This window comes from Leptolyngbya sp. AS-A5, from assembly GCF_039962495.1.
GTDB lineage: Bacteria > Cyanobacteriota > Cyanobacteriia > Leptolyngbyales > Leptolyngbyaceae > Leptolyngbya.
Genome location: NZ_JAMPLL010000003.1, coordinates 230,686 through 346,028, shown reverse-complemented (window position 1 = coordinate 346,028; position 115,343 = coordinate 230,686). Strand labels below are relative to the sequence as shown.

Genomic DNA, 115,343 nt, shown 5'->3' with positions numbered 1-115,343 from the left:
CATCTAATGTCCTCGCGAATATTGTATAAATGCCGATAAAAAAGGCTACTCACGATTAAGTAGCCTCTTACCAGTCTTAACTTTGAGCACTCAGAGCGCTACTCACGCACAGCACAAGCACACTCTTTAAACTGGTTCAGCTCCAGGGTTTAGTAACGCCGAGAGAAACCGCCGCCTCTACCGCCTGAATCACCTCTTTCTTCACGAGGTTTAGCTTTATTGACCTTGAGATCGCGACCCATCCACTCAGCTCCGTCAAGAGCTTCGATCGCTGCCGCTTCCTCGTCATCGCTTGACATTTCGACAAAGCCGAATCCGCGTAAGCGTCCCGTTTCTCGATCGGTGGGGAGTTGAATTCGCTTGACTGTTCCGAACTCAGCAAAAATTTGTGCAAGATTGTCTTGCACGACTTCGTAGGACAGATTACCCACGTAAATTGACATAAAACATTGCTCCAAAATGGATGTAGAGAGATTTAGATTCGGAGCAACACTTAACGTAATGGAAAGGAATTACACAGCCGAAGAAAGTCTCTTGAATCTACAACATAGCACAATCTTGAGCAGCGATCGCAATAACTTGGGCATATCTCGAAAAGTTTGATTAAGCGTAACAAAAGGGAAATCAGTACAGTTCGTACTTCATCAACTGACACGGCAGCGCTCCGTTATACACCGGGAATCTTTGCGCCGATCTTAGTCCGATCGATTGAGAGAGTTCCTTATTTCCACTCAATACAAATGCTGTCCACCCTTTGAATTGCTGCTTCAGCACATCGCCTAAACGCTTGTAAAAGGCGCTCAAGTCACTATCTCGTCCCAGTCTTTCTCCATACGGGGGATTGCAGAATAACACTCCACTGTTTGCGGGAGCAGCAACTTCCGATAAGTCGAGTGTCGCGAAATAAACGTGATTTGAGACTCCACAGTGAGTTGCGTTGACGATCGCTTGCTCGATCACTGCGGGGTCACGATCGCTCCCCCAAATCGGTGCAGGAAGGTGCTCTCGCTGACTCGCTTCTGCGACTTGAATCAAGTCCTCTAATAAGGTCAAATCTGCATCCAACCAAGTTTCAAACCCAAACCGCTCCCGAAATAATCCCGGGGCAACATTTAATGCCTTTAAACTGGCTTCTAAGGGTAATGTCCCCGACCCGCAGAGGGGATCATAAAAAACCTGCTCCGGTTGCCAACCAGAGAGTTGAATTAGCGCTGCTGCCAATGATTCCTTGAGCGGTGCGGAGCCGACGGCTGGACGATAGCCTCGACGGTGTAAGCTCTCACCCGAGCTATCGAGGCTTACGGTGCAGTGATTTTGATCAAGATGCACATTAATCTGAAGATCCGGGGCTTGAAGTTCAACATTAGAGCGATCGCCCAATCTGTCTTGCTGCTGATCTACGATCGCGTTCTTAACTTGAAGGGCTGTGAAATGCGTGTGATTAAGCTGTTGAGTTTTACCCGTGGCATTCACGGCTAAGGTCATATCCGGAGTGAGATACAGCGACCAGTCGATCGATTGCACACCCTGATAGAGATCTTCTGCATCCTGGCAGGGAAATTCATGCAGCTTCATCAGGATGCGAAACGGTAGTCGCGCCCAAAGATTGACGCGATACAAGAGCGCCAAATCCCCTGTGAATGCGACTCCGCAAAATCCTGGCTCGATCGCGATCGCACCTAATTGCTCTAATTCTTGTGCTGCAAGCGTTTCTAGTCCTCGCGCGACAGTCGCAAAATACTGATTCATGAGTGAATGCAATCTAGAACCTGATTCAAGCTTAGCTGTAATTCGGGAAAGACTTTTGATGTGATCGCTTGCTCTCCCCGAAATTGCCTCACTTCGTACTCTCCAGCTTCATTCAATTGATACACCGAGAACGTTGGCTGTTTGGGTGAACCGATATATCGCTTTCCTCCAAGCCCTAAACAGTCACAGATCCAATACTCCTCAATTCCTAAAGCTTCGTAGTCCTCTAGCTTCAGAGCATAATCATCGCTCCAATTTGTACTGGTCACTTCAACAATTAGAACTGCCGATTCGCTACGGGTGATTGTTGATTCCTTTGCCCAACGAGGATCAGCCTGAATAGTCGATCGATTCAACACAATCACATCCGGTTCATATCCAGAGTTTTCCACTTTGACAACACACTCTCTGGGAATAAAGTAAGGTTGTTGCAGTCGTTCAATCTCCATGCCTAATTTGAGCGCGATATATCCGCTCACTTCTGAATGCTTACCGATCTGTTTGGGCATTTGAATAATTTCTCCATTGTGGAGTTCATAGCGATATTCAGAGTGTTCGGGATACCAAGCAATGAACTCATCAAACGTAATTTGTTTGGGAAGAGATTGAACCATCTAGATCACCTCACTGTGACTGTAATTGCGCGTCTAGTGCTTTGGCAATTCGATCGCGCGCCTCCTCTAAGTGTGCTTTGGTGTAGACTTCCTTCTCACTGACTCGACCGAGCGCACGATCGATAGACCGTCGAAGTTGTCTCAGTTCATACCGCGCAACCGTCCGAGCATCTTCGGGAACTGGCGCTTGTCGCAACAACATCGAAATCATTGCCTCCATGTATTGTCGTTGTAGGGCACGACGCAAGCCAGAGAGCTTGAGATTATCCTGTGGCTTAATCACATCGCCCCAAATGCTCGACTGGAGACTATCAAACAACTCAGGAATTGTTAATCCCTGTCCAGCTTGGGTTTTAAGCTCAGAATCTCGCAGACGAGCTAAGCGATCGTAATCCAACAGGGAATAGAGCGTGATGCTTTGCAGAAATAGAATGTTGTCGTGAATTGGATAGTCCAGATTGGGAGTCGGATTTGCGCCCCAATGTGCCCAACGCGACGGAGCTAGTTTGTTGAGGAAGTCTGGTGAGAAGCGGAAGGGTTCTTCGCTAAACACATACTTTTCGATCAAGGCTAAAGCTTGGCGTTGTTGATCGATCGGCACTGGCTCAAACGGCAATCTTCCTTTGGCATCCCCCGCCTTAAATCGATTAAAATACTGTCCTCCAATGTACTCGCTCAAGAAAGTCGAATACTGGAAGTAGTATTCAAACACCGCATTAAAAGCCACTCTGACTTCATTAAAGCCATCGCCCTCGAATGGATAGCGCTGATCAACGCGATTCCACATCTGGCGAGCATTGTTCAATTGCCACTGAGCGTAAGTCAGTAGATCACCGCTCATGTCGAACACATTGATTTTAGGGTCGAGATAAGTCAGGTCTTCATCCGTCGCGTAGGTCAGTTCGGGAGCAGGAGCGCGTTGAGCAATTTTATCTAACTCACGCTTTTCCGCGAGTGGAATAATTGCAGTGATCGGTTTGTATCCGTATTCGATCGCCCATTCGTCGTAGGGGCCAACTGTATGAGTGAAATAATCACCTTGCTTGGTTCCTTGGGGTGCAAGATTGACTGGAGCATATTCCATCACTGATCCAACCAAGCCCTTAGATCGAGTAATCGCAGTATTGTTTAGTTCTTCAGGTTTGAGCATTGAACTCGCGCGGAAGTTGTGCCGTAAACCGAGCGTATGTCCAACTTCATGAGCAATTAAGCTCCGCATAAATTCTTGAGCAAACGCTTTCATTTCGGGACTGCTTGGCAAAGTATTTTGCATCAGTGCCAGCGAAAGATTTCCAACTGCGTATTGTTTAGCCGTATCTACACCAAAGCAAAGGTCTTGGTAGTTGCCTAAGTGAGAACCAAATCGGAGCCGCGCTGTGTTTTTCTTTTCGTCAGCTTTGGCTTGTTTACGAAGCGAATGGGCTGCCATACCATAGTTACAAAGGTTGGCATTACCTGTGAGCTGTGCGGCAAAGGGAGCTGATCGCATCTGATTTTGTTCAACGATCGTGCGATAGTCCTCTTTCACCGCTCTGGTAAAGTCAGCAGAAACAATGATGTCTGCATCGAGAATTTCGCCTGTAAGTGGATTAACGCGAGAAGGCCCCATTGCAAAGATGGCATCGTTGGTATTGAACCAGCGAATGGTGTTGTATCGGACATCTGCCGGATCCCAATCCGCTTTATCTGGCATTTGTTTGACCTCGATCGCATCTTTGAAGCCAATTTTTTCAAAGGTACGATTCCACATCAAAACGCCATCTCGAACTGCATCACGGTACTCTAGCGGGACACTGTTTTCAATCCAGAAAACGATCGGCTTTTTGGGTTTAGAGAGCGGTGCAGAAGGGTCTTGTTTTTGTAAGTTCCAGCGATTGATGTAGCGAACAAACGGTCGTCTAGCGTTGTCGTTGGTGTAGTCTTTGTAAGCGGTGATGAAATAGCCAATGCGATCGTCTGCAAGTCTTGGACGGTAATCACTGTTCTCAGGCAGTTGAGACAAGCTATAGCGCACCTTTAGGGTAAATGCCCGACTATCTGGCAGGGTTTCGATATAGGTGGGAAGGCTTTCATCGTTGCCGCTACCGATAAAGCCAAACACTGTCTCAACTTCAATATTTTGTGGGAAAGCTTTTACTCTATCAAAGTACGAATTTTCTATATCTGGGCTGTAGTCGCCGCCCAGTGATTTTCCAAGAACGGGTAACAATCCCGGTAAGTCTGATAACAATAAGGGATTGAGTTCGACAAGAAAGCTCTTGCGCTCTGAATGAATACTACGGATTGGCAAAGTTTCTAGAATCGAATCACTGAACGATCGCTGGATCGATCGCTGAATCGGTAATCCCTGTTCTGAGCGGAAATAGATATTCGGGACAACAAATTGAATGGAGTCTTTGTTCCGTCGGAGTGTGAAGAGAAAGTCTCCGATCGGTAAACCACTATAGATTCCACGCTCCCCGACCCCGGATTCCAGCGTCATTGCCGCAAAGAAATTACGCTCTAGCTGATTCGGCATAATTTCTGCAAACAGTTTGCCGCTCTTTTCGTTGCGATATAGCGTAAAAAGTCCTTTGAGCGGTGTGGCATCTTTGATCACTTCATCGAAGGGGCGAAGTTGCGATCGATCCACTTCAGTTCTAGATCTTTGGGCTGATCGGGGGGATTCAGCGACTCCAGGTAACACCCAGCTGATGCTCACAGGCAACATCACCAGCATAAACCCCAATAGGAAAGCCAGGAATCGCGATACTCGTTTCATTCTATTGTTCTACTCAGTGAGATTGCGGGTAATCGGTACTATGAAGGCAGTGGATCGATACTAGCTTGCAGACAGAAGAGTGAATAAAATTTCAGACATTCTTAATTTGTGGGTCAAGTGTACACGCATTGTCTGAAGTTAGCGTGACATTTTGATTTCAAGCGCGATCGTAAACCAGCAGAATTGCCCAAATTGCCATTGCTCTAAGATAATGACTGGCGCGAAATGTTCCTGCTGCTGTGATCGCTTCGGGTGTCCTAAATTGCAGTCCGTGATTGTAGATTTGTTGTACCACTGATTCAGTAAGTGTCCAAGCTTGTGTTTTCATTTCCATTTGCATCAAAAACGCTGCCAATCCAAAGTTGATGCCTGTCCAAACTTCAAGAGGATGGGTTGCGTTTGGATTTTCGGGAGATCCATTGGGGCGAACTCCATTGGCTGCACCGATTTTAACGCCCATCTTTTCACTGAACTTCACAAAGCAAGCGTCATAAACGGTTTGCAGTGCGGATCGAGCGCAGTCGATCGGAACAATATCCGGTAAGTTCAACAACTTTGCATAGAACTGTCCACAGAGTTGATCCGCCATCACCACATCTGAGCCGCTACCACTATCTAAGCGGTAGTAAGTTCCATTCCAGAGCGTGTCTTGATAAACCTTGCGTGATTGTGTGAGCCAAGATTGATACAGTTCCACAGGTCGATCGAGAATATTTCCAATGGCGATCGCGCTTTCTAATGCTGCAATCCACAATCCACCACAATAAGCACTAACACCTTGTAATCGCCAGTCATCAAAGGTTTGATCCGGTGCGCCTGAGTTTTCAGGAATGCCATCCTCGTCGAGATCAAACTGTTTGAGATACTGCAAGGTTTCAACGATCGCATCCCAACATTCTTCTAGAAATTCCGTGTCAGTTGCGCCCGTTAATAGATAATCCCGATAAACCTGCAACACAAAATCTGAGCCAAGATCTTTCCATAAGTTGCAGTCTTGGTAAGCGGTATAGTTCGTTTTCTCCCAAACGTGCTCATTTGGTGCGCCTAAATCATGTGGCGTTGCACCTTTGACTTTGCGAAGTGCCATCGGGCTTTCGGCTCCGATCGTATAGTAGTAACCAATCACACGAGTTCGATCGTCTTGCTGCGGAATAGCGCGGGCAAACGATCGCATCACTGCTTTTTCTAACTCTGCCCACAGCATCAACAATCCAAACGAACCATACAATCGCACATCTAAGCTTTCATACCAGCGATAATCAATGCACTCTAGCACTGCAAATTGTCCGACTGGATCGCGCTCATCGGCTGCGCTCCACAATGTTCCGCCTTGAGTTAAATCGTAGAGTTCGTTAAAAAGTGCCATCTTGAACCAATCGGGTAGATCAGTGCGATCAAGAATCGGTTGTTGCCAAGCTTGAATCTTTTCTTGCCATGATCGATGATGCTTCAATGCCGTTCGAGCAATTGACCAAGCGTTCTGCCCACTGCGACCGAAAAAATCTGTGTAACGCCGAAAATACTCAACACCTTCAGCAAACTCTGTAATTGGAAGATCCCAGCTCAGAACAAAGGGAATTTGCAGCGTTTGACCGGGTTTTAAGGTAAATCGAACGGCGATCGCGCTACCAATTCGCTCACCCGTTGAAGGCGTTTCATCGTCTCGATCACTCAATGATCCATCCCGCGAAAAGCTCTCCCACAGTTCAGAACCATCTTCAGGATTCCATCGCGTGTGATAAAACACTTCCCACAAATAAGGATTGATCGATGTTGCGATCGCCCATTGTCCGTCGCCTTCTTTCGGTTGATCAACATTGCGAGACATGACGATCGCTAATTGATGTTCATTTCCCGTAAGTTGATTAAAGTTTCCAGCACTCTCGCCCAATCGTGGCTGATATTCATACACTGGACTTCCATCGTCTCTAAGACGAATTTCCGGCGATTTGAGCGCATTCGTAAACCAGCCGACCATATTCTCCCAGGTCAGCATAATGCTCAACGTAATCGGCTGATTTGTAGGATTGTGTGCTGCCCATTGAAACACAGCAACCGGATAGCTCGTTTCTTGATAGTTATTCGCAACGATCGGCGAGAATTGCTCGCAAGTTAACTGCGCTTGAAACACATTCTCATACTTAAACCAGCTACGCGGATACAGTGCTGCATAAGTTCCAGATTGTTCGGGATACGATCGCCAACTCTCCAAGGTCCGATCGGTCGTGAGTGCATAAGCTTGCGATTGTTCACCGATTTGCTCAAACACACTAAACTGACAAGCAGGCATCGAGTCAAACAAATGCTCTCCGCCATCAATGTGCCAGAGATTAAAATCGCCCCTTGACGATCGCCCAATACAACCCGCTCCAAATCCCCCCAACGGCGCACCATGCCAAGCCCCATCGTCTAAATTGCTTGGATAGCGCACGGTGTAGGGCTTTTCCCAACCCTGCCCGATCGAGCGCTGCCAAGCACAAGCGGGAATTCGAACGGAATTAGATTGAGTCATCGTTAAGTTTGGCGAGCGGCAATGCCCAATATACTACGATCGAACAACGTCGCCCGCCGAATCCTATGACCGAAATTCCTACCTTAGCCGATTTAGCCTTCATTCCCTACGTTGATGAGAATGGTCAACTGCCCGAACAATTTCAAGGGAAAGTCGGCATTTATGCCATTTTTGATCAATCTCAAACGCTAAAATTTATTGGCTTTTCGCGGGATGTTTTTCTCAGCTTAAGACAGCATCTAGTTCGATGCCTTTCTGAGTGCTACTGGATCAAAGTGCAGACCTTTGATCGACCCAACCGCACACTTCTCGAAACAATTCGCACGGCTTGGATTGAAGAGAATCATTTATCGATCGACAACGAAGCCAAATGGACAGAACCAATTCAGGTCAAATCCTTGATGACTGATGAAGAGCGATCAACCTACGAAAGCGCTCTCGATGAATTCACACAGGGAAAAGCGCTAAAGAACGTTGCTCGCCGCATCGAAGCTGGGATTATGGCTCAACTGAAAGCGCGAAATGTTCAAACAGAAATCCGATTCAATCCAAAGCTTAAGGAAGAAGGATTACTCGACCTGAAATAGCAGGAAAGATCTGGGTCTGCGTAAAGACGCGATTAGAAGCCTCGATAACCAAATGTGTTCGCGTCTTTACCCGCAGTCACCTCTCCTACTTCCGCTCCGGATGAGCAGAAATCTCTGGCGGTGGATTCCCCAGCATATTAATCGCTGCAATCAGTTGATACAGCTTGCCTAAATCCCGCTGATTAAAGTTCATCATCAGACGCGGTAAAGCATAAGTCTCATCTTTAGCCTCTTGCGGGAGCGGCTTCGTTTTCTCGATCCGACCTGTGACCAAAATCTCTTTGAAGCGATCGTTCAACTCATCCACCGCCGCATCACTCAGTTCCGTCTTCAATCGCAGCACTAGCTGGCTGCCAACGTAACGACTGGAGTGATACACCTGATAGAAATTAGAGATCGCCGCACAAGCCACATCAATATCATCGGTAATCGTGAACAGGCTCGGATCGTCCGGGCTAATCAAGCCACGCTTCAGCAACTGCTTATCAATGTACTCCGTCCAATCGTCCCAATAGTTGCCGCCCGGCTTATCCACCAGCACCAGTGGCACCGGAGCCGATTTCCCGGTCTGCGTCAGCGTCAAACATTCAAACGCTTCATCTTGAGTCCCAAACCCACCCGGAAACAGCGCTAACGCATCGCTTTCCTTTAGAAAGAACACTTTGCGCGTGAAAAAATACTTAAACGGAATCAGCTTTGGATCGCCTTGAATAAATTGATTTGCACCTTGCTCAAACGGCAACTGAATATTTAAGCCAAACGATTTTTCTGCTCCTGCGCCCTCATTGCCCGCTTCCATAATGCCACCGCCCGCACCCGTGATCACCATGTATCCCTGCTGCGTCACACATTGAGCAAACTCTTTTGCAAGCTGATACTCCTCAGTATTCGGCTTAATTCGAGCAGAACCAAAAATCGCAATCTTCCGCACATGCCGATACGGATAGAACACAGTAAACGCCCGCTCCATATCTTGCAGCGACGCATTCAAAATCTTCCAGTCCAGCCGATCGATCTCATCACCCGACATTCGCGCAATCAGGTTCAGCGCTTGGGCAATTAACGCCCCGTGCTGCATATTCGGGAGATGATCGAGTAGGTCGTTAAGCGTCGATCGCAACGGCTCGACATTTAACATCGATGGAGACGGTTGGGACGGGTCAACAGGCATGAGCGATTCCTCACAAGGGCATTCTATTTTAACGAGATTGGGCAGAATGCGATGCCCTCATCACTACTGAAAACGCCCCAGAATTTTACTCCGGAGCGTTCTCAGCACTGTGACAAATGAGTTTAGCAAATGAGACGAATCCAGGGACGTAACCTTAAAGAAGATGCTTGTCAAGTGTGCTTGCAAGCGTCGTTTTCGGGACAGCACCGACGACCATATCCACCCGCTGACCGCCCTTGAAAATCATCAGCGTGGGAATGCTGCGAATTCCAAATCTGCTAGCAACTTGAGGATTTTCATCCGTGTTGAGTTTGACCACTTTGACTTTGCCTTCGTATTGCTCTGCAATCTCATCGACTACAGGTGCAACCATTCGACAGGGACCACACCAGGGTGCCCAGAAGTCTACCAGGACTGGGACCTCACTCTGAATCACTTCCTGGTCAAAAGAAGAATCGGTAACTTGTGCGGTTGCTGACATTCCTGAAAATCCTTGCCTTTGTTTCATTTGACGAAATTCTAACATAGCAAAAACGACAGGACGTATTCTCAGCCCAGACATAATTAGATACAAATCGGTGGCTCGTTCGGTTGAGAAATCTCTAAAACTTGAGAAATCTCTAGGAAAAATGGGGGAGTAGGAAGTTAGGAAAAACTGAAATGATTAGCTCTGCTTCCACTCCTCATTTCCCTACTTCTCGCTTTAAAAACAAGGAACCGCCTAAACCGAAGTCCAGGCGGAGTGTGGTGTGAGGAGTGAACGGAAACTTGCGTCTCCGCTTCCTCTATTCTAGACGACGGATTTGGATTTACCCGCCAATATTGCAAGTCGTGGCAAAACTCTTAGGCTTTTAATAAAAACTTTATTCTGCGGTCACGACTTCGTGTGCCAAGGGTATCGCGGCTTGTGAATTTAGAGGCTGCGATCGCGCCTTCGCGCTTATTTGCCCATTCCAAGCTGCTGGGCTTTCTGGTACACTTTGCCTTCGGTTAATAGGGATGGAGCAATCACGACATCGACCTGCTGCATCTCCTTAATATTCTTCGCGCCTAGCGTTCCCATACTGGTTTGCAGCGCTCCTAAAAGGTTGTGCGTTCCATCATCTAATTGAGCGGGACCGCGCAAGATTTGTTCCAGAGTTCCGGTCGTGCCCACGCGAATCCGGGTTCCTCTGGGAAGGACGGGGCTAGGCGTTGCCATTCCCCAGTGGAATCCGCGTCCCGGTGCTTCTTTGGCACGGGCAAACGGCGATCCAATCATCACCGCATCAGCACCACAAGCAATACATTTACAGATGTCGCCGCCTGTGATCAGCCCACCGTCAGCAATCACAGGAACATACCGCCCCGTTTCGCGCTTGAAATCGTCGCGAGCGGCAGCACAATCTGCAACGGCGGTCGCTTGAGGCACTCCGACACCCAAGACTCCACGAGATGTACAAGCGGCACCCGGCCCAATTCCAACGAGAATAGCGGCAGCTCCCGCTTTCATTAGATTCATCGTGACTTCGTAAGTGACGCAGTTTCCGAGAATTACGGGAATTGGCATTTCTTCGCAGAACTTCGCTAGATCCAAAGGAGCGATCGATTCCGGCGACAAGTGCGCGGTCGAAACCACGGTTGCCTGAATGAAGAACAAATCTGCTCCCGCTTTTGCGGCAATCTGTCCGAATCTGTCGGCACCCGCAGGAGTCGCACTCACCGCAGCGATTCCACCTTGGGATTTAATTTCTTGAATTCGCTTTTCGATTAATTCGGGCTTAATCGGTTGCGAATAAAGTTCTTGCATCAACGGCACAAATTCCGTTGTCCCAACTGAAGCGATGCGATCGAGAATCGGATTGGGGTCATCGTAGCGAGTTTGAATGCCTTCCAAGTTCAGAACGCCAAGTGCGCCTAACTGTGAAAGTTTGACCGCCATCTCGACATCGACGACTCCATCCATTGCCGACGCGATGATCGGAATTTCGCGATCGATGCCGCCGATCGTCCAGCCCGTCTCTGCCAGTTTCGGATCGAGTGTCCGCGCTCCAGGAGAAAGCGCAATTTCATCGAATCCATATGCTCTTCGAGCCGTTTTGCCCCTGCCGATTTGAATGTCCACGCCAATGTTCCCCAAGCACTAATTGGATAAGAGTATCAAATTTCAATCCTAGTTGTGTGAGAAAAACAAGGGACGATCGCCGTTCAATCTGCTGAACGTTCATGAATTGCAAAATCTTTAAACCGCCCGCCGAGACTTATAATTTTGAGAGATTGGATTTGTCTTGCCATGTTAGAAGAGGTTCAAGAAAACTGACGCGATCACGTCGAACGTTTAGAAGCCAACCTCGATCAATTCATTGATTTCGTGGCTCAAAACCAACGCGCTCAAGCGGTTCAACTTCAAATCCATTAAGAACAGCTTGCCGCTCATCAAGAGCGAATTAACAGGATTAGAGAATTGGCGCGACGGCTTGATGTTTGCTCGTTTCGATCAGGTGCAATTTGAGATTCATGGACTTCGACTTGAGACCCAACGAATGCTAGATGCTGATCTGAATCAAGAGCCACCGGACGAAGATACTGGTAATTAGATTGAATTTGAAAACTTGACCCATTCTTCCTATGTTTGAAACCGCACAGTTAATTGAAAAAACTCAATGGTTAGGCATTGCGACGATCGCGTTTGCCGTTCTGACGATCGTTGCGTTTCTGTTCAAATGGGGAATTCGCTTCCGACTCGTCGGCGTGACCGGATTTACCGCCGTTCTAACCGGAGGGGTGTTTGCGCTCAGTTTGGGACTGTACAACCGTCCCAGTATTCCTGGAAATGTTCATTACTCGCGGGTGTTTGATGCCGGAGCGGCTCAGGTCGTCATCGCTGTGCCTCCAACCATTACCGAATCTCAACTCGAAGCGACCCTCAAACAAGCTGCGATCGATATCTTCTCCTACGGTCGTCTTGGACAAGGATCAAATCAAATGACCATTCGGGCGCGAACCATTTTGCATCCCCAAAAGGGGATATCCCAACCTTTATATTTGGGTGAAATTCAGCGATCGCTCTCGATGCGCGAGGATGAAAACGCTACGATTAAGCTGTATCGCGAGAACTTGGCGCAGTTACCGCAGCCAACCGCATAAAGTTTGTTTCTCATTCCAAATATGTCTACTCAATCAAATTCCGTGGTTTCGTTGATGATTGCTCCTGCCCAAGTGGTACGCGGGTCAGGAGCGATCGAGCAAGTCGGAGATTGCATCGCTCGCTTGGGAACTCGTCCGCTCTTAGTTGGTGGAGAACGATCGCTTGATGTGGTTAAATCTCGACTGAAATCAGTGTTTAAGTCGCACTCGCTTCAGCCTGCAAAAGCGTCTTACGGCAACGACTGTAGCGAGATTACGCTGGCAAATTTGAAAAAGGCAGTTGCAGACCATCAAGCCGATTTGATCATCGGAGTCGGAGGCGGTAAAGCGCTCGATACGGCAAAGCTCCTAGCCTACCAGTGCCATTTGCCGATCGTCACGATCCCCACCTCAGCCGCCACTTGCGCCGCTTGGACAGCGTTATCGAACGTATATTCTGAACAGCACGCTTTTCTGTACGATGTCGGATTGCCGCGCTGTCCGGAGCTGCTGGTGTTGGATTACGATTTGGTTGCAACCGCGCCCCAGAGAACATTAGTTGCTGGCATCGGAGATGCGATCGCAAAATGGTACGAAGCCTCAGTCAGTAGCGGTCACTCTGACAAAACCTTACTGATTGCCGCCGTTCAACAAGCGCGAGTTTTGCGCGATATCCTATTTCAGAAATCCGAAGCCGCTTTGCAGAATCCTTTAGGAGCAGAGTGGCAGGAAGTCGTGGATGCTTCAGTGCTGATGGCGGGTGTAATTGGTGGAATTGGTGGAGCGCAATGTCGAACCGTTGCGGCTCACGCGGTTCACAACGGATTAACTCACCTGCTCGAAAGTCATCACGCTTTACACGGCGAAAAAGTTGCGTTCGGAATTTTGGTGCAGCTTAGACTTGAAGAAATGGTTCAAGGCAATCAGCTTGCCGCGACCTCCCGCCAACAGTTACTGAAGTTCTATGACCAAATTGGCTTGCCGAAGACGTTGGCTGATTTGGGACTGGGGAATGTGACGATCGCACAGCTTCAACGGGCGGCGGAGATTGCTTGTAATGACACTTCAGACATTCATCGCTTACCGTTCCCGGTTGTTCCGAGTCAGCTGATGGCAGCAATGGTATCAACCACAGCACCGACAATATCGGCCCGCACTGACCTGAGTGATTTATCTATGGTTGGATCTGCGGTAGAATAGCCAACTCAGTCATTATTCGTCGATCGCTTCACACTCATGAATTTGCCCTGGATTTCTCCTGCCAATCGCTTAACAAAGCTGCCTCAATATGTGTTTGCGCGTCTGGATGAGCTAAAAGCCAACGCCAGAGCGCAAGGAGTTGATCTAATCGATTTGGGTATGGGAAATCCAGACGGGGCGACTCCAAGCCCGATCGTGGAGGCGGCGAGCAATGCCATTAAAGATTCTAGAAATCACGGATATCCACCTTTTGAGGGCACAGCCAGCTTTCGCAAAGCCATTACCGATTGGTACCGACGGCGCTATGGAGTTGATCTCAATCCTGATGGTGAAGCCCTACCGCTATTGGGATCAAAAGAAGGACTGACGCATTTAGCCTTGGCATATCTCGATCCGGGTGATGTTGTTTTGGTTCCGAGTCCTTCCTATCCGCCCCATTTTCGAGGGCCTTTAATTGCGGGTGCAACGTTGTATCCACTAATGTTGAAAGCTGAGCAAAATTGGCTTATTGACCTCAGCGCCATTCCCGAAGAAGTGGCTCAGAAAGCGAAGATTTTGTATTTCAACTATCCGAGCAATCCCACAACTGCAACCGCTCCACGCGAGTTCTTTGAAGAAATTGTTGCCTTTGCGCGTCGGTATGAAATTTTGCTGGTACATGATCAAGCCTATGCAGAATTAGCGTTTGACGGATATCAGCCCACAAGTTTATTAGAAATTCCAGGCGCGAAAGAGATCGGAGTTGAGTTTCATACGCTGTCAAAAACGTACAACATGGCAGGCTGGCGCGTGGGGTTTGTTGTAGGAAATCGCCACGTGATTCAAGGATTGCGGACGCTGAAAACGAACCTTGATTACGGCATTTTTTCCGCCATTCAGAGCGCAGCAGAAACCGCTTTGAACTTGCCCGATCGCTACCTTATCGAAGTGCAGGAGCGCTATCGAACTCGCCGCGATTTCTTAATTAATGGACTTTCTGAATTAGGCTGGTCGATTCCGAAGCCCAACGCCACGATGTATCTTTGGGTTCCTTGTCCGCCGGGAATGGGTTCAACTGATTTTGCGCTGACCGTTCTGCAGAAAACGGGGGTTGTTGTCACTCCTGGAAATGCGTTTGGCGCAGGGGGGGAAGGCTATGTGCGAATTAGCTTAATTGCAGAGTGCGATCGCTTAGGTGAGGCCCTAAACCGATTAAAGCAAGCCAACATCCGTTTCGCTTAAAACAACTCAAACTTTCTCAGCAAAATCGCGATTGCAAGCTATTATATTGCGGCAGATTAATGCTGAGGAAATGACGATGAGCCGCCATCTACTGTCGATCGAGCCATTTGATATGAATGGGTTTCGCTTTCCGGGGTATATGGTGAGCAGCACTGCTCCGATCAATGTTGAAGATAAAGACGAAACGACTATCGATCGAGAGCCCAGCGAGGTTTTGAAGGAGATTGCGGATTACCTACAGCAGCATGAAGATGCTGAAATTTTGATTGCAATTCACGGTTATAACTCCAGCAAATCAGGAGCAAGATGGTGGTACGAAGAAATCCGCAGATACGTTAATCAAAACTTCGCAAACCATGTTTCACCAGGCTTGATGGTCATTGGTTATCGATGGTCTTCAGAAAACGTATTTCCGAATGAATCGGGTCAGAAATCTTCGAGCATTCTTAAGGTTTTGCAAGGAACGATTAAGGCATTCAAAGCTTTACCAAAACCCCTAGCGATCGCAGGTATTTTTGGAGTATTACTTGCGGTGATTGGCGGCATTTTTAATCTTGTCATTGCGCTATTCAATCTTGTCGATAGTCTTACTATTCTGATTGCTTCCTCTTTGGCACTAACACTCTCTTTATCGATTGTTGTGGTTATTTTGACAATCTTTATTCTGAGAATCTCAGGATATTTTCGAGATACTTATCGTGCAGCAAATTTCGGTGTCTCAGATTTAGTTGAGTTTATTCGGCAGCTAGATAATCAATTAGTAGGGCAATCGACAAATCGGCAAAAACGAGTCCGTCTTAGTTTCATTGGGCACAGTATGGGTGCTTTTGTAGTGACAAATACGGTGCGAATTTTGTCAGATGTATTCGATCGAGATTCGATCGGAAATCTACACATCAAAAATCAGAAAAAGCTTCCTTCTTCAGATATTGGTAATGCCTTCAGATTGAGCCGGTTAGTATTAGTTGCACCCGATATTTCTGCTGAAACGATCATCTCAGGACGAGGGAATCCGTTAAAGTCTTCGTTGCGTCGTTTTGATGAAGCTTATCTCTTCAGCAACGAAGGCGATATGGTGCTGAAAATTGCTTCAACTGCGGCAAATTACTTCAGTTTTCCAACAAGCACACGAGATGGAGGATATCGCTTAGGAAATGTGATTGTGAGAAGTCCGGGAAAATTTGGACTTGAGAAAAGCGGCATCGTGAATCTAGATAATTCTGGGCAATTGATTCCGTTATGTGGAATTGAATTTTTAGAGCGTTTGTATCTACGAGAAGGCATGCCACTGTCGAAGCGGCAAGAACAAATTGACTTGGAGAGCGATCGTTTTATTGCAGAATTATTTACTTATTTCGATTGCACAAACTATCAAGAAAACGGTAGAGGAATTGTTAGTCAAGCGCTTGGTAAATCCTTCCTAAATTTCAAAGATTATGTTGCTTTGATTCTCTCTGGAGCAGACGGACACGGTGGATTTTTATTTGCTAAAGATGCGAATTTTAGTCGTCGCTTAATTTACGGATTGAGCAGTATTGGACTTGAAAAGTTGCTCATGACGATTGATGCAAATCAGGGAGATCGCCAGGTTTTACTCAAGCTTTTTTCTCAACAATGCGGCGAAAAAGGCATTCAAGTTTTGCTTGCGAATGAGCGGTACGATCGTCTCGGTTTAGCTAGTGGAAAGCTGAGCGATCGAAAAGCATTCTAGTTCAGCCCTTATCTTCGGAGAACTCCTGCTTCGAGGTAGTCTTTAATTTTTAAGGACAATGCGATCGAATAGGCTCACATTAGCGATCGTTTTGACGATCGGAATTCTTTCAGTTTCAACGGCTGCAATTCTGATTCGACTTGCGACAACCGTTTCAGGTGTTTCAGACGTTGGGTTTAGTCTTGTTTTAGCAGCATCCCGCTTGTCGATCGCAGCGCTGGTTTTGGTTCCAACTTGGCGGTCTTTTCAGACCGCTTCACCAAGTGCGACCAAATTCGCGATCGGTGCAGGGATTTCGCTGGCGGTGCATTTTGCGACCTGGATTTCGTCGCTGTCTTATACGTCGATCGCAGCTTCGACAACGCTTGTAACAACGAATCCACTCTGGGTTGCTCTGCTTAGTTGGGCTTGGTTTCGAGAAAAGCCAACCCGTGCAACGTTTTGGGGAATTGGAATTGCCATGATTGGGGGCATCTTAATTGGATTTGATCAAACCAGTCGAGACGGTTCAAATCCACTGCTGGGAAATGGATTAGCGATCGTCGGCGCATGGGCAGCAAGTTTATATCTGTTATTAGGACGAGAAGCACAACGGCAAGGATTAAACGTAAAAAGTTACGTCACGATCGCCTATGGCGTTGCGGCGATCGTACTGTTTCCCTTGCCGTTCCTATTCGGCTCATCTTACATTGGCTATCCCGTTCTTACTTATGTTTACATTGCGTTGATGGCAGTGTTTCCACAACTGATTGGACATACCAGTTTCAATTGGTCAATGCGACATCTACCGCCAGCGATCGTGACGCTGATTATTTTGCTAGAGCCAGTTGGATCGACGATTTTTGCGATCGCACTATTTCAAGAAATTCCTGGAACGCAAGTGATTGCAGGAGCTTTGGTCTTATTAATCGGAGTCGCGATCGCAATTTTAGGAAATTCTGCAAAAGTATCCTGATTTACCCGAATCTCTGAGTAAAGGGGAATGGTAGATGCACCCTGATAATTACCCCTGGCTTCGGTCGGGGGTTTTTTGTTCCAGCGCTTCGATTGCCGCTTCGAGCGCGATCGCTACATGCGTCCAATGCGTTCCACCTTGGCAAAACACAACATAAGGTTCACGTAAAGGGCCATCGGCAGAAAATTCCGAAGTGCTGCCATCGATAAATGTCCCACCTGCCATCACCAACTCACTCTCATAGCCAGGCATTCCCGACGGAACCGGATCTAGATAAGAGCCGATCGGTGAATTCTGCTGAATCGATCGGCAAAACGCAATAATCTTTTCCGGCGAACCTAGCTTAATCGCTTGAATCACATCGCGCCTCGGAGCCATCGGAGCCGGATTTACCGGATAGCCCAACTTGTCAAACACATAAGCGGTCAGATGATTGCCTTTCATCGCTTCACCCACCATTTGAGGCGCAAGAAACAAGCCCTGAAATAACAAGCGATTTTGATCAAACGTCGCACCGCCGGAACTACCAATTCCCGGAGCAGTTAACCGACAAGCTGCCATTTCCACCAAATCGGATCGACCTGCAACGTATCCGCCCGTCGTGACGATCGTCCCCCCCATATTTTTAATCAAAGACCCCGCAATCAAGTCTGCTCCAACCGCCGTGGGTTCTCGATCTTCCACAAACTCTCCATAGCAGTTATCCACAAAGCAAACCGTATTCGGATTTTGTTCCTTGACGATGGCAACGATCTTCTCAATTTCGACGATCGACAAACTCGGTCGCCACGAATAGCCACACGATCGCTGAATCGAAACTAATTTTGTATTCGGTCGAATCGCCGTCCGGAGCGCGTGCCAGTCGATTAACCCGTCCGGTGTGAGTTCCAATTGCCGATACGAAACGCTAAGATCTTTGAGAGAGCCTTGCTGATGTCCCCGCAAGCCAATCACTTCTTCTAAGGTGTCGTAGGGCGCACCTGCAACGCAGAGCATTTCATCACCCGGACGTAGCACTCCGTAAAGCGCCGAGGCGATCGCATGAGTTCCAGACACAAACTGCACCCGAACGATCGCAGCCTCAGCCTGAACGATCTCCGCAAAGACACGATCGAGCACTTCTCGTCCTAGATCATCATGACCGTAGCCGGAGACACTGGCAAAATGATGAACTCCCACTCGATGATGGCGATAAGCAGCCAGCACCCTTTGTAAATTTTTCTTGACCTGAGAGTCAATACCAGAAAAAATTGCAGATAGCGCTTGTTCTGCTTCTTTTATCAAGATCGAGCCGTCCATCGTCTGCCTCGTTCATTAATATTTACAGTAGAGATTGCGCTAACCCGAATAACTCAGTCGGTTAGAGCGGGTTCTATTGTCGCGCAAATTAGTATCGTATTCCGTTTAGAGATTCTTTCATGACTATTGCAACTTCCGAAAAACTGAAAATAGACTATCCCACGCTAGGCTTCATGGTGGCGATTCACATCGGCGCACTGTTCGCCTTTTTGCCCGGAAACTTTAGCTGGAGCGCAGTCGGATTAGCAATCTTCCTTCACTGGCTGACCGGGGGCTTAGGAATTACCCTCGGCTGGCACCGTCTCATGAGTCACCGCAGCTTCCAAGTCCCAAAATGGCTCGAATACACCCTAGTTTTCTTTGGTTCATTGGCAATGCAGGGCGGGCCAATCTGGTGGATCGGGCTACATCGTCATCATCATCTTTATTCTGATCAGCCCAACGATCACCACGATTCGACTAAAGGCTTCTGGTGGAGCCATATGGAATGGATGCTGCGGGATGTTCCGGCTGAAAATGAAGTTCCTAAATTTACGAAAGATATTGCTGACGACAAGTTTTATCAGTTTTTAGAAAATTACTTTGCGCTGCTGCAAATTGCATTAGGCGTGTTACTATACGCGATTGGCGGTTGGTCGTTTGTGGTTTGGGGAATCTTTGTTCGCTTGGTGCTGGTTTACCACTGCACTTGGCTTGTCAACAGTGCAACCCATAAATTCGGCTACCGCACCTATGAATCCGGTGACAACTCCACGAACTGCTGGTGGGTAGCGCTTCTGGTTTATGGCGAAGGCTGGCACAATAATCACCATGCGTTTCAGTATTCCGCTCGTCACGGTCTGAAATGGTGGGAAATCGATATGACTTGGATGACGATTCGGCTACTGCAAGTTCTTGGTCTTGCAACCAAGGTGAAACTTGCAGAAGACAAAGCTTAGAGTCAGATTTCAATAAAAAATCCCGGACGATCGCGCTGTTTATCGTCCGGGATTTTTTATTAGAGAAGGGCTACTTCGCGCCCTCCGGAAACTTGGGAATTCGGCCCGAAAAGGTTAGCATGATGGGATTGTGGGTAGGAGCTTAGCGCATGAAATTACGGATCGGTGCAAGTCTTCAGAACGGAAAGTACCAACTCAATCAAGTTCTAGGGCGCGAGAGCTTAGGCGCAACTTATCTAGCAACGCAAACGCTCCTTCAGCAATCGGTCGTAATTAAAACGATCGACCCTAGCCTGCAAGTGATGCAAAGCTTCCCCCAACTCAAAACTCGATTCATCGAAGAAACTCGACTTCTCGCTCGTTCCCAGCACCCCAGTATTGTGCGAGTTCTCGACTTTTTCCAAGAAGATGGTCTACCGTTTCTGGTGATGGAATACATTCCGGGTCAGACTCTGCACGATCGCATTTCTACGTTTAATGCACCACATCTAACCGAAGCCGAAGCGATTCACTATCTGCGGCAAGTCGCCTCAGCGCTCAGCGTTGCTCATCGTAACGGACTGATTCACCGCAATATTCGACCCGAAACGATCGTGCGTCGTCAAGGCACTAATTTAGGCGTTCTCGTCGGCTTCGGGTTTGCTCACGACCTTGCACCCCCGGTTGATAAAAGCCCCTTTCTTCCTCCTGATGCTAATTGGAGCCAAGACAATCGATTCGCGATCGACCTCTACTCGCTGGCTGCAACTCTTTACTTTATCCTGACCGGACAATTCCCGAACGGCTCACCGTCGCTTGAACACCACTCTTGGAGTCCTGCAACCAAGCAAGCCATCTTTCGAGGACTAACCCGTGATCCCCAGTGGCAGCTTCAAACTGCGGATGAGTGGTTGCGCCTCCTTCCCAACACAACGCTCCCACTGATGGCAACGAACCCCACCAGCAATGGTGCGAACAGTGCAGCCAATAATATTGTTCAGAGTACTCCGACAACTGGCAATTCCACATCGTCTCAAAACGGTCGGGGACGCTCGATCGAGCCAGAAGTCACGCTGGCTTCATTCCCGGTACAGAACGGACGATCGGCGGCTCCTCCCACTAAAGCTCCTACCGCGCCACCCGCCCCAACCTTGACGGCACTTCCCACAACTGCCGTAGAAGCGACTCCGGCATCAGCAGTCCTCGTATCCCCGACCTCTCGCTTGCCAAAATCTTTAGTCCTAACGATGGTGACGGCTGGCGCGATCGGCGTAGGATTCGGATTAGCACTGCGAATTAGCGCGACCAAAGCACCTGGAACGGCTTTGCTACAGCCTGTACAGCCTTTTCCCGAAAAAGAATGGAAAGGCACCCTCAATCCAAATGACAAGGATGCCGCCGATCTTCCCCTTGAATCGAGCAGCACCAATTCTGACAAAACACTCTTAAAATCCGTTACCCCAGAAGTCGATCGCTCTATCTATACCCCCCCAAAAATAGAAACGCCGTCGCCTGAACCGATTCGCCCGCGCCGTCGTCCACTCACCGAGGAGATCGTACCCACCAATCCTGTGAAACCCAAGCCCTCAGTTGAACCGATCGAACCTGAGACCGGGCCAACCGAGCCTTTACCCGAAACGAGTACAACCCCCGAACCTGTAGTTCCGCCGGCAACCGCTCCGGCTCCCGTTGCGCCTGCACCTTTGAAACCCAGTTCTCGCGAAGTCACGCCGACTCCATCTACAACACCCTAACGGTCGATCGCGGAGATTCTCCCTCCGCCTGGGTTGTCCTCTCGACGGCTCACGCTATAATTCAGGCAGCGCTAGGAAAAATTTTATGAGTACTCCCTTAGTTCATGCTTTCTTTGTAGGTCGGGCAATCGCTGAAATTGCTTACGAGCGGCTTGAAGCAGGTCTTACCGATGCCTTGAGCGAGCTAGGAAAATTCGATGCCGAACAGCGAGAAAACCTGCGGCAGCTTGTCGATGAAGTGATGGCACGGGCAGAGCGTGAAGCCACGATCGCCACCCAAGCTCAAACGACGACCGCGATCGTTCCGTTAGACTTACAAACAAGCGGCGACCTGCAAGCGACGATCGACGATCTGCGGGCAGAAATCGCGGAATTGCGGTCTGAACTTCAGCGCTACCGGACGCGATCAACTCAGTAAGATTCGCGTTTGTAATAATAAAGTTGAGTTTAACATTCAGTGTTAGTTGAGAAATCGCGTGTCTGTTTCTTCCAATGACTCCAGCCCTTCGGCATTCTCGACGGAGCCAATCGAGTCTGAGCGCTCCGAAACCGTGACTGACCCCGACCTGCCTAGTGTTGAGAAGGTAACTTTCTTGCCTGAACCAGCCCCCCATGAGCCTGAGTTTGATGGAGCAGCCAAAAGCATCACGCGACGGCGCAAAGCTCCAGAAATTTTGCATTCCGATAAAGCGTATCGTTGGAACCGGGAGAAATACTCGCGGCAGCGCAGATTTATCGATATTTGGTCGTTCGTGCTGAAGTTGATGGGCGCACGCTGGCTGTACACGAAGCGCTGGAGCTACAAGGGCGGAATCAGCGACGCGAAAAAAGCGGCTCGACGCAAATCTCTTGCCATCTGGATCCGAGAAACCTTACTGGATTTAGGTCCGACCTTCATCAAAATTGGTCAGCTCTTCTCAACGCGGGCAGATCTGTTTGCGAGTGAGTTTGTCGAGGAACTGTCTAAACTGCAAGATCGTGTGCCTGCGTTCAGCTACGAACAGGTCGTTGCGATTATCGAACAGGATTTGGGCAAGTCGATCGAAGAACTCTATCGCAGCTTTGACCCGATTCCGCTTGCCGCTGCCAGCCTCGGTCAAGTACATCGCGCTCAACTGCACTCCGGCGAAGAAGTCGTTGTAAAAGTGCAGCGCCCTGCATTAAAGCAGTTGTTTGAAATCGACTTGCAAATCCTCAAGGGCATCACTCGCTATTTTCAGAATCATCCAGAGTGGGGCAAAGGACGCGATTGGATTGGCATTTACGAAGAATGCTGCAAAATCCTGTGGGAAGAAATCGACTACCTCAATGAAGGACGTAACGCCGATACATTTCGCCGAAATTTCCGGGGTCATGAGTGGGTTCATGTTCCGCGAGTCTACTGGCGCTATGCCTCTCCGCGTGTTCTGACCCTGGAATATATGCCCGGAATTAAGATCAGCCATTACGATGCGCTGGAGGCAGCAGGACTCGATCGCAAACTCCTCGCCCAACTGGGAGCCAGAGCCTACCTGCATCAACTTCTCGATGATGGCTTCTTTCATGCCGATCCGCATCCGGGAAATATTGCGGTGAGTCCCGATGGCGCACTAATTTTCTACGATTTCGGCATGATGGGACAAATCAAGCCCATTACTCGCGAACGATTGCTCGATACATTCTTTGGAGTTGCTCAAAAAGACGGCGATCGCGTGGTGAAGTCGCTGATCGATCTGGGTGCGCTGGCTCCGACTGATGATATCGGCCCGGTGCGGCGCTCGGTTCAGTTCATGCTGGATCACTTCATGGATAAACCGTTTGAGGAACAATCGGTCAACGCCATCAGCGACGATTTGTATGAAATTGCGTATGATCAACCCTTTCGATTTCCTGCAACGTTTACCTTCGTCATGCGGGCATTCTCAACCTTAGAAGGAGTCGGCAAAGGACTCGACCCGGAATTTAACTTTATGGAGGTTGCAAAACCATTTGCAATGCAGCTTATGAGCAATGGAAATTCCCCGGATGGTGGACTTTTGAACGAATTAAGTCGTCAAGCAGTACAAGTCAGTAGCACCGCATTCGGGCTACCGCGTCGAATTGAAGATACCCTCGACAAGCTAGAGCGCGGCGATTTGCGCGTCAGAGTTCGATCAACCGAAACCGATCGCATCTTGCGGCGCATCGGCGGCGTGAATATAGGGACAAACTACACACTATTAACTTGTGCGTTTACGATTTCCTCAACCATTTTATTGGTGAATCAACTTTATTGGGTTGCCGGAATTGTCGCGATCGCTGCGGTAGTTAGCGGAATCGCTCTGATTCGATTGATGATGAAGCTCGATCGGTTCGATCGAATGCCTTAAATGAATGGTGTGTTTGTGGGGCGAGGTGTGAATACTTAGACTCAGAGTAAATTTAACTTAGCTTCGACGCTTTTTACCCGATACGCTGAACACCATGAAACGCTTCTTTACTGCAGGGATGACTGATACCGGACTGATCCGATCTGTCAACCAAGACGCTTATTCTGTCGATCCAGATGAGCGATTTTTCATTGTCACTGATGGTATGGGTGGACACGCAGGCGGACAAGAAGCCAGTCGCATCGCGATAGAGACGATGCAAGCAGTTCTGACGCAGCAGTGGGAAACCGATCTCGATTCGGAAACGCTGTTGCAGCAAGCAGTCTTAGAGGCGAATCAAGCCATTCTCAAGGATCAGCGCCTCCACCCGGAACGAGCAGATATGGGAACTACGGCAGTTGCGGTGATTTTCCGGGATGACCAACCGCTTTATACCCATATTGGAGATTCGCGACTATATCGACTGCGAGGAGCTAAACTCGAACAAATCACCGAAGACCATACTTGGGTGGCAAGAGCAATGCGCCTCGGTGAAATTACGCCGGATCAAGCGCGAGTCCATCCCATGCGCCACGTCTTAGCCCGATGTTTAGGACGACCTGAATTAGAAACCGTAGAAGTACGATCGCTCTCCGTGCAGTCGGGCGATCGTTTGCTGCTCTGTAGCGACGGACTGACCGAAGAACTCTCTGATCAACTCATCGCGAACCATCTGAAATCAATTCGAGCCTGCGAAAAGGCAGCCACTGCGTTGATTAATGCAGCAAAAGATCGCGGCGGACGAGACAATATCACTGTGGTGATTGTCGCAATTCCGTAATCTGAATCTGCTTTATCACCATCACTCTAAAGTAAGATTCTGGCAATCTGTGTACGAAACCGTACAGACAAAAATTCACGCTGCCCGATACCGTAGCTCTTAGCGAATGTAAGCAGCGAGAGTATTTACTCTGCCTGGACTATGGCTCTTTCTCCTCAGCGGGTTCAACTGATTGGCTCAAAATCTTACATGGATACCTTTCCCCTACAAGCCCTGCGGATCCTGGTCGTAGATGATAATCAAGATTCGCGAGAAATGATGATCGCGGCACTTGAAGCAGAAGGAGCAGAAGTCATTGCGGCTGAGTCTGCCCAAGCCGCCTTGATCACCTTATCGACTTGGAAACCCAATCTTCTCATTAGCGACATTCGGATGCCCGATGCTGATGGATATAGCTTTCTAAAAGCGCTACGATCTCGATCGATTACTATCCCTGCGATCGCGGTGACTGCATTTGCCCGCGAAGACGATCGTCAAGAAGCCCTCGCCGCCGGATACCAATCGCACTTATCGAAGCCAATTGATCTCGAACTGCTCTACAGCACAATCGCCACGCTGATTCGGGAGTCTGGTGCTCAATGTCGCATTCGCGACCAAAAAGAATAGCTAAATCTCGGCTAGTTCCTCAACTCTGCCCATCTATAGAGAGGATAGAGAGATAGATACGATACGATAGCGGTCATATTCACTGAAGCAAAATTTTATAAACAACAGGCGTAAGACGCTAGCATTTTAGCCCGCTCTTTTGAGCTACCGTCCAGTCGTCTCTTGTTGCTCGATTTACCCATGACTAGAGATTTCACCGATTCTGTAGCTCCAGATGTTCAACGGGCAACCAGTCTACGGTGGCTCCTGCAAGCCATGTCTCCGCCCTGCAACCAACTCCTAACCGCACTTCCTTCAGGCGATTACGAGCGTCTGACTCTACTTCTAGAACCTGTTACCCTGTCCTTGGGCCAAGTTCTTTATGAACCGAATCAATCCATTGAGTACGCCTACTTTCCCACCACCGCTGTTATTTCCCACTTGAATGTGATGGAGGGCGGGCGAGAAGTCGAAACTGTCACGATCGGCAACGAAGGAATGATCGGCGTTCCGCTCATCCTGGGAACCGATCACATTCCGACGCGAGCGACCGTTCAAATTCCTGGTACAGCGCTTCGTGTTTCTGCAAAAGCCATTCAAGCTGAACTCAGTGCGAGCCGATCACTGCAATTTCTCTTGCTGCGCTACATTCAGACGCTGATGAATCAGATTGCACAAAATCTTGCCTGCACCCAATTGCATTCGAGCCAAGAACGCTGCTGCTACTCGTTGCTATTAACGCATGATCGCCTGGGAGAGTCAATCTTGCCGCTTACCCATGACTTACTTTCCCGAATGGTGGGAGTGCGGCGCGATCGCATCGGCGAAATTATTGACACGCTAGAGCGGGCTGGATTAATTCAACATCAGCGCGGTCGTTTGACCCTTTTGGATCGATCAGGCTTAGAATCTGCGGCGTGTGAATGCTACCAAATTTTACGATCGCAGTTTGACCAACCGTTTGAAGAGTTGTGATAAACCACCCTGATCCTATGTACGGTAAGGGACAGACAACGGTGACACAAGACTTATACCTTAGAAACCGCATTCGGATTGTGGTCTGAGTGGTTGTGTGTCGCGGGTCTGTTGGCTTTCATGCCTCAAAATCGTTCTCGTCCTACTCAAAATAAACTCTTACGCGCTCTGTCCCAAGAAGAGTACGAGCAACTGTCGCCGCATTTGGAGTTTGTCACACTGCCGTTCAAGCACGTCTTGTATGAGCCGCATCAGCCTGTCGATTATGTGTATTTCCTCAATCACGGTGTTGTTTCAATGGTGACGATTACCGAAGAGGGAGAAACGGTCGAAGCGGCGACGATCGGCAATGAGGGCATGGCGGGCATTCATGTTTTGCTGGGGGTGAATCACCTCTCGCTACAAGCAATCGCGCAAGTGGCAGGCAACGGAATGAGAATGCGAGTCGATGCGTTCCGCCGAGTCGTCACACCCGACACTCGGTTATATGAGCTACTGTTGCGCTACATTCAGGCGTTAATTAGCCAACTGTCCCAAACAGTTGCCTGTAATCGGCTGCATTCGGTTGAGGAGCGCTGTTGTCGCTGGTTGCTGATGTGTCACGATCGCGTCCCGACCGATGAGTTTTTTCTCACTCAAGAATTGTTGTCTCAGATGCTGGGAGTCCGACGGGCGAGTGTGAGTGTTGTGGCAGCGATTTTGCAAAAAGCGGGATTAATCACCTACAGTCGCGGCAGAATTCGGATTCTCGATCGCCAAGGACTCGAATCTGCCTCTTGCGAGTGTTATCACTTAGTCAAGATAGAATTCGATCGGTTGTTAGGCGACGAGCTAAGAGATTCGGAAGATTAAACTGCAAAAACTGAAATAATTCAGAAGAATTTCAAAGACTCGATAAAGATGTCCTTAGTGGAATAGTCGAGGTATCCGTAAGATTGCTAGGATGCCCCCACGGAGATTAGAACTATCATGTCAGAGCGCGGCGATTGAGAAAATGCTGCCCAAAAGGACTGCCTTTGTTTGAAAGTAGAGAAAAAAGGTTCCGCTTGCGTTAATCTCTATCTCGCGTTCAAACCTCCTTCCCAAAGCTGAGTGATATAATTCCCGCACCTGTATTCAGGCTGACTGTTTCACACCTTTAGATAGAAAGGAGATTGCCCTTGTCCCGTCGTTATTTTTTTACGTCTGAGTCCGTCACTGAAGGACATCCAGACAAGATTTGCGACCAGATTTCTGACACGATTTTAGATGCGCTTCTAAGCCAAGATCCGAGCAGTCGGGTTGCGGCTGAAGTAGTTGTCAACACAGGATTGGTTCTCATTACAGGTGAGATCACCACCCAAGCAAATGTCAATTACATCGATCTTGCTCGCAAAAAAATCGCTGAAATCGGTTATACCGGAGCCGAGAACGGATTTAGCGCCAATAGCTGCGCTGTGATGATCGCACTTGATGAACAATCCCCGGACATCGCTCAAGGCGTTGACACCGCTCAAGAAAGCCGCGAACATCTCAGTCAAGAAGCGCTCGATGCGATCGGGGCTGGCGACCAAGGCATTATGTTTGGGTTTGCCTGCAACGAAACGCCAGAATTGATGCCGCTCCCAATTTGTTTAGCACACCGGATTTCTCGTAAGCTTGCCGCCGTTCGCAAAACGGGTCAATTGCCCTATCTGCGTCCCGACGGTAAAACTCAAGTCACTATTCTTTACGAAGACGATCGACCCGTTGGCATCGATACAATTTTAGTTTCGACGCAGCACACCGCCACGATCGGCGACATTAGCGACGAAGTTGCGATCCAAGAAAAGATTAAAGCAGATCTCTGGGCACTCGTGGTAGAGCCTTGCTTCGCTGATATCGACGTGAAGCCTGACGAAAACACTCGATTCTTGGTGAACCCCACAGGCAAATTTGTCATTGGTGGGCCTCAAGGCGATTCTGGCTTGACCGGGCGGAAAATCATCGTTGATACTTACGGCGGTTATTCGCGTCATGGTGGCGGTGCATTCTCTGGAAAAGATCCCACCAAAGTCGATCGCAGTGCGGCGTATGCGGCGCGGTATGCCGCGAAAAACATCGTTGCCGCAGGTTTAGCTGACAAGTGCGAAGTTCAGTTAAGCTATGCGATCGGTGTAGCGCGTCCTGTCAGCATCATGATCGAAACCTTTGGCACTGGAAAGGTAAGCGATGAAGTCTTGCTGTCATTAGTGCAGGAGAATTTTGATCTGCGTCCAGCAGGCATTATTCAAGCGTTCGGCTTGCGGACGCTTCCCGGAGAGCGCGGCGGTCGTTTCTACCAAGATGTTGCCGCATACGGTCATTTTGGTCGCCCTGACCTCGAACTGCCTTGGGAGCAAACGGATAAGGCTGCACTGTTAAAGGAAGCTGCTTTATCGACGACCGCAATTAGCTAAAAGGTTCAATTCGATCTGCCCCCAAGAGACTGCTCTCTGGGGGGTATTTTTTGTTCCAAGCTGAAATTCTGATGGAAACTGCACAATTAAACAGAATTTACGATCGTCCCCTTGTTTCTTTGGTAGGAGTCTTCCCTTAAAATTAAGGCGGAATTGCACTGTGAAAAAGCGTAAATATTAGCCCTATGAGAATTCTTGCCCTCGTTCCTGGTGGAATAGGCGATCAAATCCTATTTTTTCCAACCTTAGACGATCTAAGAGCGACCTATCCCAATGCTCAAATCGATGTTGTTGTTGAGCCAAGAGCGAAGGCAGCCTACCGCATTTCTAAATCCGTTAACCATATCATTCTGTTTGATTTCAAAGGCAGTAACAGTCTGTCGGACTGGAGCAATCTGCTTGGGGTACTGCGCGATCGCGAATACGATGTCGCAATTTCTCTCGGTCAACGCTGGGGGATTGGCTTCCTGCTGTGGCTGAGCGGCATTGAAACTCGTGTTGGATACGACAGCGGAGCTAAAACCTTTTTTACAAGAACCGTTCCGCTTAATCAAAATCAGTATGCGGCGGCGATGTATCACGACTTGCTGAAGGGCATAGGCATCGATCGTCCCGTCTCTGACATTGCAATCAGCGTTCCAGCAAAAGATTTGGAGTGGTCGGATGCTGAGCGCAAGCGGCTTGGGTTGCAAGATGGCGGATACGTTTTGATTCATCCTGGAGCAAGCCAACTTTCCCAGCGTAAGGGAATCGATAAGATTTATCCTGCTGAAAACTGGAAAAAAATTATCCAGGACTTTCAGCAAAAACAGCCAGATTTACCGATCGTTCTGATTAAAGGTGAGGAAGATGAAGCGATCGTCGCTCAATTAGCGGCGCTATGTCCTGGAATTAAGGTGACTGCGCCCGAAAACACTGGGCAGCTGGTTGCCATGGTGGCAGGGGCGAGCTTGATGCTTTGTACTGATAGCGCACCGATGCACATTGCAATCGCGGCTCAAACGTTCACCTTGGCATTGTTTGGCGCAACTGATCCAGAGAAGCTTCTACCTAAGAGCGATCGAGTGATAGCGATCAAATCTCCAACGGGCAAAATGGCAGATATTTCACCGCAAGTGGTACTTGATCGCGTTTGGGGCGGTTAGTACTCGCCACCTGCCGAAATGCCGCTACCGTAAATCTCCGCGTTTCTGATATTGATGCCATTGAGAACTGCGCCAAGCGTTTGCGCGTTAATCAGGCTAGCACCAGATAGATTTGCATCGGTAAGATTGGCATAATCGAGGGTGGCATTGCTCAGATAGGTGGTCGTGAGATTTGCACTTTTCAAATTTGCGCCTGTTAAATCTGCACCCTCAAGATTCGCACCTGTGAGATTCGCGCCTTCAAGATTGGCGTTTCGCAAATCAGCACCCAACACATGGATTTCTTTCAAGTCTGCGCCTGCAAGATTACAACCGGAACATTCTCCGGTTGTGAGCAGTCGTTGAACGTGCTGAGGATCGGCTGCTTTCCCTGGTACTGAGATCGAGATGACAGCGAGACAAGCGAGTGTAATTCCAACTTTTGCAAACATAAAAGTATCCTCCAAAAATTGAGTGGAGCGAGCCTATCAACAAGGTAAAGTAGCAGTCTTATTTATTACTTCAAGCGTAGACAAACGAGTTCCAGAAAACCTCATTCTCTGGATGTCATTCGATCGGATGAATTTTGGAAAAAGTACGAACACCCTGATCGAGACAGGACAAATTCTAAGTTTTGTTGAAGCTGCTAAGAATTTGTGCTTATCTTCATTTTGGCAAACTTTTTCTGCGATGGCAAAATCCCTCAGCTTCTTCTAACAATTCTTCTTCTAACAATTGAAAGTGCAATCAAAACTGCACTATGACACTCATAAATTTGATAAAATTTAACATCATCACTATCGATGTTACGCTCAGCAGTTAGGAGACCTCATGACCGGATTCATTCGAGGATTATTTTCAAAATCCAAATCGAACGAGACAGAAGCACCCGTAGAACGTCCGAAGAAAGAGAAAGCCGAGCGTCTGAAAAAAGAAAGCGCTGCCTTCTTTCTGGAAGCTACTGAAGCTCAAACGTTTGGCAATTCGGAGTATATGAAGGCATCTAAAAGGATTCGACGGACTTTCCCTAAAACAGTGGACAGTCCAGACGAGAAGGAATACATCCAAGAGCTTTCTGCTATGGGTCGCGTGACTCCGGGTAAAGCCAAAGTAGAAATTGTTGATCCGAAGCAAGAAGCTAAATCGTCTCCAACTGCTCCGATCGAGGATGCGGCTGCTCAACGTCGAAAAGCTGCGTCGGATATGGATATGTTCCGCAAGATGGCGAAAGACATTCGTAAATAGTTCGGGTGCTTGTGGTGTTATCGTCTCCAGTTTCCTTGCGAAATTGGAGATTTTTATTGTTTGACGATCGTTGATCCAATCAAGAGAGATCCATTTTCCTGGTAGATTGAGCGATGTATAGCGCTTAGAGGCAGGAAGATGCAGCCAAAAATCATTGTTTTAGATGATGATCCAACAGGGTCGCAAACTGTGCATAGCTGTCTGCTTCTAATGCAGTGGGATGTCGAGACTTTGCGTGTGGGATTGCGCGATCAAGCGCCGATTTTCTTTGTGCTGACGAATACACGATCGCTGACTCCCGAAGCTGCAAAAAGCGTAACTCAAGAAGTTTGCTGCAATTTGAAGCAGGCGATCGCGCTTGAGTCGATTCAAGATTTTCTGGTGGTAAGTCGATCCGATTCGACTTTGAGAGGACATTACCCGATCGAAACGGATGCGATCGCGGAAGAACTCGATTCGTTTGATGCTCATTTCCTCGTTCCTGCATTTTTTGAAGGCGGACGAACGACTCGCGACAGTGTGCATTATTTGAAAGTCAATGGTGTCGATACGCCAGTTCACGAAACTGAATTTGCTAAAGATTCTGTGTTTGGATACAAGTACAGCTATTTGCCGGATTATGTGGGAGAAAAAACACAGGGTCGCATTCATGCCGATCAAGTCGAGCGATTTCTGCTAGCAGACATACGAGCAGGAATTCAGCCGAGATTAAAAAATTTACACAATAATCAATGCTGTGTGGTTGATGCAGAAACACAGGCAGACATGGATCAATTTGCATCAGATGTATTAACTGTTGCATCGGAAGGAAAACGCTTTTTATTCCGTAGTGCAGCAAGTCTGCTGACATCGCTAGCAAATTTGGGAGCGCAACCGATCGCACAAGCAGAAATGGCACGTTACGTCCGGGGAGGCAAACCCGGAGCCGTAATCGTTGGATCGCACGTAAAGAAGACCACCGAGCAGCTACAGAAATTACTCGAAGCTCCTGGAGCGGTTGGCGTTGAGATCGAGGTTGCACAATTGACTGGATCAGATGAGGCGCACGATCGTTTACTAAGTGACGCAGTTGAAAAAATTAGCGAAATTCACAACGCTGGAAAAACTCCTGTCGTCTTTACCAGCCGTAAAGAATTGACCTTTGATGATGCCCAAACTCGCTTGGATTTCGGCGAATCTGTTTCAACACTTTTGATGGACATTTTGCAGCAGCTTCCAGCAGACATCGGTTTCCTGATTAGCAAAGGCGGCATCACCTCAAACGACACCCTGAGCCAAGGATTAGCGCTCCGAACTGCGCGACTTTTAGGTCAAGTTTTGGCAGGCGTTTCGATGGTTAGAACCGCAGAAGATCACCCACAGTTCCCAAACCTTCCCGTCGTTCTCTTTCCCGGAAATGTCGGAGATGAAGCCGCATTAGCAACCGTTTATCAACGCTTAAATCAACACATCTAACCCCATGGAACGTATCGGATTTATTGGACTTGGCATCATGGGAAAGCCAATGGTGCAAAACCTGCTGAAAGCTGGTTATCCTGTGACGGTGTTTAACCGATCGCCCTCCCCCATTTCAGAACTCGCCGCTCAAGGGGCAACCCCCGCAACTTCCCCCAAGCAAGTTGCTGAACAATCCGACGTTGTGATTACTTGCCTGCCGGATTCTCCAGACGTTGAATCCGTTGTACTAGGACAGGACGGAGTTTTAACCGGATCGCGATCGGGACTGTTGTTTATCGATATGTCTACGATCGCGCCAGCAACCTCTAAGAAAATTTACACAGAACTGCAAGCCCGCGGAATTCAGACGCTGGATGCGCCAGTTTCAGGGGGCGATATTGGTGCACAGCAGGGAACCCTATCAATTATGGTCGGGGGAGAAAAAGCGGCGTTCGATCGTGCCCTCCCCGTTCTGCAAGCAATGGGAAAAAATATTGTTCACATCGGCGAAGCAGGCGCAGGACAAGTCACGAAAGCGTGTAATCAAATCGTGGTTGCAATGACGGTTCAAGCGGTTGTAGAAGCACTAACGCTAGCGAAAAAATCAGGCGTTGATCCGGCAAAAGTTCGCGATGCCTTACTGGGTGGATTTGCTCAGAGCCGAGTGCTAGAAGTTCACGGGCAACGCATCTTGGATGGCAGTTTTCAGCCTGGATTCAAGCTCGATCTGCATCGAAAAGATATGAATATTGTTTTGCAGACTGGACGAGAAGTGGGAGTCCCTTTGCTCGGAAGCAGTCAAGTGACTGTTTTAATGGATTCCCTGATTGCTCAAGGCAAGGGAAATCTTGATAACACTGCGATCGCGCTCCTTTACGATCTGCTTTCAAATGCCTGAGATCTGCTCAGTTGGCTCCACTCGCGCGGTTGACCAACCCGCCTCAGCCTGTCCTAAAACGTAGGTCGCGATCGCTTCGATCTCTTCTTCGCTCAAGCGTCCCCCAAATGCAGGCATCGCATTTTTACCGTTGATCACTTGATGCCGAATCGCCTCTAGAGACTTCATTTCATACTTCTCTAGGGCTTCCTTTTTCAGAGTTTTGTGCGAAATGATCACATTGTTACCGCCAATGTGACAGGCAGAACAATTTGCATTAAACAGATGTTCACCATCTGATGATTCTGCTAACGCTGGAGAAATTGTCACAAAAATTGCGATCGCGCACATCAAAAGCGCGATCGCATTCCGAAACCAAGACGTTTGCCAATTTGAGTTCATTCTCCTTAGTCCTGCGCCAATATGGGTAAAAGCACTGATTTCATTGTAAGCCGAGATCAAAGTGCAACCGTAGAACCAAGGAGAATAGCGGAAATTAACCTTGGACGACAACTTTACCGACCATGCCCGCGCCACGATGAGGCAAGCAGTAATAGGTGTACTCTCCAGCAGGAGCGTCAGCCGGAATCGTAATTTCAAAGCTCTTCTTCGCACCTTCTAGAGCTTTGTGCGATAAGGAAGCAGCCAACTCTGCATTCCCACCAGGAACTTTTGCAGCATCAAAGATCACGTTATGAGGAGGCAATTGACCTACCGCAAATTCAATCGTGTCTCCAGGCTTAACGGTGACAATTGCGGGTTCAAACACTAGACCCTTTGCACCGCCCATTTTCACTTTCACGGTATCTGCTGAAGCAGGAGCAGCAGAAAGGAAAAGGCTACCCATAATTAGTAGAACTGCACAGAAAGCCAGGGTCAGTCCCCGGATAGCAGAAGCGATCGATTTCATAGTTCACTCTCGAATCGAAATGGTTTTCTAGAGGGTTTCTCTAGATTGTTTTTACATTTTACAGCCTGTCGTACTCACATTGACCGGGTTCTAACCGAAAATCATTTCCAGAAATCCGTTCTAAAAATTCGCGATCCCCCAACCTTTTGCTTTTTCGGCAGCTCTTAAGATAAAACCTGCAAGATTTTCGACTTCAGCCTGAGAGAGCCAAGACTCTGGCACTTCACGACAGAGGAGGCTGTCTTCGCTGCCATCATAGGTCATCGGTTGCCGCATGAATTTTACTAATTGTTCCACTGTGTCGCGGGGTGGTATCGCGTGTCTTAGCGCTTCTAACGATAAAGAGACAGTAGGGTTCGGTAACGTTGCACCGCCGACATGACAGGAAGCACAGTGAAGCTCAAATAGGTTTTTTCCTTTAATTAAGTCCTCAGCGGAAAACGATCGCGTTTCTCCTCGATCATTCATCACCACTGGAACCGGATCTGTCACTTGTAAATAATTTCTAACGTATGGATCAACTTTGGCATACGCAGGAAGGCTGATCGCTCCCCAACTGATCAAAGCAAAACAGAAGATTAGAAGGCAGCGTTGCCAGAATGTTCGGAAAGCTTGTATCAGCATCAGAGGATCAGCCTAAATTTGGGTTAGTAGTAGATTTTGCCGCCGCCCCATTTGTCGCCAACGACTTTGGGTTGCAGCAAGATGTGACCTGCGATCGCAGTTAGATCTTGATCGGTCAGGTTCCGCATTGCCGGGAAGGTATCTTTGCTCTTGAGGCTCGGATGTACTTCCGCGATCGATGTGGTTCCGTCATAGCTGGTCGGATCTTTCATGTAATCGACTAGCGCGTCAATGTTATTGCGAGACGGGGTCGCGAGTGAAAGCGCTTCAGGGTCAAGCCCAACGTTGGGGTCGGTTTTGGTAACACCGCCCACATGACATTGAGCGCAAGCGTATTGAAACAGGCGCTTGCCTTCTTTTACTTGCTTGGGGGTGAGGGTAACAGTACCCCCGCTCGCATCTTTTACCACCGTGCGGGTTGCGGCATCAAGTTCAGCAGCATTGGCAGACGGTGCAAAGACCTGAAAAGCAAAAAAGACAGTGGCAACAGCAAGCCAAAGAAATCTTTTAAGCATGGTTCTCCTTAAATGTGGCTCAGTAATCGGACTTCACAACACAACAATCGATAATGGCAGCCCGAAGGCAATCGGCAAATCGCTCGAATCGGCTTTGCTGATGATGAGAATAGACCTCTTTAATACCAATATCATGCCGTTGTGACAATGCTTTCACCAATCTTGAGATTCCACCTAGTCAGGAGTCGTGGTAAAGGTTTTTATCCCTGGAATCTGAACGCCGTGAGCGGTCGGAATGACAGGCTGATGCAGGCGAATCAGTTGCGCTAAGGTCTTTTTCAGTTGGGTGCGCGGCACGATCGCATCAACAAATCCATGATTTAGCAAATATTCCGCCGTCTGAAAATCATCGGGAAGTTTTTGGCGTAAGTTCTGTTCGATCACTCGTCGCCCAGCGAACGCAATCATGGCTTTCGGTTCTGCCAGAATGATATCTCCCAGCATGGCAAAACTCGCCGTTACACCGCCAGTCGTTGGATGAGTTAGGACTGGGATGTAAAGCAGGCGGCTTTCCCGGTGACGCTGTAGCGCTCCGGAGATTTTTGCCATCTGCATCAGGCTCAGCATTCCTTCCTGCATTCTCGCGCCACCAGAGGCGCACACAATTACAACCGGAAGGCGCTGCTGAGATGCGCGTTCAATCAGACGGGTAATTTTCTCACCCACGACCGACCCCATACTCCCCCCGATGAAGCGGAAATCCATTACGCCGAGCGCAACTTGGCAACCATCGAGTTGACCGATTCCGGTTTGTACGGCTTCAGTCAGCTTGGTTTTCTCTTGGGTATCGCGCAGGTAGTCACTGTAAGATTTGCGAGCGCGGAATTTTAGCGGGTCGGTCGGAAGGATATCTTCATCGATCGGGACCCACGTGTCTGCGTCGATCAATTGTCGAATCCGTTCTGGGCTAAAAACACGCATATGATGGCTGCATTCTAGGCAGACCATCTGATTTGCTCTGAGGTCTTTGGTGTAAGTCAATACACTACACATTTCACACTTTTTCCAAAGTCCATCAGCAATCTCTCGCTCTTGAGCCTGAGGAACTTTCGGATCAGATTTTCGCCGATTTGCAAACCAATCAAATAGTGACATTAGTGAATCTACCTACTACCACGAATAAAAGTTAACGGCTTATATAAAAGCGAGTAACATGTCGCTAGTTCAATCAAATCGTATTAAAAAATGCGTTCTTTTCTATACTCTACACGTACTAAATTTGACTACCTTAACAGTATGAAAGCTTGTACGTAACCCATCTCTGATGAGAAATCATTTTTGTCGCTGTATTTTCTCGTACCTCATTTAACCGCTCGATTGAGAAATATTTTCTCGACGCGTTCTTGGTTTATCCAATTGCCAAGACTTTGGCAACTCCTATCTCAAATTGTTGTCGTTGACATCCGTTAATCCTACCAAAATCTGGGAATTCTAAGCGCGAGTGCCGTGGCAAGTTCGAAATTTACCTGTTGATATGAACACGTCTACTGCTGAGTTATTTGGGTCGTCTCATTATCGTGCCATTGCGGATGATGCTTTGAAAGACGAAGATAATGCTGCTTGGGTGATGGAGTTAGATCCAGACGTTCGACAAGCTTGGATTGAGCGGATTCGTTGGATTCGTTTAGCAGATCGTTTAGCGGAAAATGAACTGATTGAGGAGAGATCTGGACAGTTTCAAGCATTTTGTAATTCGTGGCGCTGGCTGAGTGCGACTGGAACGGTGCAGCCGACGGGAGATCATCGATCGCTGTTTGAGTCGATGCGAGACTGCTGGTTTGATCAGGCTGATCCAAGTAGTCAATTTTCCCGGCAGGCTTGGCAGCAGTATTTAACGGCGCTGAATCGGTATAGCCAGAAGAATTTAGTCTTTGATACGATCGCTGAGTTTGAGACGATGCTGCGGGAGTTAGCTGCATCATTTTTTCAGGTTTTACCGTTTTTGTCCGATCAGACTTGCCAGGTGGTTGGCGCGTTCGGGGTCGTCGATCAGTTTTACAATACGCTACGAGATTTACGTGAGGATGCAGAGCAAGGAATTTGCTATTTGCCCAACGAATTGCTCGATCGCTTCGCTGTGACACGATCTGAGATTCTAGACCTTAGAGCCTATGACAATCCGGGATTTCGATCAATGATGCAGTTTTGGATTTATGATTATTTGCCAACCCTACAGCGTCGCACTTATCCATTTCTTTTGTCGTCTGATTTGCATCCGTCTTGGCAGATTTTGCGCGATTGGTCGCTGAATCGGTACCGTCGCATTGAGCGGGTGATGCGCCATTGCGATTATGATTATGTGCGATTTCCACAAGTCTATTGGCGTGAGGTGCAGCGCGATTTAGTGCTGTTGATGCCTGCAAGATGGGGGAACGCAACCGCGCCGAAGCAGTCTAGCAAAGCGGTATCGTTTCACGATCGACATTGTAAGCTGCGGAAATTTGTCGCAACTGATCTTTCACAGTGCGGGTAACTTCAGAAGATTCTGCCGAACAGCAATACTCTCGCTGCTTCACCTTAAAGCGGTTAGACAGCGAGAGCAACTCGTCTTTAATAGGCGCTTGCGGTTTTACGGTGCTGAACTGCGGTTACGCCTGTAGGTTCAAGCACTTTACCATTCTCAATCCTGGCATAAAGCAGCCAGTGGTCGCCGCAATCCATCCGATTCTCAATTTTGCATTCGAGGTAGGCAAGAGCATCTAAAAGAATAGGGCAACCATTAGAGGCGTGATCGGTGCTGAGTTCAGCAAAACGATTTTCACCGGGGGCGGTTGCTTTTAAGAAGGTGCGCCGAACGTTTCGCCCTTCCTTCAGAATGTTGAGCACAAAGGGAATTTCAGGATGGTCTAGAACGCCTTCTGCTCGATCTTTCGGTAAGGCAACCGTAATTCCAGGAGGGTTAAAGGTCGCTTGCGACACCCACGAGGTTAGAATGCCAAACGGTGTTTCTCCCTGATTTGCAGTCACAACACAGAGCGAACCAACAACGCGCCCGATCGCTTGCTCGGTACGATCGGTTTGAGCTTCGACGGCTCCTTGACGCGGCGCTCTGATTTTTTTCATTTTTTTCAGAGCTTGAGCGAATTCGGCTCCGGCGGCTTCACAGTGTTGCAGCACTTCTTCTGAAGGTGTGAATTTGACGCGAATGGTGTCGAAGCCAAAGGCAAATCCGGCATCTTGCAGTCTGCCTTCGAGTAGGTCGATCGCTTCACCACTCCAGCCGTAAGAACCAAAAACACCTGCAATTTTGGTTTTTGAAGCGGTAGAAAGCACTAATCCTAGAGCGGTCTGCATTTGGGTTGGAGCATGTCCGCCCAGCGTTGGAGAGCCGATGACGAATCCGTCGCATTGCTCGATCGCGGCTGTGATTTCGCTGGGGTCAACGAGTTCACAATTAATCAATTCGACTTTGATTTCAGCATCGGTGAGTCCTTTAGCGATCGCGTGGGCGACGGTTGCGGTGTTGCCGTAAGCAGAGGTATAAAGCAGCGCTACAGAAAGTTCTTGATTCTCTTGCTGTTCGCACCATTCGAGGTATTCGAGCTTGAGGCGGCTGAGGCTGTAGCGCACGATCGGGCCATGTCCAACTGCGTACCATTTCGGACGAAACCGAGCCATCCTGTCGATCGCGTCTTCGACTTGTTTTGACTGCGCTGCGTGGAGGCAATCGAAGTAGTAATGGCGATCGTCGTCGAGTTGCTTCCAGTTCTCGTCGAAAATGGCATCATCGCAAACGTGAGCGCCGAAGAATTTATCAGTATAGAGAATACGGGTTGCCGGATCGTAAGTGCAGAGTCCATCTACCCAGCGCGGGGTGGGCGTAAAGGCAAACTGAAGTTCGTGCCCTTTTCCGAGGTCGAGGACTTCTTCACCTCGAACGGGGTTGATGTTTAGGGGCTGATTGGGGAATGCAGCCTTGAGGCTATTGGCGGCAGGGCGAGAGCAAACGATCGTAATTTGTGGCGCAATTTCGAGCAGGCGTTTGATCGTTTCGATCCGATTGGAGTTGACGTGACCCAGAATTAGGTAGTCGAGCTTTTGGAAATACTGGTGGTCGTGGAGTTCCTTGAGAAAGATATCGGTAAAGGAGCCGCCCGGTGGGTCAAACAGCGCACTTTTTTCGGCTTGAATGAGGTAGCTGTTTGCAGTTGTTCCTTTTTGACGGGCGTATTCGGTTTCAAATTTCAGCCGATCCCAGGTGCGCGATCGTAAGATCCAAGTATCTTGAGCGATTTCGGCAACTTGGACATCTCTAGGTCGAGTTTGAAGCATAAGGCGAGCATGATGAAGGGTGGGACATAAAGGACAGGTTCATCCTTTTGCAAACTCCCACCCTGACTGGACAAGTCGGGGTGAGGAGATTCGGTATTAATAGTGATTGCCAACTTTGCGATGGTGTACAGCCGTTAACGCATCCGCTTTTGCGACTCGCCCTGTGGTAACGATGCTGTAAACAATCCAGTGATCGGGGCATTCCATCCGGCTCACAACTTCGCACTCTAGATAAGCCAGCGATTCAGCCAGAATCGGTGAGCCATTAGTCGCAGGATAGGTGGTGACATCGGCAAAGCGATCGGCTCCCGGCGCAAACCGCTTGAGGAAGTGCTTCATTAATGCCTGATATTTTCCTTCTTCCAGCGCATTTAGCACGAAGTGATCGCCAATGTGCAGGAACGATTCGATCGCCCGATCTTTGGCAACCGCGATCGAGACTCCGAGCGGTTCAGAACTTGCCTGCGCTACCCAAGATGCCAGCATTGCACTGGAGATGTCGCCCTTTTTGGCAGTAATGATGTATAGACCGCCGCTAATGCGACCGAGGGCTTTATCTAGCTCGGTGTCGAGGGCTTTCATTTGCTTGACGGTACGATCGCGAGTGAGCCATTGTCCTAAGTCTGTACCGGACTCTTCGCAAAGCTGGTAGATTGCTTCGGTCGGTTCGTCTGCGATTTTGATTGGCTCGAATTTCTCAACCAAGCCAATTTCCCGAATTCGGTTGCGAATCGGATAAACGGCTTCATCGTTACCGCCGCCGACTTCAAACAGTCCAAAGTTCTGCTTGGAATTTACGGCAGCAAGAATGGTACCGATCGCGGCGGCAGCGTTTTCAGCAACTTCTCCAGATTGCGGGGGCATTCCCAGAACGATCGCGCTGGAAAGCTCGACCAGTTCGCGGACTTCTTGCGGTTCAGCAACGCGCAGATCCATAATTTCAACGGCGACTCCGGTTTTAGTAATTCCGGTTGTGATCGCTTGCGCGAGTTGATCGCCGTACCCATGTCCTGCCACGTAAAATAAGCCAACAGTTGTGGTTGCTTTTGCTTGGGTTTGGCTCCAATCTTGGTAGCGTCCGACTAATTCTTCGATGTTGTAGCGCAGCAGTGGCCCGTGACCTGTGGCGATCGTCGTAATTTCGGGAAGTTCGTTGATGCGTTTGATCGCTCCGAGTACCGATCGAGCGTTCGGAGCCATGAGGCAGTCGTAGTATAGACGAAACTCGGCTTCGAGAATATCAAGGTCTTCATCGTAGGTGTGATCGTCGCAGAAGTGCATTCCGAACGCATCACAGGTGAATAGCGTTTGCGTTTTGTGGTCGTAGGTAAAAATTGTGTCGGGCCAGTGTAAGTTCGGTGCGGAGACAAATTCAAGTTCGTGCCCATTGCCGAGATCCAGACGATCGCCGCTCTTGACAACTTTGCTCTTGAACGGCTGATGCACCAAGTTTTCGAGAAATTGGATCGCAACTTTTGCACCCACGACGATGATATCCGGATTGAGTTCTAGGACATCGCGGACTAAGCCACTATGATCTGGCTCGGTATGACTGATGATTAGATAGTCAATGTCTTGTGGATCAATCAACTCATTTAGAGCATCAATGTAGAGTTCACGAAATTTCGCATGCGAGGTATCAACTAGAGCAACTTTCTCGCCTTTAATTAAAAAAGAATTGTAAGTTGTTCCGTTCTCAAGAGAAAATTCGATATCGAAGCGATCGCGATCCCAATCGAGCGATCGAATCGTGGTAGTTTCGGGTGCAATATCGCTGATTTCGGTAGTGAGACGAACTCGTGATCGAGCTGAGCGAGGAGCAGAAGCGACCATAAACGATCTCCCAGGGGTAATGTAAACGATAACGCAGTTCTCTTATAGCTTGATTGTCGCGCCTTGTATCTCAATTTGTAAAGTTTCAATAAGTAAGCATACCTATAAATGAAACTAATTACAAATCGTTGGATCGCGCTAAATATTGGGAACTCCCGACTTCATTGGGCTTTGTTTGAAAATGACCAAATTCAACAAAGATACAATATGTCACATATCGCCGAGGATCCAGCGATTCTGCTGAACGATCGTGATTCCAACTCTACAGCAAAACCGATTAGCTTAGTTTATCAATCGCTGCCTTGGATGAGCATCGATTCAGAGCTATGGGTCGCGTCAGTTGTCCCGAAGCAGGTTGATTACTGGCGGAATGTTCCCAATTTTCACGGCATCTCTCTCAGCGAAATTCCTCTTCATCAGCTTTATTCTACGCTCGGTGTCGATCGTGCTCTAGCTCTATGGGGTGCTATCCAAGTCTATGGTAGTCCAGCCTTAGTCATTGATTGCGGAACAGCAATGACTTTTACAGGTGCAAACGAAAAGCATGAGTTGATTGGCGGCGCGATCGTGCCTGGAGTGCGGCTACAGTTTCAAGCTCTAGGACAACAGACCGCAGCGCTTCCTACGATCGGGCAAGTTGAAACTCTGCCTGAGCGATGGGCAAGGAATACCCAAACCGCGATCGAGAGCGGAATTTTGAACACACTTTTAGCAGGAATTCGCAGTTTTGTCGAAGACTGGAATCAGCAGTTTGAAAGGAGTACGATCGTCTTGACCGGGGGCGATGCAGAGTTAATTTATCGGCTCTTTGAGCAGACCGAGCCGCGAATTTTTGAGCAGCTTCGACTCGATTTGGATTTAGTGTTTTGGGGAATGCGATCGGTTCGCAACGCCTTGAAACCTTAAGCGCTTGAAACTTTAAGCGATCGTAGTTCTGCCCTCGAAATAATCTTGTAGCTGCTGATCGTGATCATGTGAGAGCTTACCGGGGGGTAGATGTAACCAATGGAACGCCTGCACATCTGCTACTTCATCGATATCCTTTGGGTTGAAGGTTCCAGTTGCTTCCACTTCCACAACGATGCAAATTGAGTGCATTCGTGGATCGCGATCGGGAGCTGAGTAAATTCCGACTAATCGCCGAATTTTGGTCAGTTCTAAACCTGTTTCCTCGACAAGTTCGCGGCGAATCGCCGTCGGCAAGTCTTCGCCCCAATCGACAATGCCTCCGGGAAGGCTCCACAATCCGTTATCCCGTCGCCGAATTAGCACAATGCGATCGTCCGGTAAAACTGTAATAATGCTTGTCCCAGTAATCGGGTGGCGGAAGATCACACCCAGAATGGTTTGGAAATATCGCCAAAACCGACGCATAAATTCACGATATGAGGTGAAGGGGTTGAAGTGCCTAGAAGTGATAGAAGCAGTCGAGCGGGAATTTCTGGCAGATACGAGACGCTGGAGGATAAGCAATTCACGCGAGATCGGCGAGGACTTGTGCTGCGTGAAACTCAGGTTTTACTTTGCGGTAGATTTTCTCGATCGTACCATCTGGGCTAATGACAAAGGTGTTCCGGATTACGCCTAAGAACTCTTTGCCCATAAATTTCTTCAATCCGTAACTTTCATAAGTCTCCGCTACTTTACCGCCTTCATCACACAGCAGCGGAAACGGCAAATTGTACTTCGTCACAAACTTCTCATGGGATTTAGCGTCATCCGCGCTAATTCCCAATAGAACGATATCTTGCGTCTGATATTGCTCGTAAGCATCCCGAAACCCACAAGCTTCTTTAGTGCATCCGGGAGTATTATCGCGAGGGTAGAAATACAAAACGACTCGCTTACCTTTGAAATCCGCAAGCTTGACTAAATTCCCCTGAGTATCGGGTAAACAGAAGTCAGGAGCACGATCGCCTACAGTTAGTCCCATACTTAGCTCTGTTGAAATCGTTGTTTTGCGGATGCGATCGCCTGATTAATCTGCTCGAATCCAGTTCCACCGAAACTATTTCGGGCTGCAACGACCTGCACAGGCGAGATCGCGTCGTAGATATCTGACTCAAACGCCGGATGCAGTTCTTTCCATTCTGCAAGGGTTAGGTCTTTGAGCAGCTTATTGGCTGAGAGGCACGATCGCACCACTTTCCCAACCAGGTTATACGCTTCTCTAAAGGGAATTCCTTTTGCTGCAAGGTAATCCGCCACATCAGTTGCATTTGAGAAATCTTCTGTCACCGCTTCGTTCAATCGTGCCGTGCGGAACTCTAAGCCTTCTTGAAATAAAATTGTCATCGCTTCTAGACAAGCCTTGACGGTGTTCACAGAATCGAACAAGGCTTCTTTGTCCTCTTGCAAATCTTTGTTGTAAGCGAGCGGCAGTCCTTTCATCAGCACCAACATTCCCTGCAAATGCCCGAAGACTCGCCCTGTTTTACCGCGCACGAGTTCTGGTACATCGGGATTCTTTTTTTGCGGCATGATGCTCGATCCTGTAGCGCAGCTATCTTGCAGCGTGACAAAACTGAATTCTTGAGATGCCCAAAAAATTACTTCTTCGGACAAGCGGCTAAGATGCACCATGATCAAGCTTGCAGCGCAGAGGAATTCGATCGCAAAATCTCGATCGCTCACGCCATCTAAGCTGTTTTCGTACAGTCCCCCGAACTCCAACAATTCGGCGGTGTAATGTCGGTCGATCGGAAAGGTTGTTCCCGCTAGCGCCCCTGATCCCAAGGGTGAAACGTTGACTCGCTGATAAATTTCGCCGAGTCGCGTCCAGTCGCGCTGCGTCATCTCGAAATACGCCAGCAAGTGATGTGCCAAACTGATCGGCTGCGCCCGTTGCAGATGGGTGTAGCCCGGAATTAGGGTCTTAACGTGCTGCTCAGCGAGTCCGAGTAAAACGCCTTGAAAGTCTCGAAGCTGCTGACGAATTTGTTGAATTTGGGCGCGGAGATAAAGGCGGGTATCGGTTCCAACCTGATCGTTGCGAGATCGAGCGGTATGCAACTTCTTACCAACATCGCCCACAATCTCGGTGAGACGGTGTTCTACCGCGAAATGCACATCTTCCGCATCAATGCCGGGTTGAAACTGTCCTTGGCGATATTCTTGCCGGATCTGCTCTAGCCCGTTGACTAACTGATCGCCCTCTTCCGCAGAAATAATGCCAGTTTTTGCCAGCATTTTTGCGTGTGCTTGCGATCCCGTTAAATCATATTCAATTAGCGCGATATCAAATCCGATGCTGGCGTTAAACTGCGCGATCGCGGGATGCAATGCCGTTTCAAAACGCTGGCTCCAAGTTTGAGAAGGTTTAGATTCAGGAGACTGCTGACTCAAGGGAACTCTTTGTCGATCGACTGCAAGTTCTAAGCCTACCGCAAACGGTTGAAAAGAAGGGATGAAGCTCAGATTAATTTTTCATCCCAGTAAAGAGACTCGCCGGAATTAGCCGAACGAAGTAAAGGTTCTGACGAAGTACCCTAGTCCAGCTCCTAACACAAATGCCCAAACCTGACCGGTTCTGACAAAGTGATTCCAGCTTTTGCCGACATTCCCAGCAATATCGGTTTGCTTGAATTCCTGAGCCAGAATGTTGACATCGATCGATTGCACAAAATCGCTCAGATGAAGGGTGTGATCGAACCAGGTGGGTAGATCTAAAACAAGATGAATCATGTGATTGTGCCGTGATTGGTTTGCTTTCAGCACAGTCTTATCACAGGAATCAAGTTAGAGAGTCCGAGAAAATGCTAGTTCAGAAGCGGCATTACTGAGGTCGCGATGATCGCCGCCTGCGTACGATCGCGTAGATTCAAACGCCCTAAAATGCTGGCGACGTGGTTTTTCACGGTTCCTTCTGAGATTTCGAGCGATTGGGCAATTTCCCGGTTGCTCGATCCTTCTGCGATCAGTCTTAACACTTGGCGCTCACGAGCAGTCAGCTTAGCAAATCCAGGCGGTAAGCTAGGAGCAGGAGTACGCCGCTGGGACGGCATAAACGGCAGAACGTTCGTCATTGATGGTTCGGGACTGGTTTCTCCGATCGGCGGAGCAAGCACTTTCTGCAAAATTCCGGGACTGAATTGAGTAAAGCCTCTGTGTGCAGTCCGAACGGCATTGGCTAACTCGTTAGGCGACATATCCTTGAGCAAATAGCCCCGCGCTCCAACTCGCAAAGCGGTTCGGACTGAGGCTTCATCATCAGTAGCGGTCAGAACTAAAACGCGGGTTTTTGGGCAGCGCTCACAAATGGCTTGAGTTGCAGTGATGCCGTCCATTTTTGGCATTTTCAAATCCATCAGCACCACATCTGGCTGGAGGGCTTCCGTTTGCTCTACCGCATCGCAACCGTTGTCTACATCTGCTACAACTTGCAGATCAGGCTCCTGCTCTAGAAGCGCTTTCAATCCTTCTCGAATGAGGTTTTGATCATCGGCTAACAATACGCGAATCATACAGTGCTTTCCTCTTCTCAGAGATGAAGTTTAGGGATGGGGGCGATCGAAAAACTCCTGAACGCAATGAACTCGAAATACAGTAACCGTTGAGAAAATTGTTCTCGATAGTTTGTAAAACATTATCAAAATATTTTTTCGTTTTTATAGAAATAAATCAAGCCCTTTGTGACAGAAATTTACCAAATTGGAGAAGAAGTCAGTATGCTGAAAGACTAGAAAAAATGGCACTGAAGTTGTGATGCGAAAGACTGAGCAACCCGTCAAGCCGATCTCCTGGTTTCGGCTTGGAATCCTTGGAATATTTCTTGTGTCGCTGGGTCTGCGGTTCTGGGGACTCGGACGATTTAATACACTCGTTTTTGACGAAGTTTACTATGCAAAATTCGCGAATAACTACTTAACTGGGACAAGATTCTTCGATGGTCATCCGCCGTTAAGCAAATACTTGATCGCGATCGGAATCTGGATTGGAAATCGTCTTCCGATCGGTCAAGACACTGTAAACAATTTGGCAGGCTCAACTTTAAGTACCTGGAGTTATCGCTGGCTTAATGCGTTAACAGGTTCCTTTATTCCGCTAGTTATTTCTGTGATCGCATACCAACTCAGCCAACGTCGTAGCTATGCTCTGATTGCCGGAATTCTTGCCGCGATGGATGGTCTATTCCTGGTTGAGTCACGCTACGCCCTGAATAATGTCTACCTTATATTGTTCGGATTGTTGGGACAATGGTTCTTGTTATTAAGTTTACGATCGCCAAAAAAATTGAATTGGTTTCTCGTTGGATCTGGAGTATTTTTTGCTGCCTCTGCTTCAATCAAATGGAACGGATTATGGTTCTTGATGAGTGCTTATTTTCTGTGGGGATTAGGTTGGTTATTTCGCCTGCTTAATTGGATGAGTCAGCGATCGCAACGATTCACAGAAGTCTCTAATCATCCATTACCAACTTCACCGTTGTATCGAATTACGCAGATTAATTTGTTCTCTTTTTTACTCTGTTTTGCAGGTGTTCCAGCGCTGTTTTATTGGTTAATTTGGCTACCTCATATTTATCTAAATCCTGAATTTGACTTTATCGAAGTTCAGAGGCAGATTTTGTCTTACCATCAGCGCGTGGGTAGCGGCATGAATATTCATCCTTACTGCTCAACTTGGTACAGTTGGATACTAATGCTTCGCCCAGTTGCGTATTTTTATCAAGTTGCAAATTCACCGACTGCTCCAATTCCAAACGGAAGTTCTGCACTAATTCTTCAGGCTGGACGGGTGGTTTACGATGTTCATGCAATTGGAAATCCAGCGCTATGGTGGTTTTCTTCAGTGGCGAGCGTATTTCTCATTTGGATACTTGTCGAACACTGGCACATCTTGCCAACTCTGGTTACGGCTCAAGCTCCCAAGCTAGGCTATTTGCCGCCTCAAGAGTTATGGATTGTGCTGTTTCTAATGACTGGGTATGTAGCGAATTTACTGCCCTGGATGCCTGTATCGCGCTGTGTGTTTCTGTATCACTACATGGGATCATCCATTTATGCCGCGATGGGACTGGCTTGGCTGATCGATCGCTGGCTTCGCAAGCGCGAATCTCGTGCGCTCGGAATTGGCGTAATCATGCTTTGTGCGATCGCTTTTGTGTTTTGGATGCCGATTTATCTGGGCTTGCCATTGTCGCAATCAGAATATGAGATGCGGATGTGGCTGAGATCGTGGATTTAACGACTCTGAAATAAACGAAACGGGTTCCATTGAATGAAACCCGTTGAACTTATCCCGATTTTGCTGAGGCTCTATTTGATCTTGCTATCTTCGATGTCAATTTGAGTGGGGGGCAATTTCGGTGCGTCTTCTGTCCTATTAGAAGACTTCGATCGCGCCTCTCCCGCTTCTCTCACCATATCGGTTGCTTGTTTTAGCAAGTCTTTGAGCATTTTCCGCACTTGCCGTTCCCGTTGTGCCAGAGCAACTCCCGCTTCTCCAATTTGTCGATCGAGGTCTGCCATCTTTTGATCCGCTTGGGTCTTTGCGGATTCGGCTTGTGGTCGGGCTTGGTCGTACCACTCTTTTGCTTCGTTCAGATGAGCTTGAGCGCGATCGTGATAATCCTCGCTGCGTGCAGCCAGGTTTGCCCGCAGAATGGCTAACTGTGCCTGCACTTGAGCATAGCGTTTCTTTAACAAACCCGCCTCCTCGCTGTTGCGAATCGTCTCGATCGTCGTCTCGATCTGTTCCCGAACTTCAACAGACATATCTCGTGCGGCTTCCTTCAGCCCTTCCATGCCCGCTTCGACTTGTTGCTCTAGTTCGTCTTCTTGTTCACTGAGTTGAGTCTGTAGCCGCTTCACTTCTGCTTCAGTTTCAGCAATGCGCTGTTGACGAGCGCGACTAATTCCTTCGACGACTCCTTCAACCGAAGCGGTGATGTCTCCTTTGATATGTGTCCCGCCTTCTTGCAAGCTTGTTGCTGCACTAGAAAACGCATCCCTGACGATCGACCGAATATCTCCGGTTCCTGCTTTCAATTCGGAAGTGATTTGGTCGATCGCGCTTCGCATAATTTCTCGAATGCGATCGGTGCGGAGTTGTCCCACTTCTTTTGCTTGCTTCAGGTCAGATGAGATTTTCTCTTTGACAGAATTAGCCATATGAATCCTCTAATTAAAACCTTATTATTTCTTCCTCTAGTCTGACGTAGGATTTCTTTAGCATCCTCTTTCTTAAGGTTAATAAGAAAAGCTCCTGATAAAATACCAGGAGCTAAGCTTTGAATTAGATGACCTTAAGCTTCAACAAAACGCTAAGCAAATTGTGTTCAGATTGCAATTCAAGAAACTAGAATCGCAGACCTACACCACCAACAATGCTCAGCGAACCATTGCCGCTTCCTTGATAAGCGTTGATGCCATATTTCGCATCGCTATAAACAACAACGCCTTTTGCAACTTCTGATTCAACACCTGCTGAAATAACGGCAGAATCTTTGTTGCCAATTTGAGAAGTTTGACCGTCTTTTTGCACAAAACCGTAGCCAGCACCTAGATAGACGTTCGTGTTTCTAGAAACAGGAAGATCATAGGTCAGCGAAGGAATAACCGCGCTGTTGTCGCCGTTGAACATAACGGAACCACGAACAGAAACAGGCGCATTTGGAATTGCAAATCGACCTTGAATGTTTCCACCAAATACTGCTTCGTCATTACTGACTCCGCCGCTGGTCACACTGCCGCCAACCCCAGCTCCAACATAGCTTCCGTCGAAGCGAACAGATTGGGCAGAAGCAGAACCTGCGAAGAACAAAGGAGACAAAGCAAGGGCAGAAAGAGCAGAAAGAGTTGCTACCGATTTGAGAGAGAGTTTCATAACTTTTCCTAGCGTGACGAAGAACTTTAGTTGAGGTTTATTGCCTTCAATTCTTACTTTCAATGTCGTAAGAAGTGCTTGATGTGTTCCCAGAGTTTCAGAGGTTTTTGAATTGGTTAGGAGTTCTATATCTTTAGAAATAGTTCCAGCTTGATCAGTCAAAAACTTGAGATTACTTCTGGAGGAACCAGCAATAAATCGCATTGGTTTCTCATATCTCTGGTATATCTTGCGGGATTTCAAATCATCTTAAACGATGGTCTGTTCTATAAGTGTCACATCATAAATGTTGTCATTTATCTCTCTTTACAAAACAGTAAAAAAGAGGCATTCTTTGCAATTTTGTCAAAGAAAATGCCTCTAAGAAAATGATTTTTAGGTGTGAAAATTAGCGTTAAAGTTCGGTTTTCCGTCTCGTTAAATCAAGAAGTATCTAACCCAAAAGGCTGAGAATAACTACACATTATTAACTAGAATTTTCAGAAGCAATATCTTTTAGGTTTCCGAAAGAGGTCATTTGTAAAGAGCGCGGCTATAGTCATCCTAATCAGTTGTGAAATGGGGCGTGGGGTGTCGTTTCTTTTTCAACCCCCTACTCCTTTTAGCGTTCACAACTCAAACAGGGTCGCTACACAATTTATAGATGCAGCAGCAGAATCAAAAGTTCCGAGCCGATCGCTCTGCAAAATAAAGGGACTTTTCGCTGACATGAAACTACGGCGTGAATTCTACCAATCTACCTCTGCCCGTTCGTGCAGGACGCGCCCATACACGGCTTCAGTTTGCTGTGCCAGCTTGCTCCAATCAAACCGCCGGGCTAAATCTTCATAGGCGTTCTGCACCAGCGATCGCGCAAACTCTGGACGCTTCAATATTTCCAGAATTCCCCAAGCGATCGACTCTGAGTTACTCACCCAAGTCACAATTCCAGTCCTGCCATGCCGCACAACTTCAGGAAATCCCCCTGCATCGGAAACAACAACGGGCACTCGCGCTGCAAAGCTTTCGAGCGCCACAATTCCGAAGGGTTCATACAAACTTGGGAAAACCGCACAATCTGCAATCGTCTGAAAGCGATCGAGGTCTTGATCCGGCATAAATCCAGCGAAGAAGCAATGTCTCCAAATTCCGAGTTCTTTCGCCTGCTGCTTGAGATGTTCTGTGTGTCCACCCCCAATAAAAACGAATTTCACGCGCTGATTCATCTCATGTAGGATCTTCGGAGCCGCCTGAATCAAGCCAGAAACCCCTTTCTCATGCGTCATCCTGCCGACGTAATAGACAATTTTCTCCTGATCGACCGCAAAACGCCGCCGAAACTCCCAATAGTCGAAATCCGGGTCAAGCTGTTTTTTCTCGCGCCGGATGCCATTGTAGACGACATCAATTTTGTCCCACGGTGCCGCGAGGGTTTGCTCAACTTCTCGCCGCATAAAGTTTGTGCAAACAATAATTCGCCACGCTTCGTGAGTTAACAACCGCTCCTTTCCGTGAACATAATGCTGCGTTGAGTTAAAAATTCCACCATGCCGTCCACGTTCTGTAGCATGAATGGTTGCCACAAGTGGCACTTTAAAGTGATGTTTTAATGCGATCGCCGCATCGCTCACCAGCCAGTCATGAGCATGAATGGCATCAAAGCCGCCTTCTTCTAGGATTAATTTACCGCCGTGCTGTCCCATGCTGTCGTTCATGGCACAGACCCATTGAAAAAAATCTTCATGTTTTGCTACGGCGACTCGATGAACTTGGACTCCCTCCACAACCTCAAAATGAGGTGCCAGTCCAAACTCCACGGTAATCAATACAATTTGATGCCCCAGTTTCACCAACTCTGGGTAAAGTTCTCCAACATGGCGAGCAATGCCGCCCACGATGCGGGGTGGAAATTCCCAAGTCAGCACCAAAATCTTCATCGCTCTTAACGCCCTTTTACCAGCGGTATGTTTGTACTTGCTTTGAGTCCTTTCCTTCACCAGCGCCCAAGTGTTAGATATGGAACCTCTTAAAGATGGAATCCTGATTCTATCAGTCTGTTTTTTCGAGATTGATAAAACTTTATGCTAAAAAATAGACTCAGTGTGAGGTCGTAGACTTGATCGATCCTGAATGAATTGTCGTATTAAAAAACACTAAAGATTCAGCCACAATCCTTTATTTTTGTACTGCTACAATAAGCTTTCATCAGAGTGTTCCTGTGTACGCAAACTAGGGCAAAATGATGCAGAGGAAATCGATAAACAATCCGCTGCGATGGAGTTGAAAGAGGCGATATGAGCATTGAAAAAATCGTTGATCAAGCCCTTCAGGATGGCTATTTGACCCCCGCGATGGAAGCCGAAGTTGGGCGTATCTGCGACACCGCCTCGGAACTGTCGATCGAAGAGTATATGGCGTTGGATCGATTGATGGGAGCGCTCCTGACTGGAGAAGTGGTTGCCGTTCCCCGTAAGCAGTTTATTAACGTCATGGAAGAATTGGTCTTAACGGAGGCGATCGCACGGGTTGCAGAAATTGAAGCGACTAGCGATCGCACCTTAGATTTAGGTGATATTGCCGCTTATGCGTTGAACCGTTTACCGCCGCTTTACGCTACGACTGAAGAAGGCGCGAACTATCAACGGCAACACGCTAAAGAAGATTTACAAGGAATGATTTCGCAGCGAGTTGGAGAAGCGATCGCGAAAAATCTTGATAAGCCTGATTTCTTCCCAGAACGTCAGATTCTCGGCAAAAGCTCGAAAGATGAGATTCTCACTCAAGTGGGCAGTCTTTTGCAGGCGTATGCTCCCAGTTTCGAGCCAGAGCCACATCGTTAGATATTTCTATCGTTAGATATTTTTCATGAGGTTAAAGGGGCAGAACGCCCCTTTTTTATCGAGATTGTAATCCGAGATAATGAACCATCGGGAAGCCTGCGGCTAGATCCTGCCAGAATCGATCGCGTAATTCCTCTGGATACACAGTAACTTGATCTAGCTCAATTCGCTTAAACCAGCGGAGTTCTGTAATCCAATCAGAATCAGGCGAAGTTGGGGGGAGGTGTTCGAGCGTGAGCGTACCGGAGAAGTGATCGACCATGCAGAAAAACTCACAACTGCGAACATCTGATTCACTGTCGTAAAACTCTCGCAGGTAAGCAATGCGCGACAAGCTGGCGGTCAGTCCAGTTTCTTCAAAGATTTCACGAGCGGCACAGGCAAAAATCGACTCGTCTTCCCGCTCAATGCCGCCACCGGGAGGAATCCAGATTGTGCGTCCAGTTTTGGGGCATTTATGAGCAACTAATAGAATCTCATCTTCCTGCACCACTAAACCAGCCGCTCGAATTCGGTGTTTCATACAAATAGTTTCATACAAATAATTAAGGCTTAACGACGACCAGAGTTCCAATCTGTACCTGTTTGTATAGCGCAACAACATCAGCATTCCTCATTCTGAGACAGCCATGCGAAACGGCTTGCCCTAGCAAGGAATAATCTGTCGTTCCGTGAAAACCAATCAGCAGTTTACCCTGCGATGTGAATCCGATCCAGCGCTGACCGAGCGGATTATCTTTGTGTCCGGGCGCAATCTTTTCCCCTGTAATTGGATGTTGCCATGCGGGATTCTCGTACATTTGCTGCACTTTAAAGGTGCCTGTCGGAGTTTCCCAGCCCTCCTGTCCGATCGCAATCGAATAAGTTGCTTCTAATTTCTTCTGTTCATACAACCGGACTTTACGATCGCTTAAATCTACAACTAATTCTCTTTCAATCACGGGGGATGGCTCTGGAGTCGGAGTCACGCTCACTTGAAAATTTGGTAGCTCAATTTGAGGCATTGAGATCGCTGGAAGGCGCTGCAATTGCAGAAGCGCGATCGCGCAGCCCGTAAGAACGCAAATCGTCGTTAAGGCTCTAGCAAGAGACGAATTTTGAACCTTTGTCGCCATTACTTCTTCATTCAAACTGCCACAATTTTCTTATTTTGCCCGGAACCCCGACTGTAAGCCTTGAATCTCTAGACGCAAGTAGACCTACATCACAGGTATACCACTGTCAAAATGTCAACGTAGTTATTACGGCGATAATTTCACTCAACCGGACGGGCGGTGAATTTGAGAAACTATAACCATGGTTAGATGAAGTAGCACTTGACAATGGTTCAATCTGCGATTCGGAATCTACAATGCTGGGAGTGTGGTGTTTCGGTTTAGAGGAGGACGGAGTGATGAAAGAAAAGTTTTTTTTGGCGATCGTAATTACTTTTTCACTGAGCTGCCTGCAAAACTGGTCAATTCCGACTGCAACACAAATAAAAGATTCCATGCAGGAGCAAACCTATCACCTCGCTCGCGTTTGGATTGACCAGCCTTAGGCGTATTTCTATTGCAGGAACTCTCCAGTAAGAACGGGCACGAGATATCCTAGATAAGACCATTCGATCGCGCCCTTAAACTCGAAGGAACTTTTTCAACCCGTGTGCTGTCATCTATAGCGGAACGTCAAACATACCGTTATCCGCCCATGAGTCAGTCCCTTCCTGTATCCTGGTCATCGATCGAGCCAAAGGTTCTTCAGAGTCCAGTGCAAGCAGAAAAACTCTCTAATTACGATTTAGTGTTGCAGTGTCAGACCGGACATCGCCCAGAGAAAGCCGTGTTTTCGGAACTCATGCGGCGGTATCAGTCTCATGTCGATAAAGTTTTGTATCATCTCGCTCCGGATTGGCAAGACCGCGCCGACCTCGCGCAAGAGGTCTGGATTCGCGTCTATCGCAACATTACCCGACTGAATGAACCGGTGAAGTTTCGGGGCTGGCTCAGCCGAATTGCCACGAATCTGTTTTACGATGAGCTTCGCAAACGCAAGCGCAATGCTTCTCCGCTGTCACTCGACGCGCCGCTATCGGTCGAGGACGGTGAAATGGATTGGGAAATCGCCTCAGCGACCCCAGGGCCGGATGAAGATTTGACGACGCGGGAATTTTACGATCAGCTAAATGAAGCGATTGCTGACCTGCCCGAAGTATTTCGCACGACGATCGTCCTACGCGAAATCGAAGGAATGGCGTATGAAGAAATCGCTGAACTGACCGGAGTTTCACTTGGAACCGTAAAATCACGGATTGCAAGAGCGCGTCATCGCCTCCAGTCCCAACTCCAGCAGTATCTTGACGGACATTAAACCCGCCAAGCGACGATACAGTCTTCAAATTGACTTTGATATTATGCTTCTAGACGTAGATATTATGCTTCTAGACGTAACCCAAAATGAGAATTGTGCTTTGAGGAGTGGTTGATTACACTGATTTCATATCTTGCAGGCATTCTCAACTCAATGTCTTACCTCATTGATAGTGACCCTCGATGAACTCCAATTTTGATTCGCTCAATAACGCTATGCAACCTTTGCCTGATTCACAGTTAAACGCCCGCGATCGCTTTGAGTTACTCAGCGCCTATTTAGATGGGGAAGTTACTGCCAGCGAGCGCAAACAGGTTGAAGAATGGTTATCTACCGATGCCTCTGTCCAACAGCTACATGCCCGCTTACTGAAGCTTCGTCAGGCTTTCCGCTCGATGCCGGCTCCAGCGCCGTCTCAACCTGTTGAAACAACGGTGGATCAGGTGTTGGCAAAAGTCGATCGTCGTCCGAAGCTCCGCTGGGTGTGGGGGGGTGCGGCAATAGCGGCTGCCTTTATGGGTGCAGTTTCGCTGTTTAGTGTGCGTCAGGCTCAATTTGCCAAAGTGAATCCGCCTCAACAGCCAACGGTACAAGCACAACAGCAACCCGCTTCAGAAGTAACAGGCGGAATGATGGTGGCGCTCGATCGTCCAGTGGTATCGATCAAAGCTGCTGATACTTCAAAACAACGCAACTAGAAAGATTTGATGAATTTCTCTGCTCGTAGTGGTCGCACTACGAGCTATTTTTTTGATTGCCAAATGCCATCAGGGGCTGGAATCCCGTCTAGACGATCGACTTGATCTAGAGTCATGACATACGCCCAAGCTAACCCGATAAAATCACCGTTGAGAGCAAAAACTTCGATCTCCTTGCGGTCATAATTATTGTCTAAACCAAACAGGGCGATCGTTTCAGGGTCGTGCTGTTCGTAATCGTCGAGAATTTCTAGAATGGCGCGATCGTTAAAACTTAGAAGATAGCCGTAAGTCGCAGCGTTTCCAGGAACGATCGCGGGATAGCCAAGCGGTAAATGATAAAGAGCTGCGCGAACGATCGCAGGAACTGCGGAAATTACGGAATCTCTACAGAGAAAGTAGCTCGTTTCATCAGGTTTTAACGTGCCATAGACGAATACATTGATAGACTGCATTGCAACACCAAAGCGATTTTGTTAATTTTATTTACCCCTATGACTGAATTACCGATTAAGCGCTTAACGCAGCCGTTGATGGACTCGATCGCCGAACAAGCCCGCTCTAGTCCGCGTCAGCGCAAGAATCACAACTTTCATGAACATCACGATCGAGTGCAGCGATTTCTAAATGTGCTGCAACCCGGAACTTATGTGCGTCCCCATCGCCATGTCCGTCCGGCAGATGCAGACGGATTTGAGTTCTTTTTGGTGCTACAAGGCGCGATCGGGATTTTGATTTTAAACCAATCGGGCAGTGTCATTCACACCGAAAAAATTAGCGCAACGGGCACGACGCGAGGGGTAGAACTTGGAGAGGGAATGTTCCATACACTGATTGCATTAGAGCCAGACACCGTGATGTTTGAATTGAAAGAAGGGCCTTATGTGCCAATGGACGATAAAGACTTTTTGCCGCAATTTCCGTTGGAGAATACGCCCGACGCAAAGCAATGGATACAAACTTGGCAGGGCTATTTTGCCTAATTGTTCTACCAAAACATTGTAAGCAAAACATTGTAAGTATCAAAAACACTGTCCTGCAATTCCAATGGTCTGAACTTCTGTATCTATGAACTTTGTACGATAGATGCTGAGCAACAGATAGTTTTTGCGGTAGGTATGCAATGAAGTTCCTGAAGCAGTCACAGCATTTGGTAGAGGTATAATCACCGAACAAAACATTCCAGCCACTGATTCCTGTTCACAAATCTTGTTCTTGAGCTTTTCAGCAGCGTAATGACTACAAGCCTCTTGATCGGGATTTGTAAGTCCTAATACTGTTAACACTGCTAGTGCAGCAGCAATATAAATTCCCCAGGGGCGATTGGGAGGTGAAGATTGCGGTACAAACATCTGAGCCATGATAACAATCCTCCTGCAATAAAGTTTAGCGGCGTGAAGAGTTACGTCGAGACTTTGAACGGTTGCGAACAGTCGATCTCGTTATCCGGGGAGGCTGGAGTCTAATCGGGGTTGAATGATGCCAAGCAACTACAAGCCAAAGCGCGATCGCGCTTCCTAGACTGAAGCCCAATAGTAAAGCGGTCATGAGAGTTCCTGCACTGCGATCGTATTGTTGCGCCACCAATCCAATCGCTTCCATAGTTCACGATCGATGTCCTCGCTGAGATAAGCGGCAATCTCTGTTTCGAGCGGATCGAGCGGTGTAATTGCTTCTTGACGCACCGAGCGCAAGTGATTGAGGCGCTCGTAGATTTTTGCAGGATAGGCTTGGTAAAGACAGTTAAAGTGACTGATCAGATCGACTAAGCATTGATAGCCAATTCTGCTGCAAAGCAGCTTGCGGCTATCTTCTAGAGAAATAGTGTGTTGCGCCGCCTTAATAACATAGCGATGAATCGGATGGAGTTGAATGCGTCCTAAAATCCAAGCGTAAATCACAGCAATTTCAGTTTGCTCGATCGTGAGATCTTGTCCGGGAAAAGGCAGATTCCGCGCTCCAACGATCGAATGAAACTTCTCAAAATATGTTGCCTCAGCAATTTGGTGATAGTTCTGAACTGCGATCGGATAGTGCGCCCAATGACTATAAGGCAATACGGCTCGATACTGAAGAAAGATAATCTTATCTGGGTCGCCTGTGTCGATGTCTTGATACCCTCGTTCTCGGCTACTGTACCAATTGAGTAACTGTGGTACATTTCTTTGATAAGCTTTATCGATTCCAAGTAAGCGAATCACAAATGTCCCATTCTCTTGGTTACAGCTTCCTTTGAGTTCAATAAACTCGAAGGATTGTCGATCGAGTTGTTTTAGCACTCTGCCTAACTCTGTCTCTTGTGGAAATCGGTGATAAAGCTCTGTCACAACGTGCAATCCAGAAAGCTGCGGCTGCAAGGTAGCTTCAGCTTGCAGTAGCAATTGAGTTTTGAACGCGATCGGATCAGCAAGAAAAGGCAGCAATTGAGACTGATTGAGCAGTGGATTGATCAATCGTCCGATCGCGCAAGCTTCTCCCACCTCTGGCAAAATGCGCTGATACCCTCGGCTTAAGTCTGATTCTGTCTCATGAAGACAGAGACCATTGGGGCATTCAAACTCAGGACGATAATGAATGAGGCGCTGTTGCTCAAAGGTGAGTGGTGTTCGCGAGTCTGCAATCGATCGCTCTGATTGTTCAATTTGATTGAGTAAATGACTGACAATCTGTTGCAGTTGCGCTAAGGTTTCAACGCTAGCAAGATGAGCCACTCTAGAGATCACAGCCGAATAGTATCGATTGAAAGCATTGCTTCGCGCTGAGTTCCAGGGTTGTAGCTGTGATGCAATCTCCTGTTCAATGTGGGCGCTACGGAATCGATAGAATGGTGCTTGTCGTTTCCGTTCAATCTCCTCTAAACACTCCGGCACTTGTGCTGCAAACGAATCTAGGCACTCTTGGCATTGATTCACCTCATCATCAAATCGCACAATGTCTTCGCCTGCTTCGGTTTGAATGCGATCGAGCCATTTCAACAATTGCTCTAGAAACTGTCGAATTGCACAAAGCCCTTTCTCTGAATCTTGAATCCAATCCGTTGTTTTTTGCTCAAGCTGAACTTTACAGCTTTGCAGCACAGTCGATCGTCGCTCCTCAAAGACCTGATTTAGATCATCATATGGCTGCAATGCCTGTCGAAACGCAAGCTGAGCCGCTGTAGTGCCCTGAGTTAACTGTGCAGTATCGGGAAGCGATTGTAGCGATTGTTCAAGCAGTCCGATCATTCGCTGTATTGTTAACGGGCAGCCCGACGGAGCGATTTCGTCTAACAGTCGATCGAGCAAGTCCCGCTGTCCCTGTCCCACTAAAAGCCGTTGCTGCACTAGAAACGATAGAACGCTTTCTTCTATCTGAGGAATTGCTAAAGGATAGAGAAATCGATCGATAAATGCCACCGACAACCGCAGCTTACTGTAAGCTTCCAAGCGATCTCGACCTAGATCAATCGTTGCAAGCCCAATGCTTGATGCAAATTTTGGCTCTCCAGCGAGTGTTAGTTCTCTCGATCGAGTTTCAAAATCAACCGATTGAGCCGCGAGTCTTGCACCGATCGGGGTTGTTTCCAACGTTAGAATCAGTTCCGAAACCATGCTGATTAGACTTTCAACCTTTAAGCCTTGAGCATTCGGGGCATGATTGGTATCTGAAATCAGGATTGTTCTCACGGGTTTTGAGCAAACCGTTTCTAGCCCTACTTTGCCTGCGACTCGTTGACGATGTACATGGTACTCAGTCGCAATTGCAGCCCGATCTTTGAAGACGGCAACAGTATTAGCTCGACTGTTCTCGATGTCTTTTGCAACGGTGGAACCTCCCGGAATCATCAAAATGCAGGTTAAGTCGATTTCAAGGTTCATGCTTTCAGCAATCTCTAACACCAGTTGTTCCAGCAGATGCAGACTACCGCTGGCAAAGCCGCCGAAAGTTGAAGCCACCAGAATGACTCGCATCGGCTCATCACCTCGATCGACGGATTGTTCGAGTCGAGCCGCTTGGAATCCCCGCTGCAACCGCTCCTTGATCGCTTCTTGATTCACTTTCACAGCGGCGTACCCGTTTGGGCGATTGCCACCTGCGGCGTTTGCGGCTCCTCTCAAAGCGCGAGTGCTATGAGGATTGAGATTCTCGTAGTGTTCTAATTCAGCATGACCAGAGCGGCGACCGAGTTCAATGCTTTTTAGCAGGTCTTCATTTGGCAGTTTGCAGTGCAGGATCTGATCGGGCTGCAAGCTGCGAACGGTATTATGCAGCGGGACGTGACAGGGATAAGTATGAGTTGCGTCGATGTCGATCGCTAAGAGTCGAATCTTCTTCAAAAAGGCGACGCGCTGTTTCAATAGAACTGAATCCTGCTGTTGTAAGCGATCGAGTTCATGCTGAATTCGCCGATGGATATCAATGCCCACGCTTCCCGGCGTGGTTCCAACTGTAAGCACAAGGGTAGATCTCATTAATGCTCTCCAAAAATTCAGAAAGTAACGGAGAAGCTGTACAAATTGATCACAAATCTTGTTCCAGCTTGTCCAGTTTCTCCAAGCGATGATGTATCAAGCAATTACTGTGCAAAGTAAGCCGATGAAATTTTCCGGGTAGGCAGATCGCATAAGGGCTGAATCCGCCAGCAGATGCGTTGATATTGAACATGCGAGGGTGTGTATTTATCTAGCGGCAAACCCTGTGGTGGTACAGAGATCCCGTTGCAGGTCAAAGCTTTCTGCGAATATGGCATCAGATACAGATTGCCTTGTGAGTTTGTAATCTCAAAAATTTGACCTTTGACATTGGGCAGCGATTTCACCACATAAGTGCAGGTGCGATCGCCGAAAGAAGCCGGAAACGTAAAAATCTTCTCATCCGCAATCCGTGTTCCGTCTTTTCTCCCCGCGCTGCATTCCTCTGTCACCAGCAAGCATTTAACTGTGTCGGGCATCGTGGTTGGCGATACAAGCGATCGCGGAAAGGAAGTCCGTTTTGGGGGTTTGCGGAAAAGGAGCCAGAGTCCGATCGTGCCAACTACAAATGCACTGCCGACTAAACCCGCCGTTGTCCAAGGAGGATTAGGTCTGCTCCCAGAAACAGACGGAGCCTCAGTTGGAATGAGTCCGAGTTTCTTTAAGCCATAACAAAGATCCTGTTGGAGCATTAGGTCTTTCGGACGATCGCCGCGGTCAAGATTAACAATGCCTTGAGCCTTAGCAAGTTGGAAATTACGATCAGTCCAATTTCCTAAACGCTTAGAAGCGGGACGCTCAGGAACCCCCTGAGTTTGACTTAGAATTGCAAATCCTTCGTCTCTTCTCAGCAGACGATTAGGATAAAACCGTCCATTCTTTTGATCGACGCTCATCCAACCGAGCGCGATCGCTTTTTGAATCTGCCTATCATTCGGATGCGACTTGGGAACATCGGCAACCTTGACAGGCTGAAACTGATTCCAATCAACAGTAGACCCCATAATTTGAGCCATCATTGCGCGAGTCACCTTACGGTTAGAAGTTTGATTCGAGCAAAAGTTTGACGCACTTGGCTCGAAGCGAAGCATCGAACGGTCTTGAGCTTGAACGGAAGGAACGAAAATACTGAACAATAACGCCGCTGCGAATACAAGAGACGTAAGCCTCTGCATTCTAGTGAGTGAGGAGATATTCATGTGACAAAATAGAGGTAGGTTTTTCGGCACCCTGAGTTGATTCATTCAACGACTTGGGGTGTTCTTCTTGTTTCAAGACTAAGCTAGAATCAATATCTTAGTCTGTCAATCTGTTCAATATGGATAGATAAAATACAGAATAATCGAACATTTTGAACAGACAATTAAGCCATCAACGTACAACCCGATCGATAGGAGGGTTCAAGATGGCAACTCGATACTCAGGTGATGCTTATCAAAATGATCAAATGCCAGACCAAACACAGTCTGCAACCCGTCGAAGCTCAGCCGATCAAGAACGAGATAAAGCAGTCTACGAATACTTGCTCAATAGTTTAACTGACTTAGGATTGAAGCGATCGGACACTCAACCTCATGACAAGCCAGGTAAGCCAAATGAAAGCTTAATTGCAGCGCAATGGGGTCAAAAAGACAATCGCATCTTTGTGCGTCGAGTGCTTAGAACTGTACTTCCAGAGCTTTATCAAGATGAGAAACCGACTGACTATAAGCTTCCCGCATTAACCCTTGGCAAGCTGGTTGAGATCTTAGAAAGCATTCAAGCGTACTGGGCTAAACAAGACCCAGAACACCTGAGTGGACAAGTTCCCAAAATTCTAACTCGTGCTGAAAAGCGAAAAGCCTTATCTAAGTTTTCACAACTCTCGATCGAGGAACGATCGCGGCTCAAGCTTCCCATTCGTCCCAGTGATGTTTTGATGAAACAACTGGTCGAGAACATGACTGATCCGGTACAAGGACTGAGCGACGATGAAGCGATTCGGTTCTATCGGATGACGCAGGATTTCTATCAATCTGTGCGTAGCGATGTTCGGAGTTTAATAGCCTCGGATAAGGATGTCGATAAAGACCAGGAAAGCCCAGTCCGGCGATTGGTCAAAAAGCGGGTTCAAACATTCGTTGAAGAGCATTTTCGCCAGCGTCCGAATTCAGAGAAGCAGGGGGAAGTGATTGATAAGCTAGTTCGCAAAATTGAACGAGAGATTAGTCGGGTCTCATTTCAATGCGGCTTTCGCCAGGTAGAGTCGCTACTGAATAAAAAACAGCATCCCAATAAAGAGCAATCTAAGATCGCGGATAGATGTCTGCCTCAATCCTTTGTCGAACATTTGATTCGCTCTGTGTTTGAAAACGAAATTCTAACCGATGAGTTTCCTATCTATATCAAGCACTACACGGTCGAGAAAATCCGACCCCTGCCGCTCTATTTCAAAACCAAAGATAAGCTGAGTGGTCTCCTCAACCCGGAGCTATTGGACAGCCCAGAAAATGAGGATGAAGTGAATGGTCTAGAAAGGCAATTCGCCTACAAAGTCGTTGTCCATTTCTATGTAAAACTGCCAAACAACTACAAACCCCCCTTTCCGAATCCGAATTCTAGTGCTGATAATCAAATTTCTGAGCAAAGATTTGATTTCTTTGAAGAAGTGAGAGGCGTAGGCAGCTTAATCTCACTAATCACCTCAGCGATTAATTCGGTTTTATTATCGGGAATACCCGTTTTGCAGGAGAAGAAATATTTTCCGATCGCTCAAGAGCGGCTACGGATTAACGAAGTGATCGGGCAGAATGGCTACAATCCCGTTTGGTCACAAAATCACGTCAGACTCTGCAAAGAGCCAGATATTAAAGCTGCCATTGACAACCAGAAACCCTATGAACAAGTGGTGCAGGATCTAGAGCTTTCTCACGGTGAGTTTTGTGGATTTGATTTGATTGAAGTCACAGCTAACGCAGCACTTTATGCTCGATTAAGAGCCATTAAAGAAGCTGGAATTGATGCAGAGCGATACATTACTGAATTATGCAATCGCGTTCTAGAATCACAAGCCCTCAAACAAGCAAAATCTTACCTGGAACTCTACCCCTTTTCGCTGAGAGCAATGGAAGCTCACCTCGATCGCACTGTTTTTTACGCAGGTCGATACCGCAGTCGCAATCGCCAGTTTGAATTCAAAGAGCAAGAACCAAAGAAGCCTTGGAGCCTGATTGCGTATGATGCCCATCTTGCGATCGCCCGTGCCTATTTGATGGAAGGACTATACCGCGTTGGCAAATGCTATCTCGATGTCCTCAAGCCTCACATAGACAATGGTTTTCTATCAGATGCACAGCTTGCAAAATATCAATTATGCCGCTATCGGTACTACAATCTGGCTGATCTAGACGATCGAGACTATTTTCCGGATTCGGGTCGCTTTGAGGCAGTTCGCCGTGCTTACAATGCACTGGATAAAGCAGAAAGGCATGTTCATGACCGACTGAGGAAATATCATGTCCTCGATGAATTCTCACAAAGTAACTTTCATCCCTTCTGTTATCTGCTATCAAAAATTAATGCTCATCGCGCCAAGCTATACATTTTTGCGTCTGTCTCCGTACCTAGTGACGGTCGCCAGTGGGATAACCTCACTCTACCGATTCGACTGCTGGAGAAGGCGCGGATATACGCGGCTCAGGATGGTGCAACATCAGAATACAGCTATTGGTCCGCTTACCAGAGTTGGTGCTATCTTATGCTGGCATACCTACGCGATAGTAACCACCCTAGTTCCTCTTCTAAGCTTGCCTCGATCACCTTTCAAGAATGCACAGATTGGGCGCGTCGATTGATTGATCATGCGCTGATTTGTTACTCTTCGCTCGGTCAGCAATGCTATCAGACAATCAAAGACAATGGTGGGAGAGTGACAAAACATAAACGAAAGACCAAGACTGGGCTGAAATACTATGAAGAGTATGGCAACGTTCAGATACAGATGTTGCCTTTTATCGAAGAAAGTAAAGCTCAAGATGAAGAAAACGAGCCAAACAAGGATTCACGCATTCTTCGGCTTGATTTATCGTTGCTTAAAATAGAGCGCGAAGTCTGGCTGGGCAATAGAGATATGATTCATCTACTAGGCACTCATTCGGCACTGTTGTTGTTTCCAATGGGAATGCTGGAACTCTGCGAGGAGCGAGATCAACCCGCACAGCTTAAGAAGAAGGTACGAAACGCGGAAAAGCTATTTACTTATGCTTGGGCAACCGCCGGTGATGGGGTTTGGCCTGAGCTTGAGGGCGATCGCTTGTATCTCGATCGTAAGCTAGAACTTGATGATCCAATCCTGGATCGAGAAGCGCTAATTCAAGGTTTATATCCACACCGATTAACGCAGTTTGCTGACTTGGGTAAGGTGTTTGCTGCGGTTTGCAAAGTTCTACTGCTACCGGAGAACCCTGAAGAGGCTGAGACCCAATGGAAGCAGATTTGGTATCTTCTAGATGCGTTGCATGGTGGAGAACATAGTGGCTCTGAGACGATTCTGGAGCAGCGGCGCTACAATGGGCACCTTTCGACGCATTTCAAAAATATCTGCAATTATTTTCATCTGTTAAAGAACACTCCGCTTGAGGGCAGTATGATTGAAAGGCGCGATCGCATCATCAAGCAAGTATTTCAATACATCCTGGGGCGCAACGAATAAGCTATCGGCAATGAATAAGCTATTGATAGTGCAATGGATCAACTGATTGGAAAAGTTCTACACGATCGTTATCAGATTCAATCGCTGCTGAGTCGTCAGACTGGGCGCAGAACATTTTTAGCGACTGATTTACAAACCGCGACATCAGTGGTGATCAAGCTATTACTGTTTGCGCCCGATTTTACCTGGGATGATTTGAAGCTATTTGAGCGGGAGGCAGCCGTTTTACAAGCGATCGATCATCCCGCCATTCCTCGATATCTCGATGGCTTTGAGACTGAGACAGGGTTTGCTATTGTTCAGACTTACATCGAAGCTCGATCGCTGCAAGATTGGGTACAGTCCGGGCGCACGTTTAGCGAAGCGGAACTAAAAGCGATCGCTAAAGAACTATTAAACATTCTGGACTATCTGCACAGCCGTCAGCCTCCGGTTGTACATCGCGATTTGAAGCCGAGTAACATTCTATTGAGCGATCGTACTGGAAATAGCTCCGGACAGGTTTATCTGATTGATTTTGGTTCTGTGCAAACGGCGCTTCAGGCTGGAACACGCACGATCGTTGGAACGTATGGTTATATGCCGCCAGAACAGTTCGGCGGGCAGACTGTTCCGGCTTCGGATCTTTATGCCTTGGGTGCAACGCTGATCTATCTTGCAACCGGACAGCATCCGGATCAATTACCGCAGCGTGAATTAAGGATTTTGTTTGATGATCGCGTGACTCTCAGTCCTGCATTCGTGGACTGGCTGAAATGGTTAACGGAACCCAGCTTAGATTTAAGAGCGCGATCGGCACAGCAAGCCTTACAAGCATTAGAAACCTCGCAACAAAACAGTCGCTTAGCGATCGCGAAACCAACCGGAAGCAAAGTTCAAGTCAGGCAGTCTCGGCAGCAGCTAGAAATTTTAATTCCAGCGCGTGGATTTCATGCAAGACTAATTCCGCTCATCGGATTTGCAATTGTATGGAATTCGTTTCTAGTGGTGTGGTACAGCGGCGCAGTTGCGATTTGGGCTTCTGGAGGATGGGTGATGGCAGCATTTGCGCTCGGTCATCTCAGCGCGGGTATGTGGATGATTTGGCGCATCTTGTTTGATTGGTTTGGCAAAGTTAGATTGCAAATTACCGACTCAAAGATTTCTCGCAGGATGGAGCTACTGGGAATACATACCTCTCCGACGATCGGCGATCGACAAGACATCAAACAAATTGAGCTGACCAGCGTTTCGCACAAGTCCGATAGTGAAGGTGGAACAATTAGGATTCCGCCACAAATTAACATTTGGGCAGGTACAAAGAAGTTTTCATTGGGAGGTGGAGACAATATTACCGAATATTTGACTCCTCCAGAATTAGACTGGCTTGTACAAGTGTTAAGCAAGTGGTTAAATCTACCGATTAAGAAGAACTGACCTTGCCGTTTTCTAAACTGTTTTCTAATTGAGTTGCCAATTGTCTTGAGTTGCCGTCGCACGGTTTCCAGGGTATTAATCTCTTCCGATCGATCGTGACTGAATCAGGACGGGTAGAAGTCGGGTAATTCATCGATGTTGCTTGAGAAATTTCCTTGATCTAGTGGCTGAAACTATCCTGTCACCTGTGGGGATTTAGGGGGTACAAGCTGCCGACAACGAAGCGAAAATTCCCAACCCACTCCAAACAACAAAGCAGAAACCCCGATCGGGGTTTCTGCTGCAAGAACGTTTCAAGACAGAGAGTGAGAAGCGAATCATCTCCCTGTCGGAGAATTAATAAAGCGCGTCTTCCTGATGGGTCAGGATCGTGCAGTTCGAGCGCGGGTAAGCCACGCAAGTCAGCACATATCCAGCTTCAATCTGGTCATCATCCAAGAACGATTGATCGGATTGATCGATTTCACCTTCAGTGATTTTGCCTGCACAAGTCGAGCAAGCACCCGCACGGCAGGAGTACGGCAAATCCAGACCTGCTTCTTCAGCCGCATCTAGAATGTACTCATCATCGGGAACCTCGATCGTCGTGTCCAGCCCTTCGGCTTCGTTGATTAACCTGACCTGGTAAGTAGGCATTCGGTGATCCTCTCTAGTAATAGAAGCGGCAAAACTGCCGGAAAATTTGAGACTTAAGTTTTCTCAATCAATGCTGAGATGCCTAAGTTCTTTTCAATTCTGATACTACGGGAAAACTTAAACGTTAAATCCGCGATTTAGGGGGATCGATGAACGCGATTCCTAATAAATCAGCATGATTTAATCTACTTATACTTATAGGACGATCTATCGGGCGCAATCGAGAGTTACAATCCGTTACCCTAATCATTTGCGTTAGCGATTTTCCCCAAATCTATCGGTAGCATCGACTAAGGCACTAAGAATTCCTGTCTCCATCATCGAGTGCCCTGCATCGGGAACGACGATAAATTCTGCCTTGGGTAGCGCCTGGTGTAAATCCCAAGCTGAAGCCATCGGACAAACGACATCGTAGCGTCCTTGCACAATTACGGTGGGAATGTGAGCGATACGATCGCAGTTTTGCAGCAGTTGCTCATCGGTTTCAAAAAAGCCGCGATTGATAAAGTAGTGACACTCAATTCGCGCAAACGCTTCTGCAAAGTCATCTTGAGCAAACTTACTCTGCAAGTTTGGATCAACAATTAATCGGCTGGTGCTGCCTTCCCAAACCGACCAGGCTTTTGCGGCGATCGCCCGAATTTCTGCATCATCGCTGGTCAACCGTCGGTAATACGCCGAAACCATATCGTCGCGTTCTTCGGGTGGAATGGGCGCGAGATACTGCTCCCAAGCATCGGGAAAAATCCAGCTTGCGCCTTCTTGATAGAACCAAAGGATCTCTTTACGTCGGAGTAAGAAGATGCCGCGCAGGATTAAGCCAAGACAGCGATTGGGATGCGTTTGGCTATAGGCGAGCGATAAAGTGCTGCCCCAACTGCCGCCAAAGACGACCCAGCGATCGATTTGGAGGTGCGATCGGAGTTTCTCAATGTCACCGACGAGATCCCAGGTTGTGTTTTCCCTCAGTTCAGCGTGGGGTGTGCTTCTTCCGGCTCCGCGCTGATCAAACAGGATAATCCGCCATTTCTCCGGGTCGAAATACTGTCGATAGATTGAAATGGTGCCACCGCCAGGCCCACCATGCAGAAAGACAACAGGTTTTCCGTTGGGGTTGCCGCTCTGCTCGTAGTAGATCGTATGCAGGTCGGAGACGGGCAGCATCCCCGACTGGTAAGGCTCGATCGCAGGATAAAGATGACGCATTTTAGTTCTTGGGATAACTAACTGTAGATCATGATAGTTTCCCGCAGTTTCAACTCTATGCGTAATAAGATTCCAGTTGAGTTTTTAGTGTTGTTTAGTATCGTTTTTGTTGGATTTGGCGATCAGTTTTTGCCGTCTGAAGTTGGGCGTTATAGCCTTCAAGCGAGAACCACGATCGATCAACTCTTGGTGAATGCTTTTCCCAGTTGGCAACCCAAAACAAACCCCCACCGTCGCACTGAAGAAGCGGTGAGGGATGTGAATAAAGCTAAAGACTAATTAGACTTTCTTCAGCCAGCTAAACATCGATCGCAGGTCTTTGCCGACTTCTTCGATCGGGTGTTCTGCCTCACGTCGGCGCATTGCTGTAAATCCAGCTTTACCCGACTGATTTTCCAGCACAAATTCCCGCGCAAACTGTCCGGTTTGGATTTCGTTGAGAATCTTCTTCATCTCAGCGCGAGTGGAATCGTTGACAATCCGAGGGCCACGAGTGAGATCGCCGTATTCTGCCGTGTTAGAAATGCTGTCGCGCATTCCTGCCAACCCTTCTTCGACGATCAGATCGACGATGAGTTTGACTTCGTGCAGGCATTCAAAGTAAGCAAGCTCTGGCTGATATCCAGCATCAACCAGGGTTTCAAATCCCGCTTTGATCAATGCGCTCAAGCCACCGCAGAGAACCACTTGTTCGCCGAACAAATCGGTTTCGGTTTCTTCGCGGAAGGTGGTTTCCAAAATGCCAGCGCGAGTGCCGCCGATCCCTTTTGCATATGCCATTGCACGATCGCGAGCCTGTCCGGTTGCGTCTTGATACACCGCAAACAGAGCCGGAACGCCTTGACCTTGCTGGTAGGTGCGACGCACGAGATGTCCTGGGCCTTTGGGCGCAACCATCACCACATCGACATCAGCCGGGGGCACAACCTGACCAAAATGAATGTTAAAGCCGTGTGCGAACAGCAGCACATTTCCCGCGCTCAAGTTTGGCGCAATTTCGTTTTTGTAAACGCTCTTCTGCACTTCATCGGGGAGCAGAATCATGATCAGATCCGCAGCTTTCGCGGCATCTGCAACGGAGTGAACCGTTAAGCCCGCTTCTTTCGCTTTAGTCGCAGACTTACTCCCTGGATACAGCCCGACGATGACGTTCATGCCGCTGTCTTTCAGGTTGAGGGCGTGTGCGTGTCCTTGAGAACCGTAACCGATAATTGCGATCGTTTTGCCCGCAAGTAAATCTAAGTTGGCATCAGCGTCATAATACATCCGAGCCATATGAAAAGTCTCCTTCCAGCAAGTCGATTAATGAGGGGTCAGAACCGTTAATCTTATCAGAAAATGTGAATTACCAATCGTCGTAATTTGCTTCGCCTTCTGCGGCGCGTGGAATCACGGTGGGCGGGGCTGAGTAAGGGACTAATTCGAGTTGACGAGCGGGCGATCGTGGTTTGGTTTTTTGTGTCGGGTTGCGTCGTCTGGAAACTCCTTCTTCGTTGGTGTCTTCTGCCACAACTTCATACAGGATTGCGAGTTTGGTGGGATCTTTGCTTTTTCGCAGAATGCGTCCCATGCGCTGAATGTATTCTCGCGCTGATCCGGTGCCTGAAAGCACGATCGCGATACTGGCATCGGGGACATCCACGCCTTCATTGAGGACGCGGGAGGCAACGAGCGATCGATATTCCCCTTGCTTAAATTTAGTCAGAATCTCATGACGTTCCTTCACAGGCGTTTGATGCGTGATTGCGGGGATTAGCAAATCCTGAGAGATGCGGTAAACGGTGGCGTTATCGTCGGTAAAAATTAAGGTGCGCTCCGGGTAGTGACGGGCAAGCAGATCGGCGAGAACTCGTAATTTTCCTTCGGTTCCGAATGCGATCGATTTTGCTTCTCGGTGAGCTAACATCGCTCTGCGTCCGGCGGTCGATCGTGCACTCGCCTGCACAAATCGCTGCCAGCCTTGAGCATTACTAAGGTAAATATTTGATTCTTTTAGAAAGGTGTTACGAATTTGAATGAGTTGATCGTAGCGTTCGCGTTCGTGTTTGGAAAGTGATACTTTAATCTGAATCGCTTCGTGTTTTGCGAGTGCTGATCCGGATAATTCTTCTGCTGTTTTCCTGTAAACTTCTTCACCGATTAATAGTTTTAGATCTTCGTGTTTCCCATCGGATCGCTCAGGCGTTGCCGTTAGTCCTAATCGGTAGGGTGCGATCGCGTACTCTGCAATGACTCGATTAAAGCTACTCGGCAAGTGATGGCATTCATCAAAAACCAGCAGCGCATATTGATTGCCTAGTGTTTCGGCGTTGATTGCAGCACTATCGTAAGTTGCGATCAAAATGGGAGTACGATCGCGTGATCCACCCCCCAGCAAGCCAATTTCAATATCAGGAAATGCCGCGCATAAGTTGGCGTACCACTGGTGCATCAAGTCCAGCGTTGGAACCATGATCAAGGTACTGCGCTGCGTGGATTGAATCGCTAGTTGTGCGAGGTAGGTTTTACCTGCGGCAGTGGGTAAGACGACAACCCCCAATCGTCCTGCATTTTTCCAGGCTGCGAGTGCTTCTTTCTGATGTGGATAAGGCTCCATTTCGACCGAGGACACAAGCTCGATCGCGTCGAATCCTTTGGCGCGATCGTCGATTTCGGTTCCTTCCGATCGCAGCGCTAGAACTAATACCCGATATTGATTTGCCGGAATGCGAAATTTCTCGATGCGATCGTCCCACACCGCAAACTCGACCCAAGCTTTCCCTCTGGGTGGCGGGTGCAGAATCAGCGTTCCGCGATCGTATGACAGACAAGGCATTCTCGGCATGATTAGTACATCTGTCGTTTAACCCTATTGCTCATCCTACCGAGTTCAGGTGAAAAAACCAAATGTTTAGCCGCCAATCTGTGACATGGTGCGGTGATATTTTCCAGTGGTTCCAGATTGACGCTGCTTGTAGTTAATCTCTGGCTTTAGTCCGAGTAGTTCGCTCACTTGTTGACAGAGTTCTCTGGTTGAAACGCCCGATCGCAGTTGGGTTCTGAGATCAATTTGTCCGATCTCATTCAGCAAGCAAGGACGGAGCCAGCCATCGGCGGAGAGGCGCATTCGATTGCAGCGATCGCAAAAACATTCTGACATCTGACTAATAAATCCTAATGTTCCTTTTGCTCCTGGAATCTTAAATACATCTGCGGGGCCATTTCCTCTGACGTTTGCTTCAGTGAGTCCCCAGCATTTCCGAATCTGTTGACGAATGGTTTCTGAGTCAATCCAACCTTGATCGTTAAATAATTCACCGTTTCCGATCGGCATGAATTCAATAAATCGAACGTGCCATTCGCGATCGACGCTCAATGCTGCCAAGTCAAGCACCTCATGATCATTGACGCCCGGAATCACCACGACGTTTAATTTAAGCGGATTAAATCCAATCCGGTAAGCGGTTTGAATTCCGCTCCAAACTTGTTGCCAGCGAGATCGACCGCGATTGCCAATGATGCGGTCGAAGGTTTCTGGCTCTAGCGAATCGAGACTGATATTAATTCGTCTCAAACCAGCGTCATAAAGATCTTGCGCCATCGATTCGAGCAAAAACGCATTCGTCGTCATCGATAGATCTTGCGTTTCGGGAAATTGCGCGATCGTTCTCACAATGTCCACCACTCCCGGACGAATCAACGGTTCTCCACCCGTTAATCGAAATCGAGTAAACCCAACCGGAATAAAAACTTCTCTCAGCAGCGTGGTTAATTCTTCTTGAGTGAGTAAGTCTTGCTGCAATACATATTCAAGATCGCTGCCTTCAGGCATACAGTACAGACATCGAAAGTTACAGCGATCGACTAAGCTAATCCGCAAATAATCCACTTGATTCATATTTCCATTCTGCCGGATTCGCTCCGGAGCATCAAAACTTTTGACATAGAGTTTCTAGAATTCAGGGAGTTTCTAGAATTTAGGCATTAGTTATCGGAGTCATTATGCTCGATCTTTATTATTGGACAACGCCAAACGGACACAAAATCACGATGTTTCTCGAAGAAGTGGGATTATCCTACAATCTTGTGCCAATCAACATTGGTAAAGGGGATCAGTTTCAGCCAGACTTTCTGAAAATTGCTCCGAATAACCGAATTCCTGCGATCGTCGATCGCGATCCCACAGGCGGTGGTGATCCGATCTCGGTCTTTGAATCGGGCGGAATTTTGTTATATCTTGCCGAAAAAACAGGACAACTCATTCCCTCAGATTTGCGGGGTCGGACTGAGGTGCTGCAATGGTTATTTTGGCAAATGGGCGGCTTAGGCCCAATGGCGGGACAAAATCATCACTTTAGCCAATATGCGCCAGAGAAAATTCCTTATGCGATCGATCGGTACGTGAATGAAACGGGGCGATTGTATGCCGTGTTGAATAAGCGACTGAGCGATCGAGAATATGTGGCGGGTGAGTATTCGATCGCGGACATCGCTTGTTATCCGTGGATTGTTCCATATGAGCGGCAGGGACAGAAACTCGAAGATTTTCCGAATTTAAAGCGTTGGTTTGAGGCGATTCAAGCCCGTCCAGCAACCATTCGAGCCTACGAGAAAGCGGAAGCATTCAAAGCAGAACAAATTAGTCCGGATCAGGCGCGAGAATTATTGTTCAATCAATCGGCGGGAACCGTGAAACATTAAACCGAATCATTCCCCAAAAATTGCTCATCGCTAGACAATCGAAACGAAAAAAGGATGAAGCCATTTGACTTCATCCTTTTTTTAGTATTTAGCCGCAGTTGTTAGCAGCACATCAAGCAAATTTACCCGTCGTCGCAGCAATCAAGAACGCTGCATACGTCAGAATATAACCCACCGTGAAATGCACTAGACCCACTAACCAACCCTGAACGATCGACAATGCAACAGGCTTGTCTTTGAATCGAATCAAGTTTGCCAGCGGTGTACGCTCGTGCGCCCACACTAGCGTCTCAATTAGCTCTTGCCAATATCCACGCCAGCTAATTAGGAACATAAAGCCAGTTGCCCAGACTAAATGACCAAACAGGAACATCCACGCCCAAACCGATAGATTGCTGGTTCCGTAGACGTTGTATCCGTTGATCAACGGTGCTGAATACTGCCAGAGATAATCTCGCAGCCATCCCATCAGATAAGTTGAGCTTTCATTGAACTGAGCCACGTTACCTGACCAGATCGCCAGATGCTTCCAATGCCAGTAGAACGTCACCCAACCGATCGTATTCAGCATCCAGAACGTAGCCAAATAGAAGGATTGTTCCCAAGAAGCAATTTGGCAAGTACCGCCACGACCTGGGCCATCACACGGGAAGTTAAAGCCAAAGTCTTTCTTGTCTGGCATCAACTTGCTACCGCGAGCATCCAGCGCACCCTTCAGACAGATCAGCGTTGTCACATGCAAACCAAGCGCGATCGCATGGTGTACCAAAAAGTCACCCGGCCCAATGGTCAGGAACAATGAATTCGTACCACTGTTAATTGCATCCAACCAGCCTGGTAAGTAAGCTGCTCCCGGATTCGATGCAATACTATCTGGGTTAGACAGCAACGCATTGAAGCCATAGAGTGCTTTACCGTGAGAGGCTTGCACAAATTGAGCAAACACAGGTTCGATGAGAATTTGCTTTTCTGGTACGCCAAACGCGACTTGAACATCATTGTGAACATAGAGTCCAAGCGTGTGGAAGCCCAAGAACAGCGAAACCCAGCTCAGGTGCGAAATCAGTGCTTCTTTATGTCCCAGCAATCGAGCTAGAACGTTGTTTTCATTGTTGTCTGGATCGTAATCTCGTACCCAGAAGATTCCAGCATGAGCGAATGCACCCACCATGAAAAATCCAGCTAGATATTGATGGTGTGTGTAAAGCGATGCCTGCGTTGTGAAGTCTTTCGCCATGAACGCATAAGGCGGCATCGAGTACATATGCTGCGCCACCACTGAAAGCGCCGTTCCCAAAGCAGCAAGGTGAATCCCTAGCTGGAAGTGCAGCGAATTGTTATACGTGTCGTATAGCCCTGCGTGTGGCAAGTTTCCTTGACCATTGATCCGATTACCAAAGAAGTTCTTCGCGTTGAGAATATCTTTGATGCTGTGACCAATGCCAAAGTTCGTGCGGTACATATGACCCGCAATGATGAAAATCACGGCGATCGCTAAATGGTGATGCGCCATGTCCGTCAACCACAACGATTCAGTCTGTGGATGGAATCCACCCAGGAAGGTCAAGATAGCAGAACCTGAACCTTGTGCCGTTCCAAAGATATGATCTGCGGTATCCGGACTTTGTGAGTAAACGCTCCAGTTCCCAGTGAAGAACGGCTTTAAGCCTGCGGGATGTGGCAGCGTGAACAGGAAGTTCTCCCAACCGACGTGCTGACCGCGAGATTCGGGGATCGCAACGTGGATTAAGTGACCTGCCCAAGCCAGAGAGCTAACCCCAAACAATCCAGCCAAGTGGTGGTTTAATCGAGATTCAGCATTTTTGAACCAAGCCAAACTCGGACGGAATTTCGGCTGGAGGTGGAGCCAACCGGCAAACAGGAACAATGCCGCAATCAAGAGCAGAAAGACTGCGCCTTGATACAGGTCAGCATTAGTTCTCATGCCGATCGTATACCACCAGTGATACACGCCTGAATAAGCGATGTTCACCGGATAATCGACTCCGCCTTGGGTGTAAGCCTCGATCGCAGGCTTACCAAATTGAGGATCCCAGATCGCGTGAGCGATCGGGCGAACGTGGAGCGGATCTTTGCTCCACTGAGGGAAATTGCCTTGCCATGCGACATGGAACAACAGGCTAGATGTCCAAAGAAAAATGATTGCAACATGACCAAAGTGAGTCGCGAATATCTTTTGATACAGCTTCTCTTCAGTCATCCCATCGTGACTTTCAAAGTCGTGCGCGGTTGCAATTCCATACCAGAGTCGCCGTGTGGTTGGGTCTTGCGCAAGATCCTGGCTAAATTTCGGAAATTTAGTCGCCATATAATTTGACTACTCGAATTTCATAAGTGGATCAGTTTAGATTGAGTTGCCCGGAGATCAAATCGCTCGATCGCTAGTTCAATAGATTAATGAAAGTTACGCTCTCAGAGCTACGACCAAAGGTAGAGAATCTGTTTGTCAAATCTTGCATTTCTTATCGGAATTTCTGATTAAAGATTAATGAAACTCTGAAATCATGCGGGTTTTCGAGCAAACGAGGTTATTTTATCAAGCATAAAAATTTACTGAACTTAACAGAGTTGAAATTGAGGCAAGATTACGCTAGTCACCGACCGCTAAGATGTGAATGAAATGTTACACAAATGCTATGGTAATTTCTTTGGTCGGCGCTAAGTCGGTTTCTGCTCATCCGAATGATCAGCTTGTAATTACGATCGTGCCCTTGTCGGTCGAGGAGGTTTACAAACAGGCGGATGATGCGGCGAATGGTGCGATCGTGCTGATGAGCGGCATGGTTCGCAACAATAGCGAAGGCTTTTCGGTGCTGCATCTGGAGTATCAAGCTTATGAACCGATGGCGATTGCGGTGTTCAAACAAATTGCAGCAGAGATTCGCCAAACGTGGACTGACGTGACTCACGTGGTGATTCATCACAGAGTCGGACGGTTAGAGATTGGCGAGATTAGTGTGTTGATTGCAGTAGGTTGTCCGCATCGCAAGGAAGCGTTTGAGGCGTGTCAGTATGCGATCGATACGCTCAAGCATCGCGCCCCAATCTGGAAGAAAGAGTTTTACTACGGCAAAACGGGCGAAGTGTGTTCGAGTTGGGTGAAGTGTTGCTAAAAATCCTGTGACTTCACAGGATGAGAATCTATGGCGCTCCCCGATTCCCAACCGACAAGGGCGATCTAAGATAGAAATTAAGTCGCGTTTGGCAAAGTGAGTTATCGAAACGGTCTACGGCAACCTCAACGGTCTAAAATCAAGCCAGATTAAGCAACTACAACGGTTGTATCATCAACGCTTACCCGGCGATCGCATTACCACGTCTGAGTTTGCTCAGCGTATTGCTGCAATTAGCTGCGAAATTAGTCAGCCTGTCTGTGCTTATGTGAATCGTCGCGGTCAAGTGATTCGCGTTGGAGTCGGGACGATGAGGCAAACTCAGATTCCGATGCTAGAGCTTCCACGCTACGGGGCAGAGCGGTTGTGTGGAATTCGCTGTATTGCTACCCAATTAAAGCAAGACCCGCCCGGAGAATCGATGCTGACGGTGATGGCGCTTCAGCGTTTGGATGTGTTTGTAGCGTTAACGCTGACAGGAGGAGGATTTGAGCGCAGAGGGGGCGGCGCGACTGGCTATGTAAGAAATGCGTATTTGGCGCATTTGGTACCACACCCAGAGGCAAATTGGACGATTTCGCCGCCGTTGAGCTTGGATGTGATCGCAGAGCAGGATTTTTTGGCGCTGGTTGAGGGGCTGGAAGAAGAGTTCCGGCGGGAGTATGTCGCGCAGCAAGTCGATCGCGATCACGATCAGGTGCTCATTGTGGGACTGCAAACGGACGAATTCTCTCCGCAAGCCTTCAAAACGGCGCTACAAGAACTGGCGCGGCTGGTAGAAACCGCAGGTGGCGAAGTGCTGCAAACAATGACGCAAAAACGTCCGCGTCCCCATCCTCAGACCGTTGTGGGAGAAGGAAAAGTCCAGGAAATCACCTTGGCGGCTCAAACGGTTGGAGCCAGTTTGATCGTGTTCGATCGCGATCTTTCACCCGCTCAAATTCGCAATTTGGAAATGCAGATTGGAGTGCGGATTGTCGATCGTACCGAAGTGATTTTAGATATTTTTGCTCAACGCGCTCAATCGGGAGCCGGAAAGCTTCAGGTTGAGTTGGCGCAACTCGAATATATGCTGCCGAGACTTGCAGGACGTGGACAGGCGATGTCTCGACTCGGGGGTGGGATTGGGACAAGAGGGCCTGGAGAAACGAAGCTAGAGACTGAACGACGGGCAATTCAGCGACGCATTACGCGGCTCCAGCAGGAAGTCAACCAGCTTCAGGCGCATCGTGCCCGATTAAGACAGCGAAGACAGCATGAAGAGGTGCCCTCGATCGCAGTGGTGGGTTATACGAATGCGGGTAAATCGACTTTGCTTAATGCTTTAACGAATGCAGAAGTCTATACAGCAGATCAATTATTTGCAACGCTTGATCCAACCACTCGGAGATTAACTGTAACAGACTCGGAAACTCATCAAAATACACAGATTCTATTAACGGATACCGTTGGATTTATTCATGAGTTACCACCCTCGCTGATGGATGCGTTTCGGGCAACGTTAGAAGAAGTTACCGAAGCGGATGCACTTCTGCATGTGGTTGATTTATCGCATCCAGCTTGGCAAAGTCAGATTCGAGCGGTGATGCAAATTCTGTCTGAGATGCCGATTACTCCGGGGCCTGCGCTTTTAGCCTTTAACAAAATCGATCAGGTAGATGCAGAACAATTAGCGATCGCGCGTGAGGAATTTCCGCAAGCGGCGTTTATTTCGGCGAATGAGCGGTTGGGGTTGGAGACGTTGAGACAGCGCTTGTGTCAACTGGTGCGCTACGCGCTGTCGAGTTAAAAGTTGCCAAATCTCTTTCTAAAAATGCTGGGTTTTGCGTCAAAATGTCTCAGACCCAGCATCTTATTTGTGTATGTTGCTCTTGCGCGAAAGAATTGCGTTTTATCTTGAAGATATTGATACACCAGTAGGAAAAGGAATTAATCTCTTCATCACGGGGCTGGTGTTAGTTTCTTCGGGAATTTTTGTTGCAGAAACATACAAGATTCCGATTGAAGTTAGACAAATTTTGGATGCGATCGAACACTTAATTCTTGCAGTTTTCGTGATCGAATACGGTTTAAGAGTTTGGTGCGCTGAACGAAGACTGAAATTTATTTTTAGTTTGTATTCGGTGATTGATTTATTGTCGATCGCGCCTTTTCTCATCGGAACAAACGTAGGTTATTTGAGGATTTTTCGTTGGTTTCGGATTCTTAGATTAATTCGGTTTATTCAAGGCAAAACAATTTTTGGCTATGTTAGCAACGAAGACGGCGCAATCTTTACGCGAATTATTTTTACGATTCTCTCGATTATTTTTGTTTTCTCAGGACTCATTTATCAAGTTGAACATACCGTTAATCCCAAGTTTGGAACATTCTTAGATGCGGTATATTTCTCTGTTTCTACGATTTCTACCGCAGGGCTGGGAGACATTACGCCAATTTCAGAAATGGGGCGATTTCTCACGACTCTGATGGTATTGACTGGGATTGTATTGATTCCCTGGCAGCTTGGAGATTTGATCAAACGGCTGGTAAAAACTGCGGATCAAATTCAAGTTTTATGTTCAAAGTGTGGTCTCGCGTTTCACGATTCAGATGCCTATTTTTGTAAAAGCTGTGGAGCTTGCTTAAGCCGCAGTCAGCAAACAGAGCAATAGCGCCTCTGTCCATTCCACGATCGCCCCATAGGTATCTCCGGTTTGTCCGCCCAACTTCCAATTGAACCAAGCGCCCACTAGTACTGCGATCGCGCCTCCCGCAATCATCCACGGACGCACCACTAAACTTAGCGCAACCAACACCACGAGCGTCGGCACCGCTTCCCAGAGCGATCGGATTGCCTCTTTATGAAACGCTCCCTTTCCAGTCGGCTTGAGATACGGATATCGAGCGATCGCCACCAATTGCCCCCAACGTCCCCAACCTGCCACCCCCGCCAAAAGCCACACCCGCTCCTGCCCCAAATCGCTGAGCGCGATCGTTTTGAGCAACAGCAAAATTACAGCCGTCATTGCCCCAAATGCCCCGGTTGCGCTATCTGCCATCACTTCTAGCCGTCGCTCAGGATTCATCACCGCCAGCCCATCGGCTGTATCTATTGCGCCATCGAGATGCAAGCCGCCCGTAATCGCCACCCAAACCGCCACAGCGATCGCGCTTCGAGTTAAGATCGGAACACCGAGCCAAGCTAAACCCCAATCTAAAGCGCCTACGATTAAACCCACCATTAAACCCACGATCGGCGCAAATCGAGCAATCCCACGAAAGTCTAAATTTGCGGACGTGGGAAGCGGTAAACAGGTGTAAAACATAAGCGCGGCAAGGCATTGATTCAGAGCTTGGATAATCATTGTTCCCGATCAATTCACATAACGTAAACTTCTAATACCTTTAGTCAGGATCGCAATCCCGATTTGCAGCCATAATTGCGATAGGAAGCATCTAACTTGAGTCAGAACTTGAGCTAGGCTTGGTCTTAACTTCCGTCTACCCTTTGACTTGCTTGTGTCATGAGCCACGATTCATTTTCTCGCAATGCTCGAATTCCTGCCCCCTGCATTATTGACGATGGCACGATCATCGACAAGCAAGATATGCAGCGCGTCTTAACCGATTTGAGCCGGGTTCGCTATATCCACACGCACGATGGCAAAACAACGAGCGAAGGAGAAGGCTGCATTCTTGAGGTGTTTGCTGATCCACATCGAGCAACGATGGTGGCAAACCAGACGCTTTATCTCAATGTCTACAGTTTTGATTACATTCAGTTGAGCAAAACCGCAGACGGTTCGCAGTTTGATCTGATTCAGGACGATCGCCGCTTGCGCCTGCTTCCCCTAACCAATCCGATGCAGAATCAAGCCGATCGTGGCATTAATGCGGCAGAGCTTGAAGCGATGGTGGCTGAAGTATTGTCTGCTAGTTTAGATGTGCAGATTGACGACGAAGAAAATTTCTCGCTTTAGAGCGATCGAATTGCTAAACGCTTCACGATAAATTGGTTTCCGTCAGAGAAATCGGTGAGGAGCCATGAGACAGGGGTGGAATCGGCGGCAGTTTGGGCAATTCATAGCTGGAGGTGCGATTGCGCTTTGGCTGCATGGCTGCGGGCAACAGGAGCAATCGACGAATCAGAAGCCGCAGGTGGTTTCGACCAGTACGATTTTGACGGATTTAGCCTCGACGATCGCGGGTGATTCGGTGCAGGTGATTGGAATTCTCAAGCCGGGAGCCGATCCACATACCTACGAGCCTGTTCCAGCGGATACTGTCGCAATGGAAAAGGCGAATTTGATTTTGTATAACGGCTATAACTTAGAGCCGGGATTGATTCGCTTGATAAAGGCAGCCGGAGTGAATGCGCGTCAGGTCGCCGTGGGAGAAGTGATTACGCCACTCCAGCTTGAAAAAGAGGGGCAAAAGGTTCCTGATCCGCACGTTTGGGGAGATGTGCAAAATGTGGCAAAAATGACGAGCGTGGTTCGGGATGCACTGGTTCAACTGGTGCCAAACGATCGCGAGAAGATGACGCAGAATGCCGATCGTCTGATTGCCGAGTTGAATCGCTTGGATGGCTGGATTAAGCAGCAGGTTCAGACGATTCCTGCCGCAAATCGTCTCCTTGTAACGACGCATGATGCGTTTCAGTATTACGGCAAGGCATATCAATTGGCGATCGCAGGGACGCTGATTGGGATTAGCACAGAGGAGCAACCAAGCGCTCAGACGGTGCAGCGATTGGTGCAGTCGATTAGGTCGGCGCGGGTTCCAGCGATTTTTGCAGAGACGACGATTAATCCAGCGTTGATTCAGACGGTGGCGCAAGAGGCGGGGGTGAAGTTAGCGCCCCAACAGTTGTATTCAGATTCGATCGGTGCTGTGGGAAGTAGTGGGGAGACGTACATTAAGATGATGGCGGCGAATACAACGACGATCGTGCAGGCGCTTGGTGGCAGGGTGATTCCGTTTCAGGCGGGGTGAGATGTCAAAATATTTGCACTATTTTTAGGTGATCGCACTATAACTTGCAAATGTTAAGTCCCGTTGCCGGGACTGAACTGCACAACGATTGAAGAAAGGCAATTCTCACAAATTAAAAAGATGTTGGCGCAACGCATGGGCGAACGAAAACACCAACCTTAAAACGATCGCAACACATCCCGCACAACCTGACGCATCACCTCAAGCGGTTGACCCCCAGGCGGCAGCAAGCGCTCAGTTGAGAACACATAATAAATCTCACCCGCATCGCTCACCTCAAAATTCGCATCATACTCCCGCGCCCACAGATCAAGATGCCGCTGTGCCATCTGAGGCTCCAACTGCGTCGCCCTAGAAAACTCAAGCACCGAAATCCGCCCCTGCCGCAAATGCAGCAACTGAAAAAAGCGATCGCGAATCGCCCGACGATGCGCCTTAGAACTCACATAAAGCAGCAACCCCCCGATCGCGCTCGGAGCCAAGCCAAAAAACACCAGCAAAATCGACAACAGCGCCGAAGCCCACGCCGGAGGATGCAGCGCCAAGATCAATAAAAACAGCGAGATCGAAACGACACCCCCAGCGCAGAGAAATACACTACCAAACGCCTTACTTGCCACGCTCCAAACCCGATTCATGCCGCGTCTCCTTCGCATCGCGTTATTCCTAGACTAACCTGTTTTTCCGCGATCGCTTGGACGGTTATCCGAAACTTTCAACCGATGCAAACGAGTCCTCTTCCACCCCAGAGTAGATAGCTGAAACCATCACGTTTACGCTACTTTAGGAGACAGTGCTTCGCCTTCACCCTAACCGGATTTCTTTCATGTTTTCTAGACTTGTCCAAACCAGTTCACGTCAAGGTGAAATCGTAGAAGTTGTCCTACGAAACGGGTGGGACTATATGCGGCGACTGCTCACCGGAGGCAAAGTCGATGAACCCAAACTGCCACCGCCCGCCGTACTTCGCAACATTCTGGTCGATTTAGGCCCCGTTTACGTCAAACTTGGGCAACTTCTCAGCACCCGTCCCGACCTCCTGCCCGCCGAATACATCGATGCCCTTTCTACTCTACAAGCCGAAGTGCCACCGATCGACTGGGCAGAAGTCGAAGTCATGTTACGAAAGCAATTTAGCCAGCCGCTCGAAGAAATCTTCGCCTCCATCAACTACAAACCCGTCGCCGCAGGATCGATCGCTCAAACTCATCGCGCCGTTCTCAAAGACGGTCGCCCCGTTGCACTCAAAGTCCAGCGCCCCGGACTCAGCGCCGTGGTCGAGCAAGACATCTCCCTGATTCGCTTCATCGCTCGCCTAGTTGCTCAGACCGAATTTGGTCAGTATTACGATATCGTCTCGATCGCAGAAGAGTTTGCCGAAGCGCTCAGATATGAACTCGATTTCACTCAAGAAGCTCGATATACCGATCAACTGCGGCATAACTTAAGCAATACGCGCTGGTTCGACTCCAAGCAGTTAGTCGTGCCTCAAATCTACTGGGAATACACTACCGATAAACTGATTGCAATGGAATGGCTCGATGGAGTCGCAATCTTATCTGCGCTTCCACCGATCGGCTTTGATGGCACCACGGACTTACAGCAGCGAGAAGATATCTCCACTCTATTGCTCAGAGCCTTCTTTCAGCAGATCTGTTTAGATGGCTTCTTCCACGCTGATCCGCATCCCGGTAACGTTTTCTATCTCAATGATGGACGGGTCGCACTGCTCGACTGTGGCATGGTTGGGCGGCTTGATCCCCGCACTCAGCAATTGATTCTGGAATTAGTGTTAGCGATCGTCAATCTGGATGCTCAGCGCTGCACTCAGCTAGTCTTGCAGCTTGCACCCCCCGTTCAACCGATCAATCGCGTCAAGCTCGAAACTGAATTCGATCGCCTATTGCGGCGCTACTATAGCTTGAACATTTCTCAAGTGAACTTCAGCAAATTGGTGTATGAAGTGCTGCAAATTGTTCGAGATAACAAAGTGCGGGTTCCTGGAAACTTAGGACTTTGTGCAAAAGCGATCGCCAACCTAGAAGGCATTGCTCGATCGCTTGATCCAAACTTCAATATCCCAAATAAAATTCGCCCGATGATGACTGAAGTATTTCAGCGGCAGATTGTGGGTGAAGCGCCTTTAATTGCTTTATTGCGAACCGCGCTCGACGTGAAGAACCTCTCACTCCAGTCTCCGCGCCAAGTGGAACTCTTACTCGATCGCGTGACTTCAGAAACTTTGCAGTGGAATCTTTCCATTCGAGAAGCAGAACCGCTCCGCCGCACGATCGATGCTTCTGCAAATCGCATGTCATTTAGTATTGTGGTCGGATCATTGATTATGGGTGCAGCGATCATTTCTTCCAACACCCAATTGAGTCAGGTAACTTGGGTGAGCGATGTTCTGTTTGCAGCAGCAAGCTTCCTAGGGCTGTGGTTGATTTTGAGCATTCTGCGATCGGGAGCTCTCCGTTAGCAGCAGAATGCGCTTAGACTACGTTCAGCGTACAACCTAACATTGCAGCATTTAACACGATCGAGCAAAAGCTCCACACAGATCAGAATCTCGCGCTATAATAAGAAAACATCACGGGGCTGTAACGGTTTCGACAGGTTGGCGAACGTTCCGTCGAGATGCAGGTCGAGAGGGAGTCCACTCTCGTAAATCTAGGCTCAAAACAATAGATGCAAACAACATCGTACCTTTCGCTCGTAAAACTGCACCTGTTGCAGCATAAAACACCTCTAATTCAGGTTCGAGCGCTTACAGTCTGACACCGTTAAAGGCAGTAAGCAAACCCCAACGGTTGCGCTAAATCTTCACCTTTGGTTGGCGGTTTAGCTAAGACAATACCAGAGCATCCCATTATCCGGGACAAAGGATAGTTCCCGCTTCGAGGATTAGAGAAGCTAAACCTGTGAACGATTGACAGAGTAAATACCCAGTTTGGACACGGGTTCGACTCCCGTCAGCTCCACTTTAGAAAACTACGCCATACCTTTTGGCTACTCACAAGAGTTTAAACAAGCTACCAGAATCTAGCTTTGCTTGAAACTCAGAGAACGTCGCGAACGTACAGATCGCGCTGACCCACCTCAAATAATTCTCCAAGCGATCGAGCATCTCCCGCCCTGATCGTGTTTTAATATATCCCGGTAATTGATACCCTCGAATATTCGTAAATTCCCAGGGATGAAAATACAAATTGATGTAAGAATCCCAGTTTAATGTAATTCGAGAAGCGAGCTTATAAAGCGGTAAAGGCAGGTTCTTAAAGCTTAACCAAAACAAAGGAAATCGAATGAACGGTGTCACCGAAACTGGAATATTTAATAAGCGATCAGAATGATAAGGAATTCGAGGTTTAGAAAGATTGTTGTAGCGACCCGGTAAATAAGTAGGATTCATCGAGGAATTGTAACGATATCCGGCTTGTTGAATCTCTCGATCGCTCACAGGTTGCAGCCGCGCCATTCTAAATCCAGCGACTTCTTGATGCGTAATTTCTTCTAGTGCCTGCTTCGATCGGGCTAAATCTTCCACACAAAACGAAGCATGATAAAACCCATGCGACGCAACTTCATGCTTTTTTGCAATTTCGAGAATTGTTGAAGGATGATGAATAGCGAAATTTGCAGTAATGAAAAAAGTGGCTCGAATATTTAAGCGATCGAGCAACTGCAAAACCTTGTCCAAGCCTTCCGCCGAGACCTTGAATTTCACGCTTTCTGGTAGAGTTTGACCGTATTCTTCGGGCACATCAAACTCTTCGACATCAAAACTCAGCAGAATTAGCTTATCCATGCAAAACGTGAAACTCATTCTTGGAGATAGCGTAATACACAACGTCAGTTTTGTAATAGTGCGCGTTCTTCTCAAACGTCATGCCCACTTTTTGCATCACTCGTTGCGATGCCAAATTTTCAGGCTGTGAGATCGCAACAACTCGCTCTAATCCCACTTGCTCAAATCCAAATCGCAGACAGGCGATCGATGCCTCTGTCGCAATCCCCCGATTCCAGTACGCCTTATCCAGGGCATATCCTAGCTCGATTTCTGGCGTTCCATCGAGATAAATCAATCCACATCGGCCTAGCAACGTTTGACTTGCTTTCTCAACCACTGCCCACATTCCAAACTCAGAACAGTTGTAGCGCTGAAGGATCATGGGAAATTCTGCTTCGAGTTGCGATCGCGTCTTTGTTCCAGACGCAATGAATCGCATCACCACCGGATCGCCAAAAATTTCTGCCATCCGATCCAAATCTTCTCGCCTGAACTGACGTAACCACAAGCGTTCTGTCTCTAATTCCTGCATTGATAATGACGCTCTCCCCTAGCTGACATCTCCTAATACTGGCACAATGATCTGTACTCATTTCACGATGATGAAACACTATGATTTCTACGCTACAAACTGCTCTCGCTCAAGGTCGCGCTCTCAAAGTCATCAGCGGCTTGAACAATTTTGATGCAAACAACGTTGCTGCGGTGATTAAGGCTGCCGATCGTGGCGGTGCTACTTTCGTTGATATCGCTGCCGATGCCGACCTGATTCGCATGGCGAAACAACTGACCAGCCTGCCGATTTGCGTCTCTGCGGTCGAGCCTGAACAATTTGTCATGGCGATCGAGTCCGGCGCAGATTTAATCGAAATCGGAAACTTCGACAGTTTCTACGCTCAAGGTCGTCGCTTTGAAGCTGAGGAAGTTTTGGCGCTGACTCAAGCAACTCGCGCTCTCCTGCCTCATGTCACGCTCTCCGTAACTGTGCCTCACATTTTGCCTTTGGATCAGCAAGTCCAACTAGCAGAAGATTTGGTAAAAGCAGGTGCGGACATGATTCAAACCGAGGGCGGAACTTCTTCGAGTCCTGCACACTCCGGCGCGTTAGGATTGATTGAAAAGGCAGCTCCGACCTTAGCAGCAGCTTACGAAATCTCAAGAGCGATCGACATTCCAGTTCTCTGTGCATCTGGTTTGTCGAGCGTAACGGCTCCGTTGGCGATCGCTGCTGGTGCTTCGGGTGTGGGCGTGGGAAGCGCAATTCACAAGCTCGATAGCGAAGTGGCAATGATTGCAGCCGTTCGATCTCTGGTTGAATCTCTCGATCGCGCTTCGGTCAACGTTTAAACGCAAAACCCCGTAACGGTCACAACAATGCGATCGTTACGGGTTTAATAGTGATTTTGGAAATTTCTAGAATAATCGGAAAATAAGCGGATAGCGGAACGGCTCATCGGGTTTGCTCAAGCAATGTGCAAGCGCCCAAATTGTCAATCCCCAATGTAGCAAAAAGCCAAATCCAATCACCGGGAAGAACAGCAATCCACCCAATCCAAAGGTTAAGAACGATAGAATTCCGACCGGGATACCAATCACCGCCGCCCAGAACCAAACATTCAGGTGAAAATTCATCGATTCTTTAGCGTTAGCTTTGACCACTGGGTCATCCGACAGCAAATTGATTGCAATAGGAACGCCGATCGAGAACAAGGTTGTACTAAAGAAAATTGCGCCATGACTTAAGCAGGATAACAAGCGGCGCTGATTAGAATCGAATGTGGTTTGCATCCTGGATTTCTCCTATAGTGCTTTTTCCTTACAGGCTCGATCGTATCCTTCTAATCAATGCCCGTAGTAGTGCAGTTTACCGTACTTAAAAAACCCGTCGCCTTTTACCTTGGATAGATTAATTTTAAGAAGCGATAACGATCGGGCAACGCTTCAATGCTCAATTCACGATATAGCGCGATTTTTACGCATAGCGCGATTAGAGATGTGAAGAAAGGTTTAGTAACTCCTGCTACTCATTCTCGCGGTAGAGGCTGAAATTAAGCGAAGAAATCTAATGTCAAATAGATGGGGATCGCGATTAGTAACTAATCTCTGAACTTCAAAAGTAATAGAACTAGGAACTAATACGATCGCTATTTTGTTACTGTGCTGAAACAAGGAAAGTCTATATAAAACTTAGCAGTATAGCTTCTATTTCTACTCTTCCTGAAGTAGCAAGCTGACGCTGTTAAATTCCTCGCAAATCTGCAACACAGTAACTAAAGAATCTCCGCGCTCGCTACAAGACTCAGACTCTAGGACGGCAGAAATGAAACGTTTTTCAAAACTAATTTACAGCTTTTTACCATTAATGATTGTTGCAATGTTTGCAGCCTGTAGCAGTCAAAACAATGCTGCGAATAATTCTGCAAACAATCCCACTTCGGGCACAAACACGGATACAAGATTTGCCGCAGCAAGAGGCTGCAAAAACATTGGTGTTCTCTTACCCGAATCTGACTCGTCGGCTCGATACGAAGCTTACGATCGACCCTTGCTCGAAAAGGAAATCAAAGCCCAACTTCCAGATGCCACCATCCAATATGCCAATGCTAACAACAATGCAGATACTCAACAAAACCAAGCGGAGGCAGCATTAACCAAGGGTGCCTGCATTCTCGTTGTTGATCCACAAGACAGCGACAAAGCATCGGTGATTGTGCAAAAAGCCAAAGCGAGTCAAGTCCCAGTCATCGCTTACGATCGCTTCATCCAAGACCCGGATGTGACTTACTATGTATCGTTTGATAACGTGCGCGTCGGTGAACTCCAAGGACAATACATTGCGGATCAATTCCGCAGAGGCGCTTATGGTCTCAAGCCTGGTGCAAACTTGGTGATGATTAATGGTTCGCAGACCGATAACAATGCTCTGCAATTCCGGGAAGGTGCATTAAAAGCATTGCAACCCTTGGTCGATAGCAAACAGTTGAACCTAGTGTTTGATCAGTACACGCCAAACTGGGACAACGCCAGAGCACAATCCATCATGGAAGGCATTTTGACCCAGCAGAGAAACAATGTCCAGGCGGCATATGTTGCCAATGATGGCATGGCAAATACTGTGATTGCAGCTTTGAGAGCGCAAAAACTCGATGGCAAAGTTCTCGTCACCGGACAAGATGCCACCTTGACCGGAATCCAGAACATTCTCACAGGCGATCAAGCCATGACCATCTACAAACCGATCGCTAAAGAAGCTCAGGTCACTGCACAGTTAGTTGCAGCATTGAGCAAAGGCAGCGAACCGGGCGCGATCGTCAATGGACAAACCGCACTCAAATCAGGCGGACAAGTTGCATCGGCGCTGATTACTCCGATCGCGGTCGATAAAACCAATGTTCAGCAAACCGTTCTAGCAGATGGCTATCTAAATAAAGCTCAAGTCTGTAATGGACTAAGCGGAGACACCACTGGCATTTGTCGAGGAGTCGCACAAGGGGGTTCAGATCGACAAGGTTCCCTCTAATTCTGTCTCTTAGATATTCGATTGCCTCTAAATTCTGAATTTTGTACCGAAATTGGCTTAAAGTCCCCCACTCGTGGGGGATTTAGGAGGCTAGAAGCTGATCGCAACGCAGCGAGAAAGCCATGGAGCTAACGAAAGTGGGTGATTTTGCTTCTGAATCATCCCGCTTCAGAACTCAACACAGAAAACATGAACAACTCAGTTTTACCAACCCAAACAGAACCGCACTCCGATCGACTCCAACCGCGCCTTCAACTCCGCAACATCAATAAATCATTCGGAGGGGTACAAGCGCTCAGAAACGTCGATTTTGAGGCATATGCAGGCGAAGTGGTCGGTTTAGTCGGAGACAACGGCGCAGGCAAATCTACACTGGTTAAAACCATGTCTGGCGCATATGTTCCAGACTCCGGTGAATTTTTGATTGATGGACAACCCGTGTCGATCGCGTCACCGCAAGATGCCACTCGATTAGGAATTGAAACCGTTTACCAAGACTTAGCGCTCTGTGACAACCTTGATGTTGTGGCGAATTTGTGGCTCGGTCGAGAAGCCTATCGATGGGTCATTCCAGGCGTTCTTAAAGCGCTCGATGAAACCGAAATGGAACGCCGCACGATCGAAGTTCTCAGAACGCTCAATGTCAAAATTCCCTCGGTTCGTCGTCCGGTGGCGACGCTTTCTGGTGGACAGCGGCAATGTATTGCAGTGGCAAAAACAATTCTACGGCAGCCTAAAGTCGTCCTACTCGACGAGCCAACTGCTGCACTGGGAGTCGTCCAAACTCGGCAGGTCTTGAATCTCATTCTACGCCTCAAACAACAAGGTTTAGCGGTTGTGGTGATTTCCCACAATTTGCACGATGTTTTTGAGGTCTGCGATCGCGTCATTGTGATGCGTTTGGGTCAGCGCACTGCCACCTTTGACATCAAAAATTCCACTTCAGAACAAGTTGTCGCCGCCATTACAGGCGCGGAACATCGCGATCCTGCCGTTCCTACCTCAGAAATGACATGAAAACCAATACACGCCAAGACGATCGCTCCTCGGTGAATGCAGAAATGAGCGATCCACAATCTAATCTTCAGCGATCATCGTTTAGCTTGCGATCGCTCATGCGAGGTGATTTAGGATTTCTTCCTGTTGTTTTCACTCTTGCATTAATCACGCTATATTTCCAAGTCACAACGGGCGGTGTCTTTCTCCAAGCTCGAAATTTAACCAACCTGACTCAACAAATTGTTGTTATTAGTATTCTCAGCACTGCTGCGGTTTTGGTTCTGCTCTTAGGTGAGATCGATTTAAGCTTAGCAGCCGTGGCGCAAGCTTGTGCCGCAGTCATGGCGACCGTCTCGGTTTACCAAAATTGGGGGGCAATTCCTTCGATTCTCGCTGCACTTGTGATTGGCGCATTAATCGGCTTAGTCAATGGATTCTTTATCGCAATCTTGCGGGTTCCCTCATTCATTGTGACGTTGGCGGGGTCGATCGGCTATGCCGGATTTTTGCTGCTGGTATTGGGACGGCAAACCACGCTGATTGTGCGTGATCCAGCGATTCGGGCGCTGGCACCGACCTATCTTAATCCGATCGTCGGTTGGGGGCTGCCGCTTGCAGTTGCTGCTTTGTATGCGATCGGGGTTTGGTATGAACGTCAGCGACGAGTCAAAGCCGGACTCCCGGTGAAGCGACCTACAACGTTGATCGCTCAAGTTGCAGGGATTTTTGCCAGCATCATCTTGATCGTATTTCTATTTCAAACTTATCAAGGTGTTCCTCAAGCCGTACTGATTTCGCTGGGAATCGTCCTTGTGTTCTGGCTGATTTTGAGAAAAACGCCGTTTGGTCGTCACCTCTATGCGGTGGGGGGTAATGAAGAAGCGGCAAGACGCGCCGGGATTAATGTCATTGGCATGAAGATGACGGTCTTTACTTTGGCATCCGTTTTAGCTGCCCTAGCAGGCATTATGCTGACTTCGCGCAGTACCGCCGTTGCCACTCAAATCAGCGCAACGCTGTTGTTAAACGCGATCGCGGCGGCGGTTATCGGTGGAGTCAGTTTATTCGGAGGACGCGGCTCGGTTTGGGCAGTGATTTTGGGTGCGCTGGTCATTGGCAGTTTAGACAATGGATTGGACTTGCTCAACCAGGATCAAAGCATCAAAAATATTGTCCAAGGTGCAGTTCTGGTGTTGGCGGTCACTGCAGATGCTTTGGTACGACGAGCTAATCCGGTACGCGGCAAGTAAAGAACGCGAGTTCGACGAGGTTTTCCGCTTCGGTTTGAGCGGTTTTGCCCCCTAAATCCGACAGCAACGAAGCTTTAGACTGCGAAACCAACATCAGCCGCAGTCTGCTTCACGACTCACAATGCCCGACCATTGCACCTTCTTCAGCTTCTCCCGCCGATACGAAAAGAAATTGATTGGATCTTGATATGTACAGTGAGGCGCGATCGCAATCTGTTCTGCCGTCATTCCCATTCGTTCTAATTGGATTGCAATCACCCGCCGGACATCCAAGCGCGATCGTCCCTCTGTCGAGTCCCTTAAAATGGGCGAATTCGGCAAACTGATTAACCTGTCTAAATCTGGACTCGGCTCGATCGTTGCTCCCACTTCTAGCGCCACTTGATGTGAAACTTGGTAAACTTCACCCGAAATCGCTGGACCTAAAGCAATGCGTAGATCTTCAAGTCGGCTCCCTTGCGATCGCAGCTTCTCGATCGCTACAGGCACAATTTTTTGCGCCGTTCCCCGCCAGCCCGCATGCACCGCCGCAGCATTCCCCGTTTTCACATCTCCAATCAAAGCGGGCGTACAATCCGCACTACACGCCCAGACCGCCTGCTGCGATTGCTCCGTCATTAATCCGTCTGCCTGAGCAAAATTCTTGCGATCGTGTGGGTTCTCCAACTCAGAAGGCAATAAAACCACATTGCCATGCACCTGATGAACGCGGTAAATCTCAGCCGCCGGATCAAGCACCTCGGTGAGTTCAAACGGCGATCGGGGCGAAAACTGTTGCGTAAAAAAGCCGTGCTGCCAAGGTTCCAGAAGGCTGCAAGTGAGATAAGGCAGATCGTTCCAGGTTTGCCAGTGCCAAGTGTGCATGAGGGGCATCCACGAAATTCTGTTGCCATCGTAACGGTTTATTGAGCTGCTAGTGTAGTAGGCTCCTCCAAGATTAAAGTTTTTGTGAATTTACGACAGGTCACAACTGAGACAACTGCGGGAAACTACTGTACCTTCAAGCTGCAAAATTCGGCGCTTTTACTCAGCGCCAAATCCTCTTTATATTCCAGAAAAATGTTCTCACTCGCGAGAAATCAGGCATCATAGCGGACGGAATTCCATAGCAGCGGACTTCACAGCCAAATCTGTGCAAATATGTGGATTCCGTAAAACTAAGCCTACCCCTCCGGACTTGTCCCCAAAAACCGGTACTATGTCTCTGGAATGTGGTTAATTAGTGTAAAGAAATCGCCCGACGTACCCACCGTGCAGCGCAGCGATCGAGTGGAACTTAGTCAGAGTCATCATCGACGAATGAACACGAGCAAGCCTGAGAGAGGACATTACCGTATGACGCAGCGACCCACCCCGATTCGACCCCTTCGCAACCGCAAGCAATTATTAAGACGGCTCGGATGTTTGAGTAGTCTGGGGGTTTTTAGTAGTGGGATAACGCTGGCGCAAGCTGCTCCGACAACTTCGCTGCAGACAAGCGTGACCGCTTCGCCTTCTCCGGTTGTTGTTGCGCCCACGGCTGCGGACTTAACGCCGACTGCATCGGCATCATCGCCTACCACTCCTGCACCCGCCGCTCCGGAAAAAGAAGCTCCTGATCCGGCACCACCCGTTGAAATCGAGATCCCACAGTCTTCTCCCGTCTCGGAATCTCCCTTAGTCAAGCCGCAGGCTGCACCGGAGAATCCGGCACCTAACTACGTGCCCCCTAGCTCGATCGTGATTGAAAAACGCGATTCCGCCCCCAAAGTAACGACGGTGAAGCCTAAAACGACTGGAATTGCCAACGCGGTTTCCAAAGCAATTTCTGGAGTGATTCGTCCGAAATTCAACCCGGCTCAGCCTGAAGCTGAAGCTGAAGCTGAAGCTCCTTCAACGGAAACTGCTTCAAGCTGGGCACCACCTTCGATCGTGCCACCCTCGTTTGTCCAAGATTACTTCAATCGCACGGTTCGTCCGCTCGGTCTTCCCGGTAACGGGGATGTCCGCTTACTCTTCCCGCTCTCGATTCCCAGTGCGATTACCTCTGTCTTTGGTTGGCGGGTTCACCCCATCACAGGCGATCAGCGACTGCACACGGGGACAGATTTGGGCGCACCGATGGGAACTCCGGTATTAGCAGCGCTCACCGGTCGCGTGATTATGGCGGATTTCTTTGGGGGATATGGGTTAGCGATCGCGCTAGAACACACAAATGGATCGCAGCAAACGCTATATGCTCACTTGTCGGAAATCTTCGTGAAGCCCGGAGATGTCGTGAAGCAAGGAACCGTAATTGGTCGGGTCGGTAGCACCGGCAACTCGACGGGGCCTCACTTGCATTTTGAGTTCCGTCAGCAAACTCCAGAAGGCGGTTGGGTAGCTCAAGATGCAGGAGCCTCGCTAGAACAGTCAGTCGCGCAGCTCGTTAAGTCGATGCAGGTGACACAGCAGAATCCGCAAAATCCAGGTTCTTAGTTGAAAAAAGCCCCACGCAGGGGCTAGAAGAAGTTGTTGACCTCACAATCTAACAGTGTGGGGTCACATTTTTTTACCAATCAACCAGAGGAGTCCAGCATCAATGAAGGTGAAGGGGCTGTCCAAGGTTCCAGCAAGAAGGCTGAGAAAAAGGAAATAACCAAGCGAAGCGACTGCGACGAATTTAATTAAAACGAAGGTTGCCATAGCAGTTGAAGAGAAAACTAGGTGGATGTAGAATAATGCGTCTAAGGTATTTTTTGGCTAAGCCTTAACAGAATAGATCAAAGCTTATAAGTTTTATAAAGATACAACACATTTTAATAATTATCACTGAGCAATTCCTCCTACTCAGTTCTGAGAAGTTGAATAGATAGCTTCTAGCTAAAGACATACCGCAGACGAAGCCATAAAACCGGAAGCTGCAAAAATTCGCAACGATCGTAAAACCTTCCCGAACCCTAGCACTAAGTTAAAATCGCGCCACCCATGAGTCTCCGGTAGCGATAGTCAAGTTCGGCTTTCATGGCGTTCCACCGCTCGATCGTTGGGTCTTTCTGTATAGTTCTTTCTGCTGCATCTCGCGCCATTTCCAGCACTTCTTGATCCTCGACTAGACTTGCTAGCGCAAAATCTGGTAAGCCCGATTGCCGTGTTCCAAGCACCGCACCCGGCCCTCGAAATCGCATGTCCATTTCAGAGATGAAGAATCCATCTTGCGACTGTTCAAGAACTTTTAATCGCTGATGAGCAGTTTCGCTCTTGGAACTGCTCATCAGCAAGCAGAACGACTGCGAACCGCCGCGTCCGACTCGCCCCCGAAGTTGATGCAGTTGTGAGAGTCCAAACCGCTCTGCGTGTTCGATCATCATCACAGTGGCATTCGGAACATCGACCCCAACTTCGACAACGGTGGTAGACACAAGAATTTGAGTTTTGTTGTCACGAAACTCGGTGATAGCTTCGTCTTTTTCGGCAGAAGTCATGCGACCGTGGAGTAACCCGACGTTGAAATCTGGGAAGATGTCATCTCTGAGGTGTTGGTGTTCGTCGATCGCAGACTTGAGATCCAATTTCTCCGACTCTTCGACCAGAGGCAAGACGATGTAAATTTGTCGTCCTTGAGCAATTTCGCGCTTCATCAGGTCATACGCCTGTTGACGATCGCGTCCAGCTAGTACGGTTGTTTGAATCGGTTTGCGTCCGGGTGGCAGTTCATCGATCTGGCTCACGTCTAAATCTCCATGCAGCGTTAGCGCCAGAGTGCGCGGAATCGGCGTTGCGGTCATAGTGAGAACGTGGGGATGTTCGCCCTTTTGCTGAAGTCGGGCGCGCTGTTCGACTCCAAAGCGGTGTTGCTCATCGATCACCACCAAGCCTAAACGATCGAAGCTGACCGTATCTTGAATTAGGGCATGGGTTCCAACCAGCAGCGGCAGTTCCCCGGTTTGTAACCCGTTGTGGATTTCGCGACGTTTGGCGGCTTTGGTTGATCCCGTCAGCAGTTCGACCGGGAGATGCAGTTGAGTAAACCAGCCGACCAATTTGCGGTAGTGCTGTTCTGCAAGCACTTCGGTCGGAGCCATAAACGCCGCTTGATAGCCCGATTGAATTGCTGCCAGAATCGTGATGACAGCGACAACGGTTTTGCCGGAGCCAACATCGCCTTGGACTAAGCGATTCATCGGGATCGGTCTTTGCAGATCGTTGAGAATATCGTTGACCACTCGTTCCTGAGCATTGGTCAGTTCAAACGGTAGCAGTTTGTGAAAATCGTCGATTAGTTTTCCAGTCGGTGCAAGAACGGCACTGGCTTGAGTTTGTCGTTGTTCGTATCGACGTTTGAGCAAACCCAGTTGGAGATAAAAGAATTCATCAAAGACTAACCGACGACGCGCCAACTCCAGCGCATCAGAATCAGTGGGAAAGTGAATATTTGCGATCGCCTCTTGAATTCCAGTCAAGCTATATTCAGTTAAAAGTCCTTTGGGAATCGGTTCGTGCAAATTCGCGATCGCAGGCAGAGAAGCTGTCACCGCTCGACGCACTAAATCGGCTCCAACTCCTTCGGTTAAGGGATAAACCGGAACAATCCGCCCCACCGTCGGAGAAGTGAGGGAATCTCCAGAATCATCGAGCACTTCGATATCGGGGTCTTCGAGACTGACTCCGAATTTTGTTTGCTTGACTAATCCGGAGGCTGCGATCGAGGCTCCTTTTGGATAAAGCCGTTTTTGCTGTTCTTGCCATCCACGGCTGGCGAACCGACTGCCCATATAAAAGCGGCTAATCTTCATCTGTCCGCTTGAGTCTTGAATCGTCAACTCTAAAATCGTAAGTTTGCTGTTTCGCGGGCTGGTGAAGCAGTTGCAGTTTTTGACCGTAGCAACGATCGTCACCGTTTCCCCGACTTCAAGTTCGCGGATATGCACTTGGCGGGCGTAGTCGATGTAATCGCGTGGGTAGTAGTACAAGACATCCCGAACATAATAGAGTCCGAGTTTGGCAAGTTTTTCAGCGCTTTTCGAGCCAATTCCGGCGAGATAAGTCACCGCTTGCGTCAGCGGAATATCGCGAGTCGGGGTTTCTGGAGTGGGAGCAACAGAAACCACAGCAGGACGCGGAGCAACTTTCTTTTCCTCAGTTTTAGGTGCCAACTTTTCGGCTACCTTCTCTTCAAATTTTTTAACTTGGTAAAGAAAGCGGCGAGTCTCAGCGACGAGATGCTGACGCTGTGAGAATTCAAGTTCTGGATATTTGGCGTATTGACTCGCGATCGACCGACACCGTTCTTTTTCCGATTTGGGCAGTTCGTTGGTCGAGTCGCTCAGAATCAGATGCAAAAATTCGCTGAAGCGGTACTGGTTCCCCTCCAGATCATTAAATCCGCGATCAGCTTCCACCGATAGCGCCTTTTGTAACCGCACCAAATCCATAAAGCTCAGTCAGATGAAGCGATCTCACCCGTTTTTCTTGATGAAGTCTAGCAAAATTCGCTGATGAATTGCGCCGAGCGGTCGAATCTGGTTTGCTCGATCGCTAAATCGCTCCCCCTGCTCGACCTGCGATCGCGTAAATAATCCCAAATCCCACCCTTCTAATAAAGTGAGTTCATTGATCCCCACCGTCAGAGGAGCCGCAAAAACATGACGAATGGCGCGATCGTCTTCGTAAACGCCAAATTTGACCGCATTCGGCGGTGAATAGCGAATTTCCTCTTGTAGCTCACGCACCAATGCGACCTCCGGAGATTCATCTGCTTCGATATGCCCACCGAATAAGCCCCAATGCCCCGGATACGCAATGTTTGGAACGTTATCGCGCAACTGTAAGAGAAACTGATCCTGCTGATAGAGGATTGCAATTGCGACTTCTGGCTTCATTGCTGCTCAATGTAAAGGGCGCTTTGATCCTGTCCAGCCAAATCGATTTTCTGCAAGCGTACCTTGCCTTGAACGCTTACTTGGCTTCCTGTTGCCGGAACTGGCTGACCGGTCACAATCCAAATGCTTCCAGTATCGTCTTGCACTTCATACGCCCGCTGCCCGCCCATTAACGGCGCTTGCGCTTTGATCTTGCCTTCAACCTGCACCGTACGATCGCGCTTTGAACCCAGATCGCGCACCTTCACTCGATCCCCAGCCTGCACCAGCGACAGCACATTATTTGATGCCACAGGTAAATCCGGAGAAGCACTACAGCTGATCGCGAAACACGACAACCCCAACCCAACTGCCACTAACCCAACGTTTGAGAACCGCATACCTTTAGCCTCAGCACATCGTCAAAATCCGTTGCAGTTCACGCAACACGGCGCGAATCTGCCAAACTATAAAAGTCAATCTTCAAGAATGCAAAAGATCGCGCCCAACAACCGGAAAAATTCATCAATCTTGGTTCACATTTTGAACGATCTTTTCCGGTTTGGGTGACTAAATTTTGCATCGAATCAGTTCCTATGTCTTCGATCGCCCAACTCCTCGACGGAAAAGCGCTTGCCCAGAAAATGCAAGCCGCACTAACCGAAAAAGTTCAAGCCCTGACTGCTAAAAATGGTCGCCCTCCCGGTCTCGCCGTCCTGATGGTCGGGGACAATCCAGCCAGCGCAGCTTATGTCCGCAACAAAGAGAAAGCTTGCGCCGCCGTTGGCATCGCCTCTTACGGCAAGCATTTTTCCACCGAAACCACCCAAGCCGAACTTGCTGAGACGATCGCTCAGTTAAACGAAGACGATCGCGTCGATGGCGTTCTCGTGCAGCTCCCCTTACCGGAGCACCTAGATAGCGTTGCACTTTTAAATCAAATTCATCCCGATAAAGACGCAGACGGCTTACACCCGACCAACTTAGGGCGCTTAGTCCGAACAGAACCCGGATTGAGAAGCTGTACGCCCTACGGTGTGATGCGACTTTTAGAAGAATACAAGCTTGATCCCAGCGGAAAAAAAGCCGTCGTCGTCGGCCGCAGTATCCTTGTCGGCAAGCCGATCGCGCTGATGCTGCTCGATGCCAATGCCACGGTGATGATCGCTCACTCTCGCACCCCTGATCTCGCAGAAGTCACCCGCAGCGCCGATATTCTCGTTGCCGCCGTGGGTCGTCCGAATCTAATCACGGCAGACATGGTAAAACCTGGCGCGATCGTGGTGGATGTTGGAATTAACCGAATCACCGATGACACGGGAAAAAGTCGCCTCGTCGGAGATGTAGATTTTAATGCCGTCCAGTCGGTTGCGAGCTACCTTACCCCCGTTCCCGGTGGAGTTGGTGCGATGACTGTGACCATGCTGTTGCACAATACAGTATGGAGCTATGAACAACGCTTCCAACATTAAGCTAACTTTACAAGAATCGCGTAGTGGAAACGAAGGAGGATATCGGAATGGTCGTGACAGGACAAACGCACTCAAATCAAGCCTCCCAATTTGATTTGAAAGGCTATCTCGCGGTAAGACAGCAGCAAGTTGAAACCGCCCTCGATCGAGCATTTCCGGTGGTCTATCCCGACAAAATCTATGAAGCGATGCGCTATTCGCTCTTCGCAGGCGGAAAAAGATTGCGTCCGGTACTTTGTCTTGCCACCTGTGATCTGCTCGGCGGTACGGCTGACATGGCAATGCCGACCGCCTGCGCTCTGGAAATGATTCACACAATGTCGCTAATCCACGATGATCTTCCCGCAATGGATAACGACGATTACCGACGCGGGAAACTCACCAATCACAAGGTCTTTGGGGAAGCAGTAGCGATTCTTGCCGGAGATGGCTTGTTAGCGTATGCGTTTGAACATATTGTTGAGGAAACGAAAAATGTACCGAGCGATCGCCTGATCAAAGTAGTGTCTCGTTTGGGTCGGGCAGTCGGAGCCGCTGGGCTGGTTGGCGGTCAAGTCGTGGATCTTGACTGCGAAGGCAAGAAAGATGTCAGTCTCGATACGCTGAATTTCATTCACACCCACAAAACAGCGGCACTGCTTGAAGCTTCGGTCGTGAGCGGTGGCATTCTGGCGGGTGGTTCAGATTCAGATATTCAGCGATTGTCGCGCTACGCTCAGGCGATCGGGCTGGCATTCCAAATTGTCGATGACTTACTCGATATCACCTCCACGCAAGAAGAACTCGGCAAGAGTATCGGCAAGGATATGAATGTTGAGAAAGCTACCTATCCGCGCCTTCTAGGAATGGAAGAATCGCGCCGTCAAGCGGAACAACTGGTCGAAAGCGCGAAAGCCGAAGTCGCGGGATTTGGTGAAGTGGCATTCCCGTTAATGGCGATTGCAGAATACATTACCGCCCGCAAAAACTAAATGGAAAGTAGGGAGTAGAGAATGTTCTACCCCCTACTCCCTATCCCCTACTCCCCCCCTACCTCTCTACCTCATAAACGAATGCAGGACTTTGGTCACATTATCGATAACAGAGTGCTGCTCCTAGCCCTCATCGCCTGTTTGATTGCCCAAGCCACGAAGCTAGTGGTTGAATTGATTGTGCATCGCAAAGTCAATTTTCGCGTTCTCGTCGAGACAGGCGGAATGCCCAGTTCTCATTCGGCACTCGTGACTGCACTAGCAACTGGAGTCGGCATCACTGACGGTTGGGACAGCACCCAATTTGCAATCGCCACAGTAGTTGCCTTTATTGTTATGTACGATTCCCAAGGAGTCCGGCAAGCAGCAGGCAAGCAAGCGAAAATTTTGAACCAAATTATCGATGAGTTTTTTACAGGCGATCATCATTTCAACGAAGCTCGCTTAAAAGAATTGCTCGGACATACCCCAGTTCAGGTGATCGTCGGCTCATTATTAGGAGTTGTGGTTTGTGTGGCGGGAGATTGGTGGCTGGGCGGCAATTGGCGATCTCTGTTTGGGCAGATTGCAGGCGTTCATTAGTCTTTAGGCTCAGGCTGACTGATATCTTCTGCGTTAACCCCAGGAAAGCGTTTATATCAATCCATGTCTCAGTCGATCGTCTACTCGGAAGAACGTGAAGTACAGTCCCAGCATTGCGATGTGCAAAATCACTTAAACAATGTGGTTTATGTGCAGTGGATTCAGGATATTGCGATCGCTGCTTATCGTTCTAAGGGCTATTCTCGCAAATTCGATAAGAACAATCACATCATCTGGTTTGTTCGACGGCACGAAATTGACTATTTATCGCCTGCATTTGTGGGAGATGTCGTTCGATTAACGACTTGGGTGGAGGGTGGTACGCTATCAACCTTTTTCCGACGGGTTGAATTTGTACGGGTTTCAGATCAAAAAGCGCTGTGTCGATCACTCACCGAGTGGTGCTACTTTGATGCCAAACGCAACCGACCTGCGAAAATTCCAAGCGAAATCAAAGCTGTTTTTCTTACAGATTATTGACCTCTTGCGAACCGACTCTCTCGATCGTGCAAAACTTGCTATCTGTCTGCTGAAGAGTTAGGTGCGGTGATGATGGATAACATTGAAGGCTTCATCGTCCGAAGGTTCCTGAAAATACTTCGTAATCGCATCAAACTCAGTCTCACTCGTAAACGCTGAACCTTCAGGAAGTTCCTTGCTCCGCTCCCGTAGCTGTCGCTTGCACAACTCGTCCGGCACATCGACGTAATGTAACTCATGATTGGCATTCGCCGCTTCAAACAACTCTCGAAACCAAGCCCGCTGCGTTCTCGTGTTACCAGGAAAGTCAAGCACAACCGATAAACCCTGTGAGAGCAGAGCAGAAATATGCCCTGTAAGCACACTTCGTAGCCTGGATGAATATTTCACGAAACCAGGAATGTCCGTAATTTCGCCTGGAAACAACTGATCCAGCCACTCATCCTGCACCATTAGAACGGCATTCTCTCGCCGCGCAATCTCCCTTGCAAGGGTAGATTTTCCCGCCGCCATCTTTCCACAAAAGAAGAAAAGCTTTCCTGGCTGCTCCATGTCCTTTGCTTCCTAAAACGTTTTACTGACCACTCATTCCAGGGTTAGTTTGAACCACTGGCGTGAGCAATGTCACCCGATCGCTTCTCACCGGCATGGCTGAAAATCCTCGATCGCCCAAAATAGAACCGTCAATGAAAGTGGTAAGCTCAGAATCCATTGCGCTCGAAAGATTTGTAAATGCCTTACATTCCTGCTTCTAAACTTTTGGAGGCTTTTCCCGATGCAAAACCCGTAAAGCCTAACACTTCTGTTCAAGGAGGGGGCGGATTAAGGAAACGGTGGAAGGATGAGGAGGGCAACATTTACGAATGGGATAGTCGGCACGGCACGATCGAGAAATATAATAGGAAGGGTAAGCATCTCGGTGAGTTTGATCCGATTACAGGCGAACAACTGAAGCCAGCAAAGCTTGATTACGAGGTAGAGCCATAATCATGACTGATCAAATTAAGGTTCAAGCACGATCGACTTCAAGCCAGGATGCTCACTCGGTAATCAGAGTATTACGCTGGTATGAGAAGAGCGGCGATCGTTTAGTCGGTGAAACCGTACTCAATTCGCTAGACTTGCCTGAATTGCAGAGATTATTTCAAGAGGCGACTGATAATCTGATAGTCGATAGCTATCCGGTCTCAATTGCTCAGGTTGATCGACTGCAACACGAAATTGCAGAACGGATTGATCTGAGTGCCTATGATTACTATGTGGAATGCGATGCAGTATGATTTATTGCCATCACTGACCACCCATTGCAGGATCAGTTTGAACAACGGGTGTGAGCAATGTCACCCGATCGCTCCTTACCAGCATCGCCGCAAATCCGCGATCGTTTAATCGCCGCAAAATTGCAGCCGCAGTCGCACGATCGTTGGTATGGATCGCTAGGAGATAAGGACGCTGCTCAAAGGAAGCCAGCCCAATATTTCGATTCAGCACTCGTTGAATTTGTGCAGCAACTTCAGGACGATTATTGTGATCGACAATCACAGCAAAACCCCCGCGCAAGCGTTGTGGATTAAAGGCTTGAGCAGGGGTTACGTTAAGTCGATCGACTTGTTGCGATCGAGGCGCTTCGGCTTGAGCGGCAATCGATGCTCCGGGGGGAACTGCCACGAATGCTCTAACGCGAACTGTGTCATTGAGATAATTGACCCAAGATTGTGCCGTATCCGCATCTCGGTAGCCGCCAACTCGCGTAACGGTCTGACCGAGATAACTGCAAACGGAGACTTCGGCAGTGCGAGAGACGACGCTACGAACACGGGCTTGGGATTCCGAAGTCGGGGTCACAATCAGAAGCAGGAATTCGTTCGATCGTGGCGCTCGACAATTCGGGAGTTGGGCTTGAGCAGAAGAAATTCCGGTCAGCGTTAAAGCAAGTCCAGCGAGTCCTGTAAGAACCGATTGAAGCGTCGTCTGAGGCATAGAAGTTTAGGAACTAGGAAACAGGTTCCAGAGATCCAAGCGGGTTCGGAATCGCGTCCGACTGCTGGTACTCTCCGGTGATGACATATTCTAGACGCAGCTTCAGCCAAGTAATAAATTGTTTGTTGGTGGAGACGATCGCGACGCAAGGGCGCGGACATTTTGCTTTGATTTCTGCCATTTCTGGCGCTTCTAAGAAAGCAGGTTCTTTGATTACCCAGAAATCAATTTCCCTTTTCTTTTCTTCGTAGTCGCGATAGCGTTCCCGAAGAACCTCGTCCATCGGCTCTTCTTCCAGCAAAAATTTCTGGCTTGCCAAAACGTAGTAGTAAGTTGTCATGGGGTCTTCCTATTTGATCAGTCTTTGAGTGAAAAATCCGGAGCGTTAGAGTTCGCCGCGAATGGCTTGTTTCATTTCTCGCACCGCTCGTTCAAGTCCAACGAGAACGGCGCGACTAATGATCGTATGTCCAATATTCAATTCTTCCATGCCAGGGAGTCGTGCGATCGGATGAACATTCCAATAGGTCAAGCCGTGTCCAGCGTTGATGCGGAGTCCAGCAGCAAGCGCAATTTCACAGCCCTGCGCCAGAATTTCTAATTCTTTGGCTTGTCCTTCTTCGGAATATGATCCGGCATACTGTCCGGTGTGCAGTTCGATGAATTTTGCACCCGCTGCGGCAGAAGCATCGATTTGTTCCGGGTCAGCATCGATAAACAAACTTACAGGAATTCCGGCAGATTGCAGCGTACTCACGACTTCGGTCATGCGATCGAGCGCGCCTACAATATCGAGTCCGCCTTCAGTGGTAACTTCCTCGCGCTTTTCGGGAACGAGCGTGACGTAATCGGGTTTGAGATCGAGCGCGATCGACACCATTTCATCGGTCGCTGCCATTTCTAGGTTTAGATGTGTCCGCACGGTTTGCCGCAGCAATCGGACATCATGATCCTGAATATGACGGCGATCTTCGCGCAGGTGAACGGTAATGCCATCGGCTCCAGCGAGTTCAGCGAGAACCGCAGCAGCGACGGGATCAGGTTCGATCGTGCGTCGGGCTTGGCGGATGGTTGCGATGTGGTCAATATTGACACCAAGAGTAGGCAAGGTCTTGTTCCCAAAGCTTCAGCCAATCATTTTACCGTGTTCGTTTGAGGTTCTGCGTTTAGACAGAGACCGAAGCGATCGAGAATGCGTAATCTGAGAGCAAGTTGCAATTCTTAATTCGTTCGATTAAAAATCGTTTCCGAACGTAAAGAGCTTCATTAAGATTCTCTTATTGGAAGCAAATAATTTACTCACCACAGAACCTTGTCATGCTTAATCCTGCTTTCATTCTGCGGCGGCTCTCGACGATTCTCGCCGTTGCCATCCTTACCCTGACGCTAGTTGGTGTCACTTCTGGAATCTTGCTTGCGTTCTACTACGTCCCGACAGCGGGTGGAGCATACGACTCGCTGCAACAGATTGATCAAAATGTGCCTTACGGTTGGTTAGTTCATACCCTGCACAATTTGGCGGGTAACTTTGTCATCGGGTTGGGTCTAGTGCAGATTGTGGTGATGTTTCTGGGTGAGCGGTTCCGTCGCAGTTGGTTGACGGCTTGGATTAGCGGCGTTCTATTTACCTTGAGCGCGATCGGTTTAAGCTGGACGGCGATGATTCTCAACTGGAATCAACTCGGCTTCTGGCGGCTGAAGATTGAATTGGGCACGATCGAAGCGATTCCCTTTATTGGTGCAACGTTGCGCGACATCATCACAGGCGGAGCAGTGGGAGGGCTGACGGTGGCTCATTTGTATACGCTGCACAGCTACGTCGTTTCGTTGGCTGCGGTTGGCTTGTCGATCGTGCATTTAGGTGGCTTGCTGTTTCAGGAGAAAGAACTGCAAGCCGAGCGCATGGCTGCACCTGTGGCAAAACCTGTTCAGCCAGTTCAGATCGAGCAATCTCAAATCGAGCCGCCTGCAATGGCAGATTCAGAAGCTCAATTTCCAGCGTAAAAACCGTTTAATCATTTAACTCTCGGTTACGATCGATCTGCATTTTCCTTAGAAGCCTCCTCATGTGGCTATCGAGATTTAGACTGAGTGCGGTTTCACCCAAGCAACTTGCGGTATTTGAAGCCTGTTTAATTGGATTAGTATCGGGACTCGCAGCGGTTGCCCTGAAGCGCGGGGTCGGTTGGCTGGGTCAAGAGCGACTTCAAATCGCGACGGTTCATCCTGCTTGGATTGTGCTGCCTGCGCTCGGGATTGTAGCGGGACTGTTAGCAGGTAGCATTATTGAGCGGCTGGCACCGGAAGCCGCAGGCAGCGGTATTCCGCAAGTGAAAGCGGCTTTGGGGGGGGTGACGAGTGCGCTCAATCTGCGAGTTGCGATCGCAAAACTTGCGACCACCTTGCTTGCCCTGGGATCAGGATTAAGCATCGGGCGGCAAGGGCCTACGGTTCAGATCGGAGCCGCGATCGCGGCTCAGTTGAGCGATTGGGTTCCGACTTCTCCGATTCATCGGCGGCAGTTGATTGCAGCAGGAGCGGCGGCAGGATTAGCAGCCGGATTTAACGCGCCGATCGCAGGCGTTTTATTTGTCGTTGAAGAACTGTTACAGGATGTTTCTAGCTTGACGTTGGGAACGGCAATTTTGGCATCGTTTGTGGGTGCCGTGGTGTCTCGTCTGTTGGGAGGAGACGGACTAAACGGCAGGACAAACTCGTTGGAGATTATGACGAGTTTTAACCTGGAGGCGATTCCGGTCTTTTTAATCGTCGGCATTGCATCAGGCTTGCTTGGCTCTCTGTTCGTGCGGGGAGTTTTGTTCAGTCTGAAATTTAATAACAAAGTGATGAAGTGGAGTTTGCCCCTGCGGATTGCCTTTGCCGGGGGAGTTTCAGGAGCCGCGATCGCAATTCTTCCCGATGCACTGCGGGGAAATGCGAGCTTACAAGAAGTTTGGATTACCAGCGAGTTTGGCTGGCGGATTACGGCAGTTATTTTCATTACGAAGTTTGTCTTAACCCTGGTGGCATTCGGGTCTGGTGCGCCGGGGGGATTGTTCGCTCCTTCGTTGATTTTGGGTTCAGCGTTAGGGTATCTCATTAGCTTTGCGGCTCAAAGTATTGAAAATGCGGGAGTTCCATTGGGGTTAGATTTGAGTGGGTCGCTCACGACTACGGCAGCACTCACTGGAATGGGGGCTTTTTTTAGTGCAGTGACTCGTGGCCCGATTACCGCGATCGTCATCGTATTCGAGATGACCACAGACTTTAACATCGTGCTGCCGCTGATGATCGGGTCTGTGACGGCTTACTTAGTGGCAGAGAGTTTGTTTAGCGGATCGATCTATAAGCATCTGCTTGCATCCAGAGGCATTCATCTGCAATCGAATCCAGACTTGGAAACGCGGCTGGCGGGCTTGACTGCTGCGGATTTGATGCAGCCACGAGTCGAAACTCTATCCAGTGAGATGAGATTGGATGAAGCGATTCAAGCGTTTTCACGATCGCATCATCGCGGCTTTCCGGTGATTGATAACGGCAGGTTAGTTGGAATTGTCACACAGACAGACTTAGGGCACATTGCAGAACGGCAGCTACAACATAGCCAGCCGCTCAGCGAAATTATGACTCCCCGCCCGGTCGCAGTCCATCCAGATGATCCACTCAGCCAGGTTTTGTATTTATTAAACCGCTATAAGATTAGTCGATTGCCCGTGGTGGATCGTCGGAAGTTAGTCGGAATTATCACAAGAGCAGACATTATTCGAGCGGAATCCGACAAACTCAGCGACACCACAAAAGTCGGGCCGCGATCGGAGCCGTCGTTTGTGGTGTATCAAACTCGTGCCCCCGAAACCGGGAAAGGTCGGGTGCTAGTACCGATCGCCAATCCTCGAACTGCCGGACGACTCCTCCAGATGGCAGCAGCAATCGCGCACGAGCGCGACTATGAACTGGAATGTTTACAGGTGATTCCGATCGCCCGCCATCGCACTCCTGCTGAAACTGGGGTTTCAACCACAATCAGCCGCAAACTTTTAAAGCAAGCCGTCTATTTAGGCAAGCAATGGAATATTTCAGTGCATACTCAAGTGCGGGTGACGCATGACATTGCTCAAGCCATCCTAGAGACGATTAAGGAACGGCACATTGATCTGATGATTATGGGCTGGAACGGCGAAACTTCTACATCCGGTCGAATTTTTGGCAGCATTGTCGATACGATGATTCGGCAAGCAAGCTGTGATGTTGTTCTCGTGAAACTTGGGGCTGATAAAGGGATGACGCTCGATCGCTGGCTAGTTCCCACAGCAGGCGGTCCTAATTCCCGGCAAGCAATTCAGCTGATGCCTGCCTTGGCGCAACTCTCTAAGGCTCCAGAAGTTTGTCTGTGTCAGATACATCAGCCGCAGCGTGATCTTCCTGATCCAACTCCACTGAATGAAGCGATGCGATTTTTAAACGCACGTCTCGCCTGTCCGGTTGCTCTCAAGCCTGTTTGCGCCGATTCAGTGTCCGATGCGGTGATTGATTTGGCGCAGCAGGGTCAGTGTGATGTGATTGTGTTAGGGGCGACCCGTGAAGGGTTTCTACAACAGGTGATTCAGGGCAATATTCCAGAAGCAATTGCGCGGGGCTGTAACTGTACCGTAGTTCTGATGCGGGGCGCGATCGGGTGACGTTAAAAATTCCTGCAATTCCTGCGGGATTTAGCAATTCTTGATAATTTGATGTGGTTTGGAATACATTTTACAATCGCCCGAATTCGCAATAATGCGATCGTCAGAACCCGATTCGGCTTCGCTCCCACACCTCACCTTTCTGTTTTGGTTTGTACAAAATATGACACAGTATTGGCTTTCTAGATTTCTCCAACAAGCTGGATTCGCAATCGCATTAGGCTCGATCGTGGGAGCCTGTGGTACAGGCGGCACCTCCAATCAAAATCAAACGGCAGCTTCTCCCAATGCAGCGGGTGGTGGCGATTATGTGATCGGTATGGTGTTAGTCGGACCAAAGAACGACGCCGGATGGAATCAGGCACATTTTGAAGGGATTGAAGGCGCGATCAAAAACGTGCCTGGAACGAAGTTGGAATTCGTCGATAAGGTGAATCCTGCCGACCGTCCCAACGTCAAAGGTTCTCAGGTTGCGGATGACCTGATTGCGAAGGGCGCAAAGCTTGTGATCTTTAACTCGGATGACTTTAAAGACGACGCACTCGAAACTGCGAAAAAGCATTCCGACGTGAAAGTAATTCACGCTTCCGGTGACTATGCTTGGAAAGAAGGGCAAAACTTTAAAAGTCAAGCGAACCTGACCAATATCATGGGACGGATGGAATACGGAAAAATGCTGGCAGGCTGTGCAGCGGCGTTGGGCACAGAAACCGGAAAGATCGGCTATTTAGGCCCATTGATCAATGACGAAACTCGGCGCTACACTTCTGGGGCGTTCCTGGGTGCAAAATACTGCTGGGAGAACTATCGTAAAAAACCTGCTGCGGATTTGGATTTCAAAGTCACCTGGATTGGATTTTGGTTCAACATTCCTGGCAAGACGCTTGACCCGACCAAAGTTGCAGATGACTACTACAACGGTGGCTATGATGTGGTGATGAGCGGCATCGATACGCCAGAAGCAGCCGTACAGGGCAAGAAGGCAGCAGAGGCAGGTAAAAAAGTGAAGTATGTTCACTATGACCTGGAAACAGGCTGTTCGCTGGCTCCGAATATTTGTCTGGGGGTGCCGTTCTATCGCTGGTCGCTGCCCTACACAGATGCACTGAAAAAAGCAAAATCTGGCAACTATCCGAGCGAGTTTGTTTGGTCGGGGCCTGACTACCAAAATCTCTCTGCACCTTCAAGTGGAATGATTGGTTTCAACGTGGGGCAAGCCCTCGGAGACAATAAGAAGTTTCTCGATGAGTTTGCTAAGGGTATGGCAGACGGCAGTATCAATCTGTACAAAGGCCCGATTAAATTCCAGGATGGCTCAGATTTTGTCAAAGCTGGCGCAACAGCAACGGAGCAGCAAATCTGGTACATGCCGCAGTTGTTAGCGGGAATGGAAGGCCCAAGTAAATAAAGCGGTTCGTGTAGAGTGAATTTTCTGAGGGTGGGGAGTGGCGTTTCGCAAGAGAAGCAAAACTACTTCACCCTTTACTCCCCATCCCCTACTCCCACCTTTTTACTGCTGTGTGAATAGCTTATGAAAATCGAACTTCAACAGATAACAAAGCGGTTTGGACAAGTTTTAGCAAATGATCAGGTGTCGATGACTGTGGAGGCTGGAAGCATTCATGGTCTATTGGGTGAAAACGGAGCAGGGAAAAGCACGATCGTTAAGGTTCTGAGCGGCTTTATCAGTCGAGATTCCGGGACGGTTTTATTCGACGGCAAACCCGCAAGCGTAAAAACTCCAGCAGATGCGATTCGATCGGGCGTGGGAATGCTGCACCAAGATCCGCTAGATTTTCCGCCGTTGACGGTGCTGGATAATTTTATGGTCGGTCGGGGTGAGGTGCTATCGAAGGGGATTTTTTCAGGACTGAAGTTTGTGAATCCCGATCGCGCTCGTCAAGAATTTCTGCGTCTCACCGAAACCTTTAACTTTTCGCTCAGTCCCAACAGCCGTGTTTCTGATCTCACCGTCGGTGAGCGGCAACAGCTTGAAATTATTCGGCTACTCTCGCTCGGCGTGAAGACGTTGATTCTGGATGAGCCGACCACTGGGATCTCTGCGGATCAAAAAATAGCCTTGTTCAATGCGGCAAGACAGCTTGCTTCAGAAGGAAAATCAGTCATTTTTGTGTCGCACAAGCTCGAAGATGTGGAGGAACTGTGCGATCGTGTCACTGTTATGCGAGCCGGAAAAGTGGTCGGCAATGTTCAGGTTCCTTGTCCTGATTCAGTGCTGATTGATCTCATCTTTGGTAAAGAGCTTGCGCTGCCGATGAAACCTGTGACCCGGCAAGCTGAACCGATGTTGGAATTGCACAATGTCTTGGTCAGAGACGATCGCCTAATGCTGAAAATGGGTAACTTCAGTGCCTATAAAGGGGAAGTGATTGGACTTGCAGGACTCGAAGGCAGTGGACAGCAATTATTGTTACTACTCTGTGCGGGATTGATCCGAGCCGCGACGGGAACTGTGGCGATCGATCAGGTCGATATGACCCAAAAGCCTTATGCAATGTATCTTAAGCATGGAATTGGTTATTCTCCCGCCGATCGACTGAAAGATGGATTGATTCGAGGTCTGTCGATTCACGAGCATGTGATTTTGCGGAGTCAATCGCGGCGATTGATGATCGATTGGAAAGGAACTCATCAGCAAGCAATCGACGCGATCGCAACCTTCAACATTCGGGGTAAACCGCACTCTTATGTCGAACGGCTTTCGGGTGGAAATCAACAAAGAACCCAGCTTGCATTGTTACCTGTGCCGTTGAATCTATTGTTAATGGAGCATCCCACACGCGGACTCGATATTGAATCGACGCTGTGGGTGTGGAAGCAATTGATTGCCAGATGTGAGACGGGGACAACCATCTTATTTATGTCTTCGGACTTGGATGAGATTATGCAGTATAGCGATCGAGTTTTAGTCTTTAGTGGCGGTCAGGTGTCTGCACCGATTGAAGCCTCGAAACTAACCGCTGAGAAGCTCGGACAGATGATCGGGGGTCGACTTGTTGAAGTAGAACCTGCAACTATTTAGGAACCATGACACTAAACCGAACGCTTACTTATCAAATTGGCGCGATCGTGATGGCGCTTGTGGTAACGATGATCATCATTTTGCTTGCAGGAGCATCGCCGATCGCAGTATTTACTGAGATTGTTTCGGGTGCATTTGGCACACCCGGGCAGTTTGCGCGAGTGATTGCAACCTTAGCACCCCTATTGATTATTTCCTGTGGACTGCTGTTTACCTTTACTGCTGGATTGTACAATTTAGGGATTGAAGGACAAATCGCGTTTGGCGGCATTGCCACAACGTTTATGCTGCGGCTGACACAAGATAGCTTTCCGCCGGCGATCTCCCTGACTTTAGCAATTTTGGCGGGTGGAGTCGGTGGAATGCTCTGGGGAGTGTTTGCAGGTGTTCTAAATATCTATGGACGGATCAACGAAATCTTTGCAGGATTGGGGTTGAACTTTCTTGCCGATGGCTTGGCGCTGTATTTGGTGTTTGGCCCTTGGAAGCGTCCGGGGGTAGCTTCAATGAGTGGAACGGAACAATTTCCAGAATCATTATGGCTGCCAACTTTTGGAAATACGGATGCAAGCCCGATCTCTCTGTTGATTGCACTGTTGGCGATCGCGACGACGATCGTTGTTCTTGGTAGAACACGCTTTGGTTTGAAGCTTCGAGCGGTCGGACAAAATCTTCGCGCCTCTTATGTGTTGGGCATTCCCTCGGTGCGTCAGCTTCTGAGTTCATTTGCAATCTGTGGAGCCTTTGCCGGGGTCGCCGGGGCGCTGCAAGTGGTGGCAGTGTTTCACCGATTGATTCCGAACATTTCGAGCGGATTGGGATTTCTGGCGCTGTTGGTGACGCTGCTGGCGGGAATGAATGCTTGGTTATTGTTACCGATCGCGTTCTTCTTTAGTGCGCTGAACATCGGGAGTTTGCAGCTTCCATTGGATCTGAATTTAGAATCCTCATTGGCAGGCGTAATTCAAGGAACCCTAGTGCTGTTTGTGATTTTGGGTAAGGGCTTGAGCGAGTGGAAGCGCGGGACGGTAGCCCGATGATCTGCCGTAATATTGCATTTTGCCAAATTACTAACAGAAAAGCGCGATCGCTAGATTGAAACGATCGCACTCTACCTTGCTAAGCTGATTAACAATTCCGCAATCGAGTTAAAGCAACGACTAGACTGTCTACTGAAGCTCGAACCGTTGAAGGAGAATGATTCGAGTTGACGATAATGCTAAAGACGATTGGCGAGTAGTTCGGCGGGGTCACATAGCCCGAAAGCGCTACCACACCCGAAATGGTTCCAGTTTTGGCAAACACAATTCCTTGTGCTGGGGTATTCCGAAATCGATTGCTTAAGGTTCCACTCACGCCACCAACGGGGAGCGATCGTCGAAATACATCCACATCGGGTCGTTGCGCCATTGCTTGCAAGGTCTGTACCAATGCTTCAGCACTGGCGCGATTGCGACCGGCAAGCCCGGAACCATCGACCATACTGAACCGATTCGGATTTACGCCTAGCTCGGTCAGAATCGATCGTACTGCCGCGACTCCGCTGGCTGTGGAGTCTGAACTATTTGGGTCTTGCAACCGTCCCAGTGTCTTCAACAGCGCTTCTGCATAAGCATTATCGCTGTCTTGATTGGTTGTAAAGATTAAACGCGATAGGGGAGGAGAAATCACCGATGCGAGTTCAACTTCTCCGGGGGGTGCGGGTGTCCGTTTTACCAGCGTTGAACTTTTAACTTGAACGCCTGCACCCGCTAATCGTTGGCGAAACTCACCCACAAAATAATTACCCGGATTGGAAACCGCACCCTCACCGATCACATTTTGATTCAACATTAGGCTATTGACTGGAGGGGCATATGCTTCCCCGCGATCGTCTGCATCCCAAAAAAGATTGTAGTCGGCTCCCCGAAAAATGGTGTCGTCTCCAATCAACTGTTGCACCTGACGAATCCCTCGCTGACGTAATTGTTGCGTCAGTGTATTGAGTTGCGCGGTTCCAAAACTTGGATCACCCTGACCAATTACCCGCAGCGTTAACAAATCGGGACTATTGGTGTTGCCAAAAACCGGAGTGCGAATTTGATATTGTGCGCCTAATTTTGTGAGGGCTGCTGCGGCGGTAAAAACCTTGTTGTTAGAAGCGGGAACCAATTGCGTAAACGGATTACGAGCATAAAGATTCTGGCGTGTCCCGCGTGCTGCTTGGGTTTGCACCAAAACGCTCCAACTTGCAGGTAGGCGATCGACAATCTGATCTAAGGTTCTACCTAACTGAGCCGGACAAATGCCACCATTGACCGGAGGCTGAACTGGGCGCGTCGGCGTGGGAGGCGGTAGCGGTATGGGTTGTGTGGAAGGTGGAAATAGGGGAGCTTGAGCGCGGACGGGTGCAGTTAAACTTTCCAGTGAGACGGACAGGGCAAGCGTTGCACAAAAAATTCCGTGGGGCAACAGCGCGAACTTCATAGGAGGCATTTCCGGGTAACATTTCCATCGGCATTGACTAGAACGCCGAGGAATTTGTTGCACGATCGATCCGCGAGTTAATGTCAGTCCGATTAAATTTTTGCTTCGTTGTTAGCGGATGTGTGCCCCCTAAACCCCCCACGAGTGGGGGACTTAGAAAAAAGATGTTCCCCAACAGCGAAGGATTCCTTCACCTTCAAAGTCCCCCAGAATGGGGGATTTAGGGGGCGATCCGAGGATATAAACGCAGCAAAGACCATTTTGCTGAACTCACATCATTAAATAACTGCGATCGATCGTGCAATAAATCGCTGCCATTATACGCTCATCGCCAGCATTTTCTCGATCGGTTGTAAAGCGGCAATCCGAGTCGATTCTGGCAAGGTGATTTCAGGCGTTTTGTGTTTCATTGCTAGGTAAAGTTTTTCCAGCGTGTTTAGCCGCATATGGGGGCATTCGTTACACGCACAGTTGTTGAGCGGGGGAGCCGGAATAAATTGTTTATCCGGTGCAGCTTTCTGCATCTGGTGGATGATGCCGGGCTCAGTCACAACGATAAACGAGGTGCGATCGCTCTTTTGGCAGTATTTCAGCAATGCCGTCGTTGATCCAATGTATTCAGCATGGCGCAGAACCGCTTCTTCACATTCCGGGTGAGCAATCACTTCGGCTTCTGGATATTGCATTTTTAACTGCACCATCTTCTTTTCGGAGAAGGTTTCATGCACCATGCAGCTTCCTTGCCACAGCACCATATCGCGTCCGGTTTGCTCCATCACGTATTTACCGAGGTTGCGATCGGGGGCAAAGATAATCGGTTGATCGGCAGGAATTTGATTGACGATCTTCACTGCATTGGCGCTAGTGCAGATAATGTCGCTCATTGCCTTGATTTCTGCGGTGCAATTTATGTAGGAAATTACCAAATGATCTGGATATTTTGCTTTGAACTGCGCGAATTGATCCGGTGGACAACTATCCGCAAGGGAACAGCCTGCATTGAGATCGGGCAGTAGCACCAACTTATCGGGATTGAGAATCTTGGCGGTTTCTGCCATGAAGTGAACGCCTGCAAATACGATCACATCTGCATCGGTTTGAGCAGCTTGTTGGGAGAGTCCAAGTGAGTCTCCAAGATAATCTGCGGCATCTTGAATGTCTGGATCTTGGTAATAGTGCGCCAAAATCACAGCATTCATTTCGCGTTTGAGTTCCGCGATCGCACCCAATAAATCACGCGGCAGGGAAGGTTTAGTCGGAGCAACAGTCGTAAACATAGCGCGATCGGTCCGGTAGGGAGTTTCAATAATTATAGTCTAAACTACCAAAAATAAAAGTATCTTTATGGCTGAAACTACCAATGCCGATCGGTAAGGCGCGATCGCGCAAAGTGAGGGTGATCGTGGTTGGAGGGTTAGGCGTTTTGACGGAGGCGATTTCGCAGAGATCGACCTCCATCGACCTCAACGAGTCGATCGACAATACCGCGTCAACACACTCACATACAAACTCGTCCCCGGCATCGGGAAATCGGACTCCATTGATTCAATACTGGCGGATGAAAGGTGTTTTTTGCCCAACGATGAGCTATTTCAGTTCACCGATGAGCTATTTTAGTTCACGCGATCGCTGTTTTAGTGATCCGATGCACTATTCCAGTCCACGCGATCGCCGTTTTAGTTCACGCGATCGCTGTTTTAGTTCTCTGATGAGCTATTTTAGTTCTCTGATGAGCTATTCCAGTTCACCGATGAGCTGTTTTAGTTCACGCGATCGCTGTTTCAGTTCACCGATGAGCTGTTTTTGCTAATCAAGTACCCAGAGTCAGGGGCACTGGTGTTCCGGTTTCGGGGATGCGATCGAACTCAATTCGATACGTGCCAGTAAATCCTGTCCCCATCACATCAAATTCCCAACCGCCCGGAACTTGACGCATCGGAGTCGCATTCCGCATTGGATCATCGCTGGCAAACTCCTCGCTGTTGTATAAATACAGTTCCAATGAAGGCTGTAAAACAGCACGAACATAGTATTGTTTCGCGAACACAATATTGTCAGAAAAACCAACCCCAAAGAGATCGCGCTCACCGACATAAAATTCCAGTCGCATCACCAAATCAGTCTGCGACAAACTCGCTTTCAGGTTGAGATAGCCCTCCCAAATCAGCTTTTGGTCATCTGCCCAAGGCAATGACAAATCCGTATCGCTGAAGTCTCCAGTACGGAACGGCCCGTAACAGTTTTCAGCTTCTCTACTTTGATGGAACAATTCAAAATCAACCCCTCGCGGCTTCACCGACACCCCGAAGAAAAACTCACTCTTGCCGAAGAAGTCAAAGCCTCGTTTCACCTGTGCTCGTACTTGGCGCAGCCGAGTTCGCACATCTCCATAAAAGAAGCGTGTCGCAATCTCAAACGATTCCCGCGACGTAATAATCGAATCAAAACCACCATGCGACTTATGAATAAACGTGCGAGGCGCACTGTCGATTTGGGCACAACTCAGTTTGACTAAACCATCACTCCGGTTGAAGTTCATTCCCATTTCACCCGCGATCGGTGAAAGTCGATTCAGCAATGCCGCCGCTTGATTGTTGTAAGCCCGGTAGTTTGTGCCCACCACACAAAGCATACGATCGAGCGGAAAATGTCGCGCAAAGTTCACAGCAGAAGTGGGATTGCTAGGATCAGCTTGGTTGTCTGGGTTGAAATGTTCTAGCTCGTTTGCAGACTCGATCGGCAACCAGCGCAAATCTTTTAGCAGTTGGAATGACACCCCTTTATGCGGCGTTCCGAGCGTCACAATCTTATTAATCGCTTCATCAGCCGCCGTTGCACTGCGTTTTGGATACGTGCGCTGAATCGCTTCCCGTACCACTAAGCCCCCCATTGAATGCGCGATGATATTCACTTTCGGCTTTGTTCCCTGAGATTTAATGGCACAAAGCGCCCGAATAAAATCGATTAACCGCACCAGTGCTTCCCCATAAACCGGAAAGGTACGATCGCACAAATCGTAATAGCGAAACACCCACAAACTCTTCCACGGCTCATCCGATCGCAGAAAATGCAGCGCCATTGCCGGATCGATAATAATGCGACCGCTAAAGAAATGCGGATCAAAGACCTTGAGTTCCTCTGGAATCACAGGCGGCGTTGCCATTTGGCTCGGATAGTAGCCGACTACATTGGTGGCATCGTTGTAGCGCCAATCCGATTTGATAAACCGCAAAACCATTCCTTCGTAGATGTAGTTCTCACCCCGTTTCTGTGGATAGACACTGCCATCATTGAATCCCTGATAAGTTAATCGCCGTTCGTCTGCACTATCCCCCGCCGCAAATCCACGAATCATAATGATCGGTAGCGGTTGACGAGTTGGATCAGACCACATCACATTAGACATCACAATCAATTTGCCCTCTTCTAACTATGGGGAAAAGCCTGTGATAGTTATGTCTTATCTTGCAGGTTTTGCACCCCTTTAATTCAGAGGGATCTACAAGCAAGGGCGATCAATTACGGATTGTCGCTACAGAGCGATCGAATCGATTCACTCAGGGCAGTGTTTGTCGAGAGATAATTCGCCACCCAGCCACAGGCTGAGGCTGAGGGATGCGTCTTCAAGACCTGCTCAAAGTTCCAGAGTATGACCGTATGATCGCGGCTTCCAGAGGCTAGCAACGTTCCATCCGGATTAAAGGCAACGCTGTGAACGCCATCGGTATGACCGCTCAAGGTTGCGATCAATTCGCCTGTGTTCGTCCAGATTTTGATCGTTTTATCTAAACTGGCTGAAGCGAGTAGGGTTCCATCTGGACTAAACGCCAGACTGTAGATTTGATCTTGATGTCCCAGTAACGTTTTGATG

The 115,343-nt window shown here is 48.5% G+C and carries 111 protein-coding genes and 1 other RNA gene (2 of these 112 only partly in view); 56 read left to right on the top strand and 56 right to left on the bottom strand.

Translation table 11 applies throughout. From position 1 onward, the window contains the following. The 6 genes from rpsU to NC980_RS06240 all read right to left on the bottom strand — a co-directional run. Window positions 1–3 carry the 5' end (the start) of a 30S ribosomal protein S21 gene (rpsU, locus tag NC980_RS06265; RefSeq protein WP_190377912.1) on the bottom strand. Its footprint begins 186 nt before the window's first position, so 3 of the gene's 189 nt are visible here — the first part of the coding sequence; the start codon lies at window positions 1–3; its stop codon lies off the left edge, out of view. Window positions 4–149: 146 nt separating this feature from the next. Next, a complete protein-coding gene (locus tag NC980_RS06260) occupies window positions 150–443 on the bottom strand; it encodes an RNA-binding protein (RefSeq protein ID WP_190377911.1) in 294 nt (97 codons plus the stop codon). Window positions 444–624: 181 nt separating this feature from the next. Continuing rightward, window positions 625–1,749: a THUMP domain-containing protein gene (locus NC980_RS06255; protein WP_190377910.1), complete on the bottom strand. Its 1,125-nt coding sequence runs from the start codon at window positions 1,747–1,749 to the stop codon at window positions 625–627. Then, entirely contained in the window at window positions 1,746–2,363 is a 618-nt protein-coding gene (locus NC980_RS06250; protein WP_190377909.1) for a Uma2 family endonuclease, read from the bottom strand. Before NC980_RS06250 ends, NC980_RS06255 begins: the two co-directional genes overlap by 4 nt. Before the next feature lie 10 nt (window positions 2,364–2,373). Beyond that, window positions 2,374–5,124, bottom strand: a complete 2,751-nt coding sequence (locus tag NC980_RS06245; protein ID WP_242027063.1) for a zinc-dependent metalloprotease — start codon at window positions 5,122–5,124, stop codon at window positions 2,374–2,376. A 157-nt stretch (window positions 5,125–5,281) separates the two neighbouring features. Next, on the bottom strand, window positions 5,282–7,636 hold the full coding sequence (locus NC980_RS06240; RefSeq protein WP_190377908.1) for a GH116 family glycosyl hydrolase: 2,355 nt from the start codon (window positions 7,634–7,636) through the stop codon (window positions 5,282–5,284). A gap of 65 nt (window positions 7,637–7,701) precedes the next feature. On the opposite strand from NC980_RS06240, the gene NC980_RS06235 reads away from it, so the two are divergent. Further along, window positions 7,702–8,223, top strand: a complete 522-nt coding sequence (locus NC980_RS06235) for a GIY-YIG nuclease family protein (RefSeq protein ID WP_190377907.1) — start codon at window positions 7,702–7,704, stop codon at window positions 8,221–8,223. 85 nt (window positions 8,224–8,308) lie between these two features. Here the strand turns inward: NC980_RS06235 and NC980_RS06230 are convergent, their stop codons facing one another. From NC980_RS06230 to NC980_RS06220, 3 genes are all read right to left on the bottom strand, one after another. Then, on the bottom strand, window positions 8,309–9,394 hold the full coding sequence (locus NC980_RS06230) for an LOG family protein (protein WP_242027062.1): 1,086 nt from the start codon (window positions 9,392–9,394) through the stop codon (window positions 8,309–8,311). 154 nt (window positions 9,395–9,548) lie between these two features. Further along, window positions 9,549–9,920, bottom strand: a complete 372-nt coding sequence (gene trxA / locus NC980_RS06225; RefSeq protein WP_277881460.1) for a thioredoxin — start codon at window positions 9,918–9,920, stop codon at window positions 9,549–9,551. Between the two features lie 414 nt (window positions 9,921–10,334). Beyond that, window positions 10,335–11,498 carry a GuaB3 family IMP dehydrogenase-related protein gene (locus NC980_RS06220; protein WP_190377905.1) on the bottom strand — a complete coding sequence of 388 codons (1,164 nt, stop codon included), beginning with the start codon at window positions 11,496–11,498 and terminating at the stop codon, window positions 10,335–10,337. A 301-nt stretch (window positions 11,499–11,799) separates the two neighbouring features. Here NC980_RS06220 and NC980_RS06215 point away from each other — a divergent pair, with 301 nt between their 5' ends. From NC980_RS06215 to NC980_RS06190, 6 genes are read left to right on the top strand one after another with little or no spacing between them, the layout of a single operon-like run. Next, the gene (locus tag NC980_RS06215) at window positions 11,800–11,970 is read left to right on the top strand and encodes a hypothetical protein (protein ID WP_190377904.1); all 171 of its coding nucleotides are present in this window, start codon (window positions 11,800–11,802) and stop codon (window positions 11,968–11,970) included. Between the two features lie 31 nt (window positions 11,971–12,001). Next, on the top strand, window positions 12,002–12,520 hold the full coding sequence (locus NC980_RS06210; RefSeq protein ID WP_190377903.1) for a Ycf51 family protein: 519 nt from the start codon (window positions 12,002–12,004) through the stop codon (window positions 12,518–12,520). Between the two features lie 21 nt (window positions 12,521–12,541). Next, window positions 12,542–13,699 carry an iron-containing alcohol dehydrogenase family protein gene (locus tag NC980_RS06205; protein ID WP_190377902.1) on the top strand — a complete coding sequence of 386 codons (1,158 nt, stop codon included), beginning with the start codon at window positions 12,542–12,544 and terminating at the stop codon, window positions 13,697–13,699. A 36-nt stretch (window positions 13,700–13,735) separates the two neighbouring features. Then, window positions 13,736–14,920 (top strand): aspartate aminotransferase, encoded by a 1,185-nt coding sequence (locus tag NC980_RS06200; protein ID WP_190377901.1) that lies wholly within the window; start codon window positions 13,736–13,738, stop codon window positions 14,918–14,920. 31 nt (window positions 14,921–14,951) lie between these two features. Next, window positions 14,952–16,631 carry an alpha/beta hydrolase gene (locus tag NC980_RS06195; protein ID WP_348253910.1) on the top strand — a complete coding sequence of 560 codons (1,680 nt, stop codon included), beginning with the start codon at window positions 14,952–14,954 and terminating at the stop codon, window positions 16,629–16,631. 58 nt (window positions 16,632–16,689) lie between these two features. Next, entirely contained in the window at window positions 16,690–17,586 is an 897-nt protein-coding gene (locus NC980_RS06190) for a DMT family transporter (protein ID WP_190377899.1), read from the top strand. A 48-nt stretch (window positions 17,587–17,634) separates the two neighbouring features. Here NC980_RS06190 and NC980_RS06185 read toward each other — a convergent pair whose 3' ends face one another. Beyond that, the gene (locus tag NC980_RS06185; RefSeq protein ID WP_190377898.1) at window positions 17,635–18,885 is read right to left on the bottom strand and encodes a methionine gamma-lyase family protein; all 1,251 of its coding nucleotides are present in this window, start codon (window positions 18,883–18,885) and stop codon (window positions 17,635–17,637) included. Between the two features lie 119 nt (window positions 18,886–19,004). Here NC980_RS06185 and NC980_RS06180 point away from each other — a divergent pair, with 119 nt between their 5' ends. The 10 genes from NC980_RS06180 to NC980_RS06135 all read left to right on the top strand — a co-directional run bounded on the left by NC980_RS06180 (window position 19,005) and on the right by NC980_RS06135 (window position 29,846). Continuing rightward, window positions 19,005–19,823 carry an acyl-CoA desaturase gene (locus NC980_RS06180; protein ID WP_190377897.1) on the top strand — a complete coding sequence of 273 codons (819 nt, stop codon included), beginning with the start codon at window positions 19,005–19,007 and terminating at the stop codon, window positions 19,821–19,823. Between the two features lie 149 nt (window positions 19,824–19,972). Then, window positions 19,973–21,556, top strand: coding sequence for a serine/threonine-protein kinase (locus NC980_RS06175; RefSeq protein WP_190377896.1), 1,584 nt, complete (start codon window positions 19,973–19,975; stop codon window positions 21,554–21,556). Window positions 21,557–21,641: 85 nt separating this feature from the next. After that, window positions 21,642–21,974 (top strand): DUF6825 family protein, encoded by a 333-nt coding sequence (locus tag NC980_RS06170; protein WP_190377895.1) that lies wholly within the window; start codon window positions 21,642–21,644, stop codon window positions 21,972–21,974. A 226-nt stretch (window positions 21,975–22,200) separates the two neighbouring features. Continuing rightward, entirely contained in the window at window positions 22,201–23,904 is a 1,704-nt protein-coding gene (locus tag NC980_RS06165; RefSeq protein WP_347272649.1) for an AarF/ABC1/UbiB kinase family protein, read from the top strand. Between the two features lie 94 nt (window positions 23,905–23,998). Then, complete coding sequence (locus tag NC980_RS06160) at window positions 23,999–24,724, top strand: Stp1/IreP family PP2C-type Ser/Thr phosphatase (protein ID WP_190377894.1); 726 nt, start codon at window positions 23,999–24,001, stop codon at window positions 24,722–24,724. Between the two features lie 141 nt (window positions 24,725–24,865). Further along, entirely contained in the window at window positions 24,866–25,330 is a 465-nt protein-coding gene (locus tag NC980_RS06155) for a response regulator (RefSeq protein ID WP_190377893.1), read from the top strand. Between the two features lie 180 nt (window positions 25,331–25,510). Continuing rightward, window positions 25,511–26,284: a Crp/Fnr family transcriptional regulator gene (locus NC980_RS06150; RefSeq protein ID WP_190377892.1), complete on the top strand. Its 774-nt coding sequence runs from the start codon at window positions 25,511–25,513 to the stop codon at window positions 26,282–26,284. Between the two features lie 120 nt (window positions 26,285–26,404). Next, complete coding sequence (locus NC980_RS06145; RefSeq protein WP_190377891.1) at window positions 26,405–27,136, top strand: Crp/Fnr family transcriptional regulator; 732 nt, start codon at window positions 26,405–26,407, stop codon at window positions 27,134–27,136. A gap of 308 nt (window positions 27,137–27,444) precedes the next feature. Then, window positions 27,445–28,701 (top strand): methionine adenosyltransferase, encoded by a 1,257-nt coding sequence (gene metK / locus NC980_RS06140; RefSeq protein ID WP_190377890.1) that lies wholly within the window; start codon window positions 27,445–27,447, stop codon window positions 28,699–28,701. A gap of 185 nt (window positions 28,702–28,886) precedes the next feature. After that, window positions 28,887–29,846, top strand: a complete 960-nt coding sequence (locus NC980_RS06135; RefSeq protein ID WP_190377889.1) for a glycosyltransferase family 9 protein — start codon at window positions 28,887–28,889, stop codon at window positions 29,844–29,846. On the opposite strand, the gene NC980_RS06130 is transcribed toward NC980_RS06135, so the two are convergent. Then, window positions 29,843–30,277: a pentapeptide repeat-containing protein gene (locus tag NC980_RS06130; protein ID WP_190377888.1), complete on the bottom strand. Its 435-nt coding sequence runs from the start codon at window positions 30,275–30,277 to the stop codon at window positions 29,843–29,845. The genes NC980_RS06135 and NC980_RS06130 overlap by 4 nt on opposite strands. A 379-nt stretch (window positions 30,278–30,656) precedes the next feature. On the opposite strand from NC980_RS06130, the gene NC980_RS06125 reads away from it, so the two are divergent. The 3 genes from NC980_RS06125 to NC980_RS06115 all read left to right on the top strand — a co-directional run bounded on the left by NC980_RS06125 (window position 30,657) and on the right by NC980_RS06115 (window position 33,405). After that, the gene (locus NC980_RS06125) at window positions 30,657–31,070 is read left to right on the top strand and encodes a hypothetical protein (RefSeq protein WP_190377887.1); all 414 of its coding nucleotides are present in this window, start codon (window positions 30,657–30,659) and stop codon (window positions 31,068–31,070) included. Window positions 31,071–31,208: 138 nt separating this feature from the next. After that, on the top strand, window positions 31,209–32,525 hold the full coding sequence (locus NC980_RS06120; protein ID WP_190377886.1) for a four-carbon acid sugar kinase family protein: 1,317 nt from the start codon (window positions 31,209–31,211) through the stop codon (window positions 32,523–32,525). 4 nt (window positions 32,526–32,529) lie between these two features. Beyond that, entirely contained in the window at window positions 32,530–33,405 is an 876-nt protein-coding gene (locus NC980_RS06115) for a 2-hydroxy-3-oxopropionate reductase (RefSeq protein WP_190377885.1), read from the top strand. Here the strand turns inward: NC980_RS06115 and petJ are convergent. The 5 genes from petJ to accD all read right to left on the bottom strand — a co-directional run bounded on the left by petJ (window position 33,394) and on the right by accD (window position 36,528). Continuing rightward, the gene (gene petJ / locus NC980_RS06110) at window positions 33,394–33,786 is read right to left on the bottom strand and encodes a cytochrome c6 PetJ (protein ID WP_190377884.1); all 393 of its coding nucleotides are present in this window, start codon (window positions 33,784–33,786) and stop codon (window positions 33,394–33,396) included. The two genes, NC980_RS06115 and petJ, sit on opposite strands and share 12 nt — an antisense overlap. 94 nt (window positions 33,787–33,880) lie before the next feature. Then, window positions 33,881–34,294 (bottom strand): plastocyanin, encoded by a 414-nt coding sequence (petE, locus tag NC980_RS06105; protein WP_190377883.1) that lies wholly within the window; start codon window positions 34,292–34,294, stop codon window positions 33,881–33,883. Between the two features lie 120 nt (window positions 34,295–34,414). Then, entirely contained in the window at window positions 34,415–34,918 is a 504-nt protein-coding gene (gene psbV2 / locus NC980_RS06100) for a photosystem II cytochrome PsbV2 (protein ID WP_190377882.1), read from the bottom strand. Between the two features lie 23 nt (window positions 34,919–34,941). Beyond that, window positions 34,942–35,433: a photosystem II cytochrome c-550 gene (gene psbV, locus NC980_RS06095; protein ID WP_190377881.1), complete on the bottom strand. Its 492-nt coding sequence runs from the start codon at window positions 35,431–35,433 to the stop codon at window positions 34,942–34,944. 174 nt (window positions 35,434–35,607) lie between these two features. Continuing rightward, on the bottom strand, window positions 35,608–36,528 hold the full coding sequence (accD, locus tag NC980_RS06090; protein ID WP_190377880.1) for an acetyl-CoA carboxylase, carboxyltransferase subunit beta: 921 nt from the start codon (window positions 36,526–36,528) through the stop codon (window positions 35,608–35,610). A gap of 379 nt (window positions 36,529–36,907) precedes the next feature. Here accD and NC980_RS06085 point away from each other — a divergent pair, with 379 nt between their 5' ends. Continuing rightward, complete coding sequence (locus NC980_RS06085) at window positions 36,908–37,906, top strand: squalene/phytoene synthase family protein (RefSeq protein WP_190377879.1); 999 nt, start codon at window positions 36,908–36,910, stop codon at window positions 37,904–37,906. A gap of 77 nt (window positions 37,907–37,983) precedes the next feature. On the opposite strand, the gene NC980_RS06080 is transcribed toward NC980_RS06085, so the two are convergent. After that, window positions 37,984–39,705: a diflavin flavoprotein gene (locus tag NC980_RS06080; protein ID WP_190377878.1), complete on the bottom strand. Its 1,722-nt coding sequence runs from the start codon at window positions 39,703–39,705 to the stop codon at window positions 37,984–37,986. Window positions 39,706–39,801: 96 nt separating this feature from the next. Further along, on the bottom strand, window positions 39,802–41,538 hold the full coding sequence (locus NC980_RS06075) for a diflavin flavoprotein (protein WP_190377877.1): 1,737 nt from the start codon (window positions 41,536–41,538) through the stop codon (window positions 39,802–39,804). Between the two features lie 108 nt (window positions 41,539–41,646). Between NC980_RS06075 and NC980_RS06070 the strand changes: the two genes are divergently transcribed. Next, a complete protein-coding gene (locus NC980_RS06070; protein WP_190377876.1) occupies window positions 41,647–42,444 on the top strand; it encodes a pantothenate kinase in 798 nt (265 codons plus the stop codon). 12 nt (window positions 42,445–42,456) lie between these two features. Here the strand turns inward: NC980_RS06070 and NC980_RS06065 are convergent, their stop codons facing one another. The 5 genes from NC980_RS06065 to NC980_RS06045 form a co-directional block, all read right to left on the bottom strand. Continuing rightward, complete coding sequence (locus tag NC980_RS06065; RefSeq protein WP_190377875.1) at window positions 42,457–42,912, bottom strand: NUDIX hydrolase; 456 nt, start codon at window positions 42,910–42,912, stop codon at window positions 42,457–42,459. Between the two features lie 100 nt (window positions 42,913–43,012). Further along, a complete protein-coding gene (gene bcp / locus NC980_RS06060) occupies window positions 43,013–43,471 on the bottom strand; it encodes a thioredoxin-dependent thiol peroxidase (RefSeq protein WP_190377874.1) in 459 nt (152 codons plus the stop codon). A 2-nt stretch (window positions 43,472–43,473) separates the two neighbouring features. After that, window positions 43,474–44,883 (bottom strand): argininosuccinate lyase, encoded by a 1,410-nt coding sequence (gene argH / locus NC980_RS06055; RefSeq protein WP_190377873.1) that lies wholly within the window; start codon window positions 44,881–44,883, stop codon window positions 43,474–43,476. 108 nt (window positions 44,884–44,991) lie between these two features. Continuing rightward, the gene (locus tag NC980_RS06050) at window positions 44,992–45,222 is read right to left on the bottom strand and encodes a hypothetical protein (RefSeq protein WP_190377872.1); all 231 of its coding nucleotides are present in this window, start codon (window positions 45,220–45,222) and stop codon (window positions 44,992–44,994) included. Window positions 45,223–45,296: 74 nt separating this feature from the next. Continuing rightward, window positions 45,297–46,001 carry a response regulator transcription factor gene (locus NC980_RS06045; protein WP_190377871.1) on the bottom strand — a complete coding sequence of 235 codons (705 nt, stop codon included), beginning with the start codon at window positions 45,999–46,001 and terminating at the stop codon, window positions 45,297–45,299. A gap of 241 nt (window positions 46,002–46,242) precedes the next feature. Here NC980_RS06045 and NC980_RS06040 point away from each other — a divergent pair, with 241 nt between their 5' ends. After that, on the top strand, window positions 46,243–47,724 hold the full coding sequence (locus NC980_RS06040) for a phospholipid carrier-dependent glycosyltransferase (RefSeq protein WP_190377870.1): 1,482 nt from the start codon (window positions 46,243–46,245) through the stop codon (window positions 47,722–47,724). Between the two features lie 71 nt (window positions 47,725–47,795). Here NC980_RS06040 and NC980_RS06035 read toward each other — a convergent pair whose 3' ends face one another. From NC980_RS06035 to NC980_RS06025, 3 genes are all read right to left on the bottom strand, one after another. Then, window positions 47,796–48,650, bottom strand: a complete 855-nt coding sequence (locus tag NC980_RS06035; RefSeq protein ID WP_190377869.1) for a histidine kinase — start codon at window positions 48,648–48,650, stop codon at window positions 47,796–47,798. Window positions 48,651–48,837: 187 nt separating this feature from the next. Next, on the bottom strand, window positions 48,838–49,569 hold the full coding sequence (locus NC980_RS06030) for a porin family protein (protein WP_242027061.1): 732 nt from the start codon (window positions 49,567–49,569) through the stop codon (window positions 48,838–48,840). A gap of 524 nt (window positions 49,570–50,093) precedes the next feature. Further along, on the bottom strand, window positions 50,094–51,281 hold the full coding sequence (locus NC980_RS06025; RefSeq protein WP_190377868.1) for a glycosyltransferase family 4 protein: 1,188 nt from the start codon (window positions 51,279–51,281) through the stop codon (window positions 50,094–50,096). Window positions 51,282–51,638: 357 nt separating this feature from the next. Between NC980_RS06025 and NC980_RS06020 the strand changes: the two genes are divergently transcribed. After that, window positions 51,639–52,184 (top strand): late competence development ComFB family protein, encoded by a 546-nt coding sequence (locus tag NC980_RS06020; RefSeq protein ID WP_190377867.1) that lies wholly within the window; start codon window positions 51,639–51,641, stop codon window positions 52,182–52,184. Window positions 52,185–52,239: 55 nt separating this feature from the next. Here the strand turns inward: NC980_RS06020 and NC980_RS06015 are convergent, their stop codons facing one another. Then, window positions 52,240–52,707 carry an NUDIX hydrolase gene (locus NC980_RS06015; RefSeq protein ID WP_190377866.1) on the bottom strand — a complete coding sequence of 156 codons (468 nt, stop codon included), beginning with the start codon at window positions 52,705–52,707 and terminating at the stop codon, window positions 52,240–52,242. 22 nt (window positions 52,708–52,729) lie between these two features. Next, window positions 52,730–53,299: a L,D-transpeptidase gene (locus NC980_RS06010; protein WP_190377865.1), complete on the bottom strand. Its 570-nt coding sequence runs from the start codon at window positions 53,297–53,299 to the stop codon at window positions 52,730–52,732. A 278-nt stretch (window positions 53,300–53,577) separates the two neighbouring features. Here NC980_RS06010 and NC980_RS06005 point away from each other — a divergent pair, with 278 nt between their 5' ends. From NC980_RS06005 to NC980_RS05995, 3 genes are all read left to right on the top strand, one after another. After that, the gene (locus tag NC980_RS06005; RefSeq protein WP_190377864.1) at window positions 53,578–53,724 is read left to right on the top strand and encodes a hypothetical protein; all 147 of its coding nucleotides are present in this window, start codon (window positions 53,578–53,580) and stop codon (window positions 53,722–53,724) included. Window positions 53,725–53,873: 149 nt separating this feature from the next. Further along, a complete protein-coding gene (locus NC980_RS06000; RefSeq protein ID WP_190377863.1) occupies window positions 53,874–54,533 on the top strand; it encodes a sigma-70 family RNA polymerase sigma factor in 660 nt (219 codons plus the stop codon). A 182-nt stretch (window positions 54,534–54,715) separates the two neighbouring features. Continuing rightward, a complete protein-coding gene (locus NC980_RS05995) occupies window positions 54,716–55,231 on the top strand; it encodes a zf-HC2 domain-containing protein (RefSeq protein ID WP_190377862.1) in 516 nt (171 codons plus the stop codon). A gap of 44 nt (window positions 55,232–55,275) precedes the next feature. Here the strand turns inward: NC980_RS05995 and NC980_RS05990 are convergent, their stop codons facing one another. Then, window positions 55,276–55,686, bottom strand: a complete 411-nt coding sequence (locus tag NC980_RS05990) for a gamma-glutamylcyclotransferase family protein (RefSeq protein ID WP_190377861.1) — start codon at window positions 55,684–55,686, stop codon at window positions 55,276–55,278. A gap of 39 nt (window positions 55,687–55,725) precedes the next feature. Here NC980_RS05990 and NC980_RS05985 point away from each other — a divergent pair, with 39 nt between their 5' ends. Beyond that, window positions 55,726–56,214, top strand: coding sequence for a WbuC family cupin fold metalloprotein (locus NC980_RS05985; RefSeq protein WP_190377860.1), 489 nt, complete (start codon window positions 55,726–55,728; stop codon window positions 56,212–56,214). 39 nt (window positions 56,215–56,253) lie between these two features. Here the strand turns inward: NC980_RS05985 and NC980_RS05980 are convergent, their stop codons facing one another. The 3 genes from NC980_RS05980 to NC980_RS05970 form a co-directional block, all read right to left on the bottom strand. Beyond that, a complete protein-coding gene (locus NC980_RS05980) occupies window positions 56,254–56,592 on the bottom strand; it encodes a DUF4359 domain-containing protein (RefSeq protein WP_190377859.1) in 339 nt (112 codons plus the stop codon). 183 nt (window positions 56,593–56,775) lie between these two features. Further along, window positions 56,776–59,682, bottom strand: coding sequence for a tubulin-like doman-containing protein (locus NC980_RS05975; protein WP_190377857.1), 2,907 nt, complete (start codon window positions 59,680–59,682; stop codon window positions 56,776–56,778). A gap of 104 nt (window positions 59,683–59,786) precedes the next feature. After that, window positions 59,787–60,773 carry a hypothetical protein gene (locus tag NC980_RS05970; protein ID WP_348253909.1) on the bottom strand — a complete coding sequence of 329 codons (987 nt, stop codon included), beginning with the start codon at window positions 60,771–60,773 and terminating at the stop codon, window positions 59,787–59,789. Between the two features lie 314 nt (window positions 60,774–61,087). On the opposite strand from NC980_RS05970, the gene NC980_RS05965 reads away from it, so the two are divergent. Further along, window positions 61,088–64,372, top strand: a complete 3,285-nt coding sequence (locus NC980_RS05965) for a hypothetical protein (RefSeq protein WP_190377855.1) — start codon at window positions 61,088–61,090, stop codon at window positions 64,370–64,372. A 33-nt stretch (window positions 64,373–64,405) separates the two neighbouring features. Then, a complete protein-coding gene (locus NC980_RS05960; RefSeq protein WP_190377854.1) occupies window positions 64,406–65,788 on the top strand; it encodes a serine/threonine-protein kinase in 1,383 nt (460 codons plus the stop codon). A gap of 336 nt (window positions 65,789–66,124) precedes the next feature. Here the strand turns inward: NC980_RS05960 and NC980_RS05955 are convergent, their stop codons facing one another. Both NC980_RS05955 and pip read right to left on the bottom strand, forming a co-directional pair. Next, on the bottom strand, window positions 66,125–66,424 hold the full coding sequence (locus NC980_RS05955; protein WP_190377853.1) for a ferredoxin: 300 nt from the start codon (window positions 66,422–66,424) through the stop codon (window positions 66,125–66,127). Window positions 66,425–66,679: 255 nt separating this feature from the next. Continuing rightward, entirely contained in the window at window positions 66,680–67,630 is a 951-nt protein-coding gene (pip, locus tag NC980_RS05950; protein WP_190377852.1) for a prolyl aminopeptidase, read from the bottom strand. A 57-nt stretch (window positions 67,631–67,687) separates the two neighbouring features. Between pip and NC980_RS05945 the strand changes: the two genes are divergently transcribed. Next, complete coding sequence (locus tag NC980_RS05945; protein WP_190377851.1) at window positions 67,688–67,909, top strand: hypothetical protein; 222 nt, start codon at window positions 67,688–67,690, stop codon at window positions 67,907–67,909. On the opposite strand, the gene ilvC is transcribed toward NC980_RS05945, so the two are convergent. The 3 genes from ilvC to moaA form a co-directional block, all read right to left on the bottom strand. Next, the gene (ilvC, locus tag NC980_RS05940) at window positions 67,910–68,905 is read right to left on the bottom strand and encodes a ketol-acid reductoisomerase (RefSeq protein ID WP_190377850.1); all 996 of its coding nucleotides are present in this window, start codon (window positions 68,903–68,905) and stop codon (window positions 67,910–67,912) included. A gap of 70 nt (window positions 68,906–68,975) precedes the next feature. After that, a complete protein-coding gene (locus NC980_RS05935; protein WP_190377849.1) occupies window positions 68,976–70,454 on the bottom strand; it encodes a DEAD/DEAH box helicase family protein in 1,479 nt (492 codons plus the stop codon). Window positions 70,455–70,520: 66 nt separating this feature from the next. Next, window positions 70,521–71,507 carry a GTP 3',8-cyclase MoaA gene (moaA, locus tag NC980_RS05930; protein WP_190377848.1) on the bottom strand — a complete coding sequence of 329 codons (987 nt, stop codon included), beginning with the start codon at window positions 71,505–71,507 and terminating at the stop codon, window positions 70,521–70,523. Window positions 71,508–71,611: 104 nt separating this feature from the next. Here moaA and NC980_RS05925 point away from each other — a divergent pair, with 104 nt between their 5' ends. Then, a complete protein-coding gene (locus NC980_RS05925; protein ID WP_190377847.1) occupies window positions 71,612–72,310 on the top strand; it encodes a glutathione binding-like protein in 699 nt (232 codons plus the stop codon). Window positions 72,311–72,422: 112 nt separating this feature from the next. On the opposite strand, the gene psaB is transcribed toward NC980_RS05925, so the two are convergent. Then, window positions 72,423–74,639: a photosystem I core protein PsaB gene (gene psaB, locus NC980_RS05920; protein ID WP_190377846.1), complete on the bottom strand. Its 2,217-nt coding sequence runs from the start codon at window positions 74,637–74,639 to the stop codon at window positions 72,423–72,425. Window positions 74,640–74,967: 328 nt separating this feature from the next. On the opposite strand from psaB, the gene NC980_RS05915 reads away from it, so the two are divergent. From NC980_RS05915 to NC980_RS05905, 3 genes are all read left to right on the top strand, one after another. Then, the gene (locus tag NC980_RS05915; RefSeq protein ID WP_190377845.1) at window positions 74,968–75,444 is read left to right on the top strand and encodes a molybdenum cofactor biosynthesis protein MoaE; all 477 of its coding nucleotides are present in this window, start codon (window positions 74,968–74,970) and stop codon (window positions 75,442–75,444) included. 103 nt (window positions 75,445–75,547) lie between these two features. Then, the gene (gene hflX / locus NC980_RS05910; RefSeq protein ID WP_190378030.1) at window positions 75,548–77,233 is read left to right on the top strand and encodes a GTPase HflX; all 1,686 of its coding nucleotides are present in this window, start codon (window positions 75,548–75,550) and stop codon (window positions 77,231–77,233) included. A gap of 73 nt (window positions 77,234–77,306) precedes the next feature. After that, entirely contained in the window at window positions 77,307–78,098 is a 792-nt protein-coding gene (locus NC980_RS05905) for an ion transporter (protein ID WP_190377844.1), read from the top strand. Here the strand turns inward: NC980_RS05905 and cobS are convergent. Next, on the bottom strand, window positions 78,069–78,791 hold the full coding sequence (gene cobS, locus NC980_RS05900) for an adenosylcobinamide-GDP ribazoletransferase (protein WP_190377843.1): 723 nt from the start codon (window positions 78,789–78,791) through the stop codon (window positions 78,069–78,071). The two genes, NC980_RS05905 and cobS, sit on opposite strands and share 30 nt — an antisense overlap. A gap of 159 nt (window positions 78,792–78,950) precedes the next feature. Between cobS and NC980_RS05895 the strand changes: the two genes are divergently transcribed. Together NC980_RS05895 and NC980_RS05890 are read left to right on the top strand one after the other, a co-directional pair. After that, window positions 78,951–79,406, top strand: coding sequence for a hypothetical protein (locus NC980_RS05895; RefSeq protein WP_190377842.1), 456 nt, complete (start codon window positions 78,951–78,953; stop codon window positions 79,404–79,406). 64 nt (window positions 79,407–79,470) lie between these two features. Beyond that, a complete protein-coding gene (locus NC980_RS05890) occupies window positions 79,471–80,421 on the top strand; it encodes a zinc ABC transporter substrate-binding protein (RefSeq protein WP_190377841.1) in 951 nt (316 codons plus the stop codon). A gap of 158 nt (window positions 80,422–80,579) precedes the next feature. Here NC980_RS05890 and NC980_RS05885 read toward each other — a convergent pair whose 3' ends face one another. Beyond that, window positions 80,580–81,059, bottom strand: a complete 480-nt coding sequence (locus tag NC980_RS05885; RefSeq protein WP_190378029.1) for a hypothetical protein — start codon at window positions 81,057–81,059, stop codon at window positions 80,580–80,582. Between the two features lie 188 nt (window positions 81,060–81,247). On the opposite strand from NC980_RS05885, the gene NC980_RS05880 reads away from it, so the two are divergent. Both NC980_RS05880 and ssrA read left to right on the top strand, forming a co-directional pair. Then, window positions 81,248–82,900 carry an AarF/ABC1/UbiB kinase family protein gene (locus tag NC980_RS05880; protein WP_190377840.1) on the top strand — a complete coding sequence of 551 codons (1,653 nt, stop codon included), beginning with the start codon at window positions 81,248–81,250 and terminating at the stop codon, window positions 82,898–82,900. A gap of 115 nt (window positions 82,901–83,015) precedes the next feature. Beyond that, window positions 83,016–83,405, top strand: a transfer-messenger RNA (tmRNA) gene (gene ssrA / locus NC980_RS05875). A gap of 29 nt (window positions 83,406–83,434) precedes the next feature. On the opposite strand, the gene NC980_RS05870 is transcribed toward ssrA, so the two are convergent. Then, entirely contained in the window at window positions 83,435–84,229 is a 795-nt protein-coding gene (locus NC980_RS05870) for a polysaccharide deacetylase family protein (protein ID WP_190377839.1), read from the bottom strand. Further along, window positions 84,222–84,743, bottom strand: coding sequence for a GNAT family N-acetyltransferase (locus NC980_RS05865; RefSeq protein ID WP_190377838.1), 522 nt, complete (start codon window positions 84,741–84,743; stop codon window positions 84,222–84,224). The genes NC980_RS05870 and NC980_RS05865 overlap by 8 nt, the downstream gene beginning before the upstream one ends. Window positions 84,744–84,823: 80 nt before the next feature. Between NC980_RS05865 and NC980_RS05860 the strand changes: the two genes are divergently transcribed. Next, window positions 84,824–85,558 (top strand): DUF561 domain-containing protein, encoded by a 735-nt coding sequence (locus tag NC980_RS05860; RefSeq protein ID WP_190377837.1) that lies wholly within the window; start codon window positions 84,824–84,826, stop codon window positions 85,556–85,558. Window positions 85,559–85,624: 66 nt separating this feature from the next. Here the strand turns inward: NC980_RS05860 and NC980_RS05855 are convergent, their stop codons facing one another. Further along, window positions 85,625–85,999, bottom strand: a complete 375-nt coding sequence (locus NC980_RS05855) for a DUF4870 domain-containing protein (protein WP_190377836.1) — start codon at window positions 85,997–85,999, stop codon at window positions 85,625–85,627. A 532-nt stretch (window positions 86,000–86,531) separates the two neighbouring features. On the opposite strand from NC980_RS05855, the gene NC980_RS05850 reads away from it, so the two are divergent. The 3 genes from NC980_RS05850 (at window position 86,532) to NC980_RS05840 (ending at window position 89,980) form a co-directional block, all read left to right on the top strand. Further along, window positions 86,532–87,731: a sugar ABC transporter substrate-binding protein gene (locus NC980_RS05850; RefSeq protein WP_190377835.1), complete on the top strand. Its 1,200-nt coding sequence runs from the start codon at window positions 86,532–86,534 to the stop codon at window positions 87,729–87,731. 189 nt (window positions 87,732–87,920) lie between these two features. Beyond that, on the top strand, window positions 87,921–88,748 hold the full coding sequence (locus NC980_RS05845; protein WP_190377834.1) for an ATP-binding cassette domain-containing protein: 828 nt from the start codon (window positions 87,921–87,923) through the stop codon (window positions 88,746–88,748). Beyond that, window positions 88,745–89,980 carry an inner-membrane translocator gene (locus NC980_RS05840; RefSeq protein WP_190377833.1) on the top strand — a complete coding sequence of 412 codons (1,236 nt, stop codon included), beginning with the start codon at window positions 88,745–88,747 and terminating at the stop codon, window positions 89,978–89,980. The genes NC980_RS05845 and NC980_RS05840 overlap by 4 nt, the downstream gene beginning before the upstream one ends. Window positions 89,981–90,073: 93 nt before the next feature. Here NC980_RS05840 and pgeF read toward each other — a convergent pair whose 3' ends face one another. Then, the gene (gene pgeF, locus NC980_RS05835; RefSeq protein ID WP_190377832.1) at window positions 90,074–90,844 is read right to left on the bottom strand and encodes a peptidoglycan editing factor PgeF; all 771 of its coding nucleotides are present in this window, start codon (window positions 90,842–90,844) and stop codon (window positions 90,074–90,076) included. A gap of 471 nt (window positions 90,845–91,315) precedes the next feature. Here pgeF and NC980_RS05830 point away from each other — a divergent pair, with 471 nt between their 5' ends. Further along, on the top strand, window positions 91,316–92,437 hold the full coding sequence (locus tag NC980_RS05830; RefSeq protein WP_199298603.1) for a M23 family metallopeptidase: 1,122 nt from the start codon (window positions 91,316–91,318) through the stop codon (window positions 92,435–92,437). A 467-nt stretch (window positions 92,438–92,904) separates the two neighbouring features. Here NC980_RS05830 and recG read toward each other — a convergent pair whose 3' ends face one another. The 3 genes from recG to NC980_RS05815 are packed head-to-tail and all read right to left on the bottom strand — an operon-like array spanning window position 92,905 to window position 96,200. Beyond that, on the bottom strand, window positions 92,905–95,373 hold the full coding sequence (gene recG, locus NC980_RS05825) for an ATP-dependent DNA helicase RecG (protein ID WP_190377829.1): 2,469 nt from the start codon (window positions 95,371–95,373) through the stop codon (window positions 92,905–92,907). Window positions 95,374–95,397: 24 nt separating this feature from the next. Beyond that, on the bottom strand, window positions 95,398–95,820 hold the full coding sequence (locus NC980_RS05820; protein ID WP_190377828.1) for an NUDIX hydrolase: 423 nt from the start codon (window positions 95,818–95,820) through the stop codon (window positions 95,398–95,400). Beyond that, window positions 95,817–96,200: a hypothetical protein gene (locus NC980_RS05815; protein ID WP_190377827.1), complete on the bottom strand. Its 384-nt coding sequence runs from the start codon at window positions 96,198–96,200 to the stop codon at window positions 95,817–95,819. The genes NC980_RS05820 and NC980_RS05815 overlap by 4 nt, the downstream gene beginning before the upstream one ends. A gap of 195 nt (window positions 96,201–96,395) precedes the next feature. Here NC980_RS05815 and folD point away from each other — a divergent pair, with 195 nt between their 5' ends. The 4 genes from folD to NC980_RS05795 all read left to right on the top strand — a co-directional run bounded on the left by folD (window position 96,396) and on the right by NC980_RS05795 (window position 99,304). Next, a complete protein-coding gene (gene folD, locus NC980_RS05810) occupies window positions 96,396–97,271 on the top strand; it encodes a bifunctional methylenetetrahydrofolate dehydrogenase/methenyltetrahydrofolate cyclohydrolase FolD (RefSeq protein ID WP_190377826.1) in 876 nt (291 codons plus the stop codon). 47 nt (window positions 97,272–97,318) lie between these two features. Beyond that, window positions 97,319–98,242, top strand: a complete 924-nt coding sequence (gene crtE / locus NC980_RS05805) for a geranylgeranyl diphosphate synthase CrtE (protein ID WP_190377825.1) — start codon at window positions 97,319–97,321, stop codon at window positions 98,240–98,242. Between the two features lie 81 nt (window positions 98,243–98,323). Beyond that, the gene (locus NC980_RS05800; protein WP_190377824.1) at window positions 98,324–98,824 is read left to right on the top strand and encodes a divergent PAP2 family protein; all 501 of its coding nucleotides are present in this window, start codon (window positions 98,324–98,326) and stop codon (window positions 98,822–98,824) included. A 63-nt stretch (window positions 98,825–98,887) separates the two neighbouring features. Continuing rightward, the gene (locus NC980_RS05795) at window positions 98,888–99,304 is read left to right on the top strand and encodes an acyl-CoA thioesterase (RefSeq protein WP_190377823.1); all 417 of its coding nucleotides are present in this window, start codon (window positions 98,888–98,890) and stop codon (window positions 99,302–99,304) included. Window positions 99,305–99,361: 57 nt separating this feature from the next. On the opposite strand, the gene NC980_RS05790 is transcribed toward NC980_RS05795, so the two are convergent. After that, the gene (locus NC980_RS05790) at window positions 99,362–99,856 is read right to left on the bottom strand and encodes an ATP-binding protein (RefSeq protein WP_190377822.1); all 495 of its coding nucleotides are present in this window, start codon (window positions 99,854–99,856) and stop codon (window positions 99,362–99,364) included. Between the two features lie 22 nt (window positions 99,857–99,878). Continuing rightward, entirely contained in the window at window positions 99,879–100,016 is a 138-nt protein-coding gene (locus NC980_RS05785; RefSeq protein ID WP_190377821.1) for a hypothetical protein, read from the bottom strand. 20 nt (window positions 100,017–100,036) lie between these two features. Here NC980_RS05785 and NC980_RS05780 point away from each other — a divergent pair, with 20 nt between their 5' ends. Further along, entirely contained in the window at window positions 100,037–100,291 is a 255-nt protein-coding gene (locus NC980_RS05780) for a colicin E3/pyocin S6 family cytotoxin (RefSeq protein ID WP_190377820.1), read from the top strand. Window positions 100,292–100,293: 2 nt separating this feature from the next. Then, window positions 100,294–100,584 carry a hypothetical protein gene (locus tag NC980_RS05775; protein ID WP_190377819.1) on the top strand — a complete coding sequence of 97 codons (291 nt, stop codon included), beginning with the start codon at window positions 100,294–100,296 and terminating at the stop codon, window positions 100,582–100,584. A 10-nt stretch (window positions 100,585–100,594) separates the two neighbouring features. Here the strand turns inward: NC980_RS05775 and NC980_RS05770 are convergent, their stop codons facing one another. Genes NC980_RS05770 through NC980_RS05760 form a run of 3 tightly spaced genes read right to left on the bottom strand, consistent with a single transcriptional unit; the run spans window position 100,595 to window position 102,392 of the window. Next, entirely contained in the window at window positions 100,595–101,284 is a 690-nt protein-coding gene (locus NC980_RS05770; RefSeq protein ID WP_190377818.1) for a hypothetical protein, read from the bottom strand. A 13-nt stretch (window positions 101,285–101,297) separates the two neighbouring features. Next, a complete protein-coding gene (locus NC980_RS05765) occupies window positions 101,298–101,624 on the bottom strand; it encodes an MgPME-cyclase complex family protein (RefSeq protein ID WP_190377817.1) in 327 nt (108 codons plus the stop codon). Window positions 101,625–101,669: 45 nt separating this feature from the next. Further along, on the bottom strand, window positions 101,670–102,392 hold the full coding sequence (locus NC980_RS05760) for a pyridoxine 5'-phosphate synthase (RefSeq protein WP_190377816.1): 723 nt from the start codon (window positions 102,390–102,392) through the stop codon (window positions 101,670–101,672). Between the two features lie 209 nt (window positions 102,393–102,601). Between NC980_RS05760 and NC980_RS05755 the strand changes: the two genes are divergently transcribed. From NC980_RS05755 to NC980_RS05735, 5 genes are all read left to right on the top strand, one after another. Further along, a complete protein-coding gene (locus tag NC980_RS05755) occupies window positions 102,602–103,288 on the top strand; it encodes a cytochrome b N-terminal domain-containing protein (protein ID WP_190377815.1) in 687 nt (228 codons plus the stop codon). A gap of 62 nt (window positions 103,289–103,350) precedes the next feature. Beyond that, the gene (locus NC980_RS05750; protein WP_190377814.1) at window positions 103,351–105,963 is read left to right on the top strand and encodes a chloride channel protein; all 2,613 of its coding nucleotides are present in this window, start codon (window positions 103,351–103,353) and stop codon (window positions 105,961–105,963) included. 94 nt (window positions 105,964–106,057) lie between these two features. Continuing rightward, window positions 106,058–107,371 (top strand): BMP family ABC transporter substrate-binding protein, encoded by a 1,314-nt coding sequence (locus NC980_RS05745; protein WP_242027058.1) that lies wholly within the window; start codon window positions 106,058–106,060, stop codon window positions 107,369–107,371. Between the two features lie 123 nt (window positions 107,372–107,494). Then, window positions 107,495–109,006 (top strand): ATP-binding cassette domain-containing protein, encoded by a 1,512-nt coding sequence (locus tag NC980_RS05740; RefSeq protein ID WP_190377813.1) that lies wholly within the window; start codon window positions 107,495–107,497, stop codon window positions 109,004–109,006. 5 nt (window positions 109,007–109,011) lie between these two features. Beyond that, window positions 109,012–110,046, top strand: coding sequence for an ABC transporter permease (locus NC980_RS05735; RefSeq protein ID WP_190377812.1), 1,035 nt, complete (start codon window positions 109,012–109,014; stop codon window positions 110,044–110,046). A gap of 88 nt (window positions 110,047–110,134) precedes the next feature. On the opposite strand, the gene dacB is transcribed toward NC980_RS05735, so the two are convergent. Both dacB and nadA read right to left on the bottom strand, forming a co-directional pair. Next, entirely contained in the window at window positions 110,135–111,472 is a 1,338-nt protein-coding gene (dacB, locus tag NC980_RS05730; protein ID WP_190377811.1) for a D-alanyl-D-alanine carboxypeptidase/D-alanyl-D-alanine-endopeptidase, read from the bottom strand. A 317-nt stretch (window positions 111,473–111,789) separates the two neighbouring features. Further along, a complete protein-coding gene (gene nadA, locus NC980_RS05725) occupies window positions 111,790–112,749 on the bottom strand; it encodes a quinolinate synthase NadA (RefSeq protein WP_190377810.1) in 960 nt (319 codons plus the stop codon). An 83-nt stretch (window positions 112,750–112,832) separates the two neighbouring features. Here nadA and NC980_RS05720 point away from each other — a divergent pair, with 83 nt between their 5' ends. Beyond that, window positions 112,833–113,282, top strand: coding sequence for a hypothetical protein (locus tag NC980_RS05720; protein ID WP_190377809.1), 450 nt, complete (start codon window positions 112,833–112,835; stop codon window positions 113,280–113,282). On the opposite strand, the gene NC980_RS05715 is transcribed toward NC980_RS05720, so the two are convergent. Both NC980_RS05715 and NC980_RS05710 read right to left on the bottom strand, forming a co-directional pair. After that, window positions 113,283–114,878, bottom strand: coding sequence for a hypothetical protein (locus NC980_RS05715; RefSeq protein ID WP_199298602.1), 1,596 nt, complete (start codon window positions 114,876–114,878; stop codon window positions 113,283–113,285). Between the two features lie 113 nt (window positions 114,879–114,991). Continuing rightward, on the bottom strand, window positions 114,992–115,343 hold the 3' portion of the coding sequence (locus tag NC980_RS05710) for an AAA-like domain-containing protein (RefSeq protein WP_190377808.1). Its footprint extends 3,170 nt past the window's final position; 352 of the gene's 3,522 nt are visible here — the last part of the coding sequence; its start codon lies beyond the right edge, outside the window — the gene reads right to left on this strand; its stop codon occupies window positions 114,992–114,994.

Coding starts and splice junctions, on each gene's coding strand:
- NC980_RS06260 (WP_190377911.1), bottom strand. CDS start 443: ATGTCAATTTACGTGGGTAATCTGTCCTACGAAGTCGTGCAAGACAAT.
- NC980_RS06255 (WP_190377910.1), bottom strand. CDS start 1,749: ATGAATCAGTATTTTGCGACTGTCGCGCGAGGACTAGAAACGCTTGCA.
- NC980_RS06250 (WP_190377909.1), bottom strand. CDS start 2,363: ATGGTTCAATCTCTTCCCAAACAAATTACGTTTGATGAGTTCATTGCT.
- NC980_RS06245 (WP_242027063.1), bottom strand. CDS start 5,124: ATGAAACGAGTATCGCGATTCCTGGCTTTCCTATTGGGGTTTATGCTG.
- NC980_RS06240 (WP_190377908.1), bottom strand. CDS start 7,636: ATGACTCAATCTAATTCCGTTCGAATTCCCGCTTGTGCTTGGCAGCGC.
- NC980_RS06235 (WP_190377907.1), top strand. CDS start 7,702: ATGACCGAAATTCCTACCTTAGCCGATTTAGCCTTCATTCCCTACGTT.
- NC980_RS06230 (WP_242027062.1), bottom strand. CDS start 9,394: ATGCCTGTTGACCCGTCCCAACCGTCTCCATCGATGTTAAATGTCGAG.
- trxA (WP_277881460.1), bottom strand. CDS start 9,920: ATGTTAGAATTTCGTCAAATGAAACAAAGGCAAGGATTTTCAGGAATG.
- NC980_RS06210 (WP_190377903.1), top strand. CDS start 12,002: ATGTTTGAAACCGCACAGTTAATTGAAAAAACTCAATGGTTAGGCATT.
- NC980_RS06205 (WP_190377902.1), top strand. CDS start 12,542: ATGTCTACTCAATCAAATTCCGTGGTTTCGTTGATGATTGCTCCTGCC.
- NC980_RS06200 (WP_190377901.1), top strand. CDS start 13,736: ATGAATTTGCCCTGGATTTCTCCTGCCAATCGCTTAACAAAGCTGCCT.
- NC980_RS06190 (WP_190377899.1), top strand. CDS start 16,690: ATGCGATCGAATAGGCTCACATTAGCGATCGTTTTGACGATCGGAATT.
- NC980_RS06185 (WP_190377898.1), bottom strand. CDS start 18,885: ATGGACGGCTCGATCTTGATAAAAGAAGCAGAACAAGCGCTATCTGCA.
- NC980_RS06180 (WP_190377897.1), top strand. CDS start 19,005: ATGACTATTGCAACTTCCGAAAAACTGAAAATAGACTATCCCACGCTA.
- NC980_RS06175 (WP_190377896.1), top strand. CDS start 19,973: ATGAAATTACGGATCGGTGCAAGTCTTCAGAACGGAAAGTACCAACTC.
- NC980_RS06170 (WP_190377895.1), top strand. CDS start 21,642: ATGAGTACTCCCTTAGTTCATGCTTTCTTTGTAGGTCGGGCAATCGCT.
- NC980_RS06160 (WP_190377894.1), top strand. CDS start 23,999: ATGAAACGCTTCTTTACTGCAGGGATGACTGATACCGGACTGATCCGA.
- NC980_RS06155 (WP_190377893.1), top strand. CDS start 24,866: ATGGCTCTTTCTCCTCAGCGGGTTCAACTGATTGGCTCAAAATCTTAC.
- NC980_RS06150 (WP_190377892.1), top strand. CDS start 25,511: ATGACTAGAGATTTCACCGATTCTGTAGCTCCAGATGTTCAACGGGCA.
- NC980_RS06145 (WP_190377891.1), top strand. CDS start 26,405: ATGCCTCAAAATCGTTCTCGTCCTACTCAAAATAAACTCTTACGCGCT.
- NC980_RS06135 (WP_190377889.1), top strand. CDS start 28,887: ATGAGAATTCTTGCCCTCGTTCCTGGTGGAATAGGCGATCAAATCCTA.
- NC980_RS06130 (WP_190377888.1), bottom strand. CDS start 30,277: ATGTTTGCAAAAGTTGGAATTACACTCGCTTGTCTCGCTGTCATCTCG.
- NC980_RS06125 (WP_190377887.1), top strand. CDS start 30,657: ATGACCGGATTCATTCGAGGATTATTTTCAAAATCCAAATCGAACGAG.
- NC980_RS06120 (WP_190377886.1), top strand. CDS start 31,209: ATGCAGCCAAAAATCATTGTTTTAGATGATGATCCAACAGGGTCGCAA.
- NC980_RS06115 (WP_190377885.1), top strand. CDS start 32,530: ATGGAACGTATCGGATTTATTGGACTTGGCATCATGGGAAAGCCAATG.
- petJ (WP_190377884.1), bottom strand. CDS start 33,786: ATGAACTCAAATTGGCAAACGTCTTGGTTTCGGAATGCGATCGCGCTT.
- petE (WP_190377883.1), bottom strand. CDS start 34,294: ATGAAATCGATCGCTTCTGCTATCCGGGGACTGACCCTGGCTTTCTGT.
- psbV2 (WP_190377882.1), bottom strand. CDS start 34,918: ATGCTGATACAAGCTTTCCGAACATTCTGGCAACGCTGCCTTCTAATC.
- psbV (WP_190377881.1), bottom strand. CDS start 35,433: ATGCTTAAAAGATTTCTTTGGCTTGCTGTTGCCACTGTCTTTTTTGCT.
- accD (WP_190377880.1), bottom strand. CDS start 36,528: ATGTCACTATTTGATTGGTTTGCAAATCGGCGAAAATCTGATCCGAAA.
- NC980_RS06085 (WP_190377879.1), top strand. CDS start 36,908: ATGAACACGTCTACTGCTGAGTTATTTGGGTCGTCTCATTATCGTGCC.
- NC980_RS06080 (WP_190377878.1), bottom strand. CDS start 39,705: ATGCTTCAAACTCGACCTAGAGATGTCCAAGTTGCCGAAATCGCTCAA.
- NC980_RS06075 (WP_190377877.1), bottom strand. CDS start 41,538: ATGGTCGCTTCTGCTCCTCGCTCAGCTCGATCACGAGTTCGTCTCACT.
- NC980_RS06070 (WP_190377876.1), top strand. CDS start 41,647: ATGAAACTAATTACAAATCGTTGGATCGCGCTAAATATTGGGAACTCC.
- NC980_RS06065 (WP_190377875.1), bottom strand. CDS start 42,912: ATGCGTCGGTTTTGGCGATATTTCCAAACCATTCTGGGTGTGATCTTC.
- bcp (WP_190377874.1), bottom strand. CDS start 43,471: ATGGGACTAACTGTAGGCGATCGTGCTCCTGACTTCTGTTTACCCGAT.
- NC980_RS06050 (WP_190377872.1), bottom strand. CDS start 45,222: ATGATTCATCTTGTTTTAGATCTACCCACCTGGTTCGATCACACCCTT.
- NC980_RS06045 (WP_190377871.1), bottom strand. CDS start 46,001: ATGATTCGCGTATTGTTAGCCGATGATCAAAACCTCATTCGAGAAGGA.
- NC980_RS06040 (WP_190377870.1), top strand. CDS start 46,243: ATGCGAAAGACTGAGCAACCCGTCAAGCCGATCTCCTGGTTTCGGCTT.
- NC980_RS06035 (WP_190377869.1), bottom strand. CDS start 48,650: ATGGCTAATTCTGTCAAAGAGAAAATCTCATCTGACCTGAAGCAAGCA.
- NC980_RS06030 (WP_242027061.1), bottom strand. CDS start 49,569: ATGCGATTTATTGCTGGTTCCTCCAGAAGTAATCTCAAGTTTTTGACT.
- NC980_RS06025 (WP_190377868.1), bottom strand. CDS start 51,281: ATGAAGATTTTGGTGCTGACTTGGGAATTTCCACCCCGCATCGTGGGC.
- NC980_RS06020 (WP_190377867.1), top strand. CDS start 51,639: ATGAGCATTGAAAAAATCGTTGATCAAGCCCTTCAGGATGGCTATTTG.
- NC980_RS06015 (WP_190377866.1), bottom strand. CDS start 52,707: ATGAAACACCGAATTCGAGCGGCTGGTTTAGTGGTGCAGGAAGATGAG.
- NC980_RS06010 (WP_190377865.1), bottom strand. CDS start 53,299: ATGGCGACAAAGGTTCAAAATTCGTCTCTTGCTAGAGCCTTAACGACG.
- NC980_RS06005 (WP_190377864.1), top strand. CDS start 53,578: ATGAAAGAAAAGTTTTTTTTGGCGATCGTAATTACTTTTTCACTGAGC.
- NC980_RS06000 (WP_190377863.1), top strand. CDS start 53,874: ATGAGTCAGTCCCTTCCTGTATCCTGGTCATCGATCGAGCCAAAGGTT.
- NC980_RS05995 (WP_190377862.1), top strand. CDS start 54,716: ATGAACTCCAATTTTGATTCGCTCAATAACGCTATGCAACCTTTGCCT.
- NC980_RS05990 (WP_190377861.1), bottom strand. CDS start 55,686: ATGCAGTCTATCAATGTATTCGTCTATGGCACGTTAAAACCTGATGAA.
- NC980_RS05985 (WP_190377860.1), top strand. CDS start 55,726: ATGACTGAATTACCGATTAAGCGCTTAACGCAGCCGTTGATGGACTCG.
- NC980_RS05980 (WP_190377859.1), bottom strand. CDS start 56,592: ATGGCTCAGATGTTTGTACCGCAATCTTCACCTCCCAATCGCCCCTGG.
- NC980_RS05975 (WP_190377857.1), bottom strand. CDS start 59,682: ATGAGATCTACCCTTGTGCTTACAGTTGGAACCACGCCGGGAAGCGTG.
- NC980_RS05970 (WP_348253909.1), bottom strand. CDS start 60,773: ATGCTTCGCTTCGAGCCAAGTGCGTCAAACTTTTGCTCGAATCAAACT.
- NC980_RS05965 (WP_190377855.1), top strand. CDS start 61,088: ATGGCAACTCGATACTCAGGTGATGCTTATCAAAATGATCAAATGCCA.
- NC980_RS05960 (WP_190377854.1), top strand. CDS start 64,406: ATGGATCAACTGATTGGAAAAGTTCTACACGATCGTTATCAGATTCAA.
- NC980_RS05955 (WP_190377853.1), bottom strand. CDS start 66,424: ATGCCTACTTACCAGGTCAGGTTAATCAACGAAGCCGAAGGGCTGGAC.
- pip (WP_190377852.1), bottom strand. CDS start 67,630: ATGCGTCATCTTTATCCTGCGATCGAGCCTTACCAGTCGGGGATGCTG.
- NC980_RS05945 (WP_190377851.1), top strand. CDS start 67,688: ATGCGTAATAAGATTCCAGTTGAGTTTTTAGTGTTGTTTAGTATCGTT.
- ilvC (WP_190377850.1), bottom strand. CDS start 68,905: ATGGCTCGGATGTATTATGACGCTGATGCCAACTTAGATTTACTTGCG.
- NC980_RS05935 (WP_190377849.1), bottom strand. CDS start 70,454: ATGCCGAGAATGCCTTGTCTGTCATACGATCGCGGAACGCTGATTCTG.
- moaA (WP_190377848.1), bottom strand. CDS start 71,507: ATGAATCAAGTGGATTATTTGCGGATTAGCTTAGTCGATCGCTGTAAC.
- NC980_RS05925 (WP_190377847.1), top strand. CDS start 71,612: ATGCTCGATCTTTATTATTGGACAACGCCAAACGGACACAAAATCACG.
- psaB (WP_190377846.1), bottom strand. CDS start 74,639: ATGGCGACTAAATTTCCGAAATTTAGCCAGGATCTTGCGCAAGACCCA.
- NC980_RS05915 (WP_190377845.1), top strand. CDS start 74,968: ATGGTAATTTCTTTGGTCGGCGCTAAGTCGGTTTCTGCTCATCCGAAT.
- NC980_RS05905 (WP_190377844.1), top strand. CDS start 77,307: ATGTTGCTCTTGCGCGAAAGAATTGCGTTTTATCTTGAAGATATTGAT.
- cobS (WP_190377843.1), bottom strand. CDS start 78,791: ATGATTATCCAAGCTCTGAATCAATGCCTTGCCGCGCTTATGTTTTAC.
- NC980_RS05895 (WP_190377842.1), top strand. CDS start 78,951: ATGAGCCACGATTCATTTTCTCGCAATGCTCGAATTCCTGCCCCCTGC.
- NC980_RS05890 (WP_190377841.1), top strand. CDS start 79,471: ATGAGACAGGGGTGGAATCGGCGGCAGTTTGGGCAATTCATAGCTGGA.
- NC980_RS05885 (WP_190378029.1), bottom strand. CDS start 81,059: ATGAATCGGGTTTGGAGCGTGGCAAGTAAGGCGTTTGGTAGTGTATTT.
- NC980_RS05880 (WP_190377840.1), top strand. CDS start 81,248: ATGTTTTCTAGACTTGTCCAAACCAGTTCACGTCAAGGTGAAATCGTA.
- NC980_RS05870 (WP_190377839.1), bottom strand. CDS start 84,229: ATGGATAAGCTAATTCTGCTGAGTTTTGATGTCGAAGAGTTTGATGTG.
- NC980_RS05865 (WP_190377838.1), bottom strand. CDS start 84,743: ATGCAGGAATTAGAGACAGAACGCTTGTGGTTACGTCAGTTCAGGCGA.
- NC980_RS05860 (WP_190377837.1), top strand. CDS start 84,824: ATGATTTCTACGCTACAAACTGCTCTCGCTCAAGGTCGCGCTCTCAAA.
- NC980_RS05855 (WP_190377836.1), bottom strand. CDS start 85,999: ATGCAAACCACATTCGATTCTAATCAGCGCCGCTTGTTATCCTGCTTA.
- NC980_RS05850 (WP_190377835.1), top strand. CDS start 86,532: ATGAAACGTTTTTCAAAACTAATTTACAGCTTTTTACCATTAATGATT.
- NC980_RS05845 (WP_190377834.1), top strand. CDS start 87,921: ATGAACAACTCAGTTTTACCAACCCAAACAGAACCGCACTCCGATCGA.
- NC980_RS05840 (WP_190377833.1), top strand. CDS start 88,745: ATGAAAACCAATACACGCCAAGACGATCGCTCCTCGGTGAATGCAGAA.
- pgeF (WP_190377832.1), bottom strand. CDS start 90,844: ATGCACACTTGGCACTGGCAAACCTGGAACGATCTGCCTTATCTCACT.
- NC980_RS05830 (WP_199298603.1), top strand. CDS start 91,316: ATGACGCAGCGACCCACCCCGATTCGACCCCTTCGCAACCGCAAGCAA.
- recG (WP_190377829.1), bottom strand. CDS start 95,373: ATGGATTTGGTGCGGTTACAAAAGGCGCTATCGGTGGAAGCTGATCGC.
- NC980_RS05820 (WP_190377828.1), bottom strand. CDS start 95,820: ATGAAGCCAGAAGTCGCAATTGCAATCCTCTATCAGCAGGATCAGTTT.
- NC980_RS05815 (WP_190377827.1), bottom strand. CDS start 96,200: ATGCGGTTCTCAAACGTTGGGTTAGTGGCAGTTGGGTTGGGGTTGTCG.
- folD (WP_190377826.1), top strand. CDS start 96,396: ATGTCTTCGATCGCCCAACTCCTCGACGGAAAAGCGCTTGCCCAGAAA.
- crtE (WP_190377825.1), top strand. CDS start 97,319: ATGGTCGTGACAGGACAAACGCACTCAAATCAAGCCTCCCAATTTGAT.
- NC980_RS05800 (WP_190377824.1), top strand. CDS start 98,324: ATGCAGGACTTTGGTCACATTATCGATAACAGAGTGCTGCTCCTAGCC.
- NC980_RS05795 (WP_190377823.1), top strand. CDS start 98,888: ATGTCTCAGTCGATCGTCTACTCGGAAGAACGTGAAGTACAGTCCCAG.
- NC980_RS05790 (WP_190377822.1), bottom strand. CDS start 99,856: ATGGAGCAGCCAGGAAAGCTTTTCTTCTTTTGTGGAAAGATGGCGGCG.
- NC980_RS05785 (WP_190377821.1), bottom strand. CDS start 100,016: ATGGATTCTGAGCTTACCACTTTCATTGACGGTTCTATTTTGGGCGAT.
- NC980_RS05780 (WP_190377820.1), top strand. CDS start 100,037: ATGCCTTACATTCCTGCTTCTAAACTTTTGGAGGCTTTTCCCGATGCA.
- NC980_RS05775 (WP_190377819.1), top strand. CDS start 100,294: ATGACTGATCAAATTAAGGTTCAAGCACGATCGACTTCAAGCCAGGAT.
- NC980_RS05770 (WP_190377818.1), bottom strand. CDS start 101,284: ATGCCTCAGACGACGCTTCAATCGGTTCTTACAGGACTCGCTGGACTT.
- NC980_RS05765 (WP_190377817.1), bottom strand. CDS start 101,624: ATGACAACTTACTACTACGTTTTGGCAAGCCAGAAATTTTTGCTGGAA.
- NC980_RS05755 (WP_190377815.1), top strand. CDS start 102,602: ATGCTTAATCCTGCTTTCATTCTGCGGCGGCTCTCGACGATTCTCGCC.
- NC980_RS05750 (WP_190377814.1), top strand. CDS start 103,351: ATGTGGCTATCGAGATTTAGACTGAGTGCGGTTTCACCCAAGCAACTT.
- NC980_RS05745 (WP_242027058.1), top strand. CDS start 106,058: ATGCGATCGTCAGAACCCGATTCGGCTTCGCTCCCACACCTCACCTTT.
- NC980_RS05740 (WP_190377813.1), top strand. CDS start 107,495: ATGAAAATCGAACTTCAACAGATAACAAAGCGGTTTGGACAAGTTTTA.
- NC980_RS05735 (WP_190377812.1), top strand. CDS start 109,012: ATGACACTAAACCGAACGCTTACTTATCAAATTGGCGCGATCGTGATG.
- dacB (WP_190377811.1), bottom strand. CDS start 111,472: ATGAAGTTCGCGCTGTTGCCCCACGGAATTTTTTGTGCAACGCTTGCC.
- nadA (WP_190377810.1), bottom strand. CDS start 112,749: ATGTTTACGACTGTTGCTCCGACTAAACCTTCCCTGCCGCGTGATTTA.
- NC980_RS05720 (WP_190377809.1), top strand. CDS start 112,833: ATGCCGATCGGTAAGGCGCGATCGCGCAAAGTGAGGGTGATCGTGGTT.
- NC980_RS05715 (WP_199298602.1), bottom strand. CDS start 114,878: ATGTCTAATGTGATGTGGTCTGATCCAACTCGTCAACCGCTACCGATC.